The sequence below is a fragment of the Myroides sp. 1354 genome (genome assembly GCF_030324495.1).
In the GTDB taxonomy this organism is placed as follows: domain Bacteria; phylum Bacteroidota; class Bacteroidia; order Flavobacteriales; family Flavobacteriaceae; genus Flavobacterium.
In genome coordinates this window covers 1-115,343 of the sequence record NZ_JACAGN010000002.1, presented here as the reverse complement: position 1 = coordinate 115,343, position 115,343 = coordinate 1, and the positions used below count along the sequence as shown (strand labels likewise).

Below are 115,343 nucleotides of genomic sequence, written 5' to 3'. Positions count from 1 at the left end.
TAAAGGCTTGTAAATGTGATTGTAATGAAGAATCTATTTTTAAATGATGTCGTGCCTACAACGAAAATTGATCTTCCTTTTCAACATGGAATTGAATTGTTTGTACGCAGAGAAGATTTATTACATCCAGAGGTTTCGGGTAATAAGTTTAGGAAATTGAAGTATAATGTTGAGGCAGCTGTTGGTCAAGGTTATAAACAGTTGTTGACTTTTGGTGGGGCTTATTCCAATCATATTGCGGCAACGGCGGCGGCTGGAAGAATATTGGGAATACAGACAATTGGGGTGATTCGAGGAGAAGAAATTGCTGCCTGCTATCTCGATAATCCAACCTTAAAAAAAGCAACAGAAGATGGTATGCGTTTTAAGTTTGTGACTCGAACGGAGTATAGAACGAAAGATTCTGCCGTTTTTTTGAGGCAGTTGGAAGAAGAGTTTGGTCATTTTTACCTTGTTCCAGAAGGAGGGACAAATGAGGAAGCAATCAAAGGAACGGAAGAAATCTTACAAGAAGGAGATGCAACCTACGATTATGTTTGTTGCGCGGTAGGTACTGGAGGCACAATTGCTGGCATAATTAACAGTTCTTTTGCGCATCAAATAATCATGGGATTTCCTGTGTTAAAGGGAGATTTTCTTCAAGAAGAAATTAAAAAGTATGCTGCCAAAGAAAATTGGATGCTTCAAACAGACTATCACTTTGGAGGTTATGCAAAGTACAATGCTGATTTATTGGATTTTATACGGGAATTTAAACAGAAAACGGGAATTCTTTTGGATCCAATTTACACGGGTAAACTACTTTTTGGTATCTTTGATTTAATAAAGCAAGGTCAATTTAAAAATAACAGTAAGATTCTCGCTATTCACACGGGAGGCTTACAAGGGTGGAATGAAAAAATAAAATAGCTATATGATTAAAAAAATCTTTTTACTGTTCTGTTTACTTACACTTGTAAGTTGTGGGGTGAAGAACAATTCTAAACTCACAGGGAAGAAGTCGAAAACCAAAGAATTGGTTTCAAAAGAACAATATCGAGCACAACAAAAAAAGGTAGAAGAGCAACGTCGTATTCAAGATGAAGCCAAGCGAGAGAAAGATAAGCGCACGGCAGCCAAAACTAGTGAAACGCTTGAGGCAACTTCGAGAATTTCTGTTACGGCAGATATGATTCAGGATTATATTTTACAGTATAAAGACATTGCGAAAGACAATATGTCTTCGTATGGAATTCCTGCTAGTATTACGTTGGCACAAGGAGTTTTAGAATCGGGTTCTGGTCAAGGGACATTAAGTAGAAATGCAAACAATCACTTTGGAATTAAATGTCACAAGGAATGGGATGGGCCGTCAGTCCGTCATACGGATGATGCTCCAGATGAATGTTTTAGAAAATATGAAGCTCCAGAAGAGTCGTATCGCGATCACTCTCAATTCTTAGTGTCGCGTAGTCGTTATAATGATCTATTTGCTTTGGATAAGGATGATTATGAAGGATGGGCACATGGCTTGAAAAAAGCTGGTTATGCTACTGATCCGAAATACGCGAATAAACTAATTAGTCTTATTGAGCGTTATACATTAGATCAATATGATCGAGAAGTATTAGGGCTGACTTCACCACGTCCTAAAAAAGAAATAGAAAAGAAAGCAGAAGTTAAGGTGGATACCAAAGCCAAAGTAGATGCTAAATCTACATCGAAAACCCATGTGGTTCAAAAAGGCGATACGTTGTATTCCATATCAAAAAAATACAATACAACTGTAGCTAAACTACAGAAATCAAATAATCTTGATGGGACGAATCTCTCGATTGGTCAACGCTTAAAATTATAAAACACTATGTTATATCAAAGAAGTAGTCAGCTTTTTGCAGAAGCTGAAAAAGTGATTCCTGGTGGGGTTAATTCACCAGTAAGAGCATTTAAATCTGTAGGAGGAACCCCTATATTTGTCAAAGAAGCGAAAGGAGCTTATTTGTACGATGTGGATGGAAATCGACTCGTTGATTATATTAACTCTTGGGGACCTATGTTATTAGGTCATGCTTATCCACCTGTAGTGGATGCAGTGATTGAAAAAGCAAAAAAAGGAACTTCTTTCGGTATGCCAACAGAAATAGAAACAGAAATTGCAGAATTAGCAGTGTCTATGGTTCCGAATATTGATAAAATACGCTTTGTTAACTCGGGTACAGAAGCATGTATGAGTGCTATTCGATTGGCTAGAGGTTATACAGATAGAGAGAAAATTATCAAGTTTAAAGGTTGTTACCACGGGCATTCCGATTCCTTCTTAATCCAAGCTGGAAGTGGGGCAGTCACTTTTGGTTCTCCTAATAGTCCTGGAGTTACACAAGGAACAGCAAAAGATACGCTATTGGCTACTTATAATGACTTAGAGAATGTAGCATCAATCTTAGAAGCAAATAAAGGTGAAGTCGCGGCAATTATTATAGAGCCTGTAGCAGGAAATATGGGGTGTGTTCCACCTAAACCAGGTTTCTTAGAAGGATTGCGTCAACTGTGTGATACACATGGAACACTTTTGATTTTTGATGAAGTGATGACTGGATTCCGCTTGGCACGTGGAGGTGCACAAGAACTGTTTGGCGTTCGAGCTGATTTGGTTACTTTTGGGAAGGTAATTGGTGGAGGATTACCTGTAGGTGCATTCGCTGGTTCTGCTCAAGTAATGGATTATTTAGCACCTGTTGGACCTGTATATCAAGCGGGAACTTTATCAGGGAATCCGTTGGCTATGGCGGCTGGATTAGCTATGTTGAAAGCTATTAATAATGATTTAGCAGTGTTTCAACGCTTAGAAGAAAAAACAGCTTACCTCGAAAGAGGAATTCGAGTTGTACTAGAGGCTAAACAAATTAAATATACGATTAATCGCGTCGGATCGATGATTTCCGTTTTCTTTGATGAACGTGAAGTCGTTGATTTTGATACCGCAGGTTATGGAAATAATGAAGCGTTTAAAACCTTTTTCCATGGATTGTTGAAAGAAGGAGTTTATATCGCTCCCTCTTCGTATGAAACGTGGTTTATTACAGATGCTTTGACGTATGAAGATTTGGATTTTACGATTCAAGCAGTTGAGAAAGTATTTGCTTAAAAAGCAATGTGGATATAAAAATAAAAATCTCTTTTACTTCATGTAAAAGAGATTTTTTTTTATGCTATAACTCTAGCTTTAACTGATCAGGTAAAAGCTTGAATGATTTTCGATGGTATTTACAAGGACCATATTCTAAAATGGCAGCGCGGTGTTCTTGTGTTGGATATCCTTTGTTTTTCTTCCAATTATACATTGGAAATTCCTCGTGTATTTGATTCATATAATCATCGCGATACGTTTTGGCTAAAACAGAAGCGGCTGCTAAGCTTAAGTATTTAGCATCACCTTTGACGATACACTGATGGGGAATATTGGGAATCGCAGTAAATTTATTTCCGTCTACGATGAGAAAATCAGGTATAGGTTTTAATTGACTTACGCTTTCGTGCATGGCTTTTATGGCAGCGTGTAAGATGTTCAATTCTTCGATGACGTCCTCGTGAAGATGAGTTACCCCATAACTTACTGCTTGCTCCTCTATAATACTTCTTAAGGTATAGCGGTTTTTTGCCGAAAGTTGCTTGGAGTCATTTAAGATTTCATTCGCAAAATCTGGTGGAAGAATAACAGCAGCGGCAGTTACTGGTCCAGCAATACAACCTCTACCGGCTTCGTCTGTTCCGGCTTCATATAGTGCTTCTGAATAATGATGTAGTAGCATAACTAAAAAATGAAAAACAAAGGTAAGACTCTGAGAGTGAATCTAGGCTTTGAAAAGGTAATATTAACTAAGAAATCCATTAAAGAAATCCTAAGAATTTAAAATTTAACATTTGTAAATTATTGACTGCTTTTTGAGACTTTTTTTTCTCTTTCTTGATAACTAGTGGTTTAAGATTTTTTGAGAAAAAAAGAGGAGTTCGTGGATTGTTAAATGTAAAGCGTGTAATAAGTCTTTGTTAAGTCTTTTGGTAAATATTGAAGTGTTTAATGTTTTAAAAATTAATAGTTTTTTTTATTGTTTTATTTTTTTTATATAATTCTATTGTTTTAATTATTGTTCTTTAGTATTTAGTTGCTTTGTTTCTAGTTAATGATGGAAAAAGTTAACTAGGTTTTAGGTTAGTTTTTTATGTTTGCGAACTAACTAATTCAATTTAAATAATGAGATCAAAGTTAAAATGGACTTTAGTGCTATTCATGGCGCTATTTGTGCAATTTGCATTCGCTCAAGAAAAGACGCTTTCGGGTGTTGTTTCTGAGGAAGGTATGCCTTTGCCAGGAGTTACTGTGATTATCCAAGGGACACAAATGGGTACACAGACCGATTTAGACGGTAATTACTCTTTGAAGGTGAAACAAGGGGATGTAGTGTCTTTTTCCTTTATTGGTTTAAAAGATGTTACGTATAAAGTAGGTGCAGCGAACACCTATAATGTATCGATGACAACAGTCGAAGATATGTTAGAAGAGGTTGTTGTTTTGGCGTATGGACAGGTTAAAACAAAGAACCAAGTAACAGGAAATGCTGTTGCGATTAAAGGTGATGCAGTAGCTGCTACGCCAATGGCATCTGCTGATCAAGCATTACAAGGACGTGTTGCAGGTTTACAGATGTCTGCTTCTTCAGGTTCTCCAGGAGCAAAACAAAATATTCGTATTCGTGGACGTAACTCTATGACGGCTACAAACGAACCTTTGTATGTTATCGATGGTATTCCAATGTATGATGGTGACTTCTCTGGAGGAAACCAAGGTACAGATACACCTTCTACTTCTTTGTCTTTATTAGCAACTATTAACCCTGCTGATATTGAATCAATGACTGTGTTAAAAGATGCTGGAGCAACTGCAGTTTATGGGGCTCGTGGTACGAATGGAGTTATCTTGATTACAACAAAAAGAGGAAAAACAGGAGCGACAAAGTTTAACTTTGGAACGCGTATTGGTTTTCAAAATAATGCAGTTAAAGGACCGCGTTTATTGACTTCAAACGAAAAAGAAGATATTTTCTTAGACGGGCTGTACAATACATATGGTAAAGCAGAAGGGTTTACTCGTGAGGAAGCAGGAGCATTTGCTTTAGCTAATTATTCTAAAGCTGGAAATTATGGAAATTGGGTGGCAGCAGGTCGTCCAAATAATGATTGGGGTGATTATGTGAAAAATCAAGATGCGCCAATTACTAGTATCAATTTTTCTGCTACAGGTGGTAGTGATCGTCATAATTTTTATGCTTCATTGTCACATGATAAAATCGAGAGTACTGTGATTGGATCTGATTTTAGACGTATTGGAGCTTCATTGAGTTTTATGCAAAAAATCAATGATAAAATTGAATTTAATACGAGTATTAAAGTAACGAACACCAAACAAAATGGTATTTCTGAAGGGGGAGCTTATTTCTCAAATCCAAACTACATTAAATTAGTAATGAATCCATGGAATCCATTGTATAATGAAGATGGATCATACTATTTACCAAATTCAGGATATCACAACGTTGTATATACGACGAAACACAATCAAACATTGAATGATGTAACACGTGTAATTAATTCAAACTCGGTTAGCTATGCGATTACAGATAATTTGAAATTCACTTCTTCAATGGCTATTGATTATACATTAGCTGATTTTTCTGAGTATAGAAATCCTGTACATGGTGATGGGAAAAATTATGGGGGTACTGCAGCAAAAGCTGTTAGAAATAACTTCAATTATGTAGCTCAGAATGGGTTAGATTATAAATTTTATTTAGGAGAAAATCACCAATTCAATACAAAAGTATTAGTTGAGTACCAAAAATCTAAGCGTCGTTTCTTAGAAGGTTCGGGACAAATCGTTTTAGAAGGATTTAATTCCTTAGCAGCAGCAGCAGCGAATAAAGATGCAGCTTATGATTTCTTAGATGATGCGAACTTAGGATATGTTGGAATTATCAACTATAACTATCAAAATAGATTCTTAGTGGATTTAACAGGTAGACGTGAAGGTTCTTCTAAATTTACAGATCGTATTGGTTACTTCTATTCAGTTGGAGGGGCTTGGAATATGCATTTAGAAAATTGGATGGCTAACCAATCTACCATTTCTACTATGCGTTTTAGAGGGTCTTACGGAACAAATGGTAACTCTCAAATTAATCCAAATCAATACGTACGTCGTGCTGATATCGTTTCATATGATGGGGAAGCAGCAATTGTACCCGTTCAAATTGGTGGCCCAATTGGATGGGAAAAACAAGAGAAAATGGACTTCGGTTTCATGTTGGGAATGTTTGAAGATCGTTTCACTTTTGGCGCTACTTATTTTGAAAGTAAAACAAGTGATTTATTATACAAAAAAAGCTTGTCTAAAATGTCTGGATTCGAGTCTCAAATGATGAATATGGGGGCAATGAATAACCGCGGTATTGAGCTTGAATTAAATGCTGATATCGTGCGTTCAAAAGATTTTAATATTTCAGTTGGTGCTAACTTTGGTACAGTGCGCAACAGAATTACAGAAATGCCTGTGATTGACGGTGTAGAGATGGAAGATTATAAATCATATACAGCAGACGTTAGAGGACATGCAGTTGGTGAGTGGTATATGCCAACATGGGCAGGTGTTGATCCTCAAACGGGTCAACCTATGTGGTTTGATGAAAATAATATCGCTACTTCTGATTATAGTAAAGCAGAATCAAGATTCCAAGGAGCAAGTGCTTTGCCTAAATTTACTGGAGGAGCTAATTTACACGTGGATTATAAAGGATTCTATTTAGATGGTATGTTTACATTTGCTGGAGGTCATAAAGTATATGAACAATATGCATTTAAAACAGCTGGAACAACCAATGCGATCGTATCTTCAAATGCGTCTTCTGAGATGTTAGATAGATGGCAAAAACCGGGGGATATGACAGATGTGCCTCTTGTGCAATATGTGGCTACTGATGGGAATAAAAACTTTACAAGTCCATCAACAAGATTTTTACACGATGGAGATTACATTCGTTTAAGAAACGTAACATTGGGTTATAACTTCAATTCTGCTTTTACAAGAACATTGAATTTGGATGGAGTTACGCTTTCTGTAATCGGTACTAACTTATGGACATGGGTTAAAGATAACGGATTAAAATACGATCCAGAAGTAGATGCTACAGGATATGTGAGTGTTGCAACTCCTCCAGTAAAGTCAATTGTATTCTCTGTAAATGTTAAGTTTTAAAAAGTTATGAAAAAGATTATATTTTCAATTTTAGCGGTAGCTTTATTGTCTTCTGGACTGACAAGTTGTTCAGATGATCGTTTAGATGCTACCTTAGAAGGTGCTCGCGACATTGAAGCGAAACCATTAGAAACTGCAACTGATTTACGTGCAACTGTATCTGGAGCGTATTATAGAATGGTAAACGCTACTTATTATGGGCGTGATATCATCATCTTTAGTGAGGTGCGTGGAGATAATGCTTATGCAGCTGCGGGATTCTCAAACCGTTTCCAAAATGTATCAGGATTTAATTTAACTCCTACACATGCTTACCCAGCAGATACATGGAAGAAAATTTATGAGGTGATTAGTTCTGCTAACTTAGCGATAGGTTCGGATATAAAATCAGGAAACGAAACGGAAATTAAGCAAGGAAAAGCTGAGGCGTATGCTATTCGTGCATTAGCTCATTTTGATTTATTGCGTATTTACGGTCAACAATACGTAGATGACTTAGGATTAAACGCTGTAGGTGTTCCTTATATCACGCGTTTTGGAGAGTTAGATGCGAAAAATTACAAACGTATTTCTGTTAAAGAAGTTAGAGATAATATCTATAAAGATTTAGACGAAGCTTTAAAATTAGTAGATAAAAATGCTTCGAATAAAAAACGTTTCACTCAGCAAGCGATTTATGGTGTAAAATCAAGAGTGGCTATGTTTTTCGGTGCATTTGATGCAGCTGATTATTCTATAGCAATGGAAAGTGCTAAAACGGCAATGGACTTAGGAGGTTCTATTATTCAAAGAAGTGCTTATATCGCTTCATTTAGAGCAGAAGAGCCTCAGAGTAATGCTGTATTTGAGTTGGCGCAAGACAATATCAATAACCCAGGAAATAATTCATTGTATACTATTTTTGCTTATGTGGGTTATGGAGATGTCGTTGGTCTAGGCGAAAATCTACAAGAGTTATTCGAGGATGAAACGGATATTCGATCGTCTTTAGAAATGCAAGGATATAATAATCTTGCACAAAACGATAAAGGAAATTACAAAAAAATTGGTACTAATAAGTATATCAAGTTAACAAAAGAGGAATTAGATGGCGATGTTGCTGTTGACCCTTCTATTCGTTACAATCTAGAGCATTACCGTAACTTTGGTAAATACACTGGAATGAGTGCTAATATTAAAGTAATGCGTTATGAAGAGCTAGTGTTTAACTTTATTGAAGCTGCTGTGCGTACACATACAGAAGAAGGTGTGGCATTAAACTTGCTGAATAAAGTGGCTGCAGAACGTTATTTAGGTAACCCAACAGCTAAGTATACTGCGCTTACGTTAGAAGATGTTTTGACAGAAAGACGTAAAGAGCTAGTATTTGAAGGATTCCGTTTTGAAGATCAAATGCGTAATAAAGAAAATTTGGCTATTACTCCACAAGCGACAAAAGGAGTGAAATACGGTGAGGCTAAACTGGCTTTCCCTATTCCTCGTAATGAGATTAATGCGAGTAAAATCGATCAAAATAAAGGGTATTAATTCTTTGTTGCCATAAAATACAAGAGTATTAAAAATATTCTTAAAACAAAACCCCATCGTTTAGATGGGGTTTTTTAGTTTTACATTCTTGTTTTAAAAGAGGAAAGTGTTAGGACTGTTCTCTTTATGTTGTTTGTAAAAATAATATCAATTATTTTTTGATAAATGTCTTGAGATCAATATAGTCTTCTAAGGCTATGCGTTGTGCATAGTATGCTTCATCTATAATTGTTGTAGATGCACCGAGATTGCCTTTGCTGTCAGGTTTTCTAACTGTTCTCTTTACTGTGTAATAAACCTCGATATAAAAGGCTTTTCCTTCTTTTTGATAGCGAATAGATTTATTGGTTATACTTATTGATGCTGTTCCATTTATAGAAGGAAATGGAGATGGAAAAGGAGTCATGCTAACTACTAAGTTTTTAGGAATAGCTTCTCCTGTTGTTGGGTTGTAGGTGAAAGTAAAACTTGTTTGAGAGTTTGATAATTCTCTATAAGTGAAACGTCCTGCTCCTAAATGTGGGTTTCGAATGATAAATGAACCTTCATGAATATCACGAGATTTATAATACTCGAGGTGGGTAAAATACTCTTCTTTGTCAATACATTCCATACAGTTGCCGTAGTCAACTTCCTCTGTTACAGTTTGAGATGCTTTTTTTAGATCTTGATCAACGGGTTCACTAAAATCCGAATCAGTGCTACAAGCTACTGCTAAGGGAAGTAGTGTGGCTAGAAAAATTTTTTTCATAATTTAAATTAGTTTATTTGTTATAAATGTAGTGATAAAGTTTTGTTGTTTTCGTATTGGTGAAAATTAATATTTTAATTATTGATATTGTGTTAATTTGGTGTGTGTTTTTTGTTTTTTTAAGTATTAAGGTGAAAAGCTTTTTTACCAGGTGAATAGAAAGCAATAATGTAGTAGTACTGCGTTTAGTCTTTTGTTGCATAGTCTAGAAGAATTCATTTTATGGATTCCCAATCGCTTATCAAGGTCAAACGGAACGAGAGATAATAGTTAGTACAGCTATGCATATTATTTTAGGTGGTGAAAAGGATGGGGTAAAATTATATACCATGAATACCTATATACCTGTTGGTGACGCTATGTGGTCTGCAAGTAAAAAATCCATTGTCTATATCAGCGATTTTAATCGTCAAATCAATCAGACAAAACGCGTAAAATTATAATTAGAAAAATCATATAAAAAAAAACACCCAATGAATTATTCATTGGGTGTTTTTTTATAGCAAGAAAGGGTTTTAACACTTGTGTCGGTACTTGCTTTGAATTATAAATAGGTTTTTGTTTTACGTATCTAATTGGTTATTTAGGTTTGATTAAATCTATTTTTTAATAGCTATTATGAGATTATTGTGGAGTTGGAGTGATTAACAAAAAATACTAAATATTATTAAAAAAATACTAAATATTGGTTTAGGGTAATATTTAGAGGCTTGGTGATAGTGTAGTCAATTATGTTTTAATGTTGTTTGTTTTCTTTTAAATTGGCAATAAAAATGAGAATTGATTATGTAAAATCTTCTTGATGTTGGTTTTTTATCCTGATTTAATCAAATTGATTTAGGCGGTCTAATAAAAAATGTTTAGATTTGTTTAACTAACTAATCAATTTTTTAAGAATGAGATCGAAGATTAAGTGGATTTATGCGTGCATCATGATCCTGCTTGTACAAGTGGGGTTTGCGCAGGAAAAAACGCTTTCTGGGGTGGTTACTGAAGATGGTATGCCACTGCCAGGCGTAACGGTTGTGATTCAAGGAACCCAATTGGGTACACAGACCGATTTAGATGGAAAGTATTCCTTAAAAACAAAACCAGGACAAGTGCTTGTGTTTTCTTTTATTGGAATGCAAGACGTTAAGTATACTGTAGGCAATGGGGCATTGCACAATGTGGCAATGTCTGCGGATGACAATGTACTTGATGAAGTAATTGTTGTAGGATATGGTACTACAACAAAAGAATCATTTACAGGTTCGGCAACTCAAATTGACAGTAAAAACATTGAGAAAAAAAATGTTTCGAATGCTGTGGCTGCGTTGGCTGGTGAGGCTGCGGGGGTTCGCGTAATTACAACGAGCGGACAGCCAGGAGCAGAGCCGACAGTGCGTATTCGTGGGTTCGGTTCCGTGAATGGAAATAGAAATCCGCTATATATTGTTGATGGAACTCCATATTTAGGAAATGTTAGCTCCATTAACCCTGCTGACATTGGTTCAATGACGGTATTAAAGGATGCTACAGCAACAGCAATCTACGGATCACGTGGAGCGAATGGGGTGGTTATCATTAATACAAAGTCAGGAAAAGGTTCTGATTCGTATATTGAAGTTGATGCAAGTACAGGTGTGAACTGGAGAGCGTTGCCCAAGTACAATGTAGTTACTTCTCAAGAAGACTACATCGCTTATTCGCATGAGGGATTGAGAAACCGTGGGAAATATGGTTTTAATATGGATGATGCAAATGCATTAAATTTTGCAAATGATTATTTATTTAGTGGAAACTATGGTATTCATCCACGTTATAATATGTGGAATGTAGCCAATGGAGGTGAATTAATTGATCCTTCCACAGGTAGAGTCCGTGATGGTGTAACTAGGAAGTATACACCAGAAGATTGGAAAGATTATGCTTTCGATGCATCGAGACGTACAGAGGCTAACGTGAAAATGGGAGGTTCCTCTGAGAAAACATCATATTTTACCTCTTTAGGTTATTTAAAGGATGAAGGATATGCTTTAAATTCAGATTATGAACGTTTAACAACGAGATTGAATTTGCAACATAAACCAAAAGAATGGTTAGATGCAAGTTTGAACGTTGGTTATACACACTCACAAAGTAATAGTCCTGGACAAACATCAGATTCAGGAAGTTTATTCTGGTTTACGGATAATATACCAACAATCTATCCTCTGTTTTTAAGAGATGCTAATGGAAATAAAGTAGAAGATAAATATTATGGAGGCTATCAATATGATTATGGATCTGGACGTGGTTTTGGAGCTTTAACAAACTCAGTTGGTGATGCAACCCATGGTAAAGATCGTAATACAAAAGATGAAATTAATTTAAGTAATGTATTTACAGTTAAATTGGCTGATGGATTAACTTTTGATTCTAATTTGGGAGGGCAATTTTATTTAAATACTAGAGATTTATTGAATAATAGATATTATGGATCAGCTGCTTCAATGGGAGGGTCGATTTATAAAGTAAAGACAGAATTGTTTACTTACAACTGGACTAAAATGTTGCGTTATAAAAAGGCATTTGGAGATCACGGATTGGATGTAATGGTTGCTCATGAAAATAATTCATTTACATTGAGAACTAATAGTATGTCGAAAAATGATTTAGCAGATCCTAGTAGTACTGAAATTAGTAATGGAGGTTCTTCTTCTCCTTCCTATGGATGGAGTGATGAAGCAGTTTTAGAAAGTTATTTTGGAAAAGTTGATTATGATTTTGCAGGTAAATATTTTCTAACAGGAGTTTTACGTCGTGATGGGTCTTCAAAATTTTCCACAGATAAATGGGGGACATACGGATCTATTGGGGCAGCTTGGGTTGCTTCTAGGGAAAATTTCATGTTAGATCAAAATGTTATCTCTAATTTGAAATTAAAAGCGAGTTACGGTACAACAGGTGATCAAAATTCTTATATGACTGTAAATGGTCTAATCTATGACGCATATCATCCAGGAGAAAATTTATGGGAAGTAGCAACATATGGTGGAAGCTTAGCTAATTATGAAATCTATGTAGGAAACCCCAATTTGACTTGGGAGAAATCAAAAATGTTCCAAGCAGGTCTAGAACTAAGTTTGAATAAATATGTGGATATTTCAGTTGATTATTATCTAAAAAATACAGTTAATTTAAATTTTGATCGTAAAGTTGGGCCTTCTGTTGGTTTTGAATCTATTAAGGTAAATGATGGGAAATTGCGTAATCAAGGAGTAGAGTTTACTGTTGTAGGGCATTTATTAAAAACTCAAGATGCTTATATTGATTTAGCAATAAATGGTGAATTCTTAGATAATAAATTAATTTCTATGCCTATTGATCCAACAACAGGAAGAGCAAAAACATTGGATGTAAGCGGACGTTTTGGTAGAGCTGAAGGACATTCTTTAGGTGATTTCTATTTAAGAGAATGGGCAGGAGTTGATCCTCAAACAGGACAAGCACAATGGTATACCTATACTTATAAAGATCAGAATGACGTAGTACAATATGTTGAGTCTTTAGAGGATTTCTTAGCTACTAATCCAGATATGAAAGGGAAATTAACGAAAGAAACTACGACTGATTATGGAAAAGCAACGTTGGATTTTGTTGGAAAATCTGCAATTCCGAAATTACGTGGAGGTATTAACTTAAATGCGGGTTATAAAGGATGGGAATTAAGTGTGCAGGCTCTATATAGTTTAGGTGGATATGCGTACGATGCGACATATGCTAATCTTATGGGGAATGAAAGAATAGGTAGTAATAACTGGCATAAAGACATTGAAAATCGTTGGCAAAAACCTGGTGACATCACGGATGTACCTCGTTTATCAAGTGGATTAGATCGTAATGCAAATGCTTCTTCTACGCGTTTTTTAACTAAGGCAGATTATTTATCGATTAATAATATCCGTTTAGGTTATACATTGCCGAAAGAATATTTAAAGCAATTAGGATTAGCTGCAGTTAGTTTTTATGTATCAGGAGATAACCTATTCTTATTTACCAAACGTGATGGATTTAATCCAGCGACAAATGAATTTGGTACATCAGATACTTACAGATATACACCATTAACTACAATTACGGGTGGTGTTAAAGTTAAATTTTAATCTTTAAAAGACTAAAAAGATGAAAAGAATTTTAATTATAGCTTTGGGAGCAGGTTTGCTATTTGGAGCTTGTAGCAAAGATGATTTAGACATTAAACCTACTCGATATATTTCAAAAAAAGATATTGATCGTATCACTGAAACTTCTCCTCATTTGATGGAGGCAACCATGAATGGGTTATACGCTTATAATGTGAAACAAGGGTCAGGTGGTACAACTGGACATGATGATTTTGGTCAAAAAGGGTATGATATTTATACCGATATGTTAGCAGGTGATATGGTCTTGAATAGCACAATTTATGGATGGTATTCAGGTATTGCTGATCTTTCAGATTTTAGAAACTATGCTTCGTTAGAAGCTTTTAAGCCATGGAGATTTTATTATTATATGGTTCGTGGTACAAATAATGTTTTAGTAGGTTATCTAGATGAACAAGATAAGCCATTGAAAGAACTCAGCGATAAGGAGAAAGGTATTTTGGCTCAAGCTTATGCAATGCGAGCTTATATGTATTATAATTTGGTTAATTTATATACAACAGGTTATGATGCAAATGAGAAAATTTTACCTATTTATGTTCGCCCAATTTTAACTAATACACCAGCAAAAACAACGCAAGAAGTTTTTGCATTAATGGAAAGTGACTTGCGTACTTCTTTAAAGTATTTTGAAGAAGCAAATATGGTAGGTAAAGGGCCAAATATTAATTATAATGTGGCAAAGGGAATTTTAGCTTATGTTTTAGCAGCTAAGGGAACTACTGATGCTTTAACAGAGGTAATTACAATCACTGATGAACTGAAAGGGGCGTATCCTTTGGCTAATCAAAATCAATTATTAGGAGGATTTAATAAAGTAGCATCAAATCCAAATTGGATGTGGTCTGCTCAGTTAACTACTGAAAATGATTTGGATTTAGTTTCTTGGTGGGGTCAGGTAGATATTTATACTTATAGCTATGCTGCAGTAGGTGACACAAAAGGGTTGAATAAAGATTTGTTTGACGCGATTAGAGCAGATGATATTAGACTAAAACAATTTGAAACAAATGTTGTTGAATATGATGAAGGAGAGGAAGTTGATTTTGGAACAGATATTTTGCCAGTTAATAAATTCTTTTCTTCGCTAGGAAAAACATTTATGGGACAACGTCTCATTGTTTCAGATTATGTGTTTATGCGTGTAGAGGAAATGTATCTATTAAATGCAGAGGCCAAAGCGAGGCTAAATCAAGATGGACCTGCTGTTGATGCTCTAAAGGAATTGTTGGACAATAGAATTACTGATCTTTCATATTTAGATGGATTATCTGGAGATGCTTTGAAAAAAGAAGTCTTATTTCAAACTCGTCTAGAATTATGGGGAGAGGGTAAAGCTTTAGCTGCATTCAAACGAAATAAAGCAGATATTGTATACGGAAGTAATCATCTATTCTTTGCAGGAACAGTTTTTAGTTATAATGACAAGAGATTAGTTATTCCTGTGCCTCAATCAGAAATATTAAATAATCCTGTTTATAACAATTAAAGGAAATAAAAAAAAGCCATCTTCGGATGGCTTTTTTATTTCCTTTAATTGTCTTCTAATCTTTATTATAATAAAAATAAAATTACCTTTGTTCAAATTTCATTTTTATGCGAAAGCTTGTTAGTGTACTTTTTATTTTTATTACTTTGTTTTGTACAGCTCAGAATACTTTTAAAAGAGCACCAGGTAGTAATACTGGAACAGTAACGAATAGAGGAGATAATGCTGGAATTCAACGTGGTTCGATGAATGAAGATGGACAAACGGAGAATAAAGAAAAACGAAGCTTGCGAGAAAAGGTAAAGAAGGATTCTATTGCTCCGATGAAGGACTATAAAATTATTACCATTCTTCGTGATACCATTGCTGTGGATACGGCTCTTACCTTAAAGAGTTACTATAAGTTTAATTATTTGCGCAAAGATAATTTTGGCTTGCTACCTTTTGCTAATGAAGGGCAAACTTATGCTACACTGAAGTATAGCCAAAAAGAAAATACAGTATTGCCTGGTTTTGGTTTTGAAGCCAAGCATTTCAATTATATGAAAGCGGAGGATATCACCTATCACTCCAGTCCAACACCCCGTACAGAATTGTATTATAAAACAGTGATGAAACAAGGACAGAGTTTAGACGCCTTCATCACATTGAATACCAGTGAACATTTAAATCTGTTTCTCGCTTATAAAGGAATGCGTTCCCTTGGGAAATACATGAGTCAGCTGTCTTCTACAGGGAATTTTAGAATAGGTGGAAGTTACTATTCTCCAAACAAACGCTATGTGTTGTTTACCCATTTTGTTGCTCAAGATATCTTGAATCAAGAAAATGGAGGAATTACCGATTTGGATTTGTTTGAATCAAGTGAGAAACCCTATAATAAACGCGAACGTCTGAACGTGTACTTCCGAGATGGGGAATCCCTATTGAAAGGGAAACGCCTATTTTTACATCACGAGTACCAATTGAATAGCTCCTTAGCGAATGGGATTCTATTGACGCATGAATTTACCTATGAGGATAAATTCTTTGAGTATACACAAAAAGATTTGAATAATACTTATACGCAGAAAGACCGTTTTGGAACCTCATTTAAAACAGCTATCTCAAATAAAACAAAATATTATACCTTATCCAATAAAGTAGGTGCCGCTTTTCAATCGGGTCTATTAGGAAGAGTAGAAGTGTATGCCGATTTTTATAAATACAACTACCAATACAATAGTGTTGCGAATATCAATGGCGGATTTGTTCCGAGTTTGTTAGAGAAGAACATGACGTTAATTGGAGGGAAATATACCTATAAAAAGGAAAATTGGAAAGCATTCTTGTTGGTGTATAATTCCTTAGGAAATGATAATACAAGTAACATCCAAGCCAATATCGATTATGCCTTAGCGGATAATATCGGATTGCAGGCAGGTTATCAGAAGTTGAGCCGCATGGGGAATTTGAATTATTATTTGTATCAAAGCGATTATTTACATTACAATTGGAATAACAACTTCAATAATGAAAAAATCAATCAATTTGATGCAACCCTTACTACACCTTGGGTAACAGTAGAGGGAAGTTATCAAGTGATTAAAGATAAATTGTATTTCTCCAATGATGATCCTGAGTATAATGATTTTGGTATAGCGAAACAATTGTTGGTTACCCCTAAACAATACGGAAAGACAATTAATTTCTTATCGCTTCAAGCCTCGAAAGAAATTAAGTTTGGAAGATTTGGATTGGATAACACAATCTTATATCAGCAGGTCGATCAAGAAGAGAATATACTGAATGTTCCCAAGTTATTAACGCGTAATACGCTCTATTACAAAGGAGCCTTATTTGATAAAGCGCTAAAGTTTCAAACGGGAATTACATTTACGTATTTCAGCAAGTTCTACGGCAATGATTACAACCCTGTAATTGGCGATTTTTATGTACAAGACAAAGTCAAAATTGGGGATTATCCTGTATTTGATTTCTTTATTGACATGAAAGTACGTACAGCACGCATTTATTTCATTTTAGAGCATTTTAATGCGAGTATGTCGGGGTATAAATATTATACAGCACCAAATTATCCGTATCGCGATTTTACGTTTAGATTTGGCCTAGTTTGGAATTTCTTTAGTTAAGTAATAGCAGGTTGATCGAAAGATCAACCTTTTTTTATGCAAATTGTTCTTTGGTTAGATTTTTGTTGTTGTTCTTGACAGACCAATAAAATGAGATTATGAAAGAAGCTTTTGTTCAATATGTTTGGGAGAAGCAGTTATTTGTTACACCGTTTTTGCAAACGGAACAGAAGCAAGAAATTAAAGTTCTTCATCCAGGGCAATGGTCCACTTTAGCGGGACCTGATTTTTTTAATGCGCAAGTGTCCATTGATGGACAAGTATGGGCGGGAAATATTGAGGTACACCTCCAATCCTCGGATTGGTATCGGCATCATCATGAACGAGATGTTCGATATGATAATGTGATCTTACACGTTGTTTGGGAATATGATACGCCCGTGTTTAATTCCCAAGGAGTAGAAATTCCTACTTTGGTTGTGTCTCCCTACATACAACCTGATGTATTGACGCAAACACAACGGTTATTCGCACCCAAATCAACTATTAACTGTCAAACGCTTTTAAAAGATAGTTTATCTCCTATTGGCTGGTACAAGTGGAAGGAGACTTTATACGTGGAACGCTTAGAAGACAAAGCCATCCAAGTTCAATTGTTTTTGGAAGAAACAAAGGGAGATTGGAATCAAGTCTTGTGGTGTATGTTAGCGAAAAGTTTTGGGTTGAATATCAATGGAGAGGTTTTTTTTTCTCTTGCAAAAGCATTGCCAATTCAGATTTTATTAAAAGAGGGAGGAGAATTATCCAATATAGAAGCCTTACTTTTTGGAATGGCGGGGTTCCTCAATGCAGAACAATCAGAACTACTCGATCGTTATTATTGGGATTTAGTCCAACGATGGCAATTGTATCAGCACAAATATCAATTACAAGAACGCAAGGTTCAAGAATTGCATTTCTTTAAACTTCGTCCAATTAATTTCCCTACCATTCGATTGGCTCAATTGGCCTGGTGGTTTTACCATCAAAAATACAGGTTTGCAACTTTGCTTCAACTACAAGATGTTGTCGATTTAAAGCAAATACTCCAAGCCGATGTCAGCGAGTATTGGCAGGTGCATTATACGTTTGGAAAGGAAGGAAAACGCAGTTCAAAAAAATTGTCGAATGCTTTTCAAGAGCTGTTGTTATTAAATACGATTATACCCATTCAATATGTATTCGCTAAGCACAAAGGAAGTTTTGATGAGATGGATCGCATTGTCGAAATGAGTACCAAGCTCCAAGTGGAATCCAATGCAATTACGGCTTTGTTTCAAAAAGAAGAGGTGCTGTTAGAACATGCGTTTGACTCCCAAGCAATCATTCAATTGAATAAAAAATATTGTGTCAGGAATAAATGTTTGTCTTGTGCCGTTGGTTTGGCAATTTTAAATAAAAAGAACTAAATTTGTATTACTACAAAGAATTAGAAGATGATAAACAATTTGCGTTATTTTTTAGAGAAGCACGGATTCAAAGTTTCTACTCGTTTAGGAGATCGCTTGGGAATTCGCGTAACGAATATTCGCCTTTTTTTTATTTATCTCTCTTTTTTTACTTTAGGGCTGGCTTTTGCTCTTTACTTAACTTTGGCTTTTGTTGTGCGATTAAAAGATTTAGTCTACACTAAACGCAGTTCGGTTTTTGATTTATAAGCGAGTGAAGTACATCCAATCTTTGTAACGTAATACACTTGTTTACATGTTGTATGAATTGGAAGAAACACTTTTATCACTGGTATTACTATACCCAATCCCAAAAACGCGGTTTTATAGCTTTCTTAGTTGTTGTTTTTTTGTTGCAAGGGACGCTGTATCTATATTATCACCGTCAACCCATTACTAGAAAGGAATATGCCATAGGTGTAGAGGAACAGCAACGCATCCAAATTGAAATTGATCGTTTGCGCTTGTTGAATGCTTCAAAAAAGGATACAATTTATCCGTTCAATCCAAACTACCTTACCGATTACAAAGGTTATCTTCTCGAATTAACACCAGAAGAAATAGACCGCTTACTCGCTTATCGAGCCATGAATCAGTATGTTAATTCCAATCGAGAATTTCAACAAGTTACAGCTGTTTCCGACGAATGGATGGAGAAGTATAGTGTTTATTTTGTATTTGCAAGTCGACCCCAGAGAGCAGAAAAACAGCGGTATTCACAGTCCAAGTTAACTCTGTCTTCGGAGAATACACAAGCGAAGGCTGTGCGAGATATTAATCTCGCAACCGCTGAATCTCTACAAGAAATTTATGGAATTGGTCCCGTATTATCCAAACGCATTTTAGATGATCGAAACAAGTGGGGAGGTTATGTTCACATCGATCAAGTGAAGTTTGTGTATGGCTTGTCTGAAGAAGTAATAGCTTCGCTCTTAAAGCAATATGCGGTTCTTACCCCCTTGAAAGTAAATCAAATTGACTTGAACAATGCGGGGATTGATGATTTGAAAAATATACCTTATTTGAATTATTATCTCGCAAGGGAGCTTGTTAAATACAGAAGTTTACACGGAGATTTCGTTAATAAAGAACAATTAAGAGAAATTGAAAAAATTCCACTTGACAAGATTCACATAATTAGTTTATATTTGGAAATTAGGAATTAAATTAAACAACCATGAATTTTGAATACAATGAAACTCAAGCAATGATTGCTGAGTCTATTAGAGATTTTGCAGAACAAAATATTCGCCCCTATATTATGGAATGGGATGAAGCACAAATTTTTCCAGTTGATTTATTTAAGAAATTAGGAGAAATGGGATATATGGGAGTGCTTGTTCCAGAAGAATACGGAGGATCAGGACTGAACTATCATGAATATATTACAATTGTAGAAGAAATATCAAAAGTAGATTCGTCCATTGGTTTATCTGTTGCAGCTCATAATTCACTATGTACAAATCACATTTTGACATTTGGTAATGAAGAGCAAAAGAAAAAATGGTTGCCAAAATTAGCTACAGCAGAGTGGATCGGTGCTTGGGGATTAACAGAACACAACACAGGATCTGATGCTGGAGGAATGAATACAACAGCGGTAAAAGATGGAGATTATTGGGTGTTAAATGGAGCGAAAAACTTTATTACACATGCAATTTCTGGAAATGTAGCCGTTGTAATTGCTCGTACAGGAGAAAAAGGAGATTCACGTGGTATGACAGCTTTCGTTATCGAAAAAGGGACACCAGGATTCTCAAGTGGTAGAAAAGAAAATAAATTGGGAATGCGCGCTTCAGAAACAGCAGAGTTAATCTTTGATAACTGTCGCGTTTCAGATGCAAACCGTTTAGGTGAAGTAGGAGAAGGATTTATCCAAGCAATGAAAGTATTGGATGGTGGTCGTATCTCCATTGGAGCTTTATCTTTAGGAATTGCTAAAGGAGCTTATGAAGCAGCATTGAAATACTCAAAAGAAAGAGTGCAGTTTGGAAAACCAATCAGTGATTTCCAAGCAATCGGATTTAAATTAGCAGATATGGCTACAGAAATCGAAGCATCTGAATTGTTGTTACACAAAGCAGCTTTCTTGAAAAACAACAATAAACCCATGACTAAATTAGGAGCAATGGCTAAAATGTACGCTTCTGAAGTTTGTGTAAAGGTTTCTACTGATGCAATCCAAATCCACGGTGGATACGGATATACCAAAGATTTTCCAGTTGAGAAATTCTTCCGTGACTCAAAATTGTGTACAATCGGAGAAGGAACAACAGAAATTCAAAAATTAGTTATTTCGAGAAACATCTTAAAAGAATAGTTTCTTAACGATAAATCTAAAAAAAGGTCAGCCCAATAAAGGCTGACCTTTTTATTTTTTCTATTTCTTATAAAGAAATGACAGGTCATCAGGCAGATTGCCATCTGTTTCTACTTTTTTCAATTTCTCTTTCTTATAAAAAAAATGACAAGTCATCAGGCAGATTGCCATCTGTTTCTACTTTTTTCAATTTCTCTTTCTTATAAAAAAAATGACAGGTCATCAGGCAGATTGCCATCTGCTTCTACTTTTTTCAATTTCTCTTTCTAATAAAAAAAATGACAGGTCATCAGGCAGATTGCCATCTGCCTCTACTTGATTGTATTTTCATTAAATCTCGTGACCATTAAGCTTAAAGCTCCATCACCGGTAATATTACACGCTGTGCCGAAACTGTCTTGTAAAGCAAATATGGTCAACGTTAATGCAATTCCCGCATCGTCAAAACCAAGCACCGAGGTTATAATCCCCAAAGAAGCCATTACGGTTCCTCCTGGCACCCCAGGAGCGCCAACAGCAAAAATTCCCAGTAGCAATACAAAGATAATTAGTGTTCCAAGATCTGGTAAAGAACCATAAAGAACTTGTGAAACCGTCATGACAAAAAACACTTCCGTTAGTACCGAACCGCACAAGTGAATATTCGAGAAAAAGGGGATTGTAAAATTGGTAATGGAAGGGTTGAGTACCTTGCTTTTGTGAGCCGAATGAAGTGCTACACCTAAAGTAGCAGCAGAAGACATGGTTCCAACTGCTGTTAAATAAGCAGGGCCATAGTGTTTTAAAACTTCCCATGGATTCTTTTTGCTGTAAATTCCCGCAATTGTATACAATACCGCTAGCCAAACAAAGTGGGCTACAATGACGATTAAAATAACCGTTAAGAATACCGGTAGTTGCGATTGGATTGATCCTTCATAACTCAATAACGCAAAATTACTCATGATGTAAAAAGGAAGGATGGGAATCAATACGCGATTGACCAATAGTAAGACAATATCTTTAAATTGATCAAAGGCTTTTTCTAAAGGTTTTGCATCTGTCCACAATATTCCAATGCCAATCATCAATGCTAAAGTAAGTGCTGTCATAACACCGAAGACAGGCGGTATATCTAACTTAAATAACATTTCGGGTATTTCTTTTAAGTTATTGGCTGAATTTGAAATCTCTAGTCTAGGTATTAATTCATATCCTAAAGTCGAGCTAAAAAAACCAGCACCAATGCTCGATAAATAAGCAATTAATACGGAGAAACTAATAATCTTAACCGAATCTTTGTTGAGTTTGGTAATAGAAGAAACCACAAAACCCAAAATGATTAAAGGAACTAAGAACAGAATGAGCTGACCTAAAATATGACGTGTAGATAGAATGATTTGTAAAAGGGTATCATTTAGATATCTACCTATAAAAAGACCGATAATTACACCAAGTAATAAGCGAAAAATAGTGTTATTGAGTATTTTTTTCATAGACAATTGTTTATATAGAATTAAAGGTAAAAATAAAAAGCGTGACTTGTTTTTACCCTATCAGAAAAGTAAAATACCATATAGATGGTAGATGTCTGTTATTTTACCATTCGCGCATGGAAATTTACCATTCACACACTCCTTTTTGATGTAGTCAAAATCCTAAACTATGTTTGGATTCTAATTCAAAATAAAAGATGATTAAAACACTGTTTGGTTTGTTGCTAACATTGGGATGGTTTACTTTACAAGCGCAACATGTACGCCTATCGGGAATTGTGCTCAACAAAAAGAATAAACCGATAGAGCAGGTTAATGTTTACCTTGAAGGAAGCTTTGAAGGAGCATTATCTGATGCACAAGGTTATTTTTCATTTGAGGTTGAAGACAGTTTGGTAACGGGAGTTTTAAAATTTAAACACCCCAATTATCTGACTCTTACAGTACCCATTGTTGTCAAATCTACTGTTGTTCATCAGTTTGTAATGCAAGAAGGTGAAGAGTCATTGAAGGAAATTGTAATTCAAGCAAATGGAGTAAAAAATAGACGTCAGAATGAATCTTTGACTTTTACTGCTATGGATGTTGTAAGTACAGCGGGAAGTCCAGGTAATATTATAGGAGCATTGAGTACAATGCCTGGTGCTCAAGTTAATGGAGAGGATGGAAGGTTATTGATTCGAGGAGGAAAGGCAGATGAGAGCGGCATATATGTTAACGGTAATCGCGTGACTCAACCTTATACCGCTGCGGTTGGTAATATGCCAGTTCGTTCAAAATTTAACCCTTTTCTTTTTAAAGGGATGTCTTTTTCAGCAGGAGGATATAGTGCAGAATTCGGTGATGCTTTGTCTGGAATTTTGCAGCTTGATATAGCAGAAGATATAGATCCTACTCGTAAAGATGCATCGATATCAACCGTCGGAATGAGTTTTGGTGAAACACGTCAATGGAATAAAAACTCGTTATCCTATCATTTAAACTACCTGAATTTAGGGGCTTATACGGCTGTGGTCAAACAGCGTTATCGCACTAAAAAACCATTTTCAACAAGTTCAGGTGAAGTAGTCTATAAACGAGAAGTAAATAAAGGGGGATATGTACTTTATGCGGCAGCAGATTATACGACAATGGCGTATGAACAAGAGGTGAAACCCAGTTATCGCGTGGATACGCTTTCTTTGCGAACCAATACTTTAGAAGTAAATAGTTTGTATTTCAAAAAAATGACACCCTTTATGCGCATAGATATAGGAACTGGAATAGGGTATTTGAAATACAAAGGAGAACAAAATAATCAAACCCTCAATCGGGAATATTGGAGTTTGAATCAAAAAATAAAACTATCCTATCAATGGAGTGGGATTTTGCAATCTTTTGGAGGAGTTGAGGTGCAGTTGGCACAAGTTGACTTAGTTCAAGCAAGGGAAAAGTATGAGCAACATCAACAGGCTAAAGCCAATCAATTTGCTCTTTTTTTTGAAAATCAATGGCGTGTCACTCCTGATTTAACATGGAGAGCTGGTGTGCGAATGAATAAGTCATCCACAATAGCTAATGCAGTATTGGAGCCACGGAGCTTATTGACTTATCAGATCAATTCGAAACAACAAATTTCTTTTTCTTATGGGATATTTCATCAAACCTTGAATTTAGAACAAGGGCGTTATAGTCAACAAGAAGATTGGATGCGAGCCCATCACTATATTCTAAATTACACTTATATAGTAAGAAAACGAATGTTGAGGGCAGAGGTTTTTTATAAGGAATACGATAAGCTGTTATTGTCCTCTAATACCGGAAAGACTCCCTATACCCAAGAGGGTACCGGTTATGTAAAAGGACTTGATCTTTTTTGGAAAGACAATACCACATTTAAGAATTTCAATTATTGGATTACCTATACGTATTTGGACACGAAGAGAAAAGAAATGAAACAATGGAATGAGGTACAACCTTCCTATGTGGTCAAACACAATATGGCTATTGTAACTAAATATTGGGTAGATGCATGGAAATCTCAGCTTAGTATGACCTATAACTATAGTTCACCTCGTCTTTTTTATGAAAAAACGGAGCATGATACCGCACGTTATAAAAGTAGTCCAATACACAATGTAAGCATGAGTTGGGCTTATGTACTTCAGGCGCAAAAGATACTGTTTGTGTCTGTGGATAATCTTTTAGGACGCAATCCTACTTACGCTTATCAATTCAATGCCCAAGGAGAGCGTCCAGATTTAATTCAGGCATCTGCAAAGCGATTTATTTATATTGGTTTTATGTGGACTATTAGTTCCGATAAGAAGTCAAATCAACTCAATAATTTATAACATAACCGTATTGCTTCAACAAGGAGGTGAACTTTTTGTTGGCAATATTTAAAATTAGTTTACATCTAAAATTTATTTTCATGAAAAAGGTATTAATTTTAATTTTTAGTATTTGCAGTGTATTGGTTTTCGGTCAGGCGAATTACGAAAAAGGAATGCAAAAAGCCATGCAGGAATGGCAGCAGGGAAACAATAAAGAAGCTTTGGCAATTTTAGAGCGAATCTCCGATGCAAATACGGAGAACTGGATTCCGGCATATTATCAGGTGCTTATTCGAATAACACAAGGATTTCAAAATCCACAGGACGAAATAGTAGAACATGTAGTGCAAAATAACCGTCTAATCATTGAACGATGGTTAACTGAAGGGGGAGAGGAGTGGTATGTGTTGCAAGGTATGAATGAAACATTGGACTTGATGACGGATCCTGTGAATAAAGGAATGAAACAAAGTGGAATCATCATTCAATCGTATGAAAAGGCACTGAAATTAAATCCAAATAATCCCAGAGGATGTTATAGTTTAGCTAGTTTTTATTTGAGTAGTTCAAAATTTATGAAAGTGGATGTAGACTATGCGATGCGTTTGTTAAATCAGTCCTTGGTTTTGTTTGATCAACAAACAAGTGAAGTTCCTTTTTATCCTTCTTGGGGTAAAGAATGGGCGTTGAAAACACAAGCATTATTTGCAAATCAATAGAAGATATGGGGGTACAGAGAAAATCGCTGTTTAGAATAAAAAAAAACGTATGAAAATCAACTGGTATAGACATCTAATTTTAGCTGTTAATTTTGGAATAGTGAGTAGTTTATCTACTTCTTACTATTTCTATACGAAGACAAAACAAGTAACGGAGGCTTCTTTTTCAGACTACCTTTTTTCAAAAAATGCGATGCTTTCTTTTTTAATTACCTTGTCTATTTATGGAGCTAATGTTTTAACTAGTTTACTCCTTAGTTATTTTCTCGATAGAAGAGAGCAGAAAACACAAGTTCCATTGAGTAGAAAGCTAAGAAATATTTTGTTTTTTGCGAATGGATTGTGCGTATCGGTATTGTCTTACTATTTCTTTTTAAGCGTTCTGCTCTGGATTTTTTATCAAATGCCTTTTCAATCATTTTATTCAGGAAAGAACCTGCACCTTAGTGATTTCTTAGGGGTGTTACTTATTAGTTTCTTTATTATAATGATTGTATTTGTTTTTTCCTATAATGATCAATTGAGAGTATTAGAACTAAAAAACAAAGAAATGGAAATTGCTTTGCAAAAGAGTCAAATTGCACATATGAAGGAACAGCTTTCTCCTCATTTTTTGTTTAATAATCTCAATGTACTTATCAGTACTATTCAGGAGGATCCTGTAAAAGCAGAACAATTTGCTCGTTCTTTTTCTAAAATTTATCGCTATGTCTTAGAGCGGCTGGATGATTCTTCTTGTGCGTTAGCAGAAGAGGTTGCTTTTATTCGAGATTACATTTATCTTCTCAATGTCAGATACGATCAGGCGATTGATTTTCAAATTGACGATGCAATCACTCCATGGGAGGAGGTTCAAATTCCAACGTTGAGTTTGCAGTTGCTTATTGAAAATGTAGTCAAGCACAATACAATTCCTTCTCAAGGTAAACTTGTAGTAGTTTTAAGTGTGGAGGATGGAAATTTAGTGATGAGAAATGAAAAATATGGTAAACCAAAACTCGAATATTCAACGAAGTTGGGGTTGAAAAATTTATCAAAGCGCTGCCAGCTCTTATTGCAAAAAGAAATTGAAATAGAAGATGAGGTAGATTACTTTAGTGTAAAAATTCCATTATTTAGCCAATATAAAGTATGAATATAGTTATTATAGAAGACGAAAAGCCAGCAGCAAGATTATTAATGCGAGAGTTGGAAAAGTTGGGTTTTGGTGTACAACATATACTGCATTCGGTTGGTGAAGCTATTCCTTGGTTTCTTCAAAATGAACAACCAGATTTAATATTTGCTGATATACAGCTGACGGATGGATTATCGCTGGAAATCTTTGAACAAATTGAATTAAAGCACAGCGCTATTATTTTTGTGACGAGTTTTGATCATTATGCAATTAAAGCATTTAAATTGAATAGTATTGATTATTTGCTGAAGCCTATTGACGCCATAGAACTGCTAGGAGCTATAACTAAATTTAAAAAGCAACATAACAAAATAGGGCAACAGGTTGAAATGTTGAAGCACTCCTTACAAAGTCCAAGCTTTCCAAAGCGAATGATTGTTAAGTTGGGGATGCAACTCAAAGTGGTCTTAGTGGATGAGGTTGTGTGTTTTTATAGAGAAGATCGAGGAGTGTATATAACAACGATACATGGAAAGACTCATTTATTAGATGAACCATCCATAGAAGCCGTTTTAAAAATGGTAGATCCCGCTAAGTTTTTTCGAGTTAATCGATATCAGGTAGTAGGGATTGATTATATTGAAAAAATTATTCAATTGTCAACCTCTCGTCTAAAATTAGTGTTGTTAAACTATTGTGATGAAGTAATTGTCAGTAGAGAACGAGTAGGTGATTTCAAATTGTGGTTAGGAGCAAATTAGCGATTCATGTTGTGGATTTGGATTGTATTTGAAGGAGTTAATTAACAAGAGATGAAAGAATGCGTATAGAAAAAAAAGAAGAAAAATCTATTTTTTGTTGTGTTGTATAAAAAAAGCATTACTTTTGCATCACCAAATGAGAGGAGGTGTATGAAAACATGTTGATCATTCCAATTAAAGACGGAGAAAATATTGATAGAGCACTAAAGCGCTACAAAAGAAAATTTGACAGAACAGGTACGTTACGTCAATTAAGATCTCGTCAGCACTTTACAAAACCGTCAGTTTTAAAAAGAGACAAAATGCAAAAAGCTGCATATATCCAAGGATTAAGAGATTCAGTAGAAATCTAGACTTAAACATTGGGTTAAATCATAAAGCCGTTGTAATAAAGTATTATCTTTGTTACAACGGTTTTTTTATGGATAAAAATTTAGCAAAATTTCTAGAGTACTTAGAGAAAGAGAAAAATTATTCGACTCATACGATTGAGGCATATCAACACGATATTGCTTCTTTCTTAGTTTTTGCAGAAGAGGCAGAACAGGATTATCTGATGATTAAATACGAGGGGGTGCGTTTGTGGATTGTTGCTTTGATGGAGGGGAATATCAGTAAGCGTTCAATTAATAGAAAGATGAGTGCGCTTAAAGCCTTTTATAAATTTTTGATGAAAGTAGGTGAGGTGGAGGTTAGTCCACTGCAGCAACATAAAACGCTGAAAGTTGAAAAGAAGTTGCAATTGCCCTTTTCGGTGGCAGAAGTTGATGCTGTTCGATTGTCGTTGGAAGAGCAAGAGGGATTTGATGCATTGAGAGACTTGGTAATTGTGGAAATGTTGTATTGTTTAGGGTTGAGAAGAAGTGAACTATGTGGTGTACAGCTGGCTGATGTGGATTTTTATACTCGCATGATCCGCATCACGGGAAAGGGAAATAAGGTTCGTTATGTTCCTTTGATTGAGCATTTAGTTGTGCTTTTAAAACGGTATATGACAGAACGTGAGATTGTTTTGAGGGATGTTCAGAAAATTAACGATTTTTTAATAGATAGTAAGGGCACTAAAGTTGATGAAATATTTGTTTATCGAATGATTAATTTATATTTTAGTAAGACAACAACAAAGGAGAAAAATAGTCCTCATATGTTGAGGCATGCTTTTGCTACGCATCTGTTAGAAAATGGTGCGGATATCAATTCAATTAAAGAGTTGATGGGGCATCAAAGTCTAGCTTCAACGGAAGTATATGCTCATGTAAATTTGAAAGAATTGAAAGATACCTATAGGAGGACGCATCCGAGGTTGAAGAAAAAAAGTTAGAAAACCTTAAAAACAGGAAGTTATGAAAGTAAACATTCAAGCCGTTAATTTTAACGTGGATCGTAAGTTAGTAGATTTTATCAATGAAAGAATGCTAAAAGTAGGTAAGTTTTACGATAAAGTGATTTCTGTTGACGTATTTTTGAAAGTAGAAAATACCAATGAGAAAGAAAATAAAACAGTTGAGGTGAAATTATTAGTTCCAGGAGACGATATTGTAGCGAAAAAAACGTGTAAAACTTTTGAAGAGGGAGTTGATTTAGGAGCTGATGCGATAGAACGCATGGTTGTGAAGTATAAAGAGAAAATGAAAGCACATTAATGGAAAAAAATCAGTAAATTGTTTTTTTTAATCAATAAAATATATACATTTGCAGTCCGTTAGAAATAGCGGACTTTTTCTATTGAGTGAAATGCCGGTGTAGCTCAGCTGGCTAGAGCAGCTGATTTGTAATCAGCAGGTCGTGGGTTCGAGTCCCTCCATCGGCTCAAAGAAAAAGACATCAAACACAAGGTTTGAGGGGAGATACTCAAGCGGCCAACGAGGACGGACTGTAAATCCGTTGGGAAACCTTCGCAGGTTCGAATCCTGCTCTCCCCACGACTAAATATAAAAATACACAAGCCGGTGTAGCTCAGGGGTAGAGTGCTTCCTTGGTAAGGAAGAGGTCACGGGTTCAAATCCCGTCATTGGCTCAGGTTTTTTTATTATATTTGAACACTAATTATATAACTAAGATTAAATTATTAGATCATGGCAAAGGAAACTTTTGATCGTTCGAAACCGCACTTAAACATCGGTACTATCGGACACGTTGACCACGGTAAAACTACTACTACTGCTGCTATTACTAAAGTTTTAGCTGACGCAGGATTCTCAGAAGCTCGTTCATTTGATTCAATTGATAATGCTCCAGAAGAAAAAGAGCGTGGTATTACAATTAATACTTCTCACGTAGAGTACCAAACTAAAAACCGTCACTATGCACACGTTGACTGTCCAGGTCACGCGGATTACGTGAAAAACATGGTTACTGGTGCTGCTCAAATGGATGGTGCTATCTTAGTAGTTGCTGCTACTGATGGACCAATGCCACAAACTCGTGAGCACATCTTATTAGGACGCCAAGTAGGTATTCCTAGAATCGTTGTTTTCTTAAACAAAGTTGACTTAGTAGATGACGCTGAGTTATTAGAGCTTGTTGAAATGGAAGTTAGAGATTTATTATCTTTCTACCAATACGACGGTGATAATGGACCAGTTGTTCAAGGTTCTGCTTTAGGAGCTTTAAACGGAGAGCAAAAATGGGTTGATGCATTATTACAATTAATGGATGAAGTTGATGCTTGGATCGAAGAGCCAGTACGTGACAACGAAAAACCATTCTTAATGCCAGTAGAAGACGTATTTACAATTACAGGACGTGGAACTGTTGCTACAGGACGTATCGAAACTGGAGTTGCTAATACAGGAGATGCTGTTGAAATCATCGGTATGGGAGCTGACAAATTAACTTCTACTATTACAGGAGTTGAGATGTTCCGTAAAATCTTAGACCGTGGAGAAGCTGGAGATAACGTAGGTTTATTATTGAGAGGTATTGACAAAACTGATATCCGTCGTGGTATGGTTATTTGTAAGCCAGGTTCAGTAAAACCACACGCTAGATTCAAAGCTGAGGTTTATATCTTGAAAAAAGAAGAAGGTGGACGTCACACTCCATTCCATAACAACTACCGTCCTCAATTCTACGTTCGTACAACTGACGTAACTGGAACAATCCAATTACCAGAAGGAACTGAGATGGTTATGCCTGGAGATAACTTAACTATCACTGTTGAGTTGTTAAGCCCAATCGCTTTATCAGTAGGTTTACGTTTCGCTATCCGTGAAGGTGGTAGAACAGTAGGTGCTGGTCAGGTAACTGAAATTTTAGACTAATTCTTTAGTATAAATAAATTTTAAAGTCAGCGGGTAACCGCTGACTTTTATAACAAACGGGTGTAGTTCAAGGGTAGAATAGCGGTCTCCAAAACCGTTGATGGGGGTTCGAATCCCTCCACCCGTGCAAAAACAATATAACATGGCAAAGGTATTTAATTACATATCAGAAGCTTTTACAGAACTTAAATCAAATGTAACTTGGTCTCCTTGGGCGGAAGTGCAAAAGTATACTATCGTAATTGCAATTTTTGCAATTGTGTTGGCACTTGCTACTTGGGGAGTGGATAGTTTGTTTGGGGACTTGTTAGGAAAGTTTTATAATTGGATAAGATCATAAGGAGATAATATTATGGCTGATACAAATGTCAAAAAATGGTATGTGGTTCGTGCGGTAAGTGGACAAGAGAATAAGGTTAAGAATTATATCGAAACTGAAATTTCTCGTTTAGGGTTGTCAGACTATCTTTCGCAAGTCTTAGTACCAACTGAAAAAGTGGTGTCTGAGGACAAGAACGGTAAGAAGAAAACAACAGAACGTGTCTATTTTCCAGGCTATGTAATGATTGAGGCTAACTTGACAGGAGAGGTTCCGCATGCTATTAAATCGATAACAGGTGTTATTGGATTCTTAGGAGAAACAAGAGGGGGTGACCCAGTTCCTTTGAGAGAGTCAGAAGTAAATCGCATGTTAGGAAAAGTGGATGAATTAGCAGTTAAAGTTGATTCAGGTACAATTCCTTATGAAGTTGGTGAGTCAGTAAAAGTGACTGATGGTCCATTTAAAGGTTTCGATGCTACCATCGAAAACATAAATGAAGATAAGCGTAAGCTAGAGGTAATGGTGAAGATTTTTGGAAGAAAAACACCTTTAGAATTAAGCTTTACACAAGTAGAAAAAATATAATGTTACATAGACGCATCTTTGCTTCCAAAAGAGATGTGCTAAATTTTTTTAGAAATGGCAAAAGAAATTAGTAAAGTAGTTAAACTACAAGTTAAGGGAGGTGCTGCGAATCCTTCGCCACCGGTTGGACCTGCTTTGGGGGCTGCTGGAGTTAATATCATGGAGTTCTGTAAGCAGTTCAATGCTAGAACACAAGATAAACCCGGTAAAGTTTTACCAGTACAAATTACTGTGTACAAAGACAAATCATTCGAATTTGTTGTTAAAACGCCACCTGCTGCTGTTCAATTATTAGAGGCTGCAAAAGTGAAATCTGGATCTGGTGAGCCTAATAGAAAAAAAGTAGCTAGCGTAACTTGGGAACAAGTACGTGCTATCGCAGAAGACAAAATGCCGGATTTAAACGCATTTACTGTTGAATCAGCGATGTCAATGATCGCGGGTACTGCAAGATCTATGGGTATATCAGTAACAGGAACAGCTCCTTTTTAATTGTAAAAGAAAAAAGAAATGGCAAAATTAACAAAAAAGCAAAAGGAAGCTGCTGCTAAAATTGAGAAAGGTAGATTTTATTCTTTAAAAGAAGGTTCTGCTTTAATTAAAGAAGTTGCTTCTGCAAAATTTGACGAATCTGTTGATATCGCTGTACGTTTGGGTGTAGATCCACGTAAAGCTAATCAAATGGTGCGTGGGGTAGTTACTTTACCACACGGAACTGGAAAAGATGTTAGAGTGTTAGCATTAGTTACTCCAGATAAAGAAGCTGAAGCTACAGCTGCTGGAGCAGACTATGTTGGATTAGATGAGTACCTACAAAAAATTAAAGACGGTTGGACAGATGTTGATGTAATCATCACTATGCCTGCTGTTATGGGTAAATTAGGACCATTAGGACGTGTTTTAGGTCCTAGAGGTTTAATGCCAAACCCTAAAACTGGTACTGTAACTATGGACGTAGCGAAAGCAGTTCAAGAAGTGAAAGCTGGTAAAATCGATTTTAAAGTTGATAAAACTGGAATCGTTCACGCAGGTATTGGAAAAGTATCGTTTAGTGCTGATATGATTCAAGAGAACGCAGCTGAATTGATTCAAACATTAATCAAATTAAAACCAACAGCAGCTAAAGGTACTTATGTTAAGTCTATTCATATATCTAGTACTATGAGCCCTGCTATTGCTTTAGATCCTAAAGCAGTATAATTGGTAGAAAAAATTTTTACGTATGACTAGAGAACAAAAAGCAGTAGCGATAGAAGACATTAAAGGAAAATTAGCAAATGCTAATATCTTTTATATAGCTGATATTTCAGGATTAAATGCAGAGGTTACTACTAACTTGAGAAGAGCTTGTAACAAAGCTGGAATCACTGTAGAAGTAGTTAAGAATACGTTGCTTGCTAAAGCAATGGAATCATCTGAGAGAAACTATGAAGATTTAGCTTCAGTATTAAAAGGAAACAGCGCTATCTTTATTTCGGACGTTGCTAACGGACCGGCTAAAATCATCAAAGACTTTAGAAAGAAAAGCGATATTCCTGCATTAAAAGGAGCTTATATTAACGAAGAAATCTACATTGGTGACAATCAATTAGACGCGTTAGTAGCTATTAAATCTAAAGAGGAAGTTATTGGAGAAATCATCGGATTACTACAATCACCTGCTCAAAGAGTTATCTCAGCTCTACAAAATCAATTCAAAGACGAAGAATAAAAAAAGATTCTTGTGTTTGAATGTTCCATAAACGAACGCACATTAATAAATTATATTTTTACAAATCATTTAAACGATAGAAAAAATGGCAGATTTGAAACAATTCGCAGAACAATTAGTTAACTTAACAGTTAAAGAAGTTAACGAATTAGCAACTATATTAAAAGATGAATACGGAATTGAGCCTGCAGCTGCTGCTGTAGTTGTAGCTGCTGGTGGAGACGCTGGAGCTGCTGAAGAGCAAACTGAATTCACAGTAGTATTAAAAGACGCTGGTGCTTCTAAATTAGCAGTAGTTAAAGCAGTTAAAGAATTAACTGGTTTAGGTCTTAAAGAAGCTAAAGATATTGTTGATTCAGTTCCTGCAAACATCAAAGAAGGTGTTTCTAAAGATGAGGCTGAAGGTCTTAAAAAAGCATTGGAAGAAGCTGGAGCTGTTGTTGAGCTTAAATAAGCTTTTTAACCAAAATATTTTAGGTTTAGGTCTTGAGAGCAATCTCAAAGGCCTAAACCATTTTGCGTATAAAGTGATTTGTACGTAAATCTCATTAAACATTATAAACAAAATTTATTGTCCATTGATGATCACAAATCAGAATGAAAGATTAAATTTTGCCTCTACAAAGAATATTCCTGCATATCCAGATTTCTTGGATATCCAGGTTAAGTCTTTTAAAGATTTCTTTCAGTTAGAAACGAAATCAGAAGAAAGAGGTAATGAAGGTTTATACAATACCTTCATGGAGAACTTCCCGATCACTGATACGAGAAATCAGTTTGTATTGGAGTTTCTTGATTACTTTGTTGATCCTCCTCGCTATTCAATTGAAGAATGTATTGATAGAGGACTAACGTATAGCGTTCCGTTAAAAGCGCGTTTAAAACTGTACTGTACTGACCCTGAACACGAGGATTTTGAAACTATCGTTCAAGATGTGTATTTAGGAACAATACCGTATATGACGCCTAGCGGTACATTCGTAATCAATGGAGCTGAGCGTGTGGTAGTGTCTCAATTGCACCGTTCACCTGGTGTGTTCTTTGGACAGTCATTCCATGCTAATGGAACCAAATTGTATTCGGCGAGAGTAATTCCTTTCAAAGGATCATGGATTGAGTTTGCTACTGATATCAATAGCGTAATGTACGCCTATATTGATAGAAAGAAAAAATTACCTGTTACTACCTTATTCCGTGCTATTGGATTCGAAAGAGACAAGGATATCCTAGAGATTTTCGACTTAGCTGAAGAGGTGAAAGTATCAAAAACAGGGTTGAAAAAATACATCGGACGTCGTCTTGCTGCACGTGTGTTAAATACATGGCACGAGGACTTCGTAGATGAAGATACAGGAGAAGTAGTTTCAATTGAGAGAAATGAGATTATCTTAGACCGTGATACAGTCCTAGATAAAGATAATGTCGAAGAAATCATTGAGGCGAACGTTAAGAATATCCTCCTACATAAAGAAGATAATAATCAGGCAGATTATGCCATCATTCATAATACATTACAGAAGGACCCTACAAACTCTGAAAAAGAGGCTGTAGAGCACATCTACCGTCAGTTGCGTAACGCAGAACCGCCTGATGAGGAAACTGCACGTGGTATTATTGATAAATTATTCTTCTCCGACCAACGTTACAATCTAGGTGAGGTAGGTCGTTACAGAATGAATAAAAAACTTAATCTTGATACCCCAATTGACAAACAGGTATTGACAAAAGAGGATATTATCACTATTGTTAAATACTTGATTGAATTGATTAACTCAAAAGCAGAGATTGATGATATTGACCACTTATCAAACCGTCGTGTACGTACAGTAGGTGAGCAATTGTCAGCTCAATTTGGTGTTGGTTTAGCACGTATGGCTAGAACAATTCGCGAGCGTATGAATGTACGTGACAACGAAGTGTTTACTCCAATCGACTTAATTAACGCGAAGACGTTATCGTCAGTAATTAATTCATTTTTCGGAACAAACCAGTTATCTCAGTTCATGGACCAAACGAATCCATTGGCCGAGATTACACATAAACGCCGTTTATCAGCTTTAGGACCTGGAGGTTTATCTAGAGAAAGAGCTGGTTTCGAGGTGCGTGACGTTCACTATACACACTACGGACGTTTATGTCCTATTGAAACGCCAGAGGGACCAAACATTGGTTTGATCTCATCTCTTGCGGTGTATGCAAAAGTGAATAATATGGGATTCATCGAAACTCCTTACCGTCCAGTTGTTGATGGTAAAGTAGATATCGTAAATAATCCAGTGTATTTAAGTGCTGAAGAAGAAGAAGGAATGTTAATCGCTCAAGCGAACGTTCCGATGGATAACGAAGGAAACATTACAGAAGAACGTGTAGTTGTAAAAGAAGAAGGGGATTTCCCAGTGGTTGAACCGAAAGATTTACACTATACTGACGTTTCTCCGAACCAGATTGCTTCGATTTCAGCGTCATTGATTCCTTTCTTAGAGCACGATGATGCGAACCGTGCGTTGATGGGATCAAACATGATGCGTCAGGCTGTGCCTTTATTACGTGCGGATTCTCCAATCGTAGGTACAGGTTTAGAAAGACAAGTGGCTTCAGATTCACGTGTTTTAATTAATGCTGAAGGTGAAGGTGTTGTTGAGTATGTAGACGCTCAGAAAATTATTATTAAATACGATCGTACGGATGAAGAGCGTTTAATCAGCTTTGATCCAGACGAAAAAGTATATAATCTAATTAAATTTAGAAAAACCAACCAAAGTACTTGTATCAACTTGAAACCTATTGTTCGCAAAGGGGATAGAGTAACAAGAGGACAAGTATTATGTGAAGGATATGCTACACAAAATGGAGAGTTAGCTCTTGGACGTAACTTACAAGTGGCGTTTATGCCATGGAAAGGGTACAACTTCGAGGATGCTATCGTAATTTCAGAAAAAGTAGTGCGTGAAGATATCTTTACATCTATCCATATCGATGACTATACACTTGAAGTACGTGATACTAAATTAGGAAACGAAGAGTTGACTAATGACATCCCGAACGTAAGTGAGGAAGCAACGAAAGACTTAGATGAGAACGGTATGATCCGCATCGGTGCTGAAGTAAAACCAGGAGATATCCTTATTGGTAAAATTACGCCGAAAGGTGAATCTGATCCAACACCAGAAGAGAAGTTATTACGCGCAATCTTCGGTGATAAAGCTGGAGATGTTAAAGATGCATCGTTAAAAGCTTCGCCTTCATTAAGAGGGGTTGTATTAGACAAAAAATTATTTGCAAGAGCTGTAAAAGACAAACGCAAACGCTCTAAAGATAAAGATGATTTAGCTTTACTAGAAACGAAATTCGAAGTGAAGTTCAATGAATTGAAAGATCGTTTGGTTGAAAAATTATTCTTCATCGTGAATGGTAAAACATCTCAAGGTGTATTGAATGATTTAGGAGAGGAAATCTTACCAAAAGGAAAGAAATTCACTCAAAAAATGTTACATGCAGTTGATGATTTCGCTCACTTAACAAAAGGACAATGGACAGTAGATGATGAAACAAACAGTATGATTACTGACTTGATTCACAACTACAAAATTAAGTTGAATGACTTACAAGGTGCTTTACGTAGAGAGAAATTTATGATTACAGTTGGGGATGAATTGCCATCTGGAATTTTAAAACTTGCAAAAGTTTATATTGCTAAAAAACGTAAGTTAAAAGTTGGGGATAAGATGGCAGGACGTCACGGTAACAAAGGTATTGTTGCTAGAATCGTACGCGATGAGGATATGCCATTCTTAGAAGACGGTACGCCAGTGGATATCGTGTTAAACCCATTAGGGGTACCATCTCGTATGAACATTGGTCAGATCTATGAAACTGTATTAGGATGGGCTGGACAAAAATTGGGTAAAAAATATGCTACTCCAATTTTCGACGGTGCTAACTTAGATCAAATCAATGCACTTACAGATGAAGCTGGTATTCCTAGATTTGGACATACTTATTTGTACGATGGAGGAACAGGAGAGCGTTTCCACCAAAGAGCAACAGTAGGAGTTATTTACATGTTGAAATTAGGACACATGGTTGATGATAAGATGCACGCGCGTTCAATCGGACCATACTCTTTAATTACGCAACAACCATTAGGAGGTAAGGCTCAATTTGGTGGTCAGCGTTTTGGAGAGATGGAGGTTTGGGCTCTAGAAGCATACGGAGCATCAAGTACATTACGTGAGATTTTGACGGTAAAATCGGATGACGTTATTGGTAGAGCGAAAACTTACGAAGCTATCGTTAAAGGTGAAACTATGCCAGAACCAGGATTACCTGAATCATTCAATGTATTAATGCATGAATTAAAAGGTCTTGGATTAGACATCAGATTAGAAGAATAAACTATAGATTTTAGAGTAAGCAGTTTTTTGCTGCTTACTCTTTATCATACACTTTAACAAGTAAGTTTACCATGAATAGAAATAAAGAGAAAAATACCGTAAAAAGGTTTAATAAAATCTCAATTGGTTTGGCTTCACCTGAATCGATTCTTGCAGAATCAAGAGGGGAAGTTCTAAAACCAGAAACAATTAACTATCGTACGCATAAACCAGAACGTGATGGTTTATTCTGCGAGCGTATTTTTGGACCTGTAAAGGATTACGAGTGTGCTTGTGGTAAGTATAAAAGAATTCGCTACAAAGGAATCGTTTGTGACCGTTGTGGTGTTGAAGTTACTGAAAAGAAAGTACGTAGAGATAGAGTAGGGCATATCAACCTTGTTGTGCCTATTGCACATATTTGGTATTTCCGTTCTTTACCTAATAAAATTGGTTACATCTTAGGGCTTCCTTCTAAGAAGCTTGATATGATTATTTACTACGAGCGATACGTAGTAATTCAACCAGGTATTGCAAAAAATGCTGAGGGTGAACCATTAAATCGCCTTGATTTCTTGACAGAAGAAGAGTATTTGAATATTGCGGATTCTCTTCCAATGGAAAATCAATTCTTAGATGATAATGATCCAAATAAATTCATCGCTAAAATGGGTGCTGAATGTATTATGGACTTATTAGCGACGACAGATTTAGATCAATTGTCTTATACTTTGCGTCACGCAGCTAATAATGAAACATCTAAACAAAGAAAAACTGAAGCATTAAAACGCCTTCAAGTGGTTGAGGCTTTCCGTGAGTCAAATGAGAATCGCGAGAATAGACCGGAATGGATGATCTTAAAAGTAATTCCTGTTATTCCACCTGAATTGCGTCCATTAGTGCCATTAGATGGTGGTCGTTTTGCAACGTCGGATTTGAATGACTTATATCGTCGTGTGATTATCCGTAACAACCGTTTAAAACGATTAATGGAAATCAAAGCTCCTGAAGTAATCTTGCGTAACGAAAAACGTATGCTTCAAGAGGCTGTAGATTCACTATTTGACAACACAAGAAAATCTTCTGCTGTTAAAACTGAATCGAACCGTCCATTAAAATCATTGTCTGATTCATTAAAAGGTAAACAAGGGCGTTTCCGTCAAAACTTACTAGGTAAACGTGTGGATTATTCTGCTCGTTCGGTAATTGTCGTTGGACCTGAATTGAAATTATACGAATGTGGATTGCCAAAAGACATGGCAGCTGAACTTTACAAACCTTTCGTAATCCGTAAATTGATTGAAAGAGGTATCGTAAAAACAGTAAAATCTGCTAAGAAAATTATTGATAAGAGAGAACCTGTGGTTTGGGATATCTTAGAAAACGTAATTAAAGGACACCCAGTTCTATTGAACCGTGCCCCTACATTACACCGTTTAGGTATTCAAGCGTTCCAACCAAAATTGATTGAAGGTAAAGCGATTCAGTTACACCCGTTAGTGTGTACGGCGTTCAATGCCGATTTCGATGGTGACCAGATGGCCGTTCACTTACCGTTAGGGCCTGAAGCAATCTTGGAATCTCAATTGTTAATGTTGGCTTCGCACAATATCTTGAACCCTGCGAATGGTGCGCCTATCACGGTACCTTCTCAAGACATGGTACTTGGTCTATATTATATGACTAAGTTACGTAAGTCTACACCGGAAGAAATCGTAAAAGGTGAAGGATTGACCTTCTACTCTGTTGAGGAAGTACACATCGCAATCAACGAAGGGAAACTTGACTTGAATGCTGGGGTAAAAGTACGTGCTAAAGATTATAACGAAAAAGGTGAATTAGCGTATAGAATTATTGAAACTACTGCTGGACGTATCTTGTTTAACGAGGTAGTTCCTGAAAAAGCAGGGTATATCAATGAGGTATTAACGAAAAAATCACTACGTGATATTATTGGAGGTATTTTAGCTACAACTGACGTACCTACAACAGCTGCATTCTTAGATGATATCAAAGGAATGGGGTATGGTTACGCTTTCCGTGGAGGATTGTCATTCAGTTTGGGTGATATTATCGTTCCAGAGAAGAAACAAGATTTGATTGATGATGCAAACCAACAAGTAGATCATATTACAATGAACTATAACATGGGGCTTATCACAAATAATGAGCGTTACAACCAAGTTATTGACGTTTGGACATCGACAAATGCTATGTTGACTGAATTAGCGATGAAGAACATTCGCGAAGATAAACAAGGATTTAACTCAGTATACATGATGTTGGATTCTGGAGCGAGGGGTTCTAAGGAGCAGATTCGTCAGTTAACAGGTATGCGTGGTTTGATGGCTAAGCCGAAAAAATCAACAGCAGGTGGTGGTGAAATTATCGAAAACCCGATTCTTTCTAACTTTAAAGAAGGTTTATCGATTTTAGAGTATTTCATTTCTACGCACGGTGCTCGTAAAGGTCTTGCGGATACGGCGTTAAAAACAGCGGATGCTGGATATTTAACTCGTCGTCTACATGACGTTGCACAAGATGTTATCGTTAACTCAGTAGATTGTGGAACTTTAAGAGGTATTGATGTATTGCCATTAAAGAAAAACGAAGAGGTAATTGAAACATTAGGGGAAAGAGTATTAGGACGTGTTGCGTTAAATAACGTAGTAAATCCATTAAACTCTGAAGTAATTGTTGGTGCTGGTGAGGAAATCACAGAAGCTATTGCTAAAGCAATCAACGCTGCTCCTATTGAGTCAGTTGAAGTTCGTTCTCCATTAACTTGTGAGGCTAAGGTAGGTATCTGTGCAAAATGTTACGGACGTAACTTAGCTACGGCTAGAATGGTTCAAAAAGGGGAAGCTGTAGGAGTAGTTGCTGCTCAATCAATTGGGGAGCCTGGTACACAGTTAACATTGAGAACGTTCCACGTAGGGGGTACGGCTGGTAATATTTCTGAAACATCTACAATCAATGCTAAATTCAAAGGTCGTTTAGAGATCGAAGAGCTTAGAACAGTTGAAGGTGAAGATCACGAAGGAAAAGCAATCAACATCGTAATCTCTCGTTCTACAGAGGTGAAATTGTATGATCCAAATACAGGAATTTTGTTAACAACAAACAATATCCCTTATGGTTCTACAATCTATGTAAATGACGGTGATGTGGTTGAAGAAGGAGCTATGATCTGTAAATGGGACCCTTATAACGGTGTAATCGTTTCTGAGTTCACAGGTAAAGTTGCTTATGAAGATATCGAACAAGGACAAACGTTCATGGTTGAAATCGATGAGCAAACAGGTTTCCAAGAGAAAGTAATTAGCGAATCAAGAAACAAAAAATTAATTCCTACTTTATTAATTTACGGTAAAGATGGTGAGTTAATTCGTTCATACAACTTACCAGTAGGTTCTCACTTAATGGTAAACGATGGGGAGAAAATTAAAGCTGGTAAAGTATTAGTTAAGATTCCTCGTCACACCTCAAAAGCAGGGGATATTACAGGAGGTTTACCTCGTATTACAGAGCTTTTAGAAGCGCGTAATCCGTCGAATCCAGCTGTAGTTTCTGAAATTGATGGGGTTGTATCTTTCGGTAAAGTGAAGAGAGGTAACAGAGAGATCGTAGTGGAATCTAGAACAGGCGATGTAAGAAAGTATTTAGTTAAACTTTCAAACCAAATCTTAGTTCAAGAGAATGACTTCGTAAGAGCTGGTGTACCTTTATCAGATGGAGCAATTACTCCAGACGATATTTTACGTATCCAAGGACCTTCTGCTGTACAGCAGTACTTAGTAAACGAGATCCAAGAGGTTTACCGTTTACAAGGGGTAAAAATTAATGACAAACACTTCGAGGTTGTTATTAGACAGATGATGCGTAAAGTTCAAATTCAAGATCCAGGAGATACGTTGTTCTTAGAAGATCAGTTGGTTCACACAAGCGACTTTATCGTTGAAAACGATCGTTTATTCGGTATGAAAGTGGTTGTGGATGCAGGTGAATCTGAGAACTTGAAAGAAGGACAAATTGTTTCTATGCGTGAATTACGCGATGAGAACTCCTTGTTGAAACGCGAAGATAAAAACTTAGTAATTTCTAGAGATGTAATGCCAGCTACTGGTACTCCAATTCTACAAGGTATTACTAGAGCTTCATTACAGACGAAGTCATTCATCTCTGCAGCGTCGTTCCAGGAAACAACAAAAGTGTTAAACGAAGCAGCTGTAGCTGGTAAGATTGATACATTGATGGGATTAAAAGAAAACGTAATTGTTGGACATAGAATCCCTGCTGGTACAGGTATGCGTGAGTATGAAAGTATCATCGTTTCTTCTAACGAAAATGGAGATTTATTAACGCAAGAACAAGAGTTAAATTTCTAAACTATGGCTGAAGAACAAAATAACTTCAACATTGAATTGGATGAAGTAACGGCAGAAGGAACGTATTCAAATCTGGCAATAATCAATCATTCAAATACGGAGTTTGTTGTCGATTTTGTGAACATTATGCCAGGTGTACCAAAAGCAAAAGTGAAGTCGAGAATCATCTTAACTCCACAACATGCAAAGAGACTTTTACAAGCGCTGCAAGATAATATCAACAGGTTTGAACAGTCTAATGGAGAAATCAGAGATTATGAATCAAGTAATAACTCAATGCCTCCGATTAATTTTGGTCCCAAAGGAGATGCTTAATTAGCGCTATATAAAGAGAAGCCTCGCACGAAAGTGTGAGGCTTTTTTTGTTGGATCTCTTTTCTTGAATGACGTTTTTGATCTTTGCGTATTTAACTATTTCTTGATGTTGACGTAATGTTGAAGCTTCTTCCGTTGTATTGTTAGCTTATTGTTATGATTCTCGAATATAGACTCCTTCTTTTTTTCTTTAAATCTTTAGTAAATGAAATGTAAGTTGTGCAAGAGTAGTGCTTGATTTTCAACTCCTGATCTTGCTGTTTTTTTAAAAAGAAGAATGGTTTTGAACTAAAAAACCGATATAGAAATAAGGAGATAGCTCCTAATTTACATAACTGAAATTTCACATGACTTAACTATAGCTTAATTTGATTTTATTGTGCTTGAGCGTGTAATTGATTTGTTTTGTCGGTATAAAAACTAATTAATTACTCAACCTTAGTATGAAAAAAAATCAGCGCAGTACGAGAAGCCTTATTTTTTTACTTGGTGCTTTTGTCTTTTCTTCTTTTTCTCATCTTTATGCAGAAGAAAAAAATGCACTAACCTCTAAACTTGCCACATTAAATACACAACAATCCGTTATTAAAGGAAAAGTTGTAGACCAACAAAATTTAGAATTACCAGGAGCTATTATTCGAAATAAAACAACGGGTAAAATTGTTCAATCAGATCTAAAAGGAGAATTTAGCTTGCCTTATGTTGATTTAAAGTCAACGATTTTAGAAGTTTCTTTTTTAGGGTTCGAAACAAAAACCATTCAGGTGAATGATCTTTCTTTTGTGACCATTCAGTTGAAAGAATCGAATAGTATGCTAAACGAAGTTGTTGTTACGGCTTTGGGAATTAAAAGAGAAGAAAAACAATTGGGATATTCTCAGCAAACGCTGAATGGAGAAGAGTTAAATCACGCTCGTTCTAATAATTGGTCGGATGAATTAAAAGGGAAAGTAGCAGGTATGACGATGTTGTCTTCTAATTCAGGTCCCATGAACTCTACACAGATAAAATTGAGAGGCGATCGTTCCATAAACCTAGGAGCAAATGGAGCGTTGATTGTTGTGGATGGAGTTATTGTGGGTGGAGATTTGTGGTCTAATGGTGCTGATACCGCTTATATTGGCGATGATGCTCCAGTAGATTATGGAAATGGAATTGCGGATTTAAATCCCGACGATATTGAGAGTATTACTGTTTTAAAAGGACCGGGGGCTGCGGCTCTATACGGATCGCGTGCTGGAAATGGAGTGTTGATGATTACGACTAAATCAGGAAAGAATAAAAATAAAGGATTGGGAATTAGTTTTAATTCCAACGTCAGCTTAGACGTTATTCAACATTGGCCAGATTATCAATATCAATACGGACAAGGAACGGGAAAATCATTCAATAAAGCAGGGGATCTTTTTTATTCGTATGGAGCTTCCGAAGATGGTGCAAATACGGGTAGTACAAGTAGCGCATTCGGACCTAAATTCGATGGGCAATCCTATTTTCAATATGATCCAGAAACAGAAGGACAAGGAGCTGAACGTACGCTATGGAGGCCTTATAAAAACAATATTAAAGATTTTTGGAGAACGGGTATTACCACTACCAATACGTTAGGACTCTCTGGAGGTAATGATAAAGGGAATATTCGAGCTACTATTACGCATTCAAAAAATGAGTGGATCATGCCGAATACAGGTTTTGATCGAACAACAATCTCCACCAAAGCAAAATACGAAGTTGCAAAAGGCGTTACCGTAAATTCGAGTGTAAGTTATAGCAATAGAAGCAGTGATAATTTACCCGGTACTGGATATGGAAACCACACCATCAGCTATTTTATGATTTTTCAAAATCCAAACGTGGATTTGGCGTGGTATCGACCAATATGGAAAAAAGATAAAGAGCAATTGGAACAAATACACCCTTTTAGTTCGTATATCGAAAATCCCTACTTAATCGCATATGAAACGACAAATGCCGTAAATGCCAATACTTTAGTTGGAAGTTTATCGACAGATATTGATTTAGCTCCAAAATTTAAATTAATGCTGAGAGGAACAGTAAATTCTAGAGGAGATAAACGCGAGGAACGCAGGCCTTTTAACACAACGAAATTTGGAGAAGGCTATTTTAAAACACAGCAAATTAATTTTACGGAAGTCAATACTGATTTCTTATTGAGCTATACGGAAGATAAGAAGGATATTTTTAACTATGGATTATCTGTAGGAGGAAATATGCGTAATTCTAAGTGGCATAGCAATGCGAGCTGGGTTAATGGATTGGTAACTCCAGGAGTCTATATGATTGCCAATGGAAAGGATAAACCCAGTACTAAAGTATCAGACGAAAACCTAAAGGTAAATTCCCTTTATGGAATGGCTTCTGTAGGATATAAAAATATGATCTTTTTAGATGGTACGGTTCGAAATGATTGGTCAAGTACATTGCAAGAAGCCAATTGGTCTTTTATGTATGCTTCTGTAAATGCGAGTTTCGTTTTGAGTGATATATTCGTTTTACCACAAGCAATTGATTATTCTAAATTGCGTTTCTCTTACGCTGATGTCGGAAATGGAACGTCTCCTTATAAGACAAAGTTGTATTATGAAAATAGCGAATTCCCAAGTTCAGCTACTTCTCCAACAACGTTGCATAATATCGATTTAAAACCTGAAGGAACAACGAGTTTTGAGCTGGGATACGAACATAAGATGTTTAAAAATAGGTTAGGTTTTGACGTTACATTGTATGAAACCAAAACGAAGAACCAATTAATCACGGTGCCTTTAAATTTTGTAACAGGATATTCTAAAGCCAATGTCAATGCAGGAACAGTGAGAAATCAGGGAATTGAAATTGTTTTGAATGCTACACCTGTAAAAACACAATCGTTCAGTTGGAATACCACTTTAAACTGGGCGAAGAACAAAAATAAAATTTTATCCCTATCTCCAGACTTAGAAGGAGGTGACCAACAGGTATTGGCAGAATCTGGAACAGCTCAGATTATTGGAAAAGTAGGGGGAACGACAGGAGATTTATATGGGTATAAATTTGTTCGCAATGATCAAGGTCAGATTATCTATACCGATAAAGGCTTACCAGAACAATCGAAGGAGATTGAATACATCGGTAATGCTTATGCAGATTGGACTGCAGGTTGGGTGAATACCTTTAAATACAAAAATGTGACCTTGAGTTTTACTTTGGATGGTTCTTATGGAGGAAAGGTTTATTCTCAAACTCATCACAAAATGTCAGAACAAGGAAAATTAGGACATACCTTATATGGACGTGAACAAGGCTTTATTATTGGAGAAGGGGTTGTTCGAAATGGTGATGGAACATTTGCTCCAAATACGACAAAAGTGAATCCTGCGGATTACTATGCGGAATACTACAGAAGAGCTAATCTAGAGTCTAATACTTTTGATGCTTCTTATTTAAAACTAAGAGATATCAGTATCGAATACAACTTCCCAAAACCAGTATTAGATAAGCTAAAAATGACAAAATTATCCGTTTCTGTATTTGGAAGAAACTTAGCAACGTTAACAAGTTTCCCCATTTTTGATCCAGAAACAGCCGCTTTAAATGGAGGATCGATGATGCCTGGTGTTGAGATGGGACAGATGCCTTCTCCCGCTACTTATGGGTTTAATCTTAAATTAGAATTTTAATCATGCGAAAATATAAATTACTATCCTTACTAAGCTTGAGTTTGTTGACTGCTGTAGCTTTTCAAGTTACAAGCTGTACCAATGACTTTGAAGATACCAATACAGATCCAAATCGACTGCAAGAAATAAGTCCAGGAACGTTGTTAAATCCTTTAATTTACGAAGTGGCAACAAGTAATATGTATCGAAGCTGGTCATACAACAGCGAATTAATGCAAGATATCTTGACTTTCCCACAGACATCTTATGGAATTCAACATTATAATCTATCAGATAATATAGGTTCCGCTTCATGGAATACCTATTATAGATGGATGAAAACAGCCAAAGATATTGAGGCAGCAGCAGTACGAGTAAAAGATGCTAATTATGAAGCAATCGGAATTACGATGCGCGTTTGGATGGCAGCCAATTTAGTTGATCTATTTGGAGATGTTCCTTATTTTGATGCAGGTAAGGGAGGAGAAGGAGTAATCTATCCTGCCTTTGATGATCAAGAAGCCATATACGATAGTTTGTTTGCCGATTTAGAGCGAGCAAATGAGTTATATGACAGCAAGAAAGGGATGATTTATTATCAAGATATTTTGTTTAATAACGATATTGCTAAATGGCAGAAATTCACAAACAGCTTACACTTGCGTTTGTTGTTGCGTATCTCAAATAAAGCCAATAAGGAGGCTTATCCTAAAATGGTAGCTATGTTGGGTAATCCTGCAAAATATCCTATTATCACAAAGGTAGAAGAAGAAGCTACACTTTTAATTACGGGAGTAAATCCTAATATATCACCTTGGAGCCGCATACAGGATTTTACTTTGAGTCGAAAAATGGCAAGTTTTTTCATTGATAACTTGAATGAATTTAAAGATCCTCGTCTACCTGTTTTTGCTACACAGGCAACAAGAATGGAAAATCAGAAGAAAGTGAACATTGGCTATAAGGGAATTCCAAGTGCTTTTGAAGGGTCAGATGGTCAATTTGACTATGAAGCTTCAACTTTGAATAATAAAATGGCGGCCAATCCAACTAAAACAGCAATCCTGACTTATGCGGAAGTGCTTTTTATCCAAGCAGAATTAGCGCAAAAAGGATATTTAACTGGGGCGGAGGATTTCTATAAAAAAGGGGTTCAAGCAGCAATGGATTTTTATGCTGTAGCAATGCCTAATGATTATTTCGACAATCCAGCTACTGCTTATGATGGTTCTCTAGAGCGTATTTTACTGCAAAAGTACTATGCATTATACATGAATGATTATCAACAGTGGTTTGAATATAAGCGCACAGGTTTTCCTAAATTACCCAAAACAAAGACTATGATGAATAATGGGGTTATGCCTTCGCGTTTTCCTTATCCATTGGATATTCGAACAAAAAACAAAACAAATTACGAGAAGCAGATACAGAAGATGGGTGGAGATGATATCAATATTAAAATTTGGTGGCAAAATTAAAGGGTGAACAATGAATTCTAGACGTAATTTTTTGAAAAATGTAGCGCTAACAGCGGGAGCAGCTACGTTATTACCCCTTCAACAATCCACAGCAGGGATTTTAGATTCAACAGCTTGGGCGAATGAAGGTTTAGAAGATTTAAAGAGTGTAACTGTATCAGGAAAAGTTAGTGTACAAGGAAAGGGAATTGCTAATGTGGTGGTATCAGATGGGTACAGTGTAGTGAAAACAGATGCAGGGGGAAGATATACTTTTCAAAGTGCATTTCAATCGAGTTTTGTCTTTCTTTCCTTGCCTTCAGGGTATGTAATAGAAAGACAAGCGAATGGTTCAGCTGCACTGTATCAAAAAATAAATAAGCAAAAAAACACGAGTACGCACCATTTCGATTTACAATTAGCCAAGGAATCAGATCATACCCATCATTTTATTGTTTGGGCGGATCCGCAAATTCAAAAAGAAGAAGAAGCGGATTTGTTGTTGAGCGAAACGGTTCCTGACACGATAGAGACCATTAAAAGTTTGAAAAGCTCCCATGTATTTGGTGTAGGTTGTGGAGATTTGATTTGGGATCAACACCAATTGTCTTCCAAGTACAATCAAGCCGTACAACAAACGAATATTCCCTTCTTTCAAGTATTTGGAAATCACGATGCAGATTTAGAACAACGCAGTGACGAAAAATCAACGACTACATTCAGTGGGATGTATGGTCCTCAGTATTATTCTTTTAATCGAGGATTAGTGCATTATATCGTTTTGAATGATGTGTTCTTTATCGGAAAAGACAAAGAGTATATCGGTTATGTGACAGAAAATCAACTAACGTGGCTAGAAAAGGATCTACAGTTTGTGCCTAAAGGATCTACAGTGGTGGTGTTTCAGCATATTCCATCGTTTACTAGACATTTTGAACGTCATCCTGAAGAGAAATCACTAGGAGCCATGGTGAGTAATCGAAAGTATTTGTACAAATTATTAGAACCATATCGCGCACATTTGATGTCAGGGCATACCCATTTTAATGAAAATGTTATTCTCAGTGAAAATTTATATGAACACTGCCACGGAACGGTTTGTGGCGCGTGGTGGAGTGGGCCCATTTGCCAAGATGGAACACCAAGTGGATATGGTGTTTACCACGTAGAAGGAAATGATATTAGCTGGTATTATAAAGGGACAGGTTTATCCAAAGATACTCAGTTTCGCGTTTACAGAAAAGGGGAGCATCCCGATTACCCAACCAATTGGAGTGTAAATATTTGGAATTGGGATGAACAATGGAAAGCGGTATGGTTGGAAGATGGAGTAGAAAAAGGAGCCTTAGTACGCATTCGAACTAAAGATCCACTGAGTATCCAATTGCATGAGGGACCAAAATTACCCGTAAAGCGAAAATGGGTAGAACCCGATCTGACGGATCATCTATTTTTATTTAACCCTTCAGAACAAGCAAAAGAAATCACTGTTGTTGTGACCGATCGTTTCGGAAACAGATATACTGAAGTAATTACCTAATTTATATTTTATTTTAAGCGTGAGTTGAGCCCTTCGAAGAGATAATCTCTAGAGGGGTTCCTTTTTTATAGGATAAACTAGAAGAGGTAAATTAGAATAAAGTGAGGATGTACGGAGGAGAGTCTTGGGAGTAAATTTTAGAAAAAGAATATAGTTGTGGATTCTAGCTACATCTTTCGTATAAAAAGAAGAAAACAGCTGTGAAAAATGAGTTCAAAGGCAAGTTGGAACACTATATTTGTAGTAGTGTTAAGGAGATATGTTTAACTAATATTAAATATTTTCTTAAAAAATATAAAGAATAATATCCATAATTTAAAATACTTCAAATAAATTTTTCAATCTAAAGTAGATGTGCTATTTTTGCCTTTCCACAGTATAGTGGGTATTTAGCAAAGTCTGTATTTAGAGTAGCTGATCTACTCATGAAAAGTAAAGTCATATGAAAGAAATTACAAAAGAAGTTTATCTAAAGTGGTATGAAGACATGCTATTTTGGAGAAAGTTTGAAGACAAACTTGCCGCTTTATATATTCAACAAAAAGTAAGAGGATTCTTACATTTATATAATGGGCAAGAAGCGGTTTTGGCTGGAGCTTTACACGCAATGGATTTGTCAAAAGACAAAATGATTACAGCATACAGAAATCACGTACAACCAATCGGGTTGGGTGTAGACCCACGAAGAATCATGGCAGAGTTATTAGGAAAAGGAACAGGAACTTCTCAAGGTTTGGGAGGATCTATGCACATCTTTTCTAAAGAACATAACTTCTATGGCGGACATGGAATTGTAGGTGGACAAATTCCTTTGGGAGCTGGATTAGCATTTGCAGATAAATATTTTGATAGAAAAGCAGTAACGATGTGTTACTTTGGGGATGGTGCAGCACGTCAAGGATCATTGCATGAGACGTTCAATATGGCAATGAACTGGAAATTACCTGTAGTATTCATTATTGAAAACAATGGATATGCAATGGGTACTTCTGTAGAGCGTACAGCAAACCATTCAGAAATCTGGAAATTGGGATTAGGATACGAAATGCCTAGTGGACCAGTGGATGGAATGAATCCTGTAAAAGTAGCAGAGGCTATGTACGAAGCAATCGAAAGAGCGCGTCGTGGAGATGGACCTACGTTACTAGAAATGAAAACATACCGATATAGAGGTCACTCAATGTCAGATGCTCAACATTACCGTACAAAAGAAGAGGTAGAAGAGTACAAAAAAATCGATCCAATTACACAAGTTTTAGATGTAATTAAAGCAAATGGCTACGCTACAGAAAGCGAAATTGAAGCAATGGATCAACGCGTGAAAGACTTAGTATCTGAATGTGAGAAATTCGCTGAAGAATCTCCATTCCCTGAGTTGAACGTAATGTACGACGTAGTGTACGAACAAGAGAATTACCCTTTTTTACCTCATAGATTATAATAAAATAATATGGCAGAAGTAATTACAATGCCACGCTTAAGCGACACCATGACAGAAGGTGTTGTTGCAGCTTGGTTAAAGAAAGTTGGAGATAAGATTTCTGAAGGAGATATCCTTGCTGAAATCGAAACGGACAAAGCAACAATGGAATTTGAATCTTTCTATGAAGGAACATTGTTATACATTGGATTACAAGAAGGGGAAGCTGCTCCAGTTGACTCGCTTCTTGCTATTATTGGAAAAGAAGGTGAAGATATTTCTGCTTTACTTGGTGGAGGTACTGCTCCTGTTGCTGAAAAAGTAGCAGAAGTTGAAGCTCCTAAAGTAGAGGAAAAAACAACGCCTGCTGCGCCTGCTATTCCTGCAGGGGTAAAAATTATCACAATGCCTCGTTTAAGTGATACTATGACTGAGGGAACGGTGGCTAGTTGGCTTAAAAAAGTAGGAGATAAAATCGAAGAAGGCGATATTTTAGCTGAGATTGAGACGGATAAAGCAACAATGGAATTTGAGGCTTTCGAATCAGGAACGCTATTGTACGTTGGTATACAAGAAGGAGAATCAGCACCGATTGATAGCGTATTGGCTATCTTAGGACCTGCTGGTACAGATGTTTCTGCAATCGTGGAAGGAGCTAAAAATGGTGGAGTTGCAACAACAGTTGCTGAAGCATCAGCAGAGGCACCTAAAGCAGCAGAATCAACTGCAGCAGCTGTAGTAACAGAAACTGTAACAGGAGGACGAGTATTCGTTTCACCTTTAGCTAAAAAAATAGCAGAAGAGAAAGGAATTAACTTGACACAAGTGAAAGGTAGTGGAGAAAATGGTCGTATTATCAAACGCGACGTTGAAAACTTCGTGCCTGCAGCACAAGCTCCTGCCCAAACAGCTGCACCAGTTGCACAAGCAACGGCTACAGTAGCAGCAGTGCAACCATTTATTCCTGCTGGAGAAGTAAGCTTTGAAGAAGTGAAAAACTCTCAGATGCGTAAAACAATTGCACGTCGTTTAGCAGAATCTAAATTTACGGCTCCTCATTATTACTTAACGATCGAAATTGACATGGATAACGCCATGACTTCTCGTAAGTTGATTAATGAATTGCCAGATACAAAAGTATCGTTTAACGATATGGTGGTTAAAGCATGTGCGATGGCTTTGCGTAAACACCCACAAGTAAATACACAGTGGACGGATAATGCTACCATTTACAATCACCACATCAATGTTGGAGTTGCTGTAGCAGTAGAAGATGGATTAGTTGTACCTGTATTGCCTTTTACAGATCAAATGTCGTTAACTCACATCGGATCAAAAGTGAAAGAATTAGCGGGTAAAGCGAAAACGAAAAAGTTAACGCCTGCTGAAATGGAGGGTAGTACGTTTACTGTTTCTAACTTAGGAATGTTCGGAATCCAGTCGTTTACTTCGATTATCAACCAACCAAACTCTGCAATTTTATCTGTAGGTGCTATTGTTGAAAAACCAGTAGTGAAAAACGGACAGATTGTAGTAGGGAATACGATGACTGTTACTTTGGCTTGTGATCACAGAACTGTAGATGGCGCTACAGGAGCACAATTCTTACAAACGCTAAAAAGTTATATTGAAAACCCAGTTACTATGTTGGCGTAATCAAAAAAATATAGAATTGACAAAAAAATGCCTGCAATTTGCAGGCATTTTTTTGTTTTTTTACTATTACTTTCTTTTATAACACTGTAAAATAGCAAGGTATTTTGTATTTTTGAGGCATGTTTAAAATGAAATACTTTAGTTTTTTAGTAGCGATTTTAGCTACTTCTTGTAGTGTCTCTTCTAAGTTGTCAAATGAACAACAAGAAGAAGTTTCTGCAGTGAAAATTCATACGACATTAAATTATTTGGCGTCGGATGAATTATTAGGTAGAGACTCGGGGCATGAAGGGAATGTGAAAGCAGCTACTTATTTAGCGAATGAGTTGACAGCGTATGGGATTGAACCTTACTATGCAAATTATGAAGATAAACTGAAAGACATAGAAAACACGTGGAATGTAATAGGTGTAATTCCTGGGCATGATCCAAAACTAAAAAAGGAAATAGTCGTTTTAGGCGCCCATTACGATCACATTGGCATCCAAGAACCAGTAGACGGAGATTCGATTGCCAATGGAGCCAATGACAATGCTTCTGGCGTAAGTATCTTGTTAGAACTAGCGAGAAATCTTGCACAAAAGGAAATGAAGCGAACGGTTTTAGTTTGTTTCTTTACAGCAGAAGAATTAGGACTTTTGGGTTCTCAGCATTTGGCTAATCGCTTGAAGGAAGAGCATGCAAATGTGGTCATGATGCTGAATTTTGAAATGTTAGGAGTCCCTATGCAACGCGATTATGTCACTTTTATTACGGGATATGATCAAAGTAATTTAGCAACAAAAATAAATGAAATAGCAGGTGAAAATTTAGCAGGACGATTTGAAGATGCGGAAAAAATGCAATTGTTTATGCGTTCGGATAATTATCCTTTTTATCTAGCTTATAAAATACCTAGTCAAACCTTTAGTTCTTCTGATTTTGAGAACTTCAAATACTATCATCACGTCAAGGATGAAGCGCATTTGATGGACGTGACGTTTATGACGACGCTAACTAAAAAATTTGTTCCTGTCGTAGAAAAATTGATTAACTTACCTTCTGGTGAAATTAGATTGAAAAATTAAAAATGAAACATATCATTGTTACAGGTACAAGTCGCGGTATTGGCTTGGAAACTGTAAAAATACTAGCAAATAGAGGACATAAGATTCTAGCTGTGTCTCGAAAAAAAGCGCCTGAATTAGCAACATTTAAAAATGTTACTTGTTTGGAAATCGACCTTACGATTGAAGCAGATCTTCAAAAAGTAAGTGATTATGTGGCTACCGAATGGGGGCACATTGATATTTTGATTAATAATGCAGGAGCTTTGGTTAATAAGCCTTTTGAGGAAATTACTGTAGCTGAATTTGAATGGGTATATAAAGTAAATGTATTCGGATTGGCGCGTTTAGTGCAGTTGTGTATTCCTCACTTTGTAGTGAATAGCCATGTGGTTACCATTAGCAGTATGGGGGGAGTGCAAGGAACAATGAAGTTTGGTGGTTTAGCAGCATACAGTTCTAGTAAAGGTGCTGTTATCATCTTGAGTGAATTGTTAGCGGAAGAATACAAGGAACAAGGAATTTCGTTTAATGTAATTGCGTTAGGAGCAGTACAAACCGAAATGTTAGAAGAGGCTTTTCCAGGGTATCAAGCGCCTTTGATGCCGGAAGAAATAGGGGAATATATAAGTGATTTTGCACTTACAGGAAATAAATATTTTAATGGAAAAGTACTAGAAGCATCAAGTACAACTCCTTAAAAAAAAATACATTGATTAAGATACTCAAGCCTTATTTACCAGAACCAGCGCTAGAGGCAGCCTTTGAATTAATCAAGCATTATCACATTCATTTAAAAATTGTAAATGAAAGGGTAACGCGACATGGAGATTATACAAGAGGATTCGATGGAAAACATTTAATTACCATCAATTCCAATCTAAATCCCTATCGCTTTTTAATGACTTTGATTCACGAAATTGCTCATTTAGTCGCTTTTCAAAAATATGGACGCCATATCAAACCACATGGAGTAGAGTGGAAACAAACTTTTCGTTTGCTCATGTTGCCTTTTTTGAGACCCGAGGTTTTTCCAGATCGATTGTTGCCTCTTTTGGCGAATCATTTTAGAAATCCATCGGCGAGTAGTGATACAGATGAACGCTTATCTATTGCGATGAAAATGTACGATCCTGTAGATAAGAGTAGCAACCGCTGCTTCGTTTATGAAATCCCCTTAGGGAGTCATTTCAAGACTTATAATGGAAAGGTGTTTAAACGCGGTCCATTGCGCGTAAAAAGATTTGAGTGTTTGGAAATAGCAACAGGGCGTTTATTTGTCTTTAAGGCAAATGCCGAAGTTGAAATGATGACACATTATGTTGTAAAACAATAAGAAGAATAGTATGAGTTCGAATTATTATGCTGTTGTAATGGCGGGAGGAGTTGGTTCGCGTTTTTGGCCAGTAAGTACTCCAGAATTCCCTAAACAGTTCCACGATATGTTAGGATCAGGAGAAACATTGATTCAAAAAACATTCACGCGATTGTCTCAGTTAATACCCAAAGAGAATATCTTGATCTTAACGCATGAGAATTACAAAGCAATCGTTCAAGAACAATTGCCATCAGTTGAAGCCAATAATATCATTTTAGAACCTGCCATGCGAAATACAGCTCCGTGTATTTTGTATGCCGCAATGAAGATTAAAAAACTCAATCCCAACGCAGTTATGGTCGTTGCACCAAGTGACCACTGGATTGAAGATGAACTTCAGTTTGTATCTAATTTGCAACGTACATTTGATGTCTGTGAACGAGATCAGGTATTGATGACGTTGGGAATTCTTCCTACTTTTCCCAATACGGGCTATGGCTATATTGAGTTCAATAAATTGGATTCAAGACCCATTAAAAAAGTAGTACAGTTTAGAGAAAAACCAGATTATGTAACAGCAAGGAAGTTTATACAAAGTAGACACTTCTTGTGGAATTCGGGTATTTTTGTGTGGAGTGTTAGTGCAATTCTGGATGCCTTTTCTAATTTTCAGCCAGAAATGACTGAACTTTTTGATGCGGGCTATGATTTGTTTAATACCGATCGCGAAAAAGCATTCATAGACGAGCATTATTCAAAGGCAGTAGATATTTCTATTGATTATGCAGTCATGGAAAAGGCGAATAACGTTTACGTTTTACCTGCAACCTTTGATTGGAATGATTTGGGAACTTGGGGGTCTTTATATGAAAAACTTCCCAAAGATATGGCAGATAATGCCGTTGTTAATGCGAATGTATATTTCAATAATGCTACCAATAATATTGTACGTACGGACAAAGGTAAGTGTGTAGTTATTGATGGATTGAATGATTATATTGTCGTTGATAAGGAAGATATACTTTTAATTTATCCGAAGAAAAAGGAACAAGAAATTAAAACTGTCAGTCAATATATCACGACTAAAAAAGAGAAATAAAAAAAAGTCCTTGGATTGCCAAGGACTTTTTTTATGGTTGATCACTCAATGCTTTCATAAAGGTAACAATAGCTTGAATTTCTTGCTCTGTTAGATCTAAGGGAGTATCAGGGAGCGTTTGGTTCTCTACGTCAAGTCCTAGGCCAATGCCACCACCTTTGTTGTAAAAGTCCATCACTTCATCCAAACTTTCATATACCCCATTGTGCATATAAGGACCGCTTTCGTTTATATTTCGAATCGTAGGGGTTTTAAAAGCATGTTTGAGTTGCTCTAAATCTGTATTGAATACGTATCGACCTAAATCATCATCTAAATGTAGGCCTGCTTTGTCTTTGGGAACACCGAGAACTTCTTGTTCGGAGCTTCTGAAATAAGGGGAGACGGTTCCGTTAAATACTGGGAGAAAGTGACAAGTAGCACATTGCGCTTTGCCGACAAACAAGTTGAATCCCTTTTGTTCTTCCTGAGTCATAGCCCTTTTGTTTCCTCTCATGTATTGATCAAATCTTGAATTAAACGTAGAGAGAGATCGGATATAAGAAGCTAAAGCATTCTCCACTTGCCAAACTGCAATAGGCGTGTCTGTTTGATAGGCTTGGGCAAAGTGTTTTTTATAGGAGTCACTTTGATTTAATACTTGGACAATCTCTTTTAAATTGCCGTGCATTTCATCTTTATTGGTGATTACATCCGTAGTCTGACTCTCCAAAGTAACACTGCGCATATCCCAGAATTGACCGTGGTAGTATCCCGCATAGTTTAATGAGAGGGCATTGCGTTGTAGTGGATTCCCTGCTAAATCCAGCGATGTTTTTCTATTTTCACTAAAAGCCTTTTCTGGATGATGACAGCTAGCACAACTTCTCCTATTGTCTTTCGATAGTTGTGAATCAAAGAATAATTCTTTTCCTAAAGCAATTTTATGTGCTGTAGGATAATACGTGCTATCCGGTAAAAAAGCGTTAAGGTTGATGGTCTGAGAATCAAACAAGGATCCTATTTCACCTGGGATAACCTGGTTGTTTTGTAAAAAAGGAATGGCTAATTCTCGTTGTAAAGCAACGATTTCCTTAGCTAAAGGATCTAGATAGGTCAAGATGAAATCCAAGTAATCAAAGGTGTTTTTAGCAGGATTTACCTCGCATATAGCGACAGCTTTTTTTAGCAAGGAGTCAATGGTCGAATACGCTTGTGTATTTGCCCATGACTTCGAGATTGCAATAGCTTGACCCACTCCCTTTAAACTGGCAGAAGCTTCAGTAAATTGCAATTTACTGGCTGGAGTGTCAAAACCTGTGATCCCCAAAGTGGTGATTTGAAATACTTCTAATTTAAGTGCTTCTAAAACAGAAGCGGGCTCAAAGGTGATAGCCTCAAAGTTTTTGTGGATTTTGTTGGATAGGTTTTTGAGTTTTCGCGCTTGTAGTAAAAGCTCAACTTGTGTGGTTGTATCGTAGCTAGGATAGATTAATTCTTCTACCACTTGAAAACCTTCAGCAGGAATGAATTTGTTTTCATCTAAATCCAGCTGGTCTAAGGCCGGACCATTAATAGCTGCAGCAGTATGAGGTAAAAAATAAGATACAGCCCATTCTATTTTTTTATAAGCAAGTCGACTAGCAATAAACTGTTGTCTAATCTCTGTGCTGTCTTGATTGTTTTCAATCGCGTGAATGAGTTGATCTATGTTGAAATGAAGGGAATCGACCTGTTGAACCAAATAAGTGTTGTAAGTAAGGGATTGGTAAGTGTCTTTTTTTTGACAACTCATGGAGCCAATTGCTAGTACAAGCAAAAGGAGTATTGATTTGATGTAGTGCATAGTATAAAAAAAACACTTTACACACGATAGTCTGTGTGTAAAGTGTACTAAGTGATTGTTTTTATTTTTCGACGTTGCGTATAATTACGACTTGTCCTCCTTCTTTATTCTTGTTTACGCCTGCTTTATCTGCATTCATAAATTCGTCTTTTTGCCAAGTATGAGAGTGAATATTAACTGCAAACGTATTAGGGATACCTGTTAAATCTGAAATATCTTCCATTGCTCCAAATTCCCAAGAACCAAATTTCTGCAAATTCCCTGATTGGTTATAGTTGGCTTGCCATTGTGCATCTTGTCTGTTGTGTTTCATATTCAACCACGGCTTATACGTTCCATCTGAAATTTTGTATTGCCAGATATAGGAATCGTGTTTTGCTTCTGCATAGTAAGAATCTCCATCTTCTTGAATGTAAACGTAGTTTTCTGTCACACAAAGATTGTCTGGGTTAATAAGGTTGTGTCCTGGGTTACTATCTCCTTCTGCAGCAACAGAAAGCTTTCCAGTTAGCATATTGTTTTGGTCTAAAACTAATTTATACACACGACCCCACATCGTAAAACCTTCAACAGGATTACCTCCGCTCGCTTGTCCAGTTGCAGTGAAATACAACTCATTTCCTTTATTGGCCCCTTTGCGGTAGTCTATATCTTCTACGCGAGAAAAACGAATAACCCCCAATTCCATATTCTTCTGGTTAATTTGTGCTCCCGTTAGATTTTTAGCATTTGGAATTTCCACGAATTCAACATCATATTCTGCGCCTTTGTTCATGTCCATCTCTGTATATCCTCCTGATTTTCTCTTTAAAGCATATAGTTTTCCGTTGTGTAAATCTCCTTGATTTCCTACGTACATCAACAATTGACCTGCACTTTGATGGCTTGAACCATACCCTTGGTCTTCACCAATGACAATATAGGTTTTTCCTTTAGACACGTCTAGGGGCAGAGGAACTGCATTTTCCATACTCGCCTTTCCCAAAGCAGGAAGAACGCGATCAGTTGTAGATTTTAAATTTGTTGAGCCTAAAGGATCGATGGCGTGAACCATACTTTCTTCACCCGATTCTCCAGCTGTTAAGAAAACAGGACCAAATCCATGTAGTTCTGGTTTTGCTAACGTTGCCGAACACAAACGCGTAATTCCTCCAATTCCATCTACAATATATTCCCCCTTTACAGGTTTGAATGTTTTATCTAAATAAACGCGTGAAACCGATTGCATGATTTCGTGATTGGTAATCATTAAATAGCCCTCTCCGTTTGGATCTTTCATAAAACCAGCCCCATCAGGTTGTCCTCCAAAGACAAATTCAGGAGAACCTTCTAATTGATCTTCACTCGAAATTAGGGAAAAAATTTCCAAGTGATCAAAACCTGGCATAGCATAGACAAATGCTGGCGTTTTGGAATGGTTTTTTAATGTGATAGGATTTTTAGGATCTGGTTTCGGTTCTTCTTCAATAGGATCCTTGTCTGTAATTTTGTTGTCATCATTGTTGCACGATGTAATAGCAAGCGATAGTAGTAAGCTTGCAGCTAAAACCGTTAGTGTGTTGTTTACTTTCATTTTTGTTTATTTTTGTTGGAACAAACATAGGAGTTGAACGTATCTGTAGGGTTATTGATACTTTATCAAATCTTTAACAAAAAAGCATAGGGGTATCAGGAATTGAAGGGGTAAAACTCGAAATAGATAGTCGTTAAAAAAAGAATAAATCGTTTACTGTTCCTACATAGCCATGCTTCTTGATGTGCATCCTTCTATTAAAAAAAAGCCAATGAATTTCATTCAAACTGTATTAACACAAGATTATTTCACTATTGTTGCATTTGCAATTGTACTTAATACGCTCTTGATTGCGGGGTCGATACTATTTTATCTTTCGTGGCACGCTCTTGTAAAGAACAAGGTTGAGGTTAATGCATATCAACCCATTGTTTCCTCTGATGTTGTTGCTGTAGGGTCAACTTTACTTTGCAATGTAATCGTATTTGTTTTTGGGGCTTTTTTGTGGAGAGAAGGCTATTTAGCTGTTAATTTCGGCCTCCTAAGTATTGGAGGAGTGATTTTTCAACTTTTGGTTTTGATTTTGGTGGTTGATTTTTGGATGTATGTGTTTCACAAAATAGCGCATAGCAAGTTGTTGTATCAATTTGTTCACGGGAAACATCATGAGCATATAGGAGTAAATGCCTTGAGTTTATTTGTACTTAGCCCGTTAGAGGCTATTGGTTTCGGTTTGATGCTCATGGCCATTTTATTGTTTTATCCCTTCCATTATCTCAGCGTGGGATTGTATTTTGTTATAAACGTACTATGGGGTACAATCGGTCATTTTAATCGAGTAGGAAAGATTTCTTCCAAAGGATGGAATACTTGGTTGGGTACAGCGAGTTTTCACAATATGCACCATATTGAACCACAGAAAAATTTCGGTTTTTATACTACGCTTTGGGATCGTCTATTTCGTACCCATCAAACAAAAACCTACAAATAGAGAAAGTCTAAAAATAAAAAAAACCAGCAGCTTTGCTCACTACTGGTTTACGATGCTATATCATTTGCTTTGACAAGCGTGTGAAAATTTATTTTTTTAGATTCTCAGCCGCTTTTAAAACCGCTTCTTTTAATCCATTTTTATAGGCAATCATCTTATTGCGAATTTCGTCATTTTGACTTCCTAAAATCTGTAACGCTAGAAGTCCTGCATTTTTTCCACCGTTTAAAGCTACTGTAGCAACAGGAACTCCTCCTGGCATTTGTAAAATAGAAAGAACACTATCCCACCCATCAATTGAATTGCTTGATTTGACAGGTACGCCAATAACGGGAAGAGGAGACATGGATGCTACCATACCTGGTAAATGTGCCGCACCACCTGCTCCAGCAATAATGACTTGAATCCCCCTGTTGTGTGCATGAGAAGAAAAATCAACTAATTTTTCGGGTGTACGATGTGCTGATACAATATCAACTTCAACTTCAACACCAAATTCTTTGATGATATCAATTGCATCTTGCATGATAGGCATATCTGAAATACTGCCCATTACTACTGCTATTTTCATATTTTATTGACTGATTACTTTAATCGTTTCTTTTACTTTTTGTGCGATTTCTCTCGCTGTATCCATATCGCTATTTACGATAGTTACATGGCCCATTTTGCGGAAAGGTCTTGTCTCTCTTTTGCCGTAAATATGAGGAGTTACACCAGGAATAGCTAAAATTTCATTCATGCCTTCATAGTACACTTGCCCAGTGTGGCCTTCTGCACCAACTAAGTTAACCATTACGCCGGCTACTTTACTATCCGTATTTCCTAAAGGTAAATCTAGAATAGCGCGAATGTGTTGCTCAAATTGAGAGGTATAACTTGCTTCAATGGAATAATGTCCTGAATTATGTGGACGTGGAGCTACTTCATTCACTAAGATTTCATCCTCTTGTGTTTGAAACATCTCTACAGCCAATAAACCAACATGATTGAATTTTTCTGATACCGTTAAGGCAATTGCTCTTGCTTTATCTGCTACTGCTTCATCAATACGGGCTGGACAAATAACATATTCTACTTGATTGGCTTCTGGATGAAACTCCATTTCTACAACGGGAAATGTTTTGATTTCTCCTGATGCCGAACGAGCTACAATAACCGCCAATTCATTTTTGAATGGAATCATGGTTTCTGCAATACACTCAACTTCTGGTAATGCAGTAAGATCAGAGGTAGAACGAACAACTTTTACTCCGTTTCCATCATAACCAAACTGAGCCGATTTCCAAACGAAAGGAACCGTTATAGTTTGTTGATTAACCGCCTCAACTAAATCCTCTTTAGAAGTAAAACGCACATATGGAGCTGTTGGAATGTGGTGTGAAGTATAGAAATCTTTTTGCTTTCCTTTATTTTGAATCAAGCGCAATGTTTCAGGAGCAGGGTAAACTTTTACACCCTCTCGTTGTAATTGCTCTAAAGCTTCTAGATTAACTCCTTCAATTTCGATGGTCAAGACCTCTACTTTTTTTCCAAAGCGATAAACCGTTTCATAATCCATCAAGTCACCTTGAAAAAATTGATGAGCACCAAATTGGGCAGGAGCTTCTTTACTTGGGTCTAAAATAAACGTCGCAATATCAAATTTACGCGTATCGTATAAAAGCATTTTACCTAGTTGTCCGCCGCCTAATATTCCCAAGCGAAAATCAGTTGAATAATAATTCATTGTGTTGTTGTAATTGTGTTTGTGCAAAGATATACTAAATCAAATGGTGTACATAAAATAGCGCTAAAAAAAGTCAAATGAACTGCAGATAAGCTAATTTAACTTCCTCGTTTACTCCTTTGCTTGTATTGTAGACGAAATATATTGGTTTTAACGATTCTTGGTTTGTATTCTTGTTTTTTTGTCTTGAACGTATAAAATGATGGAAGAGGGATGATTTGATAGTGTGAAAAAAAACTTAAAACAAATCTTGTTTAGTTAAAAAATTAACTTATATTTGAAAACAATATTACAAGATACAACGGATTAGAAGATACAATATACTCTTGATTGGGTGTATGAAAAATAATCTTAACGATAAAACTTATTAGCTTTGGTTTTAGAGTTAGATTGAATTAGTTTGTTTTAGACGTAGCGTTTGAAGAAAGCGCTACGTTTTTTTTTTGGGAATAAATTTTATAGGGTAATGACAATTCACTTGTTCTCAAGAGAAAGTAGAGCCGTACAGCAACATAGCATCACAAATTAAAAACACAAACTAAAACAAAAAAAACACAAACCCCACGGATAAAATGTTTAGAATTCATCTGTTAAGGAGTACAGATGTGGCATATCTTTTTTGTATATTTGCAAATTATCAATTCAATTGTTTATGGAAATTCAAGTTTTAGACAAGACTTTTGTTCCTTTTATTTCGGAAAAACAGATTCAAGAAAGATTAGGGGAAATAGCAAATGAAATTTTGCGTGATATGAATGGTGAAACACCTTTATTTATTGGTGTTTTGAATGGATCTTTTATGGTTGTTTCTGATTTAGTTAAGCAATACAAAGGGGAATGTGAGATGAGTTTTGTCAAAATGGCTTCGTACATTGGGACACAATCATCTAATCAAGTGAATCAACTATTGGGGTTGGATATTGATGTTACAGACCGACGTGTGATTCTAATTGAAGATATCGTTGATACTGGAAATACCTTAGTTGCTTTAAAAAAGCTTTTTGAACAACAACGTCCAAAAGAAGTTAGAATTTGCACGTTGTGTTTAAAACCGGAGGCGTATACCAAGGATATTAAGTTGGATTATGTCGCTTTTGAAATTGAGAATAAATTCATCGTAGGTTATGGGATGGATTACGATAAACACGGAAGAAATATCCCGGAAATTTATCAAATTAAAGAGTAATAAACAGTAACAGCATAAATAAAGTATAGTAGCATGATTGCAATAGTTTTATTTGGAAAACCTGGTGCCGGAAAAGGTACGCAGGCCGAATTTCTTAAAGAAAAGTACAATTTAACTCATATTTCTACCGGAGATGTGTTTCGTTATAATCTAAAAAATGGAACAGAACTAGGAAAACAGGCCAAGGTCTTTATGGATAGAGCAGAATTGGTCCCAGATTCTATTACAATTGATATGCTTGCGGATGAGGTAGAAAAAAATATGGATAAGAAAGGGTTCTTATTTGATGGTTTTCCACGAACAATTCAACAAGCAGAGGCATTAGAAGCTTTATTGAACGAAAAAAATATTCGCTTTGTCGGAACTGTAGGACTAGAAGCAAATGACGATGTTTTAGTACAACGCATCCTAGAAAGAGGGAAAACAAGTGGAAGAGCAGATGACCAAGATGAAAAAATCATCAGAAGTCGCTATGAAGAATACAATGAAAAAACAGCTCCATTAATTGATTATTATACAGCTAAAAACTGTTATAACTCAGTAGATGGAATCGGAACTGTTGAAGAAATCACAGCGAGACTAAGCGGTGTAATTGACCGTTTGATCTAATCGATCTTTTGAATAATAAAAGACAAAGTAAAGAGAAGGTAATAAAATAAAAGATGACTGAAGGGAATTTTGTAGACTACGTAAAAATCTATGTAGCCTCAGGAAAAGGTGGAAGAGGTTCTACGCATTTGCACCGAGAAAAATTTATTGAAAAAGGAGGTCCTGATGGTGGAGATGGTGGACGTGGAGGTCATGTCTATATTGTCGGTAATGAAGGACTGTGGACGTTGTACCACTTGAAATTCCAACGCCATATCAAAGCAGGGCATGGAGGTGATGGTGGTAGTTCTAGAAGTACGGGTTCTGATGGTGAAGACAAAGTTATTGAAGTACCTCTAGGAACAGTTGTAAAAGATAAAGAAACAGGAGAAGTCCTTTTTGAAATTACAGAACATAACGAAAAAAGAATCCTTGGAAAAGGAGGGAAGGGTGGTTTAGGAAACTGGCACTTTAGAACGTCAACCAACCAAACACCTCGTTATGCTCAACCAGGAATGCCTGGGGAAGAACTCGATGTTATCCTAGAGCTAAAAGTATTAGCTGACGTTGGATTAGTAGGTTTTCCAAATGCGGGTAAATCAACACTTTTATCTGTGTTGACTTCTGCTAAACCTAAAATCGCTGATTATCCTTTTACTACGTTAAAGCCCAATTTGGGAATCGTATCCTACCGCGATTTTAAATCCTTTGTAATTGCAGATATCCCTGGAATTATTGAAGGCGCAGCGGAAGGAAAAGGTTTGGGACATTACTTTTTAAGACATATTGAACGAAACTCGACACTTCTTTTTATGGTGCCTGCGGATGCAGAAGATATTAAAAAAGAATACGAAATTTTGCTCGATGAGTTGAGAAGATACAATCCCGAAATGCTAGATAAGGATCGTCTATTGATTATTACCAAATCGGATATGTTAGATGAGGAACTTCAAGCTGAAATGAAAGCAGAGTTGGATGAAGAACTAAAAGAGGTGCCTTATATGTTTATATCGGCAGTTGCTCAACAAGGACTTCAGGAATTAAAAGATAAATTGTGGCAAATGTTAAATAACTAGCCCAGAAAGCGAGATTTTATAGTCTCGCTTTTTTTGTATCCATATCGGATTAAAAATGGTTATTTTTTTGTTAAAAACAAGCGTGTTATTTGGCTTTGATTCATTTTTTTTTGATTTTTTTATATATTTACCCTCAATAGAAATATTTAAAAAATAGAAATAAAGCTCATTTATGCTATTTATTATTTTACTCACTTTTGTACTAGCTTTTAGTACACTTTTTTTGAAGGGGTTAGGACGTTCTAAGTTTACAGGATTATTAACTTTAATACCATTCAGTCTTTTCATTTATTTTCTGTCCTATTTACCAAAAATAAAGTCAGGAAAGGAAGTGTTGCTTTTTAGAAATGAATGGGTTCCTTCGTTAGGTATCGCGTTTGATTTTAAATTAGATGGATTATCGCTCCTATTTTCTTTGCTAATCACCGGAATTGGAACACTGGTATATTGGTATGCTTCCTACTATCTCAAAGGACATGTCTATATTCATCGATTTTTTGCTTATCTCGGACTTTTTATGGGCGCTATGTTAGGCGTCGTTTTATCAGATAACTTAATTTCTCTTTTTGTATTCTGGGAATTGACCAGTATTACCTCTTTTTTCCTTATCGGATTTAATAATGAAGATGAAGATTCGCGTAAAAGTGCACTTTGGGCACTGGGAATTACAGGATTAGGTGGATTCTTTTTACTTTCCTTTGCCGCAATTATGGGAAGTATTGCGGGTACTTATTCTATTCATGAATTATTGACACATTCGGATTTCTTAAAGGAGCATGCTTCTTATGGGGTATTGTTATTCTTCTTGTTTATGGGAGCCTTTACTAAATCTGCTCAATTTCCTTTCCATTTTTGGTTGCCTGGTGCGATGAAAGCACCTACACCCGTGTCTGCATATCTACACTCCGCAACAATGGTAAAGGCGGGTATTTATCTTTTAGCGCGTTTTACGCCCGTTTTAGGAGATCACCTGTATTGGAATACCACTTTGCAAGTAATCGGTGGTCTAACGATGTTATTCGGGGCTATTCATTCGGTTTTCCGAAAGGATATGAAAGGTATCTTGGCCTATACGACAATTTCAGCTTTGGGAATGATTGTTTTCTTATTGGGTGTAGGATCAGAAAAGGCAATTTATGCGGCTAGTATCTTTATCCTAGTTCATGCTTTATATAAAGCAACTCTTTTCTTAGTTACAGGAACAGTAGACCATCAAACGCATACAAGAGATATTACTCAATTAGGTGGACTGCGCAAAACAATGCCCGCTTTAGCTGGTGCAGCTCTGATTGCTGCCTTATCTAGTGCAGGAATTCCCTTAACTTTTGGGTTTATAGGAAAAGAAATTATTTATGATGCTACTTACACCTATCCCCTAAATCAATGGGCGTTAGCTTTTACAGGAGCTGCCGTATTAACCAATGTATTTTTGACTGCCTCAGGTTTTCTTGTGGGGATTAAGCCTTTTTTCGGCAAGGTGAAAGACGCATGCCAAAATGTGCCCAAACCATCAATACAAATGTGGTTGCCTCCTGTCGTTTTATCGGTATTGAGCCTCCTATTTGGAGTATTGCCCCAACTGGTAAATAATGGAATACTAACTGCTACAGCGAGAGCAATCGGCGGAAAACCCATCGATATGGAATTGGCTTTGTGGCATGGCTTTAATGAAATCGTCGCCTTAAGTGGTGCGACAATTCTCTTGGGAACTGCTTTGTATTTCGCTTTTAAAGGATATCAAAATTCTCTACAAGTTGTGACGCGTTTTTACAGCCTTTCTCCACAGCATATTTTTGGTTTTATTGTAGAGAAATTTAGACTGTTTGCTTATTCTTATACGCGTTTATTTCAAAGTGGTTATTTGCGCATCTATTTGATGGTTATTATTGTTTTCTTCATTGGATTAGTCGGGTATAAATTGTTTGCCGATGTTCCTTTACGCGTCAATACAGAAGGATTATCGGAATTTAGGGTATATGAATTGGTCGTTTTCCTGATCACGGTTGCGGCTATATTCTTCGCAATTAATACGCCTTCTCGTCTGTCCGCAATTGCTGCAACAGGGGTAGTGGGATATTGTATTTGTTTGATCTTTGTGTTTTACGGTGCCCCAGATTTAGCGATGACGCAGTTTGCTATTGACACGTTAACTGTTGTCTTGTTTGTATTGGTTTTATTCAAATTGCCTGGGTTCTTAAAATTGAGTAATCGAAAAATTCAGTTTAGAGATGCTGTGGTATCTATCGCTTTTGGAGGGCTAATCTCCCTCATCACTTTGCAAGCGTTGGTGTCACCTGCAGATAAAGAAATCAGTAGATATTATGCTGAAAATGCATACGTCTTAGCGAAAGGGAAAAACGTGGTAAACGTGATTCTTGTTGATTTTAGAGGTTTTGATACATTAATTGAGACTATTGTACTTTCAATCGCCGCATTAGGAGTATATGGTCTTTTAAAATATAGAACAAAGGATGAAGAAATATCAGAATAAACACCACGTATTAGATTCGACAATCTTGCGTACGGCAACGAATTATTTATTGCCTTTATTGATTCTGTTCTCTTTGTTTGTCTTGTTGAGAGGACATTATCTTTCGGGTGGAGGATTTGTAGGAGGATTAATCGCTTCTATTGCTTTTGTTTTGCACTCTTTTGCATATAGTACGAAACAGACTTTGGCCTTGTTTCAATTTTCACCCATGCGCTTAATTGGAATCGGTCTGTCTTTGTCTATCCTCAGTGCAATACTGCCTGTTTTTGTTGGTTTACCCGTAATGACAGGGGTTTGGTTTGCTGAATCTGTTGCTGTTATCGGTGCAGTAGGAACGGCCTTGTTCTTTGATATTGGGGTATATTTGGTTGTAATTGGTGTCGTCTTGACCATCCTCTTTACAATCGCAGAAAATGTTTAATTAATTAGAAGCATTTACATGGAATTATTACTCGTAGTTTTAGTAGGTATATTATATTCTGCAGGCGTTTACTTAATGTTTCGCAGAAGTATGGTCAAATTACTCCTCGGACTGATGATGTTAGGCAACGGTGCCAATATCCTCATTTTCTTAATGGGAGAATTAACCAAAGGTAAAGCACCAATTATTGATGAAGAACACAAACAGTTCTTCGACGCTTATGCCGATCCCGTGCCTCAGGCACTTATTTTAACCGCAATTGTTATCAGTTTCGGTTTAACCGCTTTCGCTATTGTTTTATTGAATAAGGTATATAGTACAACCGGAACAGATGATTTAGATTCCCTTAATATTCAAGATTTAGATATATGATTTCAAACTTCATATTAGCGCCAATTTTTGCTCATATGTTTACGGCGGTAGTGTTATTAATATTTTGGAAAAACGTTAGAATCCAAAAAATAATAAGTATCGTTGGTAATAGTATTGCTTTTCTGTTGTGTTGGAATTTATTTGCAGCAACTTGGGAACATAGTGCGATAACGCTACAATTAGGGAGTTGGAAAGCTCCTTTTGGTATCACTTTCGTAGCTGATACGCTGAGTGCTGTTATGGTTCTCCTTACGGCAACTGTTGCATTAGCCGTAGGTATTTACTCCACATCCGCGATCAATATTAGTCGTATTAAATACGGGTATTTTATTATTTTTCACTTTTTAATCATGGGCCTGTTGGGAGCTTTTTTAACAGGGGATATCTTCAATCTATATGTTTGGTTTGAGGTGGTGATTATCTCTTCCTTTGTGTTGTTAACCTTAGGAGGAAAGAAAAGACAAATGGAATCCGCAGTGAAGTATGTAACCATGAATATGCTAGCTTCTACTATTTTTCTAACAGCGATTGGAATTCTATATGGAATTACAGGTAGCTTGAACATAGCTGACTTAGCACATCAAGTGGCGATTGTCGAAAATAGAGGATTGGTAACAGTAACAGCTTTGCTCTTTTTTGTGGGATTCGGAATTAAATCTGCCGTATTTCCCATGTATTTTTGGTTGCCTTCTTCCTATCACACTCCTCCTTCTGCCATCGGCGCCATCTTTGGTGGATTGTTGACTAAAATGGGGGTATATTCAATGTTTAGAGTGTTCACTATTGTGTTCCAGCCCGATGACTTTGTCTTAGGTGTCTTCGTGGTCATCGCAATCTTAACCATGATTAGTGGAGCTTTAGGTGCAATTAATAAAAGAAACATTCGACGTATCTTATCCTACTTTATTGTCTGTCATATCGGATACTTAATTGCTGGATTTGGGTTATATACAGAACTAGCTTTTGTAGGGGTTATCTTCTATCTCATTCATGATGTGATTGTGAAAAGTAACCTTTTTATGATGAGTGGATTGATACAAAAAATTAGAGAAACACAAGATATTAACCGTCTAGGAGGACTCTACAAAGACTATCCTAAACTTTCTATTTTGTTTGCCGTTATCCTATTTTCTTTAGTGGGAATTCCTCCTTTATCTGGTTTTTGGCCAAAAATCATGTTGTTCCAGGAAGCTTTCCGACTAGAACAATATGTGTTGTTAGGAACGTTAATCTTTGCCAGCTTTGTTACGTTGTTTATCGTGGCGCGAATCTGGTCTGAAGTATTCTGGAAAGATCTGCCGAAACCCAATAGCGAAGAAATTGATCACTTTGCCCCTTTTGTGAGCTCTGGAAAAGTTGCCTTGATTTTACCCGTTGCCGCTCTAGCTGGAGTTTCCCTTTTTATTGGATTAAATGCACCTTTAATTTTCGAGGTCTCGGAACGTGTGGCTCATGAAATGATGAATCCTTCGATTTATATAGAATCAGTATTACAAGGCATAAAATAACGAGAAGTATGTTAAAATATTTTTTACTTAATATCTTATTGACCTTCGTGTGGGTTGCACTTACTGGGCAATTGAACTACGCAAACTTCTTCTTCGGAGGAGTAGCGGGTTTCTTTATCCTCTGGATGTTGACGAAAACATCCTCCAATAAAGCAGATAAAGAATACTTCTATCGCGTACCTAAAATTATTGTTTTTATTTTTTACTTCTTTGTCGATATGCTCCAAGCAAATCTACAAGTGGCTATTGATGTGATTACCCCCAATTATCATACCACTCCCGGAATTATTAAATATGAAATCGACGCAAAAACAGATTTTGAAATTACCATGTTAGCTAATATTATAGCGCTTACTCCTGGAACGATGGTAATCGATATTGCAGACGATAAAAGTCATATCTTTATTCATACGATGTATCTAAAGGATAAAGACAAATTCATTCAACGCATGAAAGAAAGAACTGAAAAGAAACTATTAGCTATTTTACGATGACAGTAGAAACCTATTTGATATATGTGGTCATGCCCATTATCTGCTTGTCCTTAATTTTAATCTTTATCCGATTTTTAAAGGGACCCGCAGTAGTGGATCGCGTAGTGGCTATTGATTTACTTATTACCGTTGGGGTAGGGTTTATCGGACTGTTTAGTTTGATTGCCAATAACCCTATTTTTTTAGATGTGGCTGTGATCATGGCGCTAATCGCCTTCTTGAGTACCGTAGCCTTTTCGTTTTACTTAGATAAAAGAGAAAGAGATGACTGATTTGTTAATCATGATATTGAGTACACTAGGAGCAATTTTTATTTTGATTGCTTCTATCGGTATTTTTAGAATGCCCGATTTTTATACGCGATTGTCTATTACGATTAAAGCAGCAACACTGGGAATCGGATGTATTTTAGGAGCAGCGGCAATTCACTTCTCGGAATTCTCTATTACAACGAAAGTGTTCGCTATTGTTTTTTTCTTATTTATTACCTCGCCAGTAGCCGCTTTCTTAATTGCGAGAACAGCATATATGACTGGAATTAAACTGTGGAATAAATCCGTAGCAGATGAATTAAAAGATAGATATGGCTTTGATGAACCTTGTGAAAATGAGGAGAAAAATACCAATCTGAATACAAATAAAAATGAGGAAGAGAAGGATTAATTATTTTGTTTATTAAACTATCTTCGCAAACTAAGTAACACACTATTATAATTATGAAAAAAATCGTTTTATTACTGACCGCGTTTCTACTTGTTGCGCCTGTTAAGTTAAAGGCAGATGAGGGGATGTGGTTTTTAATGTTCATTGAGCGTTTGAATCAACGCGATATGGAAAAAATGGGATTACAGCTTACTGCTGAAGAAATTTACAGCATTAACAACCATTCGTTAAAAGATGCCATTGTGCAGTTTGACGGGGGGTGTACAGCGGAAATAATCTCAAATCAAGGATTAGTTTTAACGAATCACCACTGTGGATATGATAAGATTGCTAGCTTATCTACACCAGAAGATGATATTTTAACTAATGGATTTTGGGCAAAAGACAAAGCTGCTGAAAGACCAGCAAAAGGATTGTCTGTTCGTTTCTTTGTTCGCATGGATGATGTAACAAAACGCATCTTAAGTCAAGTGAATGATAAAATGACTGAGCAAGAAAGAGAAAAAGTAATCAACCAAGAAATTTCTAAAATCCAAACGGAGAATAATGGAAATGGCAAATACACCGTATCTGTTAAATCGTTCTTCCAAGGAAATGAGTACTATTATTTCGTGTATGAAGACTATAACGATGTTCGTTTAGTTGGAACACCACCGAATAGTATTGGGAAATTTGGTGGAGATACGGATAACTGGGAGTGGCCACGCCATACAGGTGATTTCTCTATGTTCCGCGTTTACACAGATAAAAACGGAAGTCCAGCAGAATATAGTGCTACAAACATCCCAATGAAACCCAAACATTCACTACCTGTTTCTATTGCGGGAATCAAAGAAGGTGACTTCTCTATGATTTTAGGATACCCTGGTAGAACAAATCGTTGGATGCCTGCACAAGGGGTTGCACAAAATATTAACTATGCGTATCCAGCTTGGGTTGAAGGATCTAAATTGGGAATGGATGTCATGAAAAAACACATGGCAGCTAGTGATGCAGTGCGTTTAAATTACGCGTCTAAATATGCGGGTGTAGCAAACTATTGGAAAAATAGACAAGGGATGATTGATGCTTTAAATCAACATCAAACTGTAGATACAAAAACAACAGCAGAAAAGGAGTTTCAACATTGGGCTGATAAGAAAGAATATAAAGGAAAGTACGGAAACGTAATCAAAGATATTAATGCTTTCTATGAAGCTACAAATACAAAAGCACGTCACGATAATTACTTAATGACGTTGTTGCGCACTTCTGCATTAGCTGCTACTCCTTACCGTTTAGTAGGAGGAATGGAAGCTTATACTGCTGGTGATGCCAAGAAAAGAAAAGAAATGCATGACGAATTTGTAGCGTATGTAAATGAATTATATGATGGTCAAGATGAAGCTTTAGAAAAAGAAATGTTGGCTAAACAATTAGCTTTGTATGCTGAGAAATCTGAAGGGTATGCAATTGCTCCTTACATTGCGCAAATTCAAAAAGAATACAATGGTGATTTTGATAAATTTGTTGATTGGGCATTTAACCAAAGTATTTTTGTAAGCAAAAAAAGTGTTTTAGCGTACCTTGAAAATCCAAAAGCAGAGATAATTGAAAAAGATCCTTTGTTGAAATTATCTACTTCTATTATGGATCAATATCGTGCGAAAAGCGATGAGTTGGCCAAATTAGAAGATAAATATCAAAAAGCATATCGCTTGTTTGTTGATGGAGTAAGAGTAAGTAATCCAACAGGAAAGTACTATCCAGATGCGAACTCAACATTGCGTTTAACTTATGGTACAGTAAAAGGTTTACCAAGAGGTGAAAAAGTAAATGACGCTAAAGAAAACTGGTATACAACATTAAAAGGGACGGTAGCAAAACACGTACCAGGAGATGAAGAATTTGATGTGCCTAAGAAGTTAATCGATTTGTATAATGCTAAAGATTATGGCATGTATGCAGATAAAGAAGGACATCTACCAGTAAACTTCCTGACAAACCACGATATTACAGGAGGTAACTCGGGTTCACCAGTACTAAATGGAAAAGGAGAGTTAATCGGTTTAGCTTTTGATGGTAATATTGAAGCAATGGCAGGAGATGTAATCTACGATCCTGAATTGCAAAGAACAATCAACGTAGATATTCGCTATGTATTGTTTATTATTGATAAGTTTGCTGATGCAAAACACATCATTGAAGAGATGAATATCATTAAGAAATAAAAGAAAAAGTAGTAAACATTAGTTTACTACTTTTTTTTATAGCATATTTTAAGTAAGATCAAAAGGGAATAAAAAAAACAGCTTGTGTATATTCACAAGCTGTTTTTTTATTTCTTAAGTCAATCCTAATAGAGGTAGGAAAGCATATAAAAAGAAAAGACAAAGTATAACAATATCGATAATTACTATTTTTTTACTGTAAAGGCTAGAGGGAAGTAAAAGTAATATTCCCCTTGAAACGCCTGTATAAACAAAAAAGAAAAAGATCGAATAGCTATAGGGATTAATCAGTTCTTTTTTACCACTTAATAAAGCCATAAAGTCTCGAGTTAAGCCTCTACTTCTACACAAAGCTTCTGGCAATCCTTCACAAGCAGAACGAATGCTCAGCGCGGTTGAGGTTGTAGTAGTAAGTAAAAAAACGTACCCAAACAAACACAGCATAAGTGAGAAAAAAATCCCATTGATAATCCTGTAATTAGTCACTTCTTATTCCGCTATTTGTTCCTCTATAAAAAGAGTTTCTTCTTGACCTTGTAGTGAATCTTCCTCATCTTCTTGGTAATATTCGTAATCTTGATTACTCATATTTTCTAACTCTTTCTGAGTCTCATCGATGCTCTTGATGGCAGCTGTTGTTACAGAAGCAAATAAAAGCCCCCAAAGAAGAATGATAGCAAAACTGATAGCTCCAAGTACAAGACCAGCAATTCCTAAACCTTTAGATTCACTGTGTTTTTTTGCACTTGAAATAGTTAAAATTCCCAATACTATAGCAGCTACTGAAACAATAATTGCAATCATTCCAAAACAAGGAATGAAAGAGGCTGGTAACGCTATAATACCAGAAACAAGAGATAAAATACCTAAAACTTGTGTGTTATTACCACTTTTCTGTTGTGGTAATGGCGGTGGAGTGTAATTGTCCATAGGGCGATTTTTTAAATAAAATTTCGACGAAAATACGATATATTTTTTCTTAAATGTTAATTAAATAGTAAAATTGACGTTTAAAGGTTGAAATTAAAGTAAGGTTTAATCGGAATATCCTTGTAATTAGTTGGATATATAATGAGATAGAAAAACAAATAGTGCTAAGACATTTCCTTCTTTCTGCTTGTATTACACCAAGTGTCCTATTTTTTTTAGTAATAAAATTGTAATTTTAACGCCAATTATAAATCGACTTAAACAGATACATAATGCGCGTACATTTTATTGCAATCGGTGGAAGTGCCATGCACAATTTAGCCTTAGCCTTACATGCAAAAGGCGATGTTGTTACAGGAAGTGATGATGCTATTTTTGAACCCTCCAAAACGAGATTGGCCAAGCAAGGTTTATTGCCAGAACAAGAGGGGTGGTATGCAGAAAAAATAACAGCAGATATCGAGGCAGTAATCTTGGGAATGCATGCAAAAGAAGATAACCCTGAGTTGATTAAAGCAAGAGAATTAGGACTGAAGATTTATTCCTATCCTGAATTTATATACGAACACGCTAAAAATAAAACACGTGTAGTCATTGGTGGGTCTCATGGTAAGACAACCATTACTTCTATGGTGTTACACGTATTGAATTATCACGGTGTTGAGGTAGATTATCTAGTAGGAGCCCAATTGGAAGGTTTTGATCGTATGGTGAACCTGACAGATGAAAATGATTTTATGCTAATTGAAGGAGACGAATACCTATCTTCAGCAATCGATAGACGACCAAAATTCCATCTGTATGAACCTAATATTGCTTTGTTAAGTGGAATCGCTTGGGATCATATTAATGTGTTTCCAACCTTTGAAAATTACGTCGATCAATTCCGAATCTTCATCGATAAGATAACGAATGGCGGTATTTTAATCTACAATGAAGAAGATGCTGTTGTGAAGCAAATAGCAGAAGAAAGCACCAATCCAATAAGAAGAATCCCCTATACAACTCTAGAAAATGAAATTGTGGATGGAGTAGCCTATCTAGTTACTTCAGAAGGACCAATGCCATTGGAAGTATTTGGTCAGCACAACATCAATAATATCAGTGGAGCTAAATGGGTGTGTCAAAACATGGGAATTGACGAAGACGATTTCTTCGATGCCATTACTAGTTTTAAAGGAGCATCTAAGCGTTTGGAAAAATTATATGACAATGAAACTACGATTGTGTATAAAGACTTCGCACATTCTCCAAGTAAGGTAAAAGCGACGATGAAAGCCGTTCGCGAACAATATCCCACTAAAAAATTAGTGGCATGTTTAGAATTGCATACCTATAGCAGTTTAAATGCTGATTTCTTATCGGAGTATAAAGGTAGTTTAGATGTAGCTGATCAAGCTGTTGTGTTTTACTCCTTAGATGCATTAAAGATTAAACGCATGCCTGAAATTACTTCAGATCAAATGAGAAGTGCTTTTGAATTAGCCGCTTTGACTACTTATACCAATGCGGATGATTTTCAAGCCTATATTAAAACGTTAGATTTAAAAGATAGCATCTTGTTATTCATGAGTTCAGGTGATTATGGTGGACTCGATTTGAACGCCTATGTGCAAACGCTATAGATAAAACAAAAAAATCCTTTCAATGAAAGGATTTTTTTGTTTAAGATGTTCGTCAATCACAGAAAAAAAGGGAAAGGGTTGGGATGTGGAGTGATTTTTGAAAGACTAAAAGGATTTAATATAGGTAAACCATGTCTAAAATTAGAAAACCCATCAATGCTTGGGCAGATGATGATCGCCCAAGAGAAAAACTCATGCTCAAAGGAAAATGTGCGTTAAGTGATGCTGAATTAATAGCTATTTTAATTGGTTCAGGAAATAAAGAAGAATCTGCAATTGATTTGAGTAGAAGAATTTTACAAGCCACGGAATCTAGTTTAGCTGAATTGGCTAGGCAGTCAGTCTTGAGCTTACAGCGTTTCAAAGGAATTGGAGAAGCTAAGGCCATCGCCATTGTGGCTGCTTTAGAACTAGGTCAGCGCAGACGTATGGCAGATAAAATGGATCGAACTAAAATTACGTGCAGTCAGGATGTATTTGAACTAATGCAACCTAAAATAGGGGAACTAACGCATGAAGAATTTTGGGTTATCTTTCTAAATAATGCCAATCACGTGCGAGGTATTGTGGCAAATCATACGGAACGGTTTATCAAACATCAATTAATTGATGCAGTGAATATAAGTAAAGGTGGAGTAACGGGAACGGTTGTTGATTTGCGAATCCTATTTAAACTCGCTTTAGAGAAACAAGCAACTGCTGTAATTCTAGTTCACAATCACCCTTCAGGTAAACTTTTCCCCAGTGAAGCAGATCTCCAGATTACAAAGAAGATAAAAGACGCAGGGAAGATTATGGATATTGCAATTCTAGATCATTTCATCATTACGGAACATGATTATTACAGTTTTGTTGATCATGGACGATTCTAAGTCCTGCTGTTTTTTTCAAAATGCTTACTTTTGTAGCTTAATTGGAAATAGAACCGATGGACTTAAAAAAGTTTGAACATAAAACCGATATATTTTTTGACTTGGATCATACGCTATGGGATTTTGAAAAGAATTCTGCCTTAGCTTTTGAACAAGTATTACACGAAATGAAATTGCCTTTTACGATTGAGCAATTTTTGAACTATTATGTAAGTATTAATGCCGACTATTGGGATCGCTATAGTCTGAATCAAATTTCACAAGCTGAATTGCGCATAGGGAGAATTCGAGATACTTTTGATTCGTTAGCGTATTCCACAACAACTGATAAAATATTGGATGTAGGTGATCGTTATCTTTCGTATTTGCCTAATTACAATCATCTTTTTGATGGAGCAATAGAGATTTTAGATTACTTACAAGAGAAGTATAAATTGCATATCATCACGAATGGATTCGATCAAGTGCAAGCGAGAAAAATTAAAAATTCAGGAATGGAAGGCTATTTCCAAACCGTGACAAATTCGGAATTAGCAGGAGTCAAAAAACCAGATGCTAAAATTTTTGCCTATGCGTTGGATTTAGCACAAGTACAAGTGAAGAATACAGTGATGATTGGCGATAACCTTTTAGCCGATATAGAAGGAGCGCAAAATATTGGTATGGATGTGATTTTTTACAATGAACATCACAAGGTAGTACCAGCCACCCTACCACAAGTAAATACCTTATTAGACATCAAAAGCCTGCTGTAAAAGCAGGCTTTTGTATTAATAGTTGTATTTGAATTGCCAACGGTTTTTCAAGAAATCCCGTGTGCCATTTTCTCTACTGTTGTGCCCTGGTTCGTATAATACAGTGCCACTTAATTCTGTTGGTAAAAATTCTTGGTCAACAAAATTGTTGGGATAATCATGTGAATATTTATAATCCTCACCATACCCCAATTCCTTCATTAATTTAGTCGGTGCATTGCGCAAATGAATCGGAACAGATAAGTCTCCCGTTTGTTTCACGAGTTGTTGCGCTTTTCCAATGGCCATATAGGTAGAGTTGCTTTTCGGAGAAGTGGCTAAGTAAATCGCACACTGACTCAATAAGATTCTACTCTCAGGATATCCGATAACCGAAACGGCTTGAAAAGTGTTCGTTGCCATAATCAAGGCTGTAGGATTGGCATTGCCAATATCTTCAGAAGCCGCAATAACCAAGCGTCTAGCGATAAATTTTACATCTTCCCCTCCTTCAATCATGCGTGCTAACCAGTAAACTGCCCCATTGGGGTCACTGCCGCGAATAGATTTGATAAAGGCAGATACAATATCGTAGTGTTGTTCTCCTGTTTTGTCATAGAGTACGGTGTTCTTTTGCACAATTTGCATCACATACTCATTCGTTAAAACAACGTCATCTCCAGTTGTGGCATTGACAATTAACTCAAAAGTGTTTAATAGTTTTCGCCCGTCACCACCCGATACGCGAAAGAGGGCTTCCGTTTCTTGTAAAGTGATGCGTTTGGATCGCAAAAAAGAATCTTTTTCGATGGCTCGGTCTAGTAAAGCACGTAAATCCTCTTTGGTAAAGGCGTTTAAGGTATATACCTGACAACGGGAAAGCAAAGCCGGAATCACTTCGAAACTCGGATTCTCTGTCGTTGCTCCAATTAAGGTAATCCATCCGCGTTCAACCGCAGCTAAAAGCGAATCTTGTTGTGATTTGCTGAAACGGTGAATCTCATCAATAAACAAAATGGGATTGCGAGCCGTAAATAATCCATGATTGGATTTGGCTTTCTCAATGACTTCTCGAACATCTTTTACTCCTGAGTTAATCGCGCTCAAAACGTAAAAAGGACGTTGACTCTCTTTGGCTAAAATTTCCGCTAAAGTGGTTTTTCCTGTACCTGGAGGTCCCCAAAAAAGTAAAGAGGGAATAAAGCCTGTTTGCAATTGCTTCGTTAAAATTCCTTGTTCCCCTACTAAATGAGCCTGACTAACATAGTCTGCCAAAGTTTGTGGTCTTACTCTTTCTGCTAATGGTGCATCCATGACAATCTGATTTTGAGAAACACAAAAATACAACCTATAATGTCGAATAAAAAACACTCAATTAAAATAGTACTGAAATCCATGTGATTTGTATGGTTAAATTGAAAGACATTTTTATATCTTTATGTTTTACGCAGTATAGAAAATAAACGAATGAAAGATAAACAACTGGTGATAACCGCCGATTTAATTATACTCCCTGTATTATTCTTGATGGTAATATGGACGGTATATTGGTTGGATTGGAAAGATTATCTACAACTTTACCAATATGGTATCTATCCTCGAACTTTAAAAGGATTGAGAGGTATCCTTTTTAGCCCTTTTATACATGGGGGATTAAAGCATATTTACAACAATTCCGTCGCTATTTTTGTTTTGCTGTTACTCGTTCAGTTCTTTTATAAAAAGCAAGTATGGCAAATTTTAGGCTGGGGAATTTTATTGTCTGGATTGGGGACTTGGATCATCGCTCGTGAGAGCTATCACATCGGTGCCAGCGGATTGATTTATGTTCTAGTGAGCTATATGTTCTTTAAGGGAATACAGACTAAGTACTTTCGCTTAGTGGCGCTTTCTCTTTTAATTGTCATGCTTTATGGTAGTATGATTTGGTATGTGTTTCCCGATATTGAAGAAGGAATCTCTTGGGAAGGGCATTTGAGTGGATTTATTACAGGAATGTTGTTGTCTTTTGTGTTAAAGAATCCAGTCTATGCAGAAAAGGTATATAAGTACGAATGGCAATCGCCAACTTATAATCCAAACGAAGATCCTTTTATGCAGTGTTTTGATGAAAATGGAAACTTTGTAATTGTTCCCAAAGAAGTGAAAGAGGTTGTAGATTTTAATAACCCATATCGACCAACTTTGCCTATTGTGTATGGAAATGGATGATTTTTGTGAGATGGTGAAATCGGAACGCAGTGAAAATCGGAACGCAGTGGAGATTCATCGAACTCTAAAACAAAATATAAAATAGGTGAGATAGTTGATGAGGTGATGATGAGAGGATTGAAAATCAATAAGAATAGTAAATAAAAAGGGAAAGGATAGCAGCTGCTATCCTTTCCCTTTTTATTTTTGAAAGATGATTCTAATGAATGTAGAATAAAATTACCCATCACGCATAAGCGATCACTCATTTATCTACGTTGTCTGATAATTTCATATAAGAATGCACCACAAGCCACTGACACATTTAAAGAGTCGATGGAGCTAAACATAGGAAGCTTTGCTTTTTCATCTATAATCTTCAAAACCGAAGGATTGATTCCTCTATCCTCGCTACCCATAATGATGGCTAATGGAATATTTAAATCAACATCATAAATCTCTTTTTCTGCTTTTTCCGTTGCACCTACAGTCATAACTCCTGATCCCTGTAAATAGAATACAGCATCTTTAATGTGATCTACTTTACAAATAGGAATATTGAATACCGCACCTGCAGAAGTTTTAATTGTATCTCCATTTACAGGAGCAGCGCCATTTTTAGAAATGATAATTCCATCTGCACCACAACAAACAGCGGTGCGAATAATTGCACCAAAATTACGCGCATCTGATAATTGATCTAAAACAACAAATAAAGGTTTTTCCTTTTTTTCTAATGTTGATTCAACCAATTCTTCTAAGGATATAAAAGTAATAGGGGCAATCGTACCGATAGCTCCTTGGTGATTTTTCTTCGTTAAACGGTTGAGCTTTTCAATGGGCACATAAGAGAAATTAATGTTGTTTCTCTTTAATGACTTGATTAACTCATTCATTAATTCTCCTTGGGCATCCTTTTGTAAGAATACCTTATCTATATCTTTTCCTGCTTCAATGGCTTCGATTATCGCGCGAATACCAAAAATTTGATTCTCCTGATCCATGGTGCAAATGTAGCTATATTTTTAATAAACAGTTGATGTTTTTTGTTTTAGAATCAAACTTTTGTCCCTAAGGATTGGTCAATAGAAAAAGAAGATTAGAAGAGAGTTTTAAATCCAATGTGTATAGTAGTATTGTCAAAGGAGAAAGGGATACCAGGTTGTTTGCCATTGGCGAAAGAAAGATTAAAATAACTCGAAGAAGTAATAAAACCTAACCCCATACCTATACTATACAAGGTGTTCTTTTGATCTAAAGGCTTATATTCTTGTATGGCATAATCAAATATTGTATGGAGGTACAAGCTTGGATGAACCAAAAAGCGATACTCTGTATTGATTAAATTTAGCTGATTGGTTAGCAAACTATTCTCTTGAAAACCGCGGAGAGATTGTGTGCCTCCAAAACGATACATTTCATTCATTAGATAATCTTTGCTAAATAAAGCATAGTAAGTCCAATTGATATAGAAGAAGTGTTTAGGAGCTAATTCAAAATTTTTATTCGCTTGGAGCTGGATCAAATACTGGGATTCTTTTGCTTCTTCTGTGGTTCGATTTCCTGTCCCAATCAAAGCGTCCAAAGAATAATTAACAGGGAATACAGGTAAATAGTTTCTTTTTCGAATAACAGTATAATTCAACGTATAGAATGTACTGTCAAAATTCTCCATGGTAGGTAGGATACTATTAGTGGTTGAGGAAGTACTTTGATACCCTATTTTGATATTTTGGTTGTACTGAATGGCATACCCCACTTGCAAGACTAACTTCGTATTTTGATAAATGGTATCTTGTTTTTGAATGTTAAGTTGTCCGTTGAGGTTGATAGGGGTGTTAAACAAGTAAACAAAAGACGACTTAAAATCAAATTGCGTTTGCTTATTGGCATCACTACGCCAATACAGTTGAAGCGATTCTCCTTTATTTAAAACGTTGTTCAAGGCTAAATCCAAATAACCCGCCAGTGTGAATTTCTCATTCTCATCCGTACTAAATCCCATAAACCCATCAAAAGTATTGGTGTTGGCTTTGTCTAAGAAGAGATAAAGCGTAGTTTGGTCCTCTGTAAATAAGGTTTCAGGTGTTTTGTATTGCTTTAAGAAATCTAAGTCATTTAAGGTTTGAGTTACGTTAGATACCAATTGTTCACTATACGGTTTATTGAGATACCGTTTAGTTATTTGTTTGATGATTTTTTCAGGAACTTTATTTACACTTTGGATTGCAATATGGTTTAATTTTCTACTTTGAGTCAAATGAAGTTGCAGGTCACAATATAAAGTGCTATTTTGAATCGAGTGATTACTCAGTTGTAATGCAGACATTCCCAAACCTTCTCGATCCAATTGTTGAGCGTATTGCTGCAACAGAGGGGATAAAGATTCGAAATCAAGAGTTATACTGTCCTTTAAAAAGCCAAGTTGTTGCTGAATCGTAGTAGATAATAGTTTATTGGACAAAATGACTTGACGGATGGGATTCCCTAATATATAGGTATACTCCAGAACGGTATCTTGTTGTTTTTTGTTTTTGGTGAAAGACAAATACCCTTTTTTGTACAATACTTGGTCAACACTGTCGAGTGTTTGTTTAACAGATTGTAAATCAGGATGATTTTTTTTGTGTCTCAAGGCGAGAAGTAGTTCGCGTTCTTTTTCATGGGGCGACGTGAGGTCAAGCGTCAAGGATGTAGTTTGTCCATAAGAGGATAAACACAGGAATAACAAGAAAAAGAAGGAAAGAATATACTTGTGCACTTTGGACGCTATATTTACGTGTAAAGTAAAATAAAAAAAGTAAGAAGCTGAGACTTAAAGAATAAAATAAATAAATTACTTGAAAATTAATTGATTGTCTTTTGAAAAAAGAAAAAAACTTTCTACATTTGCAACCCCGTATATAGTGGGGAATAATATATTGTAGAAATTATTAATAAACATTATGCCAACAATTCAACAATTAGTAAGAACAGGGAGAACCCAATTAACTAAGAAGAGTAAATCGGTTGCTTTGGATTCTTGTCCTCAAAGAAGAGGAGTTTGTACGCGTGTTTATACTACTACACCTAAAAAACCTAACTCTGCAATGCGTAAAGTTGCAAGGGTACGTTTGACAAATGGTAATGAAGTAAACGCTTACATCCCAGGAGAAGGACACAATTTACAAGAGCACTCGATAGTATTAGTTAGAGGAGGAAGGGTAAAAGATTTGCCAGGTGTTAGATACCACATCGTACGTGGAGCTTTGGATACTGCTGGAGTAAACGGTAGAACTCAAAGAAGATCGAAATATGGTGCAAAACGCCCTAAAGACAAAAAATAATCGTTTAAACGTTTAAGAAAAAGACATGAGAAAAAGACAGGCGAAAAAGAGACCTCTTTTACCAGATCCGAAATTTAATGATCAATTAGTGACGCGTTTTGTTAATAACTTAATGTGGGACGGTAAGAAGTCTACGGCTTTTAAAGTATTTTATGATGCTTTAGCAATCGTTGAAGAGAAAAAACAAGATGAAGAGAAAACTTCATTGGAGATCTGGAAAGATGCTTTAACTAACGTTATGCCACACGTAGAGGTTCGTTCTCGTCGTGTAGGAGGTGCTACATTCCAAATCCCTATGCAAATTCGTCCGGATAGAAAAATTTCTATGGCGATGAAGTGGATGATTTTGTATGCGAGAAGAAGAAATGAGAAATCTATGGCTGCAAGATTAGCTTCTGAGATTTTAGCTGCTGCTAAAGAAGAAGGTGCTGCAGTTAAAAAGAGAATGGATACGCATAAAATGGCTGAAGCTAATAAAGCGTTCTCTCACTTTAGATTTTAATCCATACAGAAAAAATATACAATGGCAAGAGATTTAAAATATACAAGAAATATTGGTATCGCTGCTCACATCGATGCTGGTAAAACAACTACTACAGAACGTATTTTGTTCTATACAGGTAAAAACCATAAAATGGGAGAAACTCACGAAGGGTCTTCTACAATGGACTGGATGGAGCAAGAGGCGGAAAGAGGTATTACTATTACTTCAGCAGCGACTACTTGTACTTGGAATTTCCCAACTAAACAAGGTGAGAAGATAGCTGAGTCTATGGAGTACCACTTCAATATTATTGATACTCCGGGACACGTTGACTTTACAGTTGAGGTGAACCGTTCTTTACGTGTATTGGATGGATTAGTATTCTTATTTAGTGCAGTTGATGGTGTTGAGCCACAATCTGAAACTAACTGGAGATTAGCTGATAACTATAAAGTTCCTCGTATGGGGTTCGTTAATAAAATGGACCGTCAAGGAGCTAACTTCTTAGCAGTATGTCAACAAGTGAAAGATATGTTGAAATCTAATGCTGTGCCAATCGTTTTACCAATTGGTGATGAAGCAGATTTCAAAGGTATCGTTGACTTAGTGAAAAACCGCGCAATCGTATGGCATGATGAAAATCATGGTTCTACTTTTGACGTTGTTGATATCCCAGCTGATATGGTTGATGATGTTAAACAATACAGAGGTCAATTAATCGAGGAGATCGCGGCTTATGACGAGAACCTTCTTGAGAAATATATGGAAGATGAAAACTCAATTACAGAGGACGAAATTCACAAAGCGTTGCGCGCAGCGACTTTGGATATGAGTATCATCCCAATGTCTTGTGGTTCATCATTCAAAAATAAAGGTGTTCAGTTCATGTTGGATGCTGTTTGTCGTTACTTACCTTCTCCAATGGATAAGGAAGCTATCGAAGGAACAAATCCTGATACTGAAGAACCAGTTGTTCGTAAACCATCAGTTACTGAGCCGTTTGCTGCGTTAGCGTTTAAAATTGCTACAGATCCTTTCGTAGGTCGTTTAGCTTTCTTTAGAGCTTATTCAGGACACTTAGATGCTGGTTCTTACGTATTGAACACGCGTTCAGGTAACAAAGAGCGTATTTCTCGTATCTACCAAATGCACGCTAACAAACAAAATCCAATCGAATATATTGAGGCTGGAGATATTGGAGCTGCTGTAGGATTTAAGGATATCAAAACTGGAGATACTTTATGTGATGAAAAACATCCAATTGTATTAGAAAGTATGGATTTCCCTGATCCAGTAATTGGTATCGCTATTGAGCCAAAAACAAAAGCGGATATGGATAAAATGGGTACTGCTTTAGCTAAATTAGCGGAAGAGGATCCTACGTTTACTGTAAAAACAGATAAAGCTTCTGGACAAACAGTAATCTCTGGTATGGGAGAGTTACACTTAGATGTATTAATCGACCGTATGAGACGTGAATTCAAAGTTGAAGTAAACCAAGGTGAGCCTCAAGTTGAATACAAAGAAACACTTACTCGCGTTGCTAACCACAGAGAGTCTTACAAGAAACAATCGGGTGGACGTGGTAAATTCGCGGATATCGTATTTACAATTGGACCTGCTGACGAAGTGGATGGAAAACCATTCGTTGGATTACAGTTCGTAAATGAGGTAAAAGGTGGTAACGTACCAAAAGAATATATTCCTTCTGTAGAAAAAGGATTCAAAGAAGCGATGAAACAAGGACCTTTAGCAGGTTTCGAAATGGATTCGATGAAAGTTACTCTAACAGATGGTTCTTATCACGCGGTTGACTCGGATGCATTATCATTCGAATTGGCAGCGAAAATGGGTTACAAAGCTGCTGCTAAAGCTGCTGGTGCTGTAATTCTTGAGCCTATCATGAAGTTAGAAGTATTGACTCCTGAAGAAAACATGGGTGATATCGTTGGGGATTTGAACCGTCGTCGTGGACAAATCAACAGCATGGATGATAGAAATGGAGCTAAAGTTGTTAAAGCTTCTGTGCCATTATCAGAAATGTTCGGATATGTAACTACATTGAGAACGTTATCATCAGGTAGAGCTACTTCTACAATGGAGTTCTCTCACTACTCTGAAACACCATCAAATATTTCAGAGGCTGTAATCACTAAAGCAAAAGGAAACGCTTAATTTTAGAGAAAAATGAGTCAAAAAATCAGAATAAAATTAAAATCTTACGATCATATGTTGGTTGATAAATCAGCAGAGAAAATCGTAAAAACTGTAAAAAGTACAGGTGCAGTAGTAACAGGTCCAATTCCGTTACCAACTCATAAAAAAATCTTTACTGTTTTACGTTCACCACACGTAAACAAAAAAGCAAGAGAGCAATTTGAAGTTAGTTCTTACAAAAGATTGTTAGATATTTATTCTTCTTCTTCTAAAACAATTGATGCTTTAATGAAATTAGAGTTACCAAGCGGTGTAGAAGTTGAAATTAAAGTGTGATAATCCGAAAGTAATTTCAATAAATAAAAGAATAGGGATTAAGTGTTAGCGTTGAAATACGCTAATACTTAATTCTTTTAAATAAGTTTCAAATAATTTAATTAAATATTTATGTCTGGGTTAATTGGTAAAAAAATCGGCATGACTAGTATTTTCGACGAAAATGGAAAAAACATTCCATGTACAGTAATCGAAGTTGGTCCATGTGTCGTTACCCAAGTCAGAACCAATGAGGTTGACGGGTATGAAGCGTTACAACTTGGTTTCGATGACAAGACAGAGAAACACGCTACTAAAGCTGAGTTAGGTCACTTTAAGAAAGCGGGAACATCTGCTAAAAGAAAAGTCGTTGAAATCAAAGAATTCGATGGAGGGTACAAATTAGGTGATGTTATCACTGTTGATTTGTTCGCTGAAGGAGAATTCGTAGACGTTCAAGGTGTGTCTAAAGGAAAAGGTTTCCAAGGGGTTGTTAAACGTCATGGATTTGGCGGAGTAGGTCAAGTTACTCACGGTCAAAAAAACCGTTTAAGAGCACCAGGTTCTGTAGGGGCTTCTTCTTATCCATCTAGAGTATTCAAAGGAATGCGCATGGCAGGAAGAACTGGAGGAGAAAATGTAACAGTACAAAATCTTAGAGTTTTAAAAGTAGTGGCTGATAAGAACCTACTTGTTGTAAAAGGAGCTATTCCAGGACACAAAAACTCTTATGTAATCATTCAGAAGTAATGGAAGTAAAAGTTTTAGATATTACAGGGAAAGATACTGGAAGAAAAGTTGAACTTTTAGATTCAGTATTCGGAATTGAGCCAAATAATCACGCAGTATACCTTGATGTTAAACAATATTTAGCAAACCAAAGACAAGGAACGCACAAAGCAAAAGAAAGAGCTGAAGTAGCGGGAAGTACACGCAAGATTAAAAAGCAAAAAGGAACTGGAACGGCGAGAGCAGGAAGCATCAAGTCACCAGTATTCAGAGGAGGGGGAAGAATCTTCGGACCAAGACCAAGAAACTACTCTTTCAAATTGAATAAGAACTTAAAACGCTTAGCTAGAAAATCAGCGTTTTCAATTAAGGTTCGTGAAGAGAACTTAATCGTTTTAGAAAACTTCAACTTTGAAGCACCAAGTACTAAGAATTTCATTAGTGTATTGAAAGCTTTAGGGTTAGAAAATAAAAAATCTCTATTTGTGTTGGGTGAATCAAATAAAAATGTATATTTGTCATCACGCAATTTAGAGAAGGCCGCTGTTGTAACTAACTCAGAATTAAGTACTTACGCGATTTTAAATGCGGGAAGCTTAGTCTTGACAGAGGGATCTGTGGCTGGAATTGTTGAAAATTTAAGCAAATAATAGGAACATGAGTGTTTTAATTAAGCCTATAATTACAGAAAAAGTAACAAAAGACGGTGAAGTTTTTGGCCGTTATGGTTTCGTAGTTGATAGAAAAGCGAACAAAATTGAGATCAAAAAAGCAGTAGAAGCTACTTATGGTGTTAGTGTTGTTAACGTAAATACTATGAACTATGGTGCGAAGCGTTCTGTTAAATATACAAAAAGCGGTATGATTAACGCTAAAACTAATGCTTTCAAAAAAGCAATAGTTGAATTGAAAGAAGGAGATAATATAGACTTTTATTCAAATATCTAATAAATAATGTCAGTTAGAAAATTAAAACCTATTACCCCAGGTCAGCGTTTTAGAGTTGTAAATAGTTTTGACGCTATAACAACTGATAAGCCGGAGCGTAGTTTACTAGCACCGAAAAAAAAATCTGGAGGTAGAAATAGTCAAGGAAAAATGACCATGCGCTACACAGGTGGTGGTCATAAACAAAGATATCGTATCATCGATTTTAAAAGAACAAAAGAAGGAGTTCCTGCAGTTGTTAAAACAATCGAGTATGATCCAAACCGTTCAGCATTTATTTCATTACTTGCTTATGCGGATGGAGCTAAAGCTTACGTTATCGCACAAGCTGGTCTTAAAGTTGGACAAACTGTAGTTTCTGGACCAGATGCATCACCTGAAGTAGGGAATGCAATGCCTTTAAGTAAAATTCCTTTAGGAACTGTTATTTCTTGTATCGAATTACGTCCTGGACAAGGAGCAGTGATTGCTCGTTCAGCTGGTACTTTCGCTCAATTAGTAGCAAGAGATGGTAAGTACGCAACAATTAAAATGCCTTCTGGAGAAGTGCGTTTAATTTTGTTAACTTGTATGGCTACTATTGGAGCTGTATCGAACCACGATCACCAATTAATCGTTTCTGGTAAAGCTGGTAGATCTAGATGGTTAGGTAGAAGACCTAGAACAAGAGCTGTAGCTATGAACCCGGTAGATCACCCAATGGGAGGTGGAGAAGGTCGCTCTTCAGGAGGACACCCACGTTCAAGAAACGGGATGCCTGCTAAAGGTTATAGAACTCGTTCTAAAGTTAAGTCGAGTAACAAGTATATCGTTGAACGTAGAAAGAAATAAAAGAGTAAGACATGGCACGTTCGTTAAAAAAAGGACCTTATGTTCACTTTAAATTAGAGAAGAAAGTTCTTAAAAATGTAGAGTCTGGAAATAAAGCTGTTATCAAAACTTGGTCAAGAGCTTCTATGATTACTCCAGATTTCGTTGGACAGACTATCGCAGTACATAATGGTCGTCAATTTGTTCCTGTATATGTAACAGAGAACATGGTTGGACACAAGTTAGGGGAATTTTCACCAACAAGATCGTTTAGAGGTCACGCTGGTGCAAAGAATAAAGGTAAAAAATAATAAGAAGCTATGGGAGTTCGTAAAAGAGAAAGAGCTGAGCAAACTAAAGAAGCTAATAAGCAAGTTGCTTTTGCTAAGCTAAACAATTGCCCTACTTCTCCAAGAAAAATGCGCTTAGTAGCGGATTTAGTAAGAGGACAGAAAGTAGAAAAAGCTCTAAATATATTAAAATTCAGCACAAAAGATGCTTCTCGTAACTTAGAGAAATTACTTTTGTCTGCAATTGCAAACTGGCAAGCAAAAAACAGCGAAGAAAACATGGAAGAAGCTGGACTTTTTGTAAAAGAGATTAGAGTAGATGGAGGAATGATGTTGAAAAGACTTCGTCCTGCACCTCAAGGAAGAGCACACAGAATAAGAAAACGTTCTAATCACGTGACAATCGTATTAGGATCTAATAATAACACACAAAGCAATTAATAAACAGTATGGGACAAAAAACTAATCCGATCGGGAATCGCCTTGGTATTATTAGAGGATGGGACTCAAACTGGTATGGTGGAAATGATTACGGTGATAAAATCGCTGAGGATCACAAAATCAGAAAGTATATCCATGCTCGTTTATCAAAAGCTAGTGTATCAAAAGTAATCATCGAGAGAACTTTGAAACTTGTAACCGTTACTATCACTACTGCTAGACCTGGTATCATTATCGGAAAAGGTGGACAAGAGGTAGACAAGTTGAAAGAGGAATTGAAAAAGATTACTGATAAGGAAGTTCAAATCAATATCTTTGAAATTAAGAGACCTGAACTTGACGCGTTTTTAGTGGCTGCTAGTATCGCTCGTCAAATTGAAAACAGAATTTCTTACCGTAGAGCTATTCGTATGGCGATTGGTGCTGCGATGAGAATGAATGCTGAAGGAATCAAAGTAATGATTTCTGGTCGTTTGAACGGTGCTGAAATGGCACGTTCAGAATCGTTCAAAGAAGGAAGAATTCCATTATCTACTTTCAGAGCTGACATCGATTATGCACTTGCTGAAGCTCATACTACTTATGGTAGAATGGGAATTAAAGTGTGGATCATGAAAGGTGAAGTTTACGGTAAAAGAGATCTTTCTCCGTTAGCTGGTATGGATAAAAAACAATCTAAATCGCCAGCAGGATCTAGTAAAGGTAGACCTAACCAACGCAAAAGAAAGTAATTTTTAAACTGAAGAAAAATGTTACAGCCTAAAAGAACAAAATACCGTAAGGTACAGAAAGGTAAGATGAAAGGGATTTCCCAAAGAGGGCATGAACTTTCTAATGGGATGTTCGGAATTAAATCTTTAGATTCAGCATTTATCACTTCTCGTCAAATCGAGGCTGCACGTATCGCTGCAACTCGTTTTATGAAACGTGAAGGACAATTATGGATCAAGATTTTCCCAGACAAACCAATCACTAAGAAGCCTCTTGAAGTGCGTATGGGTAAAGGTAAGGGTGCAGTAGAATACTGGGTTGCTGTGGTAAAACCAGGAAAAATAATGTTTGAGGTTGGTGGTGTTCCACTATCTGTAGCAAAAGAAGCTTTACGCTTAGCTGCTCAAAAACTTCCTGTGAAAACAAAATTTATAATTGCTAGAGATTTCGAAGCATAATAGAAATTTATCATGAAACAATCTGAAATAGTAAACCTATCTGTAGCTGATTTACAAGAGCAATTAAAAGAGTTGACTAACGCATTAAATAGCTTAAAAACTACTCATGCAATTTCTCCAATCGAGAATCCTCTTCAAATCAGAAAGGTGAGAAGAACAATTGCTAGAGTTAATACTGAGCTAAGCAAAAGAGAGTTACAATAATTGTATTCTGCCAAAAGATGGAAAATAGAAAAGAAAGAAAAGAAAGAATAGGTGTTGTTACTAGTAACAAAATGGAGAAATCTATTGTTGTTTCTGAAGTAAAAAAAGTAAAACACCCATTATATGGAAAGTTCGTGAAGCAAACTAAAAAATATGTTGCTCACGACGAAACGAACAACTGCAACATTGGTGATACTGTTAGAATTATGGAGACTCGTCCATTATCTAAATCAAAATGTTGGAGATTAGTTGAAATCATTGAAAGAGCGAAATAATTATGGTACAACAAGAATCTAGACTTAAAGTAGCAGATAACACGGGAGCAAAAGAGGTTTTGACTATCCGTGTGTTAGGTGGGACAAAGCGTCGTTACGCTTCAGTAGGAGACAAAATTGTAGTAAGTATCAAAGACGCAACTCCAAATGGAAGTGTGAAAAAAGGTGCTGTATCTACTGCTGTAGTTGTTCGCACTAAAAAAGAGGTTAGAAGAGCTGATGGATCATACATTAGATTCGATGATAACGCTTGCGTATTGTTAAATGCTGCAGGTGAAATGAAAGGAACTCGTGTTTTTGGACCAGTAGCAAGAGAACTTCGTGAAAAACAATTCATGAAAATTGTATCATTAGCACCAGAGGTGTTGTAATTCGTTCTAAACATGATTAAGCTAAAGATTAAAACAGGAGATACTGTACGTGTTATCGCTGGAGATCACAAAGGATCTGAAGGAAAAATCGTACGTGTATTACGCGAAAAGAACAAAGCTATTGTTGAAGGGGTAAACATCATTTCTAAGCATGTTAAGCCTAGTGCTACTAACCCTCAAGGTGGTATTGTTAAAAAAGAGGCTCCTATCCATATTTCTAATTTAGCGATCGTTGATCCTAAAACTAACGATACTACGAAAGTAGCGATCCAAAGAAATGAAAATGGAAAAAATGTAAGAGTTTCTAAAAAATCAAATCAAGTATTATAGTATGGCTTATATACCAAGACTTAAAGAAGAATATAAAAGCAGAGTGATCTCTGCTCTTAAAGAGGAGTTTGGATACAAGAACATTATGCAAGTTCCTAAACTTGAGAAAATTGTTGTTAGCCGTGGTGTAGGTGCAGCTGTATCTGATAAGAAATTAGTTGATTACGCAGTAGAGGAGTTAACTAAAATTACAGGGCAAAAAGCGGTAGCTACTATTTCTAAGAAAGACGTTGCTTCTTTCAAATTGAGAAAAGGAATGCCAATCGGAGCTAAAGTTACTTTACGTGGAGAAAGAATGTATGAATTCTTAGATCGTTTAGTTACTTCGGCTTTACCACGAGTGAGAGATTTCTCTGGTATCAAATCTGATGGATTCGACGGTAGAGGAAATTATAACTTAGGTGTAACTGAGCAAATTATTTTCCCTGAAATCAATATTGATAAAGTAAACAAAATTGCTGGTTTCGATATTACGTTTGTAACATCTGCTAACACGGATAAAGAAGCGAAATCTTTACTAGTTGAATTAGGATTACCTTTTAAAAAGAATTAAGAGTTATGGCTAAAGAATCAATGAAAGCCCGTGAGGTTAAAAGACAAGCATTAGTAGCTAAATATGCAGATAAAAGAAAAGCTCTTTTAGAAGCTGGTGACTACGAAGGGTTACAAAAATTACCTAAAAATGCTTCTCCTGTACGTTTACACAACAGATGTAAATTAACTGGAAGACCTAGAGGGTATATGCGTCAATTCGGTATTTCTCGTGTTACTTTCCGTGAGATGGCTAACCAAGGGTTGATACCAGGAGTTAAAAAGGCAAGTTGGTAATTAAGATTTAAAGGTAAAAACAATGTATACAGATCCAATAGCAGATTTCCTTACAAGAATTAGAAATGCTGTGCGTGCAAACCACAAAGTGGTAGAGATCCCAGCATCTAACTTCAAAAAAGAAATCACGAAAATTTTATTCGATCAAGGATATATCTTAAGCTATAAATTTGATGATAGTACAGTTCAAGGTACAATCAAAATAGCTTTGAAATACGATAAAGACACAAAAGAGTCTGTGATTAGAGATATCCAAAGAATTAGTAAACCAGGTTTGCGTAAATACGCTTCTGCAGCTGACCTTCCAAGAATCTTAAATGGTTTAGGAATTGCGATTGTTTCAACATCAAAAGGATTGATGACTGGAAAACAAGCAAAACAATTAAATGTTGGTGGAGAAGTAGTTTGTTACGTATACTAATTTAAAAAGACTAAGAAATGTCAAGAATAGGAAAAAGTCCGATAACAATTCCTGCTGGTGTAACAGTTGATGTTCAAGAAGGCGTTATTGTTGTTAAAGGTAAATTAGGAGAGCTTACTCAGAAATTCGATACAGTTAGTGTTAAAGTAGAAGATAATCAAGTAGTAGTAGAAAGATCATCTGACGATAAAGATGAAAGAGCGAAACACGGATTATACCGTAGCTTGATTAACAATATGATTACTGGTGTTTCTGAAGGATTTACTATCACTTTAGAGTTTGTAGGGGTAGGTTACCGTGCTGCAAACCAAGGGCAAAAGTTAGATTTAGCTTTAGGATTCTCTCACAATATCGTGTTAGAAGTTGCTCCAGAAGTTGTAGTTGAAACAATATCAGAAAAAGGGAAAAACCCTCTAGTAAAATTAACTTCTTACGACAAACAATTAGTAGGTCAAGTAGCTGCAAAAATCCGTTCTTTCCGTAAGCCAGAACCTTACAAAGGAAAAGGAATCAAGTTTGTAGGTGAGGAATTAAGAAGAAAAGCAGGTAAATCAGCTTAAAAATTAAGACTATGTCATTAACAAAATCTGAAAGAAGACAACGTATAAAGTTCAGAATTAGAAAGACTGTTAGCGGTACACCTGCTAGAACAAGACTTTCTGTGTTCAGAAGTAATAAAGAAATCTATGCACAAATCATAGATGACGTAAATGGAGTAACTTTAGTGTCAGCATCGTCAAGAGAAGCTGGGATAACAAGAGGAACCAATGTTGAAACTGCTGCATCGGTTGGAAAACTAATCGCAGAGAAAGCTTTAAAAGCAGGTATCGAAACTGTATCTTTTGATAGAAATGGTTATTTATACCACGGACGTGTTAAATCATTAGCAGACGGCGCTAGAGAAGCTGGATTAAAATTCTAATTAGTTATGTATCAAAATTATAAAAACGTAGAATTTGTAAAACCAAGCGGTCTTGATTTAAAAGATCGTTTGGTTAGTGTAAACCGTGTTACTAAAGTAACAAAAGGGGGAAGAGCTTTTGGTTTTTCTGCTGTTGTTGTAGTAGGTGACGAAAACGGTGTAGTGGGTCACGGTTTAGGTAAATCTAAAGATGTATCTGAGGCTATTGCTAAGGCAGTAGAAGATGCTAAGAAAAACTTAGTTAAAATTCCATTAAACGGACATACTATTCCGCACGAACAAAAAGGTAAATTCAGTGGAGCGCGTGTATTATTGATGCCTGCATCATTAGGTACGGGAGTTATTGCTGGAGGTTCTGTGAGAGCGGTAGTTGAAGCTGTAGGAATTACAGATTTATTATCTAAGTCTCAAGGTTCTTCGAATCCACATAACGTGGTGAAAGCTACTTTCGATGCTTTATTACGATTAAGAAGTGCTTCTACAGTTGCAAAACAAAGAGGAATTTCTTTAGAAAAAGTATTTAAAGGTTAATTTGAAAGATTATGTCGAAAATCAAAATAAAACAAGTAAAAAGCCAAATTAAATGTCCTCTTAACCAAAAGAGAACATTAGAGGCTTTAGGACTTCGTAAGATTGGTCAAGTGGTTGAACATGAAGCTTCTACTGCAATCTTAGGAATGGTAAATAAAGTTCAACACTTAGTTTCTGTAGAAGAAATTAAATAATATTCGCAATAGATGAATTTAAGTAATTTACAACCAGCAAACGGTTCAGTACACAACCAAAACAAACGTGTTGGTCGTGGTGAAGGTTCTGGAAAAGGAGGAACTTCTACAAAAGGACATAAAGGTGCTAAATCACGTTCAGGTTATTCGAAAAAGATCGGATTTGAAGGAGGACAAATGCCACTTCAAAGACGTGTACCTAAATTCGGTTTCAAAAACATTAACAGAGTTGAGTACGCTGTAATTAACTTAGAGGCTTTACAAGGTCTTGTTGATAGCGGAAAAGTAACTGATACTGTAGATTTTTCTCAATTAGTTGATTTAGGATTAGCTACAAAAAACAGTTTAGTTAAGGTTTTAGGACGTGGAGAGCTAAAAGCAAAATTAAAAGTTTCTGCTCATAAATTTTCAGCTTCTGCCCAAGCAGCTATTGAAGCAGCAGGAGGAGAAGTTGTAACGTTATAAAATCTTAGTGAACAGGATGAAGAAGTTTTTTGAAACATTAGCCAGTATCTGGAAAATCGAAGAGTTAAAAAATAAAATCTTAATCACATTAGGACTATTACTTGTGTACCGTTTCGGTACACAAGTAACTCTACCAGGTATTGATGCAACGAAATTGCAAGCGTTGACTGATCAAACTGATCAAGGAATTGGATGGTTAATTAACGTTTTTACAGGTGGTGCATTTGCACAGGCATCTGTTTTTGCTTTAGGTATTATGCCTTACATTTCTGCTTCCATTGTGGTGCAGCTGATGGGAATTGCGGTTCCTTATCTGCAAAAATTACAAAATGATGGAGAAAGCGGTAGAAAGAAAATGAATCAAATTACAAGATGGTTAACTATTGGTATTACCTTATTGCAAGGACCTAGTTACATCTATAACTTGTATGTGCAATTGCCATCAGATGCATTTTTGCTAGGTTTTAATTCTTTCTCATTCTTGTTTTCTTCAGTAATGATACTAACTGCCGGAACTATCTTTGCCATGTGGTTAGGAGAAAAAATTACTGATAAAGGGATTGGAAATGGTATTTCGTTATTAATTATGGTTGGTATTATTGCAAGACTTCCTATGTCTTTCATCCAAGAATTCCAATCGCGTATTACAGAAAATAACGGAGGACCAATGTTAGTTGTTATTGAAGTAATTTTATGGTTATTGATTATCGTAGCTTGTATCTATTTGACATTAGCTGTACGAAGAATTCCAGTACAATACGCTCGTAGAAGCGCTTCTGGAACGTATGATCAATCCATGTTAGGAGGAAACCGCCAATGGATTCCTTTGAAACTAAATGCTTCAGGAGTTATGCCAATTATCTTCGCTCAAGCGATTATGTTTGTGCCTGCTGCTGTGGCTGGTTTGTCAACTTCGGATACTGCAAAATCAATTAGTAATACATTCCATAATGTATTTGGTTGGGAGTATAATTTACTTTTTGCTTTATTAATCATTATTTTTACGTACTTTTACACCGCGATTACAGTACCTACTAATAAAATGGCAGACGACTTGAAGCGAAGTGGTGGTTTTATTCCAGGGGTTAAGCCTGGTTCTGAGACTGCAGATTTCTTGGATAGAATTATGTCGTTAATCACTTTCCCTGGGTCTTTATACCTAGCATTGATAGCTATTTTTCCAGCTATTATCGTTAGTATTTTAGGGGTTCAACAAGGATGGGCGATGTTTTATGGTGGTACTTCACTATTAATTATGGTGAGTGTTGTAATTGATACAATCCAACAAGTGAACTCATATCTATTGAACAAACAGTATGATAGTATGATGACAAGTGGTAAAAATAGAAGAGCGACAGCTTAAATTTTATGGCAAAACAATCAGCAATAGAACAAGACGGAGCAATAATCGAAGCATTGTCTAATGCAATGTTCCGTGTAGAATTAGAAAATGGTCACGTTGTTATCGCGCACATCTCAGGTAAAATGCGTATGCACTACATTAAGTTGTTGCCTGGTGATAGAGTGAAACTGGAAATGAGTCCATATGACTTGACCAAAGCAAGAATTACTTATAGATATTAAAGAGGCTATTAAAATGAAAGTAAGAGCATCAGTTAAAAAAAGAAGTGCCGAGTGCATCATAGTACGTAGAAAAGGTAGACTTTACGTTATTAATAAAAAGAATCCTAGATTTAAACAAAGACAAGGATAATTATGGCAAGAATCGCAGGGGTAGACATACCTAAATACAAAAGAGGAGTTATTGCTTTAACTTATATCTTCGGGATTGGTTCTAGTAGAGCTAAAGAAATTTTAGCAGCAGCTAATGTTGATGAAGATAAGAAAGTACAAGATTGGAATGATGATGAGATCGGAGCGATCCGTGAAGCAGTAGGTCATTTCAAAATTGAAGGTGAATTACGTTCAGAGATTTCTTTAAACATCAAACGTTTAATGGATATCGGTTGTTACAGAGGGATCCGTCACAGAACTGGACTTCCTTTAAGAGGACAAAGAACGAAGAATAACTCGAGAACGAGAAAAGGTAAAAGAAAAACTGTTGCTAACAAGAAAAAAGCAACTAAATAATAAGTAGTAATATGGCTAAAGCGAATACAAAAAAGCGTAAAGTTGTTGTAGAAACAACAGGTGAAGCTCATATTAATGCAACATTCAACAATATCATTATTTCCTTGACTAACAAGAAAGGTGAAGTAATCTCTTGGTCGTCTGCAGGTAAAATGGGATTCAGAGGTTCTAAAAAGAACACTCCATATGCTGCTCAGATGGCTGCTGAAGATTGTGGTAGAGTTGCACTTGAGGCAGGATTGAAAAAAGTAAAAGTTTATGTAAAAGGTCCAGGTAACGGAAGAGAATCTGCAATCAGATCTTTACATAATGGTGGAATCGAAGTAACTGAGATTATCGATATTACTCCAATCCCACACAACGGATGTCGTCCTCCTAAGAGAAGAAGAGTTTAATTTATAGTATAACCAAAGGTAGGATAGATTATCGGAGGAAAGTGACCTGAATTCATAATCCCTACCTTTTTTTTATTTTGAAAAATGGCAAGATATACTGGTCCACAAACAAAAATCGCTCGTAAATTCGGCGAAGCTATTTTCGGAGATGATAAATCATTCGAAAAAAGAAACTACCCTCCAGGACAACACGGATTAGCTAAAAAAAGAGCTAAAAAATCTGAATATGCTGTTCAGTTAATGGAGAAACAAAAAGCAAAATACACATACGGTATCTTAGAAAAGCAATTCCGTAATATTTACAAGAAAGCTGCGGCTGCTCGTGGAGTTACTGGTGAGGTATTGATTCAATTGTGTGAATCGAGATTAGATAACGTAGTTTACAGAATGGGAATTGCTCCTTCTCGTAGAGCTGCACGTCAAGTAGTTTCTCACAGACATATCACAGTAAATGGTGAAGTAGTGAATATTCCTTCTTACCAATTAAAAGCTGGTGATAAAGTTGCTGTTCGTGAAAAATCTAAATCTTTAGAAGTTATCGAACGTTCGTTATCTAATTCTAGTTCTGTTTACGAATGGATTACTTGGAATCCTGAAACTTTAGAAGGTACTTTCGTTGCTGTACCTCAAAGACTTCAAGTTCCAGAAAACATCAAAGAACAGTTAATCGTAGAGTTGTACAACAAATAATAATTGACATTCAGTCGAAACAAATATGGCAATATTTAATTTTCAAAAGCCCGATAAAGTTATCATGATTGATTCGACCGATTTTAGAGGTAAATTCGAATTTAGACCTTTAGAACCGGGATATGGATTGACTATTGGTAATGCATTGAGAAGAGTACTTCTGTCTTCGTTAGAGGGGTATGCTATTACTTCAGTACGTATCGAAGGAGTTGATCACGAATTTTCTACCATCGCTGGTGTTGTTGAGGATGTTACTGAAATTATCCTTAACCTTAAGCAGGTACGTTTTAAACGTCAGGTGGAAGATATAGATAATGAATCTGTAAGTATCACTTTTTCAGGGAAAGAACAAATGACTGCTGGTGATTTCCAGAAGTTTATTTCTAATTTCCAAGTATTAAATCCGGAGTTAGTTATCTTCAATTGCGAAAGCAGTGTAAGTATAACAATGGATTTAACAATCGAAAAGGGAAGAGGTTACGTTGCTGCAGAGGAAAATAGAAAACCTAATGCACCAATCGGAACAATTTTCACAGATTCGATCTATACTCCAGTTAAGAACGTTAAGTATGCTATAGAAAATTACCGTGTAGAGCAAAAAACTGACTACGAAAAGTTGGTTTTTGATATCATTACAGACGGTTCTATTCATCCAAAAGACGCCTTAACAGAAGCAGCTAAAACATTGATTCATCATTTTATGCTGTTCTCAGACGAGAGAATTACTTTAGAGGCTGATGAAATTGCTCAAACTGAATCATACGATGAAGAATCATTGCATATGAGACAGCTTCTAAAAACTAAATTGGTAGATTTAGATCTTTCAGTTCGAGCGTTAAATTGTTTAAAGGCGGCTGAAGTAGATACATTAGGAGATTTAGTATCTTTCAACAAAAACGATTTGATGAAATTCAGAAACTTCGGTAAGAAGTCTCTTTCTGAATTAGAAGAATTAGTGGCTGTGAAAGGATTAAATTTTGGTATGGATCTATCAAAATACAAATTAGATAAAGAATAATCTAGACCGCTAAAGTCTAAATTCGATAACGCAATGAGACACGGAAAAAAAATAAATCACTTAGGTAGAAAAGCTGGACATAGAAATTCTATGTTAGCTAATATGGCTTGTTCTTTAATTGAGCACAAGCGTATCAATACTACTGTAGCAAAAGCAAAAGCATTAAAACAATATATCGAACCATTAGTAACTAAAGCTAAAACTGACGATACGCATAATCGTCGTGTTGTTTTCTCTTACTTAAGAAGTAAAGAAGCTGTTACTGAATTGTTCAGAGAAGTTGCTCAAAAAGTTGGTGACCGTCCAGGAGGATACACTCGTATCATCAAGTTAGGTAACCGTTTAGGGGATAACGCTGATATGGCTATGATTGAATTCGTTGACTTCAACGAAATCTACAACGTAGCGAAGAAAGAAGCTAAGAAAACTACTCGTAGAGGGAAGAAGAAAGCTGAAACTGTTGACGCTCCTCAAGCTGAAGCTACTACAACTGAAACAGAAACAAATGAATAATAACGATTCATTATATCTGTTTTCATTATAAAATTAAAAGGACATTCTTTTTAGAATGTCCTTTTTTTTGCTTTATTTTTGCATCACTACAATACAACTTACACATGGAATATAAAAGAAAAGAAGACGGTATCATTGTTTTAGCTGATGGCACCGTTTTTTATGGAAAATCAATTGGTATTAAAGGAACAGCATTTGGTGAAATTTGCTTTAATACTGGAATGACAGGATATCAAGAAGTGTTTACAGATCCGTCTTACTACGGACAAATTATGCTATCTACGAATCCACATATTGGTAACTATGGAGTTAATGCGGACGAAGTAGATTCTGACGGGATTAAAATTGCGGGACTTGTATGTAAGAATTTTAGTTACGAATATTCGCGTCCTGATGCTGATGGTAGTTTATATGATTATTTCGATGCACATCAATTAGTAGCGATTTCTGATGTGGATACAAGAGCTTTGACAGCTTATATCCGCGACAATGGCGCAATGAACGCTGTGTTAAGTACTGATGGAAAATCAGTAGAAGAATTAAAAGCTTTGCTAAAAGAAGTTCCTTCAATGGAAGGATTGGAGCTTTCTTCTGTAGTTTCTACAAAAGAACCTTATTTTTATGGTAACCCTGAGAGCAAATACCGTGTATCGGTTTTAGACTTGGGTATTAAAACAAATATCTTGCGTTGTTTGGCCGAACGTGATTGTTATATTAAGGTATTCCCTTATGATAGTTCATATGAGGATCTACTTTCTTTTGATCCAAATGGGATTTTCTTGTCTAACGGACCTGGTGACCCACAAGCCTTAGCGGATAAAGGTGTATTAACTGTAGTAAAACAAGTGGTAGAAGGTCATTTACCTGTTTTTGGAATTTGTTTAGGACATCAGTTGATCTGTTTATCTCAAGGAGTAGGTACATATAAAATGTTCAGTGGACACAGAGGAGTGAATCACCCTGTATTAAATGTATTGACAGGTAAAGGAGAGATAACTTCTCAAAACCACGGATTTGCCGTGATTAAAGAGGCGTTGACGAATCATCCAACATTGGAAATTTCTCATTTGCATTTGAATGATCAAACGGTTGCAGGAGTGCGCATGAAAAACAAGGCGGTTTTCTCTGTTCAGTATCACCCGGAATCTAGTCCTGGACCACATGATTCAAGATATTTATTCGATGATTTCGTTGAGAATATGAGTAAGAATTAAAAACTTGGTTTATTGCCAAAAAGCTTTGAAAAAGTAAAATACACAACACAAAGGTCTGCGATGTTTGCTTTAGCTTATCTACGGCCGATTAATAACACACACTTTAATTATGAGTACAATTTTAAGCGTTCACGCACGTCAAATTTTAGATTCTAGAGGTAATCCAACTGTTGAAGTTGATGTGATTACAAGTAATGGAAGTTTAGGAAGAGCTGCTGTTCCATCGGGAGCTTCTACTGGAGAGCACGAAGCTGTTGAATTGAGAGACGGTGGAAAAGCTTTTATGGGTAAAGGCGTTTTAAAGGCAGTTGAAAACGTGAACACGGCAATTGCAGAGCATATTATTGGTTTAAGCGTATTTGAACAAAACTATATCGATCAATTGATGATTGATTTAGATGGTACGCCAAACAAAGGTAATCTAGGAGCAAATGCGATTTTAGGTGTTTCTTTAGCTGTAGCGAAAGCAGCAGCAGCAGAATTAGGAATGCCATTATATCGTTATGTAGGTGGTGTTTCTGCGAATACATTGCCTGTACCTATGATGAATATTATCAATGGAGGATCTCACTCTGATGCCCCTATTGCGTTTCAAGAGTTCATGATTATGCCTGTGAAAGCGATTACATTTTCACATGCGATGCAAATGGGAACGGAAATTTTCCACCACTTGAAAAAAGTTTTACACGACAGACAACTAAGCACTGCTGTGGGTGATGAAGGAGGATTTGCTCCTACATTAAAAGGAACTGAAGATGCTTTAGATTCGATAAAAGTTGCAGTGGAAAATGCTGGATACCGTTTTGGAGATGAAATTATGTTAGCTTTAGACTGTGCTGCTTCTGAATTCTATGTAAACGGAAAATATGATTACACGAAATTTGAAGGAGATTTAGGTAAAGTACGCAGTTCTCAAGAACAAGCTGATTACCTTGCTGAATTAAGTGCTAAATACCCTATTATCTCGATTGAAGATGGAATGCATGAAGATGATTGGGAAGGATGGAAATACTTAACAGATAAGATTGGAGCTAAAGTACAATTAGTAGGGGATGATTTATTTGTAACAAACGTTACGCGTTTAGAAAGAGGAATCAATGAAGGTATTGGTAATTCAATTCTAATTAAAGTAAATCAAATTGGAACATTGACGGAAACAATAGCGGCAGTTAATATGGCGAAAAACGCAGGATATACCTCTGTAATGTCTCATCGTTCAGGAGAAACAGAAGATAGTACAATTGCGGATTTAGCAGTAGCTTTAAACTGTGGCCAAATTAAAACTGGTTCAGCTTCTCGTTCGGATCGTATGGCGAAATACAATCAATTGCTTCGTATTGAAGAAGAATTGGGTGATATTGCTTATTATCCACAAGAAAAAGCATTTAAAATCAACTAATTTTAATAAAATGATAAAAAAGCTCCAACTTATGATGTTGGAGCTTTTTTTGTAAAATATCTGTTTATTTATTATTTTTTTAATAGTATATTGTAGATTGAAATACAATTGTTTATAACAAGATATTTTTATGGGAATTGTGTCGAAAATGTTGTGAATCAATGATTATTATTAGCTTTTATAGCTTGTATGTAAGCATAATATTTCATATCTTTCCAACTGCAAAAAACATTTTAGATGTTTTAATTATATAAGTAAAAAGTAAAGAAAAATAAAAAATAACAATATGTCTAAAACAGCTTTTATAGAAGTTGATGGTCAAAGACACGAACTACCAGTATTAGTTGGTACTGAAAACGAAGTAGCAATTGATATCTTAAAATTACGTGCATTAACAGGGGCTATCACTTTAGATCCAGGATATAAAAATTCTGGTTCATGCCAAAGTGCAATTACTTTCCTAGATGGAGAACAAGGAATTTTAAGATATAGAGGCTATTCAATCGAGGACCTTGCTGCTAAATCTAACTTTTTAGAAGTTTCTTATTTAATTATTTTCGGAGAGTTACCAACACAAGAGCAATTAACTCAATTTGAAAAAGACATTCGCAAGTATTCGTTAGTGAACGAAGAAATGAAGAATATCATTGACGGATTCCCGAAAACAGCTCATCCAATGGGTGTATTAGCTTCTTTAACAAGTGCTTTGACTGCTTTTAATCCAAAAGTAGTGGATGCTGAATGTGAAAAGAGCTTGTACGAAGCTGTTTGTAAAACGATGAGTAAATTCTTAGTTATTGCAACATGGACGTATAGAAAAGCAAAAGGATATCCGTTAAACTATTACGATAACACGAAGAGTTATGTAGATAGTTTCCTACAATTAATGTTTGCTTTGCCAACTGAGCCATACGAAATGGACCCAGTAGTAAAGAATGCTGTTGATAAATTATTCATCTTACACGCAGATCACGAACAAAACTGTTCTACTGCAACAGTAAGAATGGTAGGGTCTTCTCACGCTGGATTGTTTGCTTCAATCTCTGCTGGAGTATCTGCACTTTGGGGACCGCTTCACGGTGGTGCTAACCAAGCAGTACTTGAAATGTTAGAGGCTATTCAAAATGATGGTGGAGACGTTGAAAAATACATCAATAAGGCAAAAGACAAAGATGATCCATTTAGATTAATGGGATTCGGTCACCGCGTATACAAAAACTTCGATCCAAGAGCACGTATCATTAAGAAAGCAGCGGATGAAGTATTAGCTAAATTAGGAGTAGATGACCCCGTTTTAGATATAGCTAAACAATTAGAAGCAGCAGCTTTAAAAGATCCATACTTTGTAGATCGTCACTTATATCCAAACGTAGATTTCTACTCTGGAATTATCTACAGAGCCTTAGGTATCCCAACTGAGATGTTTACGGTAATGTTTGCTATCGGACGTTTACCAGGTTGGATTGCTCAGTGGAAAGAAATGAGAATTAACAAAGAACCTATTGGACGTCCACGTCAATTGTACGTAGGAGAACCTTTAAGAGAATTTGTTCCAATGAACGAAAGAAAGTAATTTTCTGTTCAGTATAATAAAAAAAGGAAATGAGTTTTACTCATTTCCTTTTTTTATTAGTAATCTCTCATCCTCTCATCCTTTAACACAAAAAACAAAAAGCAAAAAAACAAACAGCAATCAAAAGGGGTTTTACTATATTTGTACAAAATGACAGTATATGTTACAATTAAACGTAAAAAATGAAACCTCTCGTTTGCGGGCTGTGGTCCTAGGCACTGCCGTTAGTAATGGACCCACACCTACAATTGAAGAAGCCTATGATCCAAAATCACTGGAACATATAAAAGCAGGAACGTATCCCGTTGAAGCTGATATGGTGCGTGAAATGGATGCCTTTAATCAGGTTTTTGAAAAATATGATGTAAAGGTATATCGACCTGAAATCATCGAAGACTACAATCAAATTTTTACTCGTGATATTGGATTCGTTATTGATAATAAATTTATCAAGGCCAATATACTTCCCGATCGAGACAGAGAATTAGCCGCTATTAATTACGTTTTAGACCAAATAAATCCCAGCGATATTATATCCGCACCAGAGGAAATGCATTTCGAAGGTGGTGATGTAATGTTGTGGAACGATCATATCTTTATTGGATCATACAAACGTCCTGATTATCGCAACTATATTACTGCTCGTACGAATGAATTAGGAGTAGATTTTATTCGCGAATTATTTCCAAATAAAACCATTAAGAGTTTTGATTTAGTCAAATCAAAAATAGAACCAAGAGATAATGCCCTACATTTAGATTGCTGTTTCCAACCAGTAGGGGTGGATAAAGCGATTATTTACAAAGGAGGTTTTTACGATGAGAAGGAATATCAATATTTAGTTGATATCTTTGGAGAAGCAAATTTGTTCCAAATAACGCGCGAAGAAATGTATCACATGAATTCGAATATTTTTTCAATCGCACCAGATGTAGTAGTGTCTGAGAGAAACTTTACACGTTTGAACAATTGGTTGAGAAATCACAATATAACAGTAGAAGAAATTCCATATGCTGAAATTGCTAAGCAAGAGGGGTTATTGAGATGTTCTACGTTGCCATTAATAAGAGATTAATTTGAATAGTATGAAACAAATAACAAACAATATTCTGATGATTCGTCCTGTTGCTTTTCGCATGAATGAGCAAACAGCAGTGAATAACTATTACCAAAAGGTATTAGATAATTTAACGCCAGCAACAGTAAATGCAAAAGCACAACAAGAATTCGATGCTTTTGTTGAAAAACTACGTGCAGTGGGGGTAAATGTTACGGTAGTAGATGATACAGTAGATCCAGATACTCCGGATAGTATTTTTCCGAACAACTGGATTTCTTTTCACGAATCAGGAGAAGTTGTTTTGTATCCGATGTTTGCTGAAAACAGAAGATTAGAAAGACGCGAAGACATCTTGGATATCTTAGAAGAACAAGGGTTTGAAATCAACGATATATGGGATTATACTTCTGCAGAAGAAGATGATTTATTCCTCGAAGGTACAGGAAACCTTTTGTTAGATAGAACAAACGAAATTGCTTATTGTGCTTTATCGCCACGTGCAGATGAAGGTTTGGTCATAGAGTTCTGTGAAGATTTTGAAATGAATCCCGTTATCTTTGAAGCATTCCAAACGGTGGATGGAGAGCGTAAAAATATCTACCATACCAATGTAATGATGTGTTTGGGAGATACTTTTGCTGTTATTTGTGCAGATACGATTGACGATAAACAAGAGCGAAAAATTGTTTTAAATCACTTGAAAGAATCAGGAAAAGAAGTTATTCTTATTACAGAAGATCAAGTGAATAATTTTGCAGGTAATATGTTACAAGTATTAGGCGCAAATGATCAAAAATACTTAGTAATGTCTACGCAGGCTTTTAATAGCTTGACAGACGCACAAATTAAAATGCTTGAAAAACACGCAACAATCCTACACAGTAGCTTGGATACTATTGAAGCATGTGGTGGTGGAAGTGCAAGATGTATGATGGCAGAAGTGTTTTTACCTAAAAACTAGAAGCTCAACGTATAATACAAAAGCGAAGTGGATAACTTCGCTTTTTTTTATGAAAAATATATTATTTAAAATCAATTTAAATAATATATTTTCTTATCTTTGCAATTAAGAATCTATCTAAATAAAAGACTTTACATATAAATGAAACGTTCACTACTGCTTGCAACAGGTACTTTACTTACTTTAAGTTCGACTGTCGTTGCTCAAACAAATGAAACGATCAAAGAGCCGGAACAAAAGCTGGAAGAAATTGTAATTTCAGGTCAATATAATCCGCAGTCGATCAATAAAGCTGTTAATAACGTAACGGTTCTAAATAGACAAAGAATTGAAAATTTAGGAGCTGTTACTTTAGCAGATGCATTAAATCAAGTAATGAATATTTCAATCCTACCGAATGGAGGAACTGGGCGTTCAACAGTAAAAATGTTTGGTCTAGATGCCCAATATTTTACTATTCTGATTGATAATGTACCCATGATTTCAGATGAAGGATTTGGGAATAACACTGACTTAACGCAAATTAACCTTGATGATATCGAGCAAATCGAAATCGTTGAAGGGGCAATGGGAGTGGATTATGGTGCAAATGCAGTAACGGGTATTATCAATATTATTACCAAAAAGAACAATATAAACGATTGGAATGTCAACTTCTTTGTACAAGAAGAAACGGTGGGAAGCGAATATGACTGGAAGAATAAGGGAAAGCATATTCAAGGAATTACCATGGGACATAACATCAATGATAATTTATATGCTAGTATTTCCTATATACACAATGATTTTAAGGGATGGTATGATGATAGAAAAGGATTTACATATTATGGAGATGAAGACAAACGTGGACATGAATGGTTGCCAAAAAATCAGAACAATGTCAAAGGTTTTTTAAATTACCACCACAAGTCTTACCGCGTATACTATAAATTTGAGTATTTTGATGAACGCATGAAAGATTATGCAAAGCTCTTCAATATAAACGAAGATCCGGTTTTCGAAACGATTAACCCCGTTGCTGTAGATCGTATTTTGAATACACAACGTTGGTCGAATGTATTAAATACTTCTGGAAATTGGAATGATTGGTTGCGTTTTGACTTATCATTTTCTTATCAAAAACAGGAGAGAGAAACAAATAAATACAGATATCGTATTATGTACGATGAAAAATTTGATAAGAGCTCTTTTAAAAGTGAAAGTAGAGAAGTGTTTTTCTCAAGAGGTACTTTTAGTGATTTTATCAAATTAGAAGCAGCCAAGTTTCAAGTAGGATATGAAGTAGCGTATACGAATGGATATTCTGCTATGTCTGAACAATTAGCTGAAAATCCAAAGAAAAAGGCATTGGGAAGTTATGATTTTTACGCTTCATCTGAAATCAATGTCTTGCCTCGATTGATGGTGCGCCCTGGATACCGCTTGATGACGTCGAATACTTTTGATAGTCAACACGCTTTGAGTTTGGTGTTAAAGTACGTCCTACCTGGTGATTATGAAATTAGAGGTACAGTTGGTACATCTCCACGTTTGCCAAACTACGAAGAATTATACACCTACTTTGTAGATGTGAACCATGATTTACAAGGAAATGAAAACCTGAAACCAGAAAAAGGAAAAACAGTGTTTTTAAATTTCAAGAAAACTTTTTCCCTGGGCGATAATATAGAATTGAGCAATAGTTTAACAGGACGTTATTTAGAAGTATCTGATAAAATTGATCTAATTGAAGTTGTGAATCCAGAAGGATTAAAATTTGTATACGAGAATACAGATTTTTACCGCAATATTGGAGCGACCTTTTTGAGTCAATTGAGTTGGAATTCGTTTGATTTTGGTCTTGGTTTTACCATGTCTGGTGTTTCTCAAGAAATTTATAAAGCCCCAAAGGGAACCGATAAGTTTTTGTATACTCCTGAAGTGACAGCGAATATCAACTATCGCTTAGAAAAAACGGGAACGAATTTCTCTTTGTACTATAAGTTTAATGGAGAAGAAGAGCGATTCAAAAAAGGATCAGACGAGTTTGGAGAGTATTATGCTAAAGGAAAACAACAAAGTTATTCTTGGTTGGATTTTACTGTTAGACAACCATTCTTTAAAAATATGTTGCACGCAACTGTTGGGGTGAGAAACTTGTTTGATATCAAAGACATTCGCTCAACAACAAGTGCAGGAACAGGACATTCTGGAGGAGCTACTTCCAATCCTATTGGATACGGAACGAGTGTCTTTGTTAAATTACAATATAAATTAGGATTTTAATTATGAAGAATTATAAATTAGGAAAACTTGTTATTGCACTTGTTGCACTTGTTTTTTTCAGTTCATGTGAGAAAGATTCTAATAATGGAAATAGTGATGTACGCGATTTTATTGTGGCTTTTGACGATCCTTCTATCCCATATAGAGAGATTGAAACAACGCGAAAAGTAGATTTAGTTTTTTCTGAAATGGCGCAAGGAGAGGGAAGTGTTGAGATTCAGATTATTCCAAGTAAAGCTATTTATGGCGTAGACTTCGCTACAATACCTGCAGCAAACAATCTTAAGTTAATTGTGCCTTTTTCAAAGGGAATGAAAAGTACTTCATTCACCTTTGAGAACTTAATTTTCCCTTACGATCGAATGGATAAAACGATTCAGTTCAATATAGTAAAGGTAAATTACAACGAGAAGACACCGAAAATCCAAGGGTATAATGTGATGATGATTAGTTTTGATACCTCATTAGGAGGAATCATGACACCCAATGTTGGAGGGCCAACACAACCTAATCAGGTTTATGTTGATTTAGGAGGAAAAGCGATGTACGAAGTAAAGCGAAATACATGGGATTTGGCTTTTGATAGCGGAAGCGAATTCAGAGTTCGTTTAAATGGCTCCGTTTATATGGCCGCGGGAATTATTCAAGGAGCAGGTTCTATTGATGATGTACGTGAGGACAATACCATTCGCGACATGAAAAATGTTGTGAAAATTGGAACCTTTGACCCTGCTAACTTAGCGTATATTGATGATCCATCTGGTGATCCAAATAAAACAGCAATTCAAGCTATCTCCGATAATGATGCAAATAATAAAGTGTATTTAATCAATATGGGATTTGATCCAGGAGAAGATGCAGTTGAACCAGGATCGGTTTTAGTTACAGGAAAAGAACGCGGTTGGAAAAAAGTTCGCATCTTAAAGCGTGAAGGAGGTTATCTATTGCAATATGCTGATATCAACGATAGCACGCACAAAGAAGTAATGATACCTAAATCAGCTGGATTCAATTTTACGTTTTATAGCTTTAACACAAATCGCATTGTACAAGTAGAGCCAAGTAAAACAAAATGGGATTTAAACTTTACTGTATTTACCAATAAAGTAGATCAAGGAGGAGATCCAAAAGGATCTTACGGATATTCGGACTTTATTGTCCAAAACAGTTATGGAGGAGTAAAAGCATACAAGGTAATTATTCCTGCAGGAGATAAGAATTTTTATAAAGCATATAATTTACAAAGTGTAGAGGAAAACTTATTGTCTAGTGATTTTACGACGATTGGTGGGACATGGAGAGAGGTAGCCAATGCAAAAGTGTTGTATAAAAATGTGTTTTATGTAATCAAAGATGCAAAAGGGCATTATTATAAAATGAGAATGTTAGATTTCTTCAATGAAAAAGGGGATCGCGGATATCCAAAATTCGAATATTCATTGTTGAGATAAAAGATAGTTAAGAGTATATAGAGATTAGTTGTCGCACTCTATATGTTGAATTCAATCGAATGGCAAATAGCTTTTTGTATTTGTTCTTTATTGAGTTGTTAGTTTATTTTTGTTAGGAAAACCCCGAAGTAGTCTTTCGGGGTTTTTCGTTTGCAAAACCTTCTTTTTTAATGGAATAAGTCGAAAATAATACGGTCGAATATTATGTAGATTTATTCTAAATAGTTATCTTTGAGCAAAATTAAAAAGAATGAATAATTTAGATTTAAATGAGGTAGCGAATCAGTTGCGATGTCCTTCAGGACAAGCAGGAGAGGAGTTGGCAGAAGTAATGTTTAAATCAAATAGCAATATGATTTACAAAACTGTAGATCGTTTGCAATTGTATCAAGAGGATACGGTCTTAGAAATCGGATTTGGTAGCGCAAAGCATTTACCCTATATTTTTTCAGCAGCTCAGAATCTCAGTTATTATGGAGTAGAAATCTCTGCGTTGATGTTGGAGATGGGGGCGAAAGTAAAGGAATCTTTGAGTCAGGAAAAAATAGAATTGAAATTAGCTGATGAATTGAATACGCTTTCTTATCCTGATAAGTTTTTTAATCATTGTTTTTCAGTAAATACGGTTTATTTTTGGAATGACCCAGTTAAATATTTTACAGAAATATACCGAGTGCTCAAACCAGGAGGAAGCATAGCACTATCCTATATACGAGAAGATTTTGCACAACAACAGCCTTTTGCAACAGAAGATGTTTTCCATTTTTACCGAACAGAATGGTTGATTCGCATCATGACCAATATCGGATATAGTCATGTTGAGCGTTGGCAATATATCGAAAATACATTAGATAAAGTAGGTAATAAAGTAATTCGACCTTTTGTGGTATTGAAAGGGAAGAAGTAAGTTTTAAGTTAGTTCTATTTTAAAAATGCGTTTTCGATTTTTGTAAACGATTTATATTATTTTAACTTCGCGTAATTATAGTATCAAAAAAGGAGATTCGCCAATCTCCTTTATTTATTCATAGACAACACACAAAATAATGGAATTATTACGTCAGCGAATTCTTCAAGATGGAAGATGTTTTGAAGGAGGAATTTTAAAAGTAGATAGCTTTATCAATCACCAAATGGATCCAGTTTTAATGAAATCCATTGGAGTAGAGTTTGTCCGTCGATTTGCCGCAACCAATGTAAATAAGATTATGACGATTGAAGCCAGTGGAATCGCACCGGCTATCATGACAGGATATTTGCTTAATCTTCCTGTAGTATTTGCAAAGAAAAAGAAACCGAGTACCATGGAAAATATGTTGCATACACAAATTCACTCTTTTACAAAAGATAGAACGTATGACGTAGTGATTAGCAATGATTTTTTAACACCAGAAGATAATGTACTTTTCGTAGATGATTTTTTAGCCTATGGAAATGCAGCAGTAGGAGTGTTGGATCTTATAGAACAGTCAGGTGCTAATTTGGTAGGAATGGGCTTCATCATTGAGAAGGCCTTCCAACAAGGAAGAAATTTACTCGAAGAAAAAGGAGTACGCGTTGAATCTTTAGCAATTATTGACGACTTGTCCAATTGCACAATCACAATTCGATAATAACATGAAGCTCATTCAATTTAGAATGGGCTTTTTTGTTGTGTTTAAAAGACAAGTAGCCTGATATGTTAAACTATTTCTATTGCCCTAGGGTATTCTTTTTTTATTGATTACTTTAATAGCTTACAAAAATTCGTTCATTAGATTAAGTAATATGAATAAAAATATACCTTATTCTTTCTTAGATTTAGCCGTTATAGGTGCAGAAAAATCGACGAAAGAAACATTAAACAATGTTTTAGTTAGCGCTCAACATGCTGAGCAATTGAATTATACTCGCTTTTGGTTAGCCGAACACCACAACATGCCCCATATTGCGAGTTCGGCTACTTCGGTTCTCATCGGTTATGTAGCAGGAGGGACTGAAAAAATAAGAGTGGGGTCCGGAGGAATTATGTTGCCCAATCATCCGCCCTTAGTGATCGCAGAACAATTTGGTACGTTAGAATCTTTATATCCCAATCGCATTGATTTGGGATTGGGAAGAGCACAAGGAACCGATCAACTCACCGCCATGGCATTAAGGAGAAATGACATACAAAGTGCTAATTTCTTTCCTCAGCAAATTCAAGAGTTGAAAACATTTTTTAGCGAAACAAATGCCGAGGCAAAAGTCAGGGCTTTTCCAGGTGAAGGATTGGATATTCCTTTTTGGATTCTAGGCTCAAGCACAGAAAGTGCTTATTTAGCCGCTGAGCTGGGATTACCTTATGCTTTTGCCAGTCATTTTGCGCCTGATCAAATTCAAATGGCAGGAAAAATTTATAGAAATAATTTTAAACCTTCTGCTCAGCTTGAACAACCGTACTTCATGCCTTGTGTGAATGTTATCTTAGCTGATTCTGCTTATGAAGCTGAAAAATTAGCCACATCTTTTTATCGCATGTTTTTGGGAATTATAAGAAATGATAGAAAACCCTTGCAACCCCCTATTGAATCCATGCAGGGAATATGGACTGTGCAAGAAGAGGCTGCGGTGTATAATATGACTGCTTGTTCATTTATTGGGACAAAAGAGGAAATGCTACCGGAACTGAATCGCTTCTGTGAAGTATTAGAAGTAGATGAATTAATGATTACCACTCCAATCTACGATTATGAACAACGCAAGTATAGCATGAAGTTATTTGCAGAAGTGATGCAAGATTTGGAACAGTCTTAATTTTGTATGTATTTTTGTTCGATAAATCAAATACGTATGATGAAGAAAATTGGAAGTATACTACTTCTTTTAGTAGTAATGGTAAGTTGTACGAGTAAAACTACTTATACAGAAATTGTACAGGATGACCTATTTAGTGTTGCTGTTCCCAGTACCATGCAAAAAACAAGAGGATTAAATGGCGATGCCGCCTTACAGTTACAAAATGTCAAAGAAGAACTTTACCTTATTGTGATTAAGGAAAACAAAAGTGAAATCGACGAACTATTCGATCCAACTACTGTAGAAGGAGAAGATATATTTACACAATTTTCAGGAACAACATTAGAGTACTTAACGTCTACATTGGATGAATTAAATCCAAGTGAGTTGCAACTTCAGGATCAAACGATTAATGAATTGCCTGGGAGAACGGTTGACTTTACAGCGAGAATCGGAGGATTAGATGTTTATTATAAGTTTGCTGCGTTTCAAGGGAAAGAAGACTATTATCAAGTGTTGACTTGGACTTTAAAGGAATACAAAGACAAAAATCAAGAAGCTATGAATAAAATGGTTGATAGCTTTAAAGAAATAAAATAAAAAAAGGTCAGAGTGTAAACTCTGACCTTTTTTTATGGATTAGATTTTAGCATCTAATTTATTGTTGTTTTTGAATGTCGTTTTTTGATCAAACCCTTTCATTTTTAAATAAGCATCAATCGTTGCATCTTTACCTCTAAACTCGCGATACATTTCATCAGATGGCTTAGTATTTCCTTTTGATAAAATCTTATCTCTGAAGATTTGGCCATTTTTGCGGTTCATTCCACCATTGTCCATTAACCATTGGAAGGCATCGTTGTCTAATGTTTCAGCCCAAGTATATGAGTAATAACCCGCAGCATATCCTCCTCCAAATACGTGATTGAAGAATGAAGAACGATATCTCGGTGGTACAGTGGCTAAATTAATACCATATTTAGCTAAAGCTTGTTGTTCAAATGTTGCAACATCTTTAATATCTGCTGTAGATGAAATAGTATGCCATTCCATATCCAATAGTGATGCACTTAAAATCTCAGTTAAGCCATATCCGATATTAAAGTTTTGAGCCGCTTTCATTTTGGCGATTAAACTTTCAGGAATAACATCTCCTGTTTTGTAGTGTTTTGCATAGTTCGTCAATACCTCAGGTAAAAAGGCAAAATGTTCGTGGAATTGTGAAGGTAATTCAACAAAATCACGCGATACACTAGTTCCAGCAACCGAAGGGTAAGTTACATCAGATAAGAATCCGTGTAGTCCATGACCGAATTCATGGAACATGGTGATTACTTCATCTGGTGATAAAAGGGTAGGTTGACCAGCAGCGGGTTTTTGGTAGTTACAAACATTGTAAACAACGGGAGCTTGGTTTAATAATTTCGATTGTGTTACAATATTACTCATCCACGCACCTCCGCGTTTTGATTCACGCGCGTAAAAGTCAACGTAAAATAACCCAATGGGACTTTTATCTTCATTGAAAATTTCAAAAACGCGTACATCTTCTTGCCAAACAGGAATATCTTTGCGTTCTTCGAAAGTAATACCATATAATTTCTCTGCCATATAGAAAACTCCTTTTTCTAAAACAGCATTCATTTCGAAATAGGGTTTTACTTCATTTAAATTTAAAGCGTATTTCTGTTCTCTTATTTTTTCAGCATAATAATCCCAGTCAGCTGCTGTTAAAGTAAATGGATCGGCTTCCTTATTGATTAAGTCTTGAATTTCTTTAGCCTCTTGTGTAGCTGCCCCTACAGCATAAGGACTCAATTGATCCATTAATTTTTTTGCCTGATCTGGTTTATTAGCCATGCTTCCTTGTAGGCTCCATTCAGCATAGTTTTTAAAACCTAGTAGCTCCGCTTTCGCTGCGCGTTTTTTTGCAATTGTGATTAATGTCTCTCTTGTATCGTTGTCATCTCCTTTTTCTGTGCGACTGCAACCAGCGTCAAATAATTTTTTGCGTGACTCCTTATTATGTAAAGAAGCAGCAATCGGTTGCTGTGTGGTATTGTTTAAAGGAATAGCATAGGTTCCATCCGCTTGTTTGAATGCTTCTAACTCAGATTCACTTAATCCATCTAATTCCTCTTTGGTGAATACTACACTTCCAGATTTAGTAGCAGCCAATAACTGATCTCCAAATTTAGTAGTAAGAGAGGCCAATTCTTGGTTCAATTGTTTTAATGTTTCTTTTTGCTCAGGTTGTAAGTTAGCGCCAGAACGAACAAACTCTTGATAGTATACATCAAGTACACGTGCCTGTTCACTTGTTAATCCTAGAGAAGCTTGTTGGTCGTGTAATTGTTTTACTCTTTGGAATAAGGCATCATTAAGGTAAATACCATCCTTATGTCCTGCAAACTTTGGAGATAACTCTTGGTTGATAGCTTTAATTTCATCATTTGTATGTGCGCCCACTAATAAATGAAATACAGAACTCACGCGATTTAACAATGCACTTGATTTTTCTAATTCCACAATCGTATTCTCAAAAGTAGGTGCTTCAGTATTAGCTGTAATTTTATCAATCGCTTCTACTTGACGACGCATACCTTCTAAAATAGCAGGTTTGAAATCCTTATTCTTTATTTTTTCAAAATCTGCCGTTTGATACGGTAGCGTACTTTCTGCAAAAAAGGCATTGCTTTCATCCCAATTTGGATTTGCATCTGTTTGATCTGCGTTTTTTTTACATGACATACTAAATAAAGTTATACCAGTTAAGGTACCTACAATAGCTTTCTTCACATACATAATAGGTAAAATTTAAAATATGAAGTTCAAAGATAGAAATATATTGTGAAGTTGTTAGGTTGTTTTGACCCTCTCCTTATATATATATATGTAGGGGCAGATAGCTATCTGCCCCTTTGTTTGAAGTTTCTTTTTCGAATGAAAGCTATTTTTTCTAAATAGGAGGGCACAGGCCCCTGTGCCCGTACAGGCAGATAGCTATCTGCCCCTTTGTTTGAAGTTTCTTTTTCGAATGAAAGCTATTTTTTCTAAATAGGAGGGCACAGGCCCCTGTGCCCGTGCGGGCAGATAGCTATCTGCCCTTTTGTTTGAAGTTTCTTTTTTGAATGGAAGGTATTTTTTCTAAATAGGAGGGCACAGGCCCCTGCGCCCGTACAGGCAGATAGCTATCTGCCCTTTTGCATGAAAGATGATTTTATTTGATTCTCTCCTTATATATAGATAAGAGCAAATGGAAATTTGCCTATTATACTCAAAATATTTTTTTCGAATGGAAGCTATTTTTTCTAAATTAGGAGGGCACAGGCCCCTGCGCCCGTACGGGCAGATAGCTATCTGCCCTTTTGCATGAAAGATGATTTTATTTGATTCTCTCCTTATATATAGATAAGAGCAAATGGAAATTTGCCTATTATACTCAAAATATTTTTTTCGAATGGAAGCTATTTTTTCTAAATTAGGAGGGCACAGGCCCCTGCGCCCGTACGGGCAGATAGCTATCTGCCCTTTTGTTTGAAAGATGATTTTATTTGATTCTTTCCTTATATATAGATAAGAGCAAATGGGAATTTGCCTATTATGCTCAAAATATTTTTTCTGATGAAAGCTATTTTTTCTAAATAGGAGGGCAGATAGCTATCTGCCCCTTTGTTTGAAACACTCTTTCC

111 protein-coding genes and 4 tRNA genes are annotated in these 115,343 nt (G+C 36.2%); 102 read left to right on the top strand and 13 right to left on the bottom strand.

The features are described 5' to 3' along the window. Positions 1-24 precede the first annotated feature (24 nt). From HX004_RS03410 to hemL, 3 genes are read left to right on the top strand one after another with little or no spacing between them, the layout of a single operon-like run. Positions 25-909 carry a 1-aminocyclopropane-1-carboxylate deaminase/D-cysteine desulfhydrase gene (locus tag HX004_RS03410; protein ID WP_286440901.1) on the top strand — a complete coding sequence of 295 codons (885 nt, stop codon included), beginning with the start codon at positions 25-27 and terminating at the stop codon, positions 907-909. 4 nt (positions 910-913) lie between these two features. Further along, entirely contained in the window at positions 914-1,837 is a 924-nt protein-coding gene (locus HX004_RS03405; protein WP_286440900.1) for a glucosaminidase domain-containing protein, read from the top strand. Positions 1,838-1,843: 6 nt separating this feature from the next. Further along, positions 1,844-3,124 carry a glutamate-1-semialdehyde 2,1-aminomutase gene (hemL, locus tag HX004_RS03400; RefSeq protein ID WP_286440899.1) on the top strand — a complete coding sequence of 427 codons (1,281 nt, stop codon included), beginning with the start codon at positions 1,844-1,846 and terminating at the stop codon, positions 3,122-3,124. 64 nt (positions 3,125-3,188) lie between these two features. On the opposite strand, the gene rnhB is transcribed toward hemL, so the two are convergent. Beyond that, on the bottom strand, positions 3,189-3,788 hold the full coding sequence (gene rnhB / locus HX004_RS03395; protein WP_286440898.1) for a ribonuclease HII: 600 nt from the start codon (positions 3,786-3,788) through the stop codon (positions 3,189-3,191). A 443-nt stretch (positions 3,789-4,231) separates the two neighbouring features. Between rnhB and HX004_RS03390 the strand changes: the two genes are divergently transcribed. After that, on the top strand, positions 4,232-7,285 hold the full coding sequence (locus tag HX004_RS03390) for a SusC/RagA family TonB-linked outer membrane protein (RefSeq protein WP_286440897.1): 3,054 nt from the start codon (positions 4,232-4,234) through the stop codon (positions 7,283-7,285). A 6-nt stretch (positions 7,286-7,291) separates the two neighbouring features. After that, positions 7,292-8,812, top strand: coding sequence for a RagB/SusD family nutrient uptake outer membrane protein (locus HX004_RS03385; RefSeq protein WP_286440896.1), 1,521 nt, complete (start codon positions 7,292-7,294; stop codon positions 8,810-8,812). Between the two features lie 151 nt (positions 8,813-8,963). Here HX004_RS03385 and HX004_RS03380 read toward each other — a convergent pair whose 3' ends face one another. Next, a complete protein-coding gene (locus HX004_RS03380) occupies positions 8,964-9,563 on the bottom strand; it encodes a hypothetical protein (RefSeq protein ID WP_286440895.1) in 600 nt (199 codons plus the stop codon). Between the two features lie 281 nt (positions 9,564-9,844). Between HX004_RS03380 and HX004_RS03375 the strand changes: the two genes are divergently transcribed. The 8 genes from HX004_RS03375 to HX004_RS03340 all read left to right on the top strand — a co-directional run bounded on the left by HX004_RS03375 (position 9,845) and on the right by HX004_RS03340 (position 21,100). Next, on the top strand, positions 9,845-10,006 hold the full coding sequence (locus HX004_RS03375) for a hypothetical protein (protein ID WP_286440894.1): 162 nt from the start codon (positions 9,845-9,847) through the stop codon (positions 10,004-10,006). Positions 10,007-10,459: 453 nt separating this feature from the next. Next, positions 10,460-13,690, top strand: coding sequence for a SusC/RagA family TonB-linked outer membrane protein (locus tag HX004_RS03370; protein ID WP_286440893.1), 3,231 nt, complete (start codon positions 10,460-10,462; stop codon positions 13,688-13,690). Positions 13,691-13,709: 19 nt separating this feature from the next. Beyond that, positions 13,710-15,221, top strand: coding sequence for a RagB/SusD family nutrient uptake outer membrane protein (locus HX004_RS03365; protein ID WP_286440892.1), 1,512 nt, complete (start codon positions 13,710-13,712; stop codon positions 15,219-15,221). Between the two features lie 107 nt (positions 15,222-15,328). After that, positions 15,329-17,353, top strand: a complete 2,025-nt coding sequence (locus HX004_RS03360; RefSeq protein ID WP_286440890.1) for a putative porin — start codon at positions 15,329-15,331, stop codon at positions 17,351-17,353. Positions 17,354-17,451: 98 nt separating this feature from the next. Further along, a complete protein-coding gene (locus HX004_RS03355; RefSeq protein WP_286440889.1) occupies positions 17,452-18,741 on the top strand; it encodes a DUF2851 family protein in 1,290 nt (429 codons plus the stop codon). A 27-nt stretch (positions 18,742-18,768) separates the two neighbouring features. Next, on the top strand, positions 18,769-18,990 hold the full coding sequence (locus tag HX004_RS03350) for a PspC domain-containing protein (protein ID WP_286440888.1): 222 nt from the start codon (positions 18,769-18,771) through the stop codon (positions 18,988-18,990). A 53-nt stretch (positions 18,991-19,043) separates the two neighbouring features. After that, positions 19,044-19,946 (top strand): ComEA family DNA-binding protein, encoded by a 903-nt coding sequence (locus tag HX004_RS03345; RefSeq protein WP_286440887.1) that lies wholly within the window; start codon positions 19,044-19,046, stop codon positions 19,944-19,946. Positions 19,947-19,957: 11 nt separating this feature from the next. Further along, a complete protein-coding gene (locus HX004_RS03340; RefSeq protein WP_286440886.1) occupies positions 19,958-21,100 on the top strand; it encodes an acyl-CoA dehydrogenase family protein in 1,143 nt (380 codons plus the stop codon). A gap of 311 nt (positions 21,101-21,411) precedes the next feature. Here HX004_RS03340 and HX004_RS03335 read toward each other — a convergent pair whose 3' ends face one another. Then, positions 21,412-22,575: a dicarboxylate/amino acid:cation symporter gene (locus tag HX004_RS03335; protein ID WP_286440885.1), complete on the bottom strand. Its 1,164-nt coding sequence runs from the start codon at positions 22,573-22,575 to the stop codon at positions 21,412-21,414. A 197-nt stretch (positions 22,576-22,772) separates the two neighbouring features. Between HX004_RS03335 and HX004_RS03330 the strand changes: the two genes are divergently transcribed. The 30 genes from HX004_RS03330 to HX004_RS03185 all read left to right on the top strand — a co-directional run bounded on the left by HX004_RS03330 (position 22,773) and on the right by HX004_RS03185 (position 55,636). Further along, on the top strand, positions 22,773-24,908 hold the full coding sequence (locus HX004_RS03330) for a TonB-dependent receptor (protein WP_286440884.1): 2,136 nt from the start codon (positions 22,773-22,775) through the stop codon (positions 24,906-24,908). An 80-nt stretch (positions 24,909-24,988) separates the two neighbouring features. After that, on the top strand, positions 24,989-25,609 hold the full coding sequence (locus tag HX004_RS03325) for a hypothetical protein (RefSeq protein WP_286440883.1): 621 nt from the start codon (positions 24,989-24,991) through the stop codon (positions 25,607-25,609). 49 nt (positions 25,610-25,658) lie between these two features. Next, a complete protein-coding gene (locus HX004_RS03320) occupies positions 25,659-26,744 on the top strand; it encodes a sensor histidine kinase (RefSeq protein ID WP_286440882.1) in 1,086 nt (361 codons plus the stop codon). After that, positions 26,741-27,487, top strand: a complete 747-nt coding sequence (locus HX004_RS03315) for a LytR/AlgR family response regulator transcription factor (RefSeq protein ID WP_286440881.1) — start codon at positions 26,741-26,743, stop codon at positions 27,485-27,487. The genes HX004_RS03320 and HX004_RS03315 overlap by 4 nt, the downstream gene beginning before the upstream one ends. 158 nt (positions 27,488-27,645) lie before the next feature. Further along, positions 27,646-27,840 carry a 30S ribosomal protein S21 gene (gene rpsU, locus HX004_RS03310; protein ID WP_158962435.1) on the top strand — a complete coding sequence of 65 codons (195 nt, stop codon included), beginning with the start codon at positions 27,646-27,648 and terminating at the stop codon, positions 27,838-27,840. Between the two features lie 68 nt (positions 27,841-27,908). Continuing rightward, positions 27,909-28,808 (top strand): tyrosine-type recombinase/integrase, encoded by a 900-nt coding sequence (locus tag HX004_RS03305; RefSeq protein ID WP_286440880.1) that lies wholly within the window; start codon positions 27,909-27,911, stop codon positions 28,806-28,808. A 22-nt stretch (positions 28,809-28,830) separates the two neighbouring features. Beyond that, positions 28,831-29,130, top strand: coding sequence for a ribosome hibernation-promoting factor, HPF/YfiA family (gene hpf / locus HX004_RS03300; RefSeq protein ID WP_002987573.1), 300 nt, complete (start codon positions 28,831-28,833; stop codon positions 29,128-29,130). Positions 29,131-29,223: 93 nt separating this feature from the next. Further along, positions 29,224-29,297 (top strand) — tRNA-Thr (locus HX004_RS03295). A gap of 31 nt (positions 29,298-29,328) precedes the next feature. After that, a tRNA-Tyr gene (locus HX004_RS03290) sits at positions 29,329-29,409 on the top strand. A gap of 23 nt (positions 29,410-29,432) precedes the next feature. Next, positions 29,433-29,504, top strand: a tRNA-Thr gene (locus HX004_RS03285). Between the two features lie 58 nt (positions 29,505-29,562). Then, the gene (gene tuf, locus HX004_RS03280; protein ID WP_286440879.1) at positions 29,563-30,750 is read left to right on the top strand and encodes an elongation factor Tu; all 1,188 of its coding nucleotides are present in this window, start codon (positions 29,563-29,565) and stop codon (positions 30,748-30,750) included. A 56-nt stretch (positions 30,751-30,806) separates the two neighbouring features. Continuing rightward, a tRNA-Trp gene (locus HX004_RS03275) sits at positions 30,807-30,877 on the top strand. 15 nt (positions 30,878-30,892) lie between these two features. Then, positions 30,893-31,090 (top strand): preprotein translocase subunit SecE, encoded by a 198-nt coding sequence (gene secE / locus HX004_RS03270; RefSeq protein ID WP_002987570.1) that lies wholly within the window; start codon positions 30,893-30,895, stop codon positions 31,088-31,090. Between the two features lie 12 nt (positions 31,091-31,102). Beyond that, positions 31,103-31,657, top strand: a complete 555-nt coding sequence (gene nusG, locus HX004_RS03265; protein WP_060874010.1) for a transcription termination/antitermination protein NusG — start codon at positions 31,103-31,105, stop codon at positions 31,655-31,657. A 54-nt stretch (positions 31,658-31,711) separates the two neighbouring features. Then, positions 31,712-32,149 carry a 50S ribosomal protein L11 gene (gene rplK / locus HX004_RS03260; protein ID WP_182626779.1) on the top strand — a complete coding sequence of 146 codons (438 nt, stop codon included), beginning with the start codon at positions 31,712-31,714 and terminating at the stop codon, positions 32,147-32,149. Between the two features lie 18 nt (positions 32,150-32,167). After that, positions 32,168-32,857, top strand: coding sequence for a 50S ribosomal protein L1 (gene rplA, locus HX004_RS03255; RefSeq protein ID WP_286440878.1), 690 nt, complete (start codon positions 32,168-32,170; stop codon positions 32,855-32,857). Positions 32,858-32,879: 22 nt separating this feature from the next. Next, a complete protein-coding gene (gene rplJ / locus HX004_RS03250) occupies positions 32,880-33,368 on the top strand; it encodes a 50S ribosomal protein L10 (protein ID WP_286440877.1) in 489 nt (162 codons plus the stop codon). A gap of 85 nt (positions 33,369-33,453) precedes the next feature. Beyond that, positions 33,454-33,822 (top strand): 50S ribosomal protein L7/L12, encoded by a 369-nt coding sequence (gene rplL / locus HX004_RS03245; RefSeq protein ID WP_286440876.1) that lies wholly within the window; start codon positions 33,454-33,456, stop codon positions 33,820-33,822. Positions 33,823-33,949: 127 nt separating this feature from the next. Continuing rightward, entirely contained in the window at positions 33,950-37,762 is a 3,813-nt protein-coding gene (gene rpoB, locus HX004_RS03240; protein WP_286440875.1) for a DNA-directed RNA polymerase subunit beta, read from the top strand. Between the two features lie 71 nt (positions 37,763-37,833). Then, positions 37,834-42,129 carry a DNA-directed RNA polymerase subunit beta' gene (rpoC, locus tag HX004_RS03235; protein WP_286440874.1) on the top strand — a complete coding sequence of 1,432 codons (4,296 nt, stop codon included), beginning with the start codon at positions 37,834-37,836 and terminating at the stop codon, positions 42,127-42,129. 3 nt (positions 42,130-42,132) lie between these two features. Then, positions 42,133-42,444, top strand: coding sequence for a DUF3467 domain-containing protein (locus HX004_RS03230; protein WP_286440873.1), 312 nt, complete (start codon positions 42,133-42,135; stop codon positions 42,442-42,444). A gap of 443 nt (positions 42,445-42,887) precedes the next feature. Then, the gene (locus HX004_RS03225; RefSeq protein WP_286440872.1) at positions 42,888-46,121 is read left to right on the top strand and encodes a SusC/RagA family TonB-linked outer membrane protein; all 3,234 of its coding nucleotides are present in this window, start codon (positions 42,888-42,890) and stop codon (positions 46,119-46,121) included. 2 nt (positions 46,122-46,123) lie between these two features. Then, positions 46,124-47,578: a SusD/RagB family nutrient-binding outer membrane lipoprotein gene (locus HX004_RS03220; RefSeq protein WP_286440871.1), complete on the top strand. Its 1,455-nt coding sequence runs from the start codon at positions 46,124-46,126 to the stop codon at positions 47,576-47,578. 10 nt (positions 47,579-47,588) lie between these two features. Continuing rightward, on the top strand, positions 47,589-49,097 hold the full coding sequence (locus HX004_RS03215) for a calcineurin-like phosphoesterase C-terminal domain-containing protein (protein WP_286440870.1): 1,509 nt from the start codon (positions 47,589-47,591) through the stop codon (positions 49,095-49,097). A gap of 442 nt (positions 49,098-49,539) precedes the next feature. Beyond that, positions 49,540-50,538, top strand: coding sequence for a pyruvate dehydrogenase (acetyl-transferring) E1 component subunit alpha (pdhA, locus tag HX004_RS03210; RefSeq protein WP_286440869.1), 999 nt, complete (start codon positions 49,540-49,542; stop codon positions 50,536-50,538). A 9-nt stretch (positions 50,539-50,547) separates the two neighbouring features. After that, on the top strand, positions 50,548-52,173 hold the full coding sequence (locus HX004_RS03205; protein ID WP_286440868.1) for a pyruvate dehydrogenase complex dihydrolipoamide acetyltransferase: 1,626 nt from the start codon (positions 50,548-50,550) through the stop codon (positions 52,171-52,173). 128 nt (positions 52,174-52,301) lie between these two features. Further along, positions 52,302-53,240, top strand: coding sequence for a M28 family metallopeptidase (locus HX004_RS03200; RefSeq protein WP_286440867.1), 939 nt, complete (start codon positions 52,302-52,304; stop codon positions 53,238-53,240). A gap of 2 nt (positions 53,241-53,242) precedes the next feature. After that, entirely contained in the window at positions 53,243-53,920 is a 678-nt protein-coding gene (locus HX004_RS03195; RefSeq protein ID WP_286440865.1) for an SDR family NAD(P)-dependent oxidoreductase, read from the top strand. An 11-nt stretch (positions 53,921-53,931) separates the two neighbouring features. Next, a complete protein-coding gene (locus HX004_RS03190; protein ID WP_286440864.1) occupies positions 53,932-54,555 on the top strand; it encodes a SprT-like domain-containing protein in 624 nt (207 codons plus the stop codon). A gap of 10 nt (positions 54,556-54,565) precedes the next feature. Further along, positions 54,566-55,636, top strand: a complete 1,071-nt coding sequence (locus tag HX004_RS03185; RefSeq protein WP_286440863.1) for a mannose-1-phosphate guanylyltransferase — start codon at positions 54,566-54,568, stop codon at positions 55,634-55,636. Positions 55,637-55,667: 31 nt separating this feature from the next. On the opposite strand, the gene HX004_RS03180 is transcribed toward HX004_RS03185, so the two are convergent. Beyond that, the gene (locus HX004_RS03180; protein ID WP_286440862.1) at positions 55,668-57,410 is read right to left on the bottom strand and encodes a cytochrome c peroxidase; all 1,743 of its coding nucleotides are present in this window, start codon (positions 57,408-57,410) and stop codon (positions 55,668-55,670) included. Between the two features lie 112 nt (positions 57,411-57,522). Beyond that, the gene (locus HX004_RS03175) at positions 57,523-59,034 is read right to left on the bottom strand and encodes a hypothetical protein (RefSeq protein WP_286440861.1); all 1,512 of its coding nucleotides are present in this window, start codon (positions 59,032-59,034) and stop codon (positions 57,523-57,525) included. Between the two features lie 211 nt (positions 59,035-59,245). Here HX004_RS03175 and HX004_RS03170 point away from each other — a divergent pair, with 211 nt between their 5' ends. Next, positions 59,246-59,965 carry a sterol desaturase family protein gene (locus HX004_RS03170; protein WP_286440860.1) on the top strand — a complete coding sequence of 240 codons (720 nt, stop codon included), beginning with the start codon at positions 59,246-59,248 and terminating at the stop codon, positions 59,963-59,965. Positions 59,966-60,053: 88 nt separating this feature from the next. Here the strand turns inward: HX004_RS03170 and purE are convergent, their stop codons facing one another. Both purE and HX004_RS03160 read right to left on the bottom strand, forming a co-directional pair. Then, positions 60,054-60,536, bottom strand: a complete 483-nt coding sequence (gene purE / locus HX004_RS03165; protein WP_286440859.1) for a 5-(carboxyamino)imidazole ribonucleotide mutase — start codon at positions 60,534-60,536, stop codon at positions 60,054-60,056. A 3-nt stretch (positions 60,537-60,539) separates the two neighbouring features. Beyond that, positions 60,540-61,694, bottom strand: a complete 1,155-nt coding sequence (locus HX004_RS03160; protein WP_286440858.1) for a 5-(carboxyamino)imidazole ribonucleotide synthase — start codon at positions 61,692-61,694, stop codon at positions 60,540-60,542. A gap of 652 nt (positions 61,695-62,346) precedes the next feature. Between HX004_RS03160 and hpt the strand changes: the two genes are divergently transcribed. From hpt to obgE, 3 genes are read left to right on the top strand one after another with little or no spacing between them, the layout of a single operon-like run. Beyond that, positions 62,347-62,880 carry a hypoxanthine phosphoribosyltransferase gene (gene hpt, locus HX004_RS03155; protein WP_286440857.1) on the top strand — a complete coding sequence of 178 codons (534 nt, stop codon included), beginning with the start codon at positions 62,347-62,349 and terminating at the stop codon, positions 62,878-62,880. Between the two features lie 33 nt (positions 62,881-62,913). Then, on the top strand, positions 62,914-63,489 hold the full coding sequence (locus HX004_RS03150; protein ID WP_286440856.1) for an adenylate kinase: 576 nt from the start codon (positions 62,914-62,916) through the stop codon (positions 63,487-63,489). 53 nt (positions 63,490-63,542) lie between these two features. After that, positions 63,543-64,544: a GTPase ObgE gene (gene obgE, locus HX004_RS03145; RefSeq protein WP_286440855.1), complete on the top strand. Its 1,002-nt coding sequence runs from the start codon at positions 63,543-63,545 to the stop codon at positions 64,542-64,544. Here obgE and HX004_RS03140 read toward each other — a convergent pair. Continuing rightward, positions 64,533-64,832 (bottom strand): hypothetical protein, encoded by a 300-nt coding sequence (locus tag HX004_RS03140; RefSeq protein ID WP_286441133.1) that lies wholly within the window; start codon positions 64,830-64,832, stop codon positions 64,533-64,535. The genes obgE and HX004_RS03140 overlap by 12 nt on opposite strands. On the opposite strand from HX004_RS03140, the gene HX004_RS03135 reads away from it, so the two are divergent. Genes HX004_RS03135 through HX004_RS03100 form a run of 8 tightly spaced genes read left to right on the top strand, consistent with a single transcriptional unit; the run spans position 64,717 to position 72,703 of the window. Beyond that, entirely contained in the window at positions 64,717-67,035 is a 2,319-nt protein-coding gene (locus HX004_RS03135) for a putative monovalent cation/H+ antiporter subunit A (protein ID WP_286440854.1), read from the top strand. The genes HX004_RS03140 and HX004_RS03135 overlap by 116 nt on opposite strands. Beyond that, positions 67,016-67,456: a Na+/H+ antiporter subunit B gene (locus HX004_RS03130; protein ID WP_286440853.1), complete on the top strand. Its 441-nt coding sequence runs from the start codon at positions 67,016-67,018 to the stop codon at positions 67,454-67,456. Before HX004_RS03135 ends, HX004_RS03130 begins: the two co-directional genes overlap by 20 nt. An 18-nt stretch (positions 67,457-67,474) precedes the next feature. Then, a complete protein-coding gene (locus tag HX004_RS03125; RefSeq protein WP_002987540.1) occupies positions 67,475-67,828 on the top strand; it encodes a Na+/H+ antiporter subunit C in 354 nt (117 codons plus the stop codon). Continuing rightward, the gene (locus HX004_RS03120) at positions 67,825-69,336 is read left to right on the top strand and encodes a proton-conducting transporter transmembrane domain-containing protein (protein ID WP_286440851.1); all 1,512 of its coding nucleotides are present in this window, start codon (positions 67,825-67,827) and stop codon (positions 69,334-69,336) included. Before HX004_RS03125 ends, HX004_RS03120 begins: the two co-directional genes overlap by 4 nt. Positions 69,337-69,344: 8 nt before the next feature. After that, complete coding sequence (locus HX004_RS03115; RefSeq protein WP_158962461.1) at positions 69,345-69,830, top strand: Na+/H+ antiporter subunit E; 486 nt, start codon at positions 69,345-69,347, stop codon at positions 69,828-69,830. Then, positions 69,827-70,102, top strand: a complete 276-nt coding sequence (locus HX004_RS03110) for a monovalent cation/H+ antiporter complex subunit F (protein ID WP_182626756.1) — start codon at positions 69,827-69,829, stop codon at positions 70,100-70,102. Before HX004_RS03115 ends, HX004_RS03110 begins: the two co-directional genes overlap by 4 nt. Further along, the gene (gene mnhG, locus HX004_RS03105) at positions 70,095-70,493 is read left to right on the top strand and encodes a monovalent cation/H(+) antiporter subunit G (protein WP_286440849.1); all 399 of its coding nucleotides are present in this window, start codon (positions 70,095-70,097) and stop codon (positions 70,491-70,493) included. The genes HX004_RS03110 and mnhG overlap by 8 nt, the downstream gene beginning before the upstream one ends. A gap of 53 nt (positions 70,494-70,546) precedes the next feature. Further along, on the top strand, positions 70,547-72,703 hold the full coding sequence (locus tag HX004_RS03100; RefSeq protein ID WP_286440848.1) for a S46 family peptidase: 2,157 nt from the start codon (positions 70,547-70,549) through the stop codon (positions 72,701-72,703). 489 nt (positions 72,704-73,192) lie between these two features. Here HX004_RS03100 and HX004_RS03095 read toward each other — a convergent pair whose 3' ends face one another. After that, positions 73,193-73,633 (bottom strand): DUF4190 domain-containing protein, encoded by a 441-nt coding sequence (locus HX004_RS03095; RefSeq protein WP_286440847.1) that lies wholly within the window; start codon positions 73,631-73,633, stop codon positions 73,193-73,195. A gap of 272 nt (positions 73,634-73,905) precedes the next feature. On the opposite strand from HX004_RS03095, the gene HX004_RS03090 reads away from it, so the two are divergent. From HX004_RS03090 to HX004_RS03080, 3 genes are all read left to right on the top strand, one after another. Next, positions 73,906-75,258 (top strand): UDP-N-acetylmuramate--L-alanine ligase, encoded by a 1,353-nt coding sequence (locus tag HX004_RS03090; protein ID WP_286440846.1) that lies wholly within the window; start codon positions 73,906-73,908, stop codon positions 75,256-75,258. A 131-nt stretch (positions 75,259-75,389) separates the two neighbouring features. Beyond that, on the top strand, positions 75,390-76,130 hold the full coding sequence (locus HX004_RS03085) for a JAB domain-containing protein (protein ID WP_286440845.1): 741 nt from the start codon (positions 75,390-75,392) through the stop codon (positions 76,128-76,130). A gap of 56 nt (positions 76,131-76,186) precedes the next feature. Further along, positions 76,187-76,885 (top strand): YjjG family noncanonical pyrimidine nucleotidase, encoded by a 699-nt coding sequence (locus HX004_RS03080; RefSeq protein WP_286440844.1) that lies wholly within the window; start codon positions 76,187-76,189, stop codon positions 76,883-76,885. A gap of 15 nt (positions 76,886-76,900) precedes the next feature. Here the strand turns inward: HX004_RS03080 and HX004_RS03075 are convergent, their stop codons facing one another. Then, positions 76,901-78,178 (bottom strand): replication-associated recombination protein A, encoded by a 1,278-nt coding sequence (locus HX004_RS03075; protein WP_286440843.1) that lies wholly within the window; start codon positions 78,176-78,178, stop codon positions 76,901-76,903. A gap of 153 nt (positions 78,179-78,331) precedes the next feature. Between HX004_RS03075 and HX004_RS03070 the strand changes: the two genes are divergently transcribed. Further along, the gene (locus tag HX004_RS03070) at positions 78,332-79,075 is read left to right on the top strand and encodes a rhomboid family intramembrane serine protease (RefSeq protein WP_286440842.1); all 744 of its coding nucleotides are present in this window, start codon (positions 78,332-78,334) and stop codon (positions 79,073-79,075) included. Between the two features lie 248 nt (positions 79,076-79,323). Here the strand turns inward: HX004_RS03070 and rlmB are convergent, their stop codons facing one another. Beyond that, positions 79,324-80,058, bottom strand: a complete 735-nt coding sequence (gene rlmB, locus HX004_RS03065) for a 23S rRNA (guanosine(2251)-2'-O)-methyltransferase RlmB (RefSeq protein ID WP_286440841.1) — start codon at positions 80,056-80,058, stop codon at positions 79,324-79,326. Between the two features lie 95 nt (positions 80,059-80,153). Beyond that, entirely contained in the window at positions 80,154-81,815 is a 1,662-nt protein-coding gene (locus HX004_RS03060) for a BamA/TamA family outer membrane protein (RefSeq protein ID WP_286440840.1), read from the bottom strand. Between the two features lie 184 nt (positions 81,816-81,999). Here HX004_RS03060 and rpsL point away from each other — a divergent pair, with 184 nt between their 5' ends. From rpsL to HX004_RS02845, 43 genes are all read left to right on the top strand, one after another. Beyond that, positions 82,000-82,380: a 30S ribosomal protein S12 gene (rpsL, locus tag HX004_RS03055; RefSeq protein ID WP_002987523.1), complete on the top strand. Its 381-nt coding sequence runs from the start codon at positions 82,000-82,002 to the stop codon at positions 82,378-82,380. A 25-nt stretch (positions 82,381-82,405) separates the two neighbouring features. Beyond that, positions 82,406-82,882 (top strand): 30S ribosomal protein S7, encoded by a 477-nt coding sequence (rpsG, locus tag HX004_RS03050; RefSeq protein ID WP_158962473.1) that lies wholly within the window; start codon positions 82,406-82,408, stop codon positions 82,880-82,882. A gap of 21 nt (positions 82,883-82,903) precedes the next feature. Then, entirely contained in the window at positions 82,904-85,039 is a 2,136-nt protein-coding gene (gene fusA, locus HX004_RS03045) for an elongation factor G (protein ID WP_286440839.1), read from the top strand. A gap of 12 nt (positions 85,040-85,051) precedes the next feature. After that, the gene (gene rpsJ / locus HX004_RS03040) at positions 85,052-85,357 is read left to right on the top strand and encodes a 30S ribosomal protein S10 (RefSeq protein ID WP_026710316.1); all 306 of its coding nucleotides are present in this window, start codon (positions 85,052-85,054) and stop codon (positions 85,355-85,357) included. 111 nt (positions 85,358-85,468) lie between these two features. Next, the gene (rplC, locus tag HX004_RS03035; protein ID WP_182647131.1) at positions 85,469-86,086 is read left to right on the top strand and encodes a 50S ribosomal protein L3; all 618 of its coding nucleotides are present in this window, start codon (positions 85,469-85,471) and stop codon (positions 86,084-86,086) included. Continuing rightward, on the top strand, positions 86,086-86,715 hold the full coding sequence (gene rplD, locus HX004_RS03030; RefSeq protein WP_286440838.1) for a 50S ribosomal protein L4: 630 nt from the start codon (positions 86,086-86,088) through the stop codon (positions 86,713-86,715). Before rplC ends, rplD begins: the two co-directional genes overlap by 1 nt. A 7-nt stretch (positions 86,716-86,722) precedes the next feature. Beyond that, on the top strand, positions 86,723-87,013 hold the full coding sequence (gene rplW, locus HX004_RS03025; protein ID WP_158962477.1) for a 50S ribosomal protein L23: 291 nt from the start codon (positions 86,723-86,725) through the stop codon (positions 87,011-87,013). Between the two features lie 6 nt (positions 87,014-87,019). After that, positions 87,020-87,844 carry a 50S ribosomal protein L2 gene (gene rplB / locus HX004_RS03020; RefSeq protein ID WP_286440837.1) on the top strand — a complete coding sequence of 275 codons (825 nt, stop codon included), beginning with the start codon at positions 87,020-87,022 and terminating at the stop codon, positions 87,842-87,844. A gap of 11 nt (positions 87,845-87,855) precedes the next feature. Beyond that, positions 87,856-88,134 carry a 30S ribosomal protein S19 gene (gene rpsS / locus HX004_RS03015; RefSeq protein WP_002987514.1) on the top strand — a complete coding sequence of 93 codons (279 nt, stop codon included), beginning with the start codon at positions 87,856-87,858 and terminating at the stop codon, positions 88,132-88,134. Positions 88,135-88,143: 9 nt separating this feature from the next. Further along, a complete protein-coding gene (gene rplV / locus HX004_RS03010) occupies positions 88,144-88,554 on the top strand; it encodes a 50S ribosomal protein L22 (protein WP_286440836.1) in 411 nt (136 codons plus the stop codon). Positions 88,555-88,562: 8 nt separating this feature from the next. Then, positions 88,563-89,285 carry a 30S ribosomal protein S3 gene (rpsC, locus tag HX004_RS03005; protein ID WP_002987511.1) on the top strand — a complete coding sequence of 241 codons (723 nt, stop codon included), beginning with the start codon at positions 88,563-88,565 and terminating at the stop codon, positions 89,283-89,285. A gap of 18 nt (positions 89,286-89,303) precedes the next feature. After that, complete coding sequence (rplP, locus tag HX004_RS03000; RefSeq protein WP_002987510.1) at positions 89,304-89,723, top strand: 50S ribosomal protein L16; 420 nt, start codon at positions 89,304-89,306, stop codon at positions 89,721-89,723. Between the two features lie 12 nt (positions 89,724-89,735). Then, positions 89,736-89,927: a 50S ribosomal protein L29 gene (rpmC, locus tag HX004_RS02995; RefSeq protein WP_158962480.1), complete on the top strand. Its 192-nt coding sequence runs from the start codon at positions 89,736-89,738 to the stop codon at positions 89,925-89,927. Positions 89,928-89,944: 17 nt separating this feature from the next. Continuing rightward, positions 89,945-90,202 carry a 30S ribosomal protein S17 gene (gene rpsQ, locus HX004_RS02990; RefSeq protein ID WP_002987508.1) on the top strand — a complete coding sequence of 86 codons (258 nt, stop codon included), beginning with the start codon at positions 89,945-89,947 and terminating at the stop codon, positions 90,200-90,202. Positions 90,203-90,204: 2 nt separating this feature from the next. After that, positions 90,205-90,573, top strand: coding sequence for a 50S ribosomal protein L14 (rplN, locus tag HX004_RS02985; protein WP_182647128.1), 369 nt, complete (start codon positions 90,205-90,207; stop codon positions 90,571-90,573). Between the two features lie 12 nt (positions 90,574-90,585). Next, complete coding sequence (gene rplX / locus HX004_RS02980; RefSeq protein ID WP_060874042.1) at positions 90,586-90,903, top strand: 50S ribosomal protein L24; 318 nt, start codon at positions 90,586-90,588, stop codon at positions 90,901-90,903. A 1-nt stretch (position 90,904) separates the two neighbouring features. Beyond that, complete coding sequence (gene rplE / locus HX004_RS02975; protein WP_286440834.1) at positions 90,905-91,456, top strand: 50S ribosomal protein L5; 552 nt, start codon at positions 90,905-90,907, stop codon at positions 91,454-91,456. Between the two features lie 5 nt (positions 91,457-91,461). Then, positions 91,462-91,731, top strand: coding sequence for a 30S ribosomal protein S14 (gene rpsN, locus HX004_RS02970; protein WP_002987503.1), 270 nt, complete (start codon positions 91,462-91,464; stop codon positions 91,729-91,731). A 22-nt stretch (positions 91,732-91,753) separates the two neighbouring features. Next, positions 91,754-92,152 carry a 30S ribosomal protein S8 gene (gene rpsH, locus HX004_RS02965; RefSeq protein ID WP_286440833.1) on the top strand — a complete coding sequence of 133 codons (399 nt, stop codon included), beginning with the start codon at positions 91,754-91,756 and terminating at the stop codon, positions 92,150-92,152. Positions 92,153-92,169: 17 nt separating this feature from the next. After that, entirely contained in the window at positions 92,170-92,712 is a 543-nt protein-coding gene (gene rplF / locus HX004_RS02960) for a 50S ribosomal protein L6 (protein WP_286440832.1), read from the top strand. Positions 92,713-92,723: 11 nt separating this feature from the next. Further along, a complete protein-coding gene (gene rplR, locus HX004_RS02955) occupies positions 92,724-93,074 on the top strand; it encodes a 50S ribosomal protein L18 (RefSeq protein ID WP_060874045.1) in 351 nt (116 codons plus the stop codon). 6 nt (positions 93,075-93,080) lie between these two features. Next, positions 93,081-93,605, top strand: a complete 525-nt coding sequence (gene rpsE, locus HX004_RS02950; RefSeq protein ID WP_182647123.1) for a 30S ribosomal protein S5 — start codon at positions 93,081-93,083, stop codon at positions 93,603-93,605. Positions 93,606-93,616: 11 nt separating this feature from the next. Continuing rightward, the gene (gene rpmD, locus HX004_RS02945) at positions 93,617-93,799 is read left to right on the top strand and encodes a 50S ribosomal protein L30 (RefSeq protein ID WP_286440831.1); all 183 of its coding nucleotides are present in this window, start codon (positions 93,617-93,619) and stop codon (positions 93,797-93,799) included. 12 nt (positions 93,800-93,811) lie between these two features. Further along, positions 93,812-94,264: a 50S ribosomal protein L15 gene (rplO, locus tag HX004_RS02940; RefSeq protein WP_002987495.1), complete on the top strand. Its 453-nt coding sequence runs from the start codon at positions 93,812-93,814 to the stop codon at positions 94,262-94,264. A gap of 16 nt (positions 94,265-94,280) precedes the next feature. Then, positions 94,281-95,627, top strand: coding sequence for a preprotein translocase subunit SecY (gene secY / locus HX004_RS02935; RefSeq protein ID WP_286440830.1), 1,347 nt, complete (start codon positions 94,281-94,283; stop codon positions 95,625-95,627). A 5-nt stretch (positions 95,628-95,632) separates the two neighbouring features. Continuing rightward, positions 95,633-95,848, top strand: coding sequence for a translation initiation factor IF-1 (gene infA / locus HX004_RS02930; RefSeq protein WP_002987492.1), 216 nt, complete (start codon positions 95,633-95,635; stop codon positions 95,846-95,848). Between the two features lie 13 nt (positions 95,849-95,861). Beyond that, entirely contained in the window at positions 95,862-95,978 is a 117-nt protein-coding gene (gene ykgO, locus HX004_RS02925; protein ID WP_002987490.1) for a type B 50S ribosomal protein L36, read from the top strand. A 2-nt stretch (positions 95,979-95,980) separates the two neighbouring features. Continuing rightward, entirely contained in the window at positions 95,981-96,355 is a 375-nt protein-coding gene (rpsM, locus tag HX004_RS02920; protein ID WP_115091697.1) for a 30S ribosomal protein S13, read from the top strand. 11 nt (positions 96,356-96,366) lie between these two features. After that, positions 96,367-96,750 (top strand): 30S ribosomal protein S11, encoded by a 384-nt coding sequence (gene rpsK / locus HX004_RS02915; RefSeq protein ID WP_002987484.1) that lies wholly within the window; start codon positions 96,367-96,369, stop codon positions 96,748-96,750. Positions 96,751-96,834: 84 nt separating this feature from the next. Then, on the top strand, positions 96,835-97,440 hold the full coding sequence (gene rpsD, locus HX004_RS02910) for a 30S ribosomal protein S4 (protein WP_286440829.1): 606 nt from the start codon (positions 96,835-96,837) through the stop codon (positions 97,438-97,440). Between the two features lie 25 nt (positions 97,441-97,465). Continuing rightward, complete coding sequence (locus HX004_RS02905) at positions 97,466-98,458, top strand: DNA-directed RNA polymerase subunit alpha (protein ID WP_286440828.1); 993 nt, start codon at positions 97,466-97,468, stop codon at positions 98,456-98,458. 33 nt (positions 98,459-98,491) lie between these two features. Next, positions 98,492-98,971, top strand: a complete 480-nt coding sequence (rplQ, locus tag HX004_RS02900) for a 50S ribosomal protein L17 (protein ID WP_182647119.1) — start codon at positions 98,492-98,494, stop codon at positions 98,969-98,971. A gap of 104 nt (positions 98,972-99,075) precedes the next feature. Then, positions 99,076-100,185 carry a glutamine-hydrolyzing carbamoyl-phosphate synthase small subunit gene (gene carA, locus HX004_RS02895; RefSeq protein ID WP_286440827.1) on the top strand — a complete coding sequence of 370 codons (1,110 nt, stop codon included), beginning with the start codon at positions 99,076-99,078 and terminating at the stop codon, positions 100,183-100,185. A gap of 109 nt (positions 100,186-100,294) precedes the next feature. Beyond that, positions 100,295-101,584 carry a phosphopyruvate hydratase gene (gene eno / locus HX004_RS02890; RefSeq protein ID WP_286440826.1) on the top strand — a complete coding sequence of 430 codons (1,290 nt, stop codon included), beginning with the start codon at positions 100,295-100,297 and terminating at the stop codon, positions 101,582-101,584. A gap of 286 nt (positions 101,585-101,870) precedes the next feature. Beyond that, complete coding sequence (locus HX004_RS02885) at positions 101,871-103,157, top strand: citrate synthase (RefSeq protein ID WP_286440825.1); 1,287 nt, start codon at positions 101,871-101,873, stop codon at positions 103,155-103,157. Between the two features lie 160 nt (positions 103,158-103,317). Beyond that, positions 103,318-104,232: a dimethylarginine dimethylaminohydrolase family protein gene (locus HX004_RS02880; RefSeq protein WP_286440824.1), complete on the top strand. Its 915-nt coding sequence runs from the start codon at positions 103,318-103,320 to the stop codon at positions 104,230-104,232. Positions 104,233-104,242: 10 nt separating this feature from the next. Then, positions 104,243-105,178, top strand: a complete 936-nt coding sequence (gene ctlX / locus HX004_RS02875) for a citrulline utilization hydrolase CtlX (RefSeq protein ID WP_286440823.1) — start codon at positions 104,243-104,245, stop codon at positions 105,176-105,178. A gap of 141 nt (positions 105,179-105,319) precedes the next feature. Beyond that, positions 105,320-107,443: a TonB-dependent receptor plug domain-containing protein gene (locus HX004_RS02870; RefSeq protein ID WP_286440822.1), complete on the top strand. Its 2,124-nt coding sequence runs from the start codon at positions 105,320-105,322 to the stop codon at positions 107,441-107,443. 2 nt (positions 107,444-107,445) lie between these two features. Further along, a complete protein-coding gene (locus tag HX004_RS02865; RefSeq protein WP_286440821.1) occupies positions 107,446-108,894 on the top strand; it encodes an HmuY family protein in 1,449 nt (482 codons plus the stop codon). Positions 108,895-109,144: 250 nt separating this feature from the next. Next, positions 109,145-109,801: a class I SAM-dependent methyltransferase gene (locus HX004_RS02860; protein WP_286440820.1), complete on the top strand. Its 657-nt coding sequence runs from the start codon at positions 109,145-109,147 to the stop codon at positions 109,799-109,801. 139 nt (positions 109,802-109,940) lie between these two features. Next, on the top strand, positions 109,941-110,507 hold the full coding sequence (gene xpt / locus HX004_RS02855; RefSeq protein ID WP_286440819.1) for a xanthine phosphoribosyltransferase: 567 nt from the start codon (positions 109,941-109,943) through the stop codon (positions 110,505-110,507). 154 nt (positions 110,508-110,661) lie between these two features. After that, positions 110,662-111,669 carry an LLM class flavin-dependent oxidoreductase gene (locus tag HX004_RS02850; RefSeq protein ID WP_286440818.1) on the top strand — a complete coding sequence of 336 codons (1,008 nt, stop codon included), beginning with the start codon at positions 110,662-110,664 and terminating at the stop codon, positions 111,667-111,669. A gap of 36 nt (positions 111,670-111,705) precedes the next feature. Continuing rightward, positions 111,706-112,251 (top strand): hypothetical protein, encoded by a 546-nt coding sequence (locus HX004_RS02845; RefSeq protein WP_286440817.1) that lies wholly within the window; start codon positions 111,706-111,708, stop codon positions 112,249-112,251. Positions 112,252-112,290: 39 nt separating this feature from the next. On the opposite strand, the gene HX004_RS02840 is transcribed toward HX004_RS02845, so the two are convergent. Beyond that, complete coding sequence (locus HX004_RS02840; RefSeq protein WP_286440816.1) at positions 112,291-114,456, bottom strand: M3 family metallopeptidase; 2,166 nt, start codon at positions 114,454-114,456, stop codon at positions 112,291-112,293. Positions 114,457-115,343: the final 887 nt, after the last annotated feature.

Coding starts and splice junctions, on each gene's coding strand:
- HX004_RS03075 (WP_286440843.1), bottom strand. CDS start 78,178: ATGGATGCACCATTAGCAGAAAGAGTAAGACCACAAACTTTGGCAGAC.
- rplN (WP_182647128.1), top strand. CDS start 90,205: ATGGTACAACAAGAATCTAGACTTAAAGTAGCAGATAACACGGGAGCA.
- rpsU (WP_158962435.1), top strand. CDS start 27,646: ATGTTGATCATTCCAATTAAAGACGGAGAAAATATTGATAGAGCACTA.
- ykgO (WP_002987490.1), top strand. CDS start 95,862: ATGAAAGTAAGAGCATCAGTTAAAAAAAGAAGTGCCGAGTGCATCATA.
- HX004_RS03120 (WP_286440851.1), top strand. CDS start 67,825: ATGATTTCAAACTTCATATTAGCGCCAATTTTTGCTCATATGTTTACG.
- HX004_RS03370 (WP_286440893.1), top strand. CDS start 10,460: ATGAGATCGAAGATTAAGTGGATTTATGCGTGCATCATGATCCTGCTT.
- HX004_RS03325 (WP_286440883.1), top strand. CDS start 24,989: ATGAAAAAGGTATTAATTTTAATTTTTAGTATTTGCAGTGTATTGGTT.
- rplC (WP_182647131.1), top strand. CDS start 85,469: ATGTCTGGGTTAATTGGTAAAAAAATCGGCATGACTAGTATTTTCGAC.
- rplP (WP_002987510.1), top strand. CDS start 89,304: ATGTTACAGCCTAAAAGAACAAAATACCGTAAGGTACAGAAAGGTAAG.
- HX004_RS03350 (WP_286440888.1), top strand. CDS start 18,769: ATGATAAACAATTTGCGTTATTTTTTAGAGAAGCACGGATTCAAAGTT.
- HX004_RS02885 (WP_286440825.1), top strand. CDS start 101,871: ATGTCTAAAACAGCTTTTATAGAAGTTGATGGTCAAAGACACGAACTA.
- HX004_RS03185 (WP_286440863.1), top strand. CDS start 54,566: ATGAGTTCGAATTATTATGCTGTTGTAATGGCGGGAGGAGTTGGTTCG.
- HX004_RS03135 (WP_286440854.1), top strand. CDS start 64,717: ATGCTATTTATTATTTTACTCACTTTTGTACTAGCTTTTAGTACACTT.
- rplB (WP_286440837.1), top strand. CDS start 87,020: ATGTCAGTTAGAAAATTAAAACCTATTACCCCAGGTCAGCGTTTTAGA.
- HX004_RS03070 (WP_286440842.1), top strand. CDS start 78,332: ATGAAAGATAAACAACTGGTGATAACCGCCGATTTAATTATACTCCCT.
- HX004_RS03335 (WP_286440885.1), bottom strand. CDS start 22,575: ATGAAAAAAATACTCAATAACACTATTTTTCGCTTATTACTTGGTGTA.
- hpt (WP_286440857.1), top strand. CDS start 62,347: ATGGAAATTCAAGTTTTAGACAAGACTTTTGTTCCTTTTATTTCGGAA.
- HX004_RS03170 (WP_286440860.1), top strand. CDS start 59,246: ATGAATTTCATTCAAACTGTATTAACACAAGATTATTTCACTATTGTT.
- rplF (WP_286440832.1), top strand. CDS start 92,170: ATGTCAAGAATAGGAAAAAGTCCGATAACAATTCCTGCTGGTGTAACA.
- HX004_RS03405 (WP_286440900.1), top strand. CDS start 914: ATGATTAAAAAAATCTTTTTACTGTTCTGTTTACTTACACTTGTAAGT.
- HX004_RS02870 (WP_286440822.1), top strand. CDS start 105,320: ATGAAACGTTCACTACTGCTTGCAACAGGTACTTTACTTACTTTAAGT.
- HX004_RS03220 (WP_286440871.1), top strand. CDS start 46,124: ATGCGAAAATATAAATTACTATCCTTACTAAGCTTGAGTTTGTTGACT.
- rplV (WP_286440836.1), top strand. CDS start 88,144: ATGGGAGTTCGTAAAAGAGAAAGAGCTGAGCAAACTAAAGAAGCTAAT.
- rpoC (WP_286440874.1), top strand. CDS start 37,834: ATGAATAGAAATAAAGAGAAAAATACCGTAAAAAGGTTTAATAAAATC.
- carA (WP_286440827.1), top strand. CDS start 99,076: ATGGAATATAAAAGAAAAGAAGACGGTATCATTGTTTTAGCTGATGGC.
- HX004_RS03225 (WP_286440872.1), top strand. CDS start 42,888: ATGAAAAAAAATCAGCGCAGTACGAGAAGCCTTATTTTTTTACTTGGT.
- HX004_RS03090 (WP_286440846.1), top strand. CDS start 73,906: ATGCGCGTACATTTTATTGCAATCGGTGGAAGTGCCATGCACAATTTA.
- infA (WP_002987492.1), top strand. CDS start 95,633: ATGGCAAAACAATCAGCAATAGAACAAGACGGAGCAATAATCGAAGCA.
- rplR (WP_060874045.1), top strand. CDS start 92,724: ATGTCATTAACAAAATCTGAAAGAAGACAACGTATAAAGTTCAGAATT.
- rpsG (WP_158962473.1), top strand. CDS start 82,406: ATGAGAAAAAGACAGGCGAAAAAGAGACCTCTTTTACCAGATCCGAAA.
- ctlX (WP_286440823.1), top strand. CDS start 104,243: ATGAAACAAATAACAAACAATATTCTGATGATTCGTCCTGTTGCTTTT.
- HX004_RS03375 (WP_286440894.1), top strand. CDS start 9,845: ATGCATATTATTTTAGGTGGTGAAAAGGATGGGGTAAAATTATATACC.
- HX004_RS03115 (WP_158962461.1), top strand. CDS start 69,345: ATGTTAAAATATTTTTTACTTAATATCTTATTGACCTTCGTGTGGGTT.
- HX004_RS03305 (WP_286440880.1), top strand. CDS start 27,909: ATGGATAAAAATTTAGCAAAATTTCTAGAGTACTTAGAGAAAGAGAAA.
- obgE (WP_286440855.1), top strand. CDS start 63,543: ATGACTGAAGGGAATTTTGTAGACTACGTAAAAATCTATGTAGCCTCA.
- HX004_RS03130 (WP_286440853.1), top strand. CDS start 67,016: ATGAAGAAATATCAGAATAAACACCACGTATTAGATTCGACAATCTTG.
- HX004_RS03360 (WP_286440890.1), top strand. CDS start 15,329: ATGCGAAAGCTTGTTAGTGTACTTTTTATTTTTATTACTTTGTTTTGT.
- rpsK (WP_002987484.1), top strand. CDS start 96,367: ATGGCTAAAGCGAATACAAAAAAGCGTAAAGTTGTTGTAGAAACAACA.
- rplA (WP_286440878.1), top strand. CDS start 32,168: ATGGCAAAATTAACAAAAAAGCAAAAGGAAGCTGCTGCTAAAATTGAG.
- rpsE (WP_182647123.1), top strand. CDS start 93,081: ATGTATCAAAATTATAAAAACGTAGAATTTGTAAAACCAAGCGGTCTT.
- rpsQ (WP_002987508.1), top strand. CDS start 89,945: ATGGAAAATAGAAAAGAAAGAAAAGAAAGAATAGGTGTTGTTACTAGT.
- rlmB (WP_286440841.1), bottom strand. CDS start 80,058: ATGGATCAGGAGAATCAAATTTTTGGTATTCGCGCGATAATCGAAGCC.
- HX004_RS03200 (WP_286440867.1), top strand. CDS start 52,302: ATGAAATACTTTAGTTTTTTAGTAGCGATTTTAGCTACTTCTTGTAGT.
- HX004_RS02865 (WP_286440821.1), top strand. CDS start 107,446: ATGAAGAATTATAAATTAGGAAAACTTGTTATTGCACTTGTTGCACTT.
- HX004_RS03195 (WP_286440865.1), top strand. CDS start 53,243: ATGAAACATATCATTGTTACAGGTACAAGTCGCGGTATTGGCTTGGAA.
- rplO (WP_002987495.1), top strand. CDS start 93,812: ATGAATTTAAGTAATTTACAACCAGCAAACGGTTCAGTACACAACCAA.
- HX004_RS02840 (WP_286440816.1), bottom strand. CDS start 114,456: ATGTATGTGAAGAAAGCTATTGTAGGTACCTTAACTGGTATAACTTTA.
- rplL (WP_286440876.1), top strand. CDS start 33,454: ATGGCAGATTTGAAACAATTCGCAGAACAATTAGTTAACTTAACAGTT.
- HX004_RS03315 (WP_286440881.1), top strand. CDS start 26,741: ATGAATATAGTTATTATAGAAGACGAAAAGCCAGCAGCAAGATTATTA.
- rplJ (WP_286440877.1), top strand. CDS start 32,880: ATGACTAGAGAACAAAAAGCAGTAGCGATAGAAGACATTAAAGGAAAA.
- fusA (WP_286440839.1), top strand. CDS start 82,904: ATGGCAAGAGATTTAAAATATACAAGAAATATTGGTATCGCTGCTCAC.
- rpsM (WP_115091697.1), top strand. CDS start 95,981: ATGGCAAGAATCGCAGGGGTAGACATACCTAAATACAAAAGAGGAGTT.
- HX004_RS03380 (WP_286440895.1), bottom strand. CDS start 9,563: ATGAAAAAAATTTTTCTAGCCACACTACTTCCCTTAGCAGTAGCTTGT.
- HX004_RS03340 (WP_286440886.1), top strand. CDS start 19,958: ATGAATTTTGAATACAATGAAACTCAAGCAATGATTGCTGAGTCTATT.
- HX004_RS02905 (WP_286440828.1), top strand. CDS start 97,466: ATGGCAATATTTAATTTTCAAAAGCCCGATAAAGTTATCATGATTGAT.
- HX004_RS03205 (WP_286440868.1), top strand. CDS start 50,548: ATGGCAGAAGTAATTACAATGCCACGCTTAAGCGACACCATGACAGAA.
- HX004_RS03110 (WP_182626756.1), top strand. CDS start 69,827: ATGACAGTAGAAACCTATTTGATATATGTGGTCATGCCCATTATCTGC.
- HX004_RS03215 (WP_286440870.1), top strand. CDS start 47,589: ATGAATTCTAGACGTAATTTTTTGAAAAATGTAGCGCTAACAGCGGGA.
- rplX (WP_060874042.1), top strand. CDS start 90,586: ATGATTAAGCTAAAGATTAAAACAGGAGATACTGTACGTGTTATCGCT.
- pdhA (WP_286440869.1), top strand. CDS start 49,540: ATGAAAGAAATTACAAAAGAAGTTTATCTAAAGTGGTATGAAGACATG.
- rpsN (WP_002987503.1), top strand. CDS start 91,462: ATGGCTAAAGAATCAATGAAAGCCCGTGAGGTTAAAAGACAAGCATTA.
- mnhG (WP_286440849.1), top strand. CDS start 70,095: ATGACTGATTTGTTAATCATGATATTGAGTACACTAGGAGCAATTTTT.
- HX004_RS03140 (WP_286441133.1), bottom strand. CDS start 64,832: ATGAAAAGACTGAATGGTATTAAAGTTAATAATCCTGTAAACTTAGAA.
- HX004_RS03345 (WP_286440887.1), top strand. CDS start 19,044: ATGAATTGGAAGAAACACTTTTATCACTGGTATTACTATACCCAATCC.
- HX004_RS03080 (WP_286440844.1), top strand. CDS start 76,187: ATGGACTTAAAAAAGTTTGAACATAAAACCGATATATTTTTTGACTTG.
- HX004_RS02860 (WP_286440820.1), top strand. CDS start 109,145: ATGAATAATTTAGATTTAAATGAGGTAGCGAATCAGTTGCGATGTCCT.
- eno (WP_286440826.1), top strand. CDS start 100,295: ATGAGTACAATTTTAAGCGTTCACGCACGTCAAATTTTAGATTCTAGA.
- HX004_RS03230 (WP_286440873.1), top strand. CDS start 42,133: ATGGCTGAAGAACAAAATAACTTCAACATTGAATTGGATGAAGTAACG.
- rplK (WP_182626779.1), top strand. CDS start 31,712: ATGGCAAAAGAAATTAGTAAAGTAGTTAAACTACAAGTTAAGGGAGGT.
- rpmD (WP_286440831.1), top strand. CDS start 93,617: ATGTCGAAAATCAAAATAAAACAAGTAAAAAGCCAAATTAAATGTCCT.
- HX004_RS02880 (WP_286440824.1), top strand. CDS start 103,318: ATGTTACAATTAAACGTAAAAAATGAAACCTCTCGTTTGCGGGCTGTG.
- xpt (WP_286440819.1), top strand. CDS start 109,941: ATGGAATTATTACGTCAGCGAATTCTTCAAGATGGAAGATGTTTTGAA.
- rpsC (WP_002987511.1), top strand. CDS start 88,563: ATGGGACAAAAAACTAATCCGATCGGGAATCGCCTTGGTATTATTAGA.
- rpsL (WP_002987523.1), top strand. CDS start 82,000: ATGCCAACAATTCAACAATTAGTAAGAACAGGGAGAACCCAATTAACT.
- rpsD (WP_286440829.1), top strand. CDS start 96,835: ATGGCAAGATATACTGGTCCACAAACAAAAATCGCTCGTAAATTCGGC.
- HX004_RS03095 (WP_286440847.1), bottom strand. CDS start 73,633: ATGGACAATTACACTCCACCGCCATTACCACAACAGAAAAGTGGTAAT.
- HX004_RS03410 (WP_286440901.1), top strand. CDS start 25: ATGAAGAATCTATTTTTAAATGATGTCGTGCCTACAACGAAAATTGAT.
- HX004_RS03385 (WP_286440896.1), top strand. CDS start 7,292: ATGAAAAAGATTATATTTTCAATTTTAGCGGTAGCTTTATTGTCTTCT.
- rplE (WP_286440834.1), top strand. CDS start 90,905: ATGGCTTATATACCAAGACTTAAAGAAGAATATAAAAGCAGAGTGATC.
- secY (WP_286440830.1), top strand. CDS start 94,281: ATGAAGAAGTTTTTTGAAACATTAGCCAGTATCTGGAAAATCGAAGAG.
- HX004_RS03320 (WP_286440882.1), top strand. CDS start 25,659: ATGAAAATCAACTGGTATAGACATCTAATTTTAGCTGTTAATTTTGGA.
- rpsS (WP_002987514.1), top strand. CDS start 87,856: ATGGCACGTTCGTTAAAAAAAGGACCTTATGTTCACTTTAAATTAGAG.
- rpoB (WP_286440875.1), top strand. CDS start 33,950: ATGATCACAAATCAGAATGAAAGATTAAATTTTGCCTCTACAAAGAAT.
- tuf (WP_286440879.1), top strand. CDS start 29,563: ATGGCAAAGGAAACTTTTGATCGTTCGAAACCGCACTTAAACATCGGT.
- rnhB (WP_286440898.1), bottom strand. CDS start 3,788: ATGCTACTACATCATTATTCAGAAGCACTATATGAAGCCGGAACAGAC.
- rpsH (WP_286440833.1), top strand. CDS start 91,754: ATGTATACAGATCCAATAGCAGATTTCCTTACAAGAATTAGAAATGCT.
- HX004_RS03175 (WP_286440861.1), bottom strand. CDS start 59,034: ATGAAAGTAAACAACACACTAACGGTTTTAGCTGCAAGCTTACTACTA.
- nusG (WP_060874010.1), top strand. CDS start 31,103: ATGGCTGATACAAATGTCAAAAAATGGTATGTGGTTCGTGCGGTAAGT.
- rplD (WP_286440838.1), top strand. CDS start 86,086: ATGGAAGTAAAAGTTTTAGATATTACAGGGAAAGATACTGGAAGAAAA.
- rplW (WP_158962477.1), top strand. CDS start 86,723: ATGAGTGTTTTAATTAAGCCTATAATTACAGAAAAAGTAACAAAAGAC.
- HX004_RS02850 (WP_286440818.1), top strand. CDS start 110,662: ATGAATAAAAATATACCTTATTCTTTCTTAGATTTAGCCGTTATAGGT.
- rpsJ (WP_026710316.1), top strand. CDS start 85,052: ATGAGTCAAAAAATCAGAATAAAATTAAAATCTTACGATCATATGTTG.
- hpf (WP_002987573.1), top strand. CDS start 28,831: ATGAAAGTAAACATTCAAGCCGTTAATTTTAACGTGGATCGTAAGTTA.
- hemL (WP_286440899.1), top strand. CDS start 1,844: ATGTTATATCAAAGAAGTAGTCAGCTTTTTGCAGAAGCTGAAAAAGTG.
- rpmC (WP_158962480.1), top strand. CDS start 89,736: ATGAAACAATCTGAAATAGTAAACCTATCTGTAGCTGATTTACAAGAG.
- HX004_RS03365 (WP_286440892.1), top strand. CDS start 13,710: ATGAAAAGAATTTTAATTATAGCTTTGGGAGCAGGTTTGCTATTTGGA.
- HX004_RS03330 (WP_286440884.1), top strand. CDS start 22,773: ATGATTAAAACACTGTTTGGTTTGTTGCTAACATTGGGATGGTTTACT.
- HX004_RS03390 (WP_286440897.1), top strand. CDS start 4,232: ATGAGATCAAAGTTAAAATGGACTTTAGTGCTATTCATGGCGCTATTT.
- purE (WP_286440859.1), bottom strand. CDS start 60,536: ATGAAAATAGCAGTAGTAATGGGCAGTATTTCAGATATGCCTATCATG.
- secE (WP_002987570.1), top strand. CDS start 30,893: ATGGCAAAGGTATTTAATTACATATCAGAAGCTTTTACAGAACTTAAA.
- HX004_RS03355 (WP_286440889.1), top strand. CDS start 17,452: ATGAAAGAAGCTTTTGTTCAATATGTTTGGGAGAAGCAGTTATTTGTT.
- HX004_RS03085 (WP_286440845.1), top strand. CDS start 75,390: ATGTCTAAAATTAGAAAACCCATCAATGCTTGGGCAGATGATGATCGC.
- HX004_RS03100 (WP_286440848.1), top strand. CDS start 70,547: ATGAAAAAAATCGTTTTATTACTGACCGCGTTTCTACTTGTTGCGCCT.
- HX004_RS03180 (WP_286440862.1), bottom strand. CDS start 57,410: ATGAGTTGTCAAAAAAAAGACACTTACCAATCCCTTACTTACAACACT.
- HX004_RS03160 (WP_286440858.1), bottom strand. CDS start 61,694: ATGAATTATTATTCAACTGATTTTCGCTTGGGAATATTAGGCGGCGGA.
- HX004_RS03125 (WP_002987540.1), top strand. CDS start 67,475: ATGGAATTATTACTCGTAGTTTTAGTAGGTATATTATATTCTGCAGGC.
- rplQ (WP_182647119.1), top strand. CDS start 98,492: ATGAGACACGGAAAAAAAATAAATCACTTAGGTAGAAAAGCTGGACAT.
- HX004_RS03150 (WP_286440856.1), top strand. CDS start 62,914: ATGATTGCAATAGTTTTATTTGGAAAACCTGGTGCCGGAAAAGGTACG.
- HX004_RS02845 (WP_286440817.1), top strand. CDS start 111,706: ATGATGAAGAAAATTGGAAGTATACTACTTCTTTTAGTAGTAATGGTA.